Raw genomic sequence first — 82,203 nt, 5'->3', positions numbered from 1 at the left:
CCTAGCACCTAGCACCTAGCACCTAGCACGTTAAAGCTTTGCAAATGCATCTTGCAGTGGTGGTACTACTTGCTTTTTACGGCTCAGTACGCCGTCTAGCCATACTTTTCCGTCTTTGGGCGTTGCACCATAAGCAGTTTCAACTAGTGTTGCATCGTCAGATACGATCAGCATTTGTGAGCCTTCTTTCATGATGTCGGTAAGTAATAAGAATACCGAGTGGCGTCCACCTTCTTCTTTAAGCTTAGCAATATCAGCTTCAAGGTCTGCTTTAATATCATCAAATACCGCTAGATCGATAACTTCTAATTGACCAATACCAACTAGTTTACCGTTCATGTTGAAGTCTTTAAAATCACGCATTACTAAATCACGCGCTGGAGTATTCTCAACCGCTGACTTAACACGGAACATATCCATGCCTAATTCTTTAAAGTCCTCGATGCCGGCAATTTCAGCAAGCGCTTCAACACATTTAATATCAGCTGTGGTGCAGGTTGGTGATTTGAAAATAACCGTATCACTTAAAATTGCACACATCATGATGCCTGCAATGTCTTTTGGAATTTCAACATTGTAGAAGTCATACATCATTTTAATGATAGTGTTTGAGCAGCCAACAGGGCGGATCCAGCATTCAAGAGGTGTAGAGCTGGTTAAATCGCCTAGTTTATGGTGATCAACAACGCCAACAACGCGAGCTTGATCGATATCATCAGGTGCTTGCGTTTTTTCGGTATGGTCAACGATGTAAACATCTTCACCGGCATAACTTAATTTTAGCTCTGGTGCTTCAAAGCCGAATTTATCAAGAATAAACTGCGTTTCAGGTGATATTTCACCAAGACGAGTTGGAATTGCTGGTTCTTCGATTTGGTTTTTCAAATATGCGAGTGCGATTGCACCACAAATAGAATCTGAATCTGGGATTTTATGACCCACTACATACATTGACATGACGGAACTCCTTAAATTTTGCCGTATTTTAGCAAAGTAATTTAACTTTGACACATTCGCGTTGGTGATTTTTTGTAATATTCAGTCTTAACAGTAGTTAAAAAATTCAACTGCCATTTTTATATGTTTTTGGTTACACTTTAACTAATTGAATCTTTTAGGAAGAACTCAAATGCAGTTAGGTCGCAGGGGCTGGAATAATGTGGTTATTTTTTCCATGCTGTTGATGATTTTCTTTTTTAATGGATTACATACAAAACTCAACAGTGGTTCAGAACAATCTAGTGTGCAAAGTGTATTGCCAGCGCAAAACTTTATTTTAGCTCTAGAGTTTCCCGATCAAAAAATAGAGCGCATAGGCACTTCTTGGCGCGCCACTGCATTAATCAATAATGCACCTGCTAGTTTTTGGCAAGCAACAACAGCAAACCTTGTGGCATTAGTAAATGAATGGCAGAGCATGCAATTGTCGGTCGCTGATAATCAGCAAGCATTCCATAATACCTCAGCTTTGACTGTAGCAACCGTATGGTTGGCAGGCGAGCAACTTCCTTGGTTGTATCAATTATATAGCGCACCACAAGGCTATTATTTATTAGATAAAAGCAACCAGCGCGTGTTATCACTTGATAAAGCAACTGCGCAGCGTTTATTCCCTAGTTTTAATTTTTCACAAAGTGAGCCTAAATAGTATGCCTGAATTACCAGAGGTTGAAGTTAGCCGAATGGGGATCACCCCACATATTTTGCAGCAAACAGTTACAAAGGTGAATATTCATAATCCGAATATGCGTTGGCCTGTGCCTGATGATGTGTACAAAATCGCTAACTTAGCTGTGTTAGCTGTTGAGCGTAGGGCAAAGTATTTGCTACTTGAGTGTGAACTGGGCAGCATTATTTTGCATTTAGGTATGTCGGGTAATTTACGAGTTGTTGAACAAAATGAGCCATTAAAAAAGCATGATCATATCGAGTTTATATTTGCCAACGGTAAAGCTCTTAGACTAAATGACCCACGCCGATTTGGTTGTTGTTTATGGCAAGCGCCCGGCGAATGCCATAGCTTACTGAGCAAACTGGGCCCTGAGCCACTCACTGATGAATTTACTGCTAAGCGCGTATATGAGCAGTCACGAAATAAGAAAGTGCCAATCAAACAATTTATTATGGATAACGCTGTGGTGGTTGGGGTGGGTAATATTTACGCTAACGAGTCTCTTTTTAAGGCCGGTATTCATCCAAAACGTGAAGCAGGAAAAGTATCACAAGCGCGCTATCAGCAATTAATCCCTATTATTAAAGATACTTTGGCTGCGGCTATCACCCAAGGTGGCACGACATTAAAAGACTTTGCCCAAAGTGATGGTAAACCAGGTTACTTTGCACAACAGTTATTAGTTTATGGCCGCAAAGGTGAGCCATGTATGGTATGTAAGAAAGCATTAACAGAAATTCGTTTAGGGCAACGTAGTACAGTGTACTGTAGTCAATGCCAAAAATAAGTTAAGGCATGTTGCACTTGAGAGCTGCTATTTGCAGCACTGGGAACAACACGCCTGAGGTATGTATCTGAGTTACAGCTCAAACGGTGCAACGCCGACGGCTGTCATTTTATAGCCCACTTGTGCAATGTCGCCACTCCAGGTTTCAGTGCTGATGACGCCGGTAACTACTATGGCATCGTACAAACTTTCAATTGGCACGCCGCCTTTAATTGTCACATGAACAATTTGATTCGGTGGTGGTGGTGGCACGTGGATGCAAGCACCAAAGTAAGGCACTAATAAAAACTCAGTAATCATTTCGCTGTCACCTTCAAGAGGTACTACAAACCCAGGTAAGCTGACTGATTGGCCATTGAGTTCCTTAACAATTGGTGCATCTAGATCAGGTTGCACCCAATTTTGCTCTGTACCTTCATGGCTAGCTTGATCTAGGGTATCTATTTGCACGTGGCCCTTAGGAATTAAATCTTCCCAAAAAATTTCTTTTGGTTCATTGGCATAACTACTAAAATTATAACCAAAGCTAAAAATAACTAAGCAAAGCAAACTGAGCTTTTGAAAGTACTGCATGATATTCCTCTTAAATTTTAATGCTCATGCCATCAGACAATGAGTAAAAATAGGCGCGGGTGGCTGGTATCAAACCAACGATAAAGCCGGCCGCCATAATAGCGCCGATCAATACCAGTTCATAGCTCGATAGCATCGCAATGGTGATTGTGATGCCGGCATTACTTTGCAAGTAACCTGTGGCAAGAGACATTAATAAATAAAATAACCCACAACCTACTAGGCAACCTAAAAAGGTTATCAGTAGTGATTCTATGCTGATCAATGTGAATAAATGCCAAGGACGCGCACCGACAGAGCGTAAAATGGCCAATTCGCGGCGGCGTTGGTTAAGGCTGGCCAATAGGGTCGTTAGCATGCCTAGCAGGCTCACGAGTACCACTACGATAGAAAACAGCAACAAGATTTTTTCAACAATTGTCAGCATTTCCCATAGCTCACGCAAAGTTACACCAGGCATGATGGCAAGCAACGCTTCAGGTTTGTACTGATTAATATTGCGCCTAACTTGTAACGTATAAAGCGGAGAATCAAAACCCACTAAAAACGCGGTGATTTGCTTAGGTTCGCCTGTTAGATCATCATGCTGTTCATGTTCATGTTCATGTTCATGGCTGGTATGGTTACCGCTGTGGATCAGTTCAATAGCCGCTAATGGAATATGTAGGGTTTTATCAACTGGCGTGCCTGTCGCATCTAAAATGCCCACCACAGTGAAGGGATTATCATCATGATGATGAAAGCTGGTATTACCCATACCGTGTGAAATAACGATACTATCACCCAGCGAATAGCCTTGCTTTGCTGCTACCTGCGCGCCCAGTACAACTTCATTTAAATGGGCGAAGGCGCGGCCTTGGCTAAAACTAAGCTGCTGCTTTTTAGCAAATTTATAATGTTGAAAATAATCAGCAGAAGTGCCCAGTACCGCTTGGCCTTTATGGCTGTCCCCTAGTGATAGCGGAATGGTCCAGTTGACGCCGCGTTGCTGTTTTATATATTGGTAGCTTTGCCAGCCAACGCCATTATTAGCATGACCAATGCGAAAAACCGAAGACAATAACAGCTGTATATCTCCGGTACGAGCGCCAACAATTAGATCAGTACCAGAAATGGTATTACTAAAACTACTTTTGGCATCAACCCGCACTCGCTCAATACTCAGCAATAACATGACACTAACAGCAATAGTAAACAGAGTTAAGAATGCACTGGCGCGGCGATTATATAAGCTACTAATAGCAAGTTTTAAGAGGATCATTTACCTTGCTCCTGTAGCGACAGTAAATCAATGTTGCGATTAAAAAGCGGTTGTAAGCTTGTATCATGGCTGACAAAAAGTAAGGTGCTATTCGCTTCGTTTGCTTGTGTAAAAAGTAAGTTGATAAAGGACTGGCGATTGTTTGCATCAAGAGCAGACGTTGGCTCATCGGCAATTATCAATTCTGGGCTGCCAATAAAGGCGCGCGCCGCCGCGACTCGCTGTTGCTGGCCAATACTCAAACTAGCGACATTTTGTTGATGTAATTGCTCGTCTAAGCCCAGTGCATTTAATAGCCTTGAGGCCTCTTGATTAAGGGTTGGACTATTGATTAATGCTTTTTTTTGCCGTGGTTTTGAAAATTGGCAACCTAATGTGACATTATCAATCGGTGATAGGTAAGGAAGTAAATTAAAATTTTGAAAGATATACCCAATATGCTCAGCGCGAAACTTATCGCATTTACTTTTACTTAATTGACCCAGTTCACAGCCTAAAATACTCAGTTGGCCTGATGTAGGGCGGTTAATGCCTGCAAGTAACGATAATAAAGTGGATTTACCACAGCCGCTAGGGCCATGTAAAAACACATGTTCGCCTTTAGCAATGCTAAGTGTTGCAATTGCTAAAGTGGGTTTGACTTGTTGTTTTTGCCATTTAAAACTTAGCTGCTGTATATTAATCATCACGTAAATTACTACTGGATTTTGATGTTATCTTATAACGTGTATAATAAAATACCAACTAAACTGCGTTAAATCACATAGTGCTTTAATTGTGATTTCCCCCGGTCTCGATTATTATTAGCGGCTTATAACCCCATACCCATACAATCGCCCTTACAGGGCGTGCCATATACTCGGAGATAGCATGACTAGCTATAAAGTTTTAGACGTAAACGATGACTTACCAATACGCACTAAGGGCCCCGTTCACAGTGGCAAAGTACGTTCAGTTTATTGGTTAACAGACGAAGACAGCGCACGTTTGATCAGCGAAAAAGGCTATCAAGTACCTAAAGGTACTGAGCTGGCTATTATGGTAATTTCCGATCGTATCTCTGCCTTTGATTGTATTTGGCAAGGTGAAAATGGCCTAAATGGTGTACCAGGCAAAGGTATTGCGTTAAATACTGTTGCATCGCATTGGTTTAAGCTATTTGATCAAGCAGGTCTGGCGGGCAATCATATTGTTGATATTCCACATCCGTATGTATGGATTGTTCGTAAAGCCAGTACCGTAAAAGTAGAAGCAATTGCTCGTCAGTATATAACTGGCAGCATGTGGCGTGATTACAGCAAAGGTGTTCGTAATTTTTGTGGTTTAGAATTACCTGAAGGCTTAACCGCTAATCAGCAGTTAGATGATGTGTTAATTACGCCATCAACGAAAGGTATTATTACTGGCGTTGCAGATATTCCTGCTGTGGATGATGTAAATATTACTCGTGACAATATCACTAATAACTTAACTGTGTTTAACTTTAAGTCTGAAGATGATGTTACGCAATACGAAAAACTTCTTGTTGAAGGTTTTACCTTAATTAGCGCTGAGCTGGCTAAATTGGATCAAATCTTCGTCGATACAAAGTTTGAGTTTGGGTATGTAGAAGATATTGATGGTACAGATAAACTTATCTACATCGATGAAGTCGGTACGCCTGATTCATCGCGCATTTGGGATGGTGCTGCGTATCGTGATGGAAAAATTGTTGAGAACTCTAAAGAGGGGTTCCGCCAATTATTAATTAGTAATGTACCTGATAGCGATGTGTTACTGAATAAAGACCGTATGCCTGAGCGAGAGCAACTTGCTAAAGATTACATACTGCCTGAATCAGTTATGTTATCTGTGTCAGAAACATATGTTGGCATTGCCAGTAAAATAGTTGGCTACGATATCGCTATTCCAACAGATCCTCGCGCAGAGGTTATAACTATTTTGGATCAACAATATGGCTTGATTTCCAAGCTTTAGTCACTAGTTATTTGCTTGCTGTTGTTTAAAAGCCTTAAGTTTTCCTATTATTTAGTGTAACTGGGCTTTTATTCTTGCATTTGGAGTCAGTCTCTAATTAACTTAACCTAAGATTAATTAGAGATACTCATATGTTAGTGTTCGCACAACAGGGGATGACCAAATGAGATTGCAAGTAATGGTAACAAAAAGCGTTATAACTCTTTTCGCAATGGCGCTTGCAAGTAAAGGTTATGCACAAGATGTTACGCTCAATATCGTTGATCAATATGGGCAGCCTCTCACCAATGCAGTTGTAGAAATTGCTAGCAAAAGCAATAAAAAATTATCGCAGCAGTTACCTGTACTGATAATGGATCAAGTAGATAAGCAGTTTTCACCAACACTTTTGATTGCTCATCAAGGGCAGCAAGTGAACTTTCCTAATAGCGATAATATTCGCCACCACGTGTATTCTTTCTCTGAAGCTAAACCATTTCAGTTAAAGTTATATTCAGGGCAACCAGAAAATCCGATTACATTTGAAAATCAAGGGGTTGTGGTGCTTGGCTGTAATATCCATGACTCTATGCTAGGGTATATTTATGTTGCAAAAAGCGCTGATGTTTATCAAAGTGATGAGCGTGGAAATGTGCAACTAAGTGGCCTAACTTTGCCAGTACAGCTAACTCTTTGGCATTCTTTACAAAAGAACACACTTGAAGAAAAGCAGTCGCTAACGTTAGCTGTAAATTCGCCTCATAGTTTACAAGTAACACTGCAAACAACTGAGCCTAAGCCACGTAATACTTTTGGTAGTAAGTTTAAGGGTGGGAATGACTAATAGTTTAAAAAATCGCATAACTATTTTATGTGTAGGCTTAGTGTTATTAACTACAGTTATGAGCTTATTTAGTTTCTGGTGGTCGACTAGTCAATTTAATGAAAAAAAGGTCACCCAAGATATTAATGTGGCTGAAAATGTCTATAAGCAGTACTTAGCGTCGAAAGAAAGTTTATTGCTCACAGCTGCAAAAGTATTGACTGCTGATTTTGGTTTTAAACAAGCGGTTGCCACTAAGGATGCAAATACGATTAGTAGCGTATTGTATAATCATAGTCAGCGAATTAATGCTGATTTAATGTTGTTATTGGACTTATCAGGTAAGTTGGTATCAACTAATCGACAACAAGACTTTGATAATAATTTACAAGCGTTAATGAGTGAGTTGCTCAACAATACCGAGCAATCTAGCTTTGTTGTGCTAAATAATGAGCTATATCAGGTTATTTTATTACCTATTAAAGCCCCACGTACTATCGCGCACAGTTTAGTCGGCTTTAAAATTGATGATAAGGTTGCGGTTGAGCTAAAAAACTTAACCGGTATGGATGTAAGCTTTATTGCTAACAGCGATAATTTGGTTAAAAGCTCTTTGTTAGAGCGCCCGACGCCGTTTATTCCGACTGAATATTTTCATAAAACAACCACGCAACGAATTTTTGGTGAACAACTGGTATATCGCAATCGCGATGTACACCTACCTTCCCTTGACGATCATCCCGTTAATGTATTACTGAGTGCTGATCTAACGCAGAGTTACAGTGAATTTGAGCGATTGTTTTACACGCTAGTCATTCTTGCGTCTTTAACGATTTTTATCGGTGTTATTACCAGTAGTTTATTGGCCAAAAACTTAACCATGCCATTATCACAATTAGTGACTTTAGCGCGGCAGTTTGCCCGAGGAAACTACAGTGTTGACGCGATGAGCAAAAAGCAAAGCAATGAAATAGCTACATTAATAGATGCTTTTAAAAACATGGGTAATGATATAAAAGAGCGTGAACAACAAATTAGCTTTGCTGCAAAGCATGATTCTTTAACTGGTTTTTATAATCGTTCTGCAATGCTGGAAGTGTTGAGCGAAAATCTTCAACAAGACCAAGAATATACCTTAGTGGCAATTGATATTCGTGGCCTTAGGCATATTAACGATAAGCTAGGAGCTCGTATTGGCGATGACTGCTTAAAAGCTGTAGCTTTACGTATTGCTGAGTTTTCAGATGAGTTTGGTGGTTTACATGCACGTATTGGTGGGGATGAATTTTTAACCGCTTTTCCTAGTAGTGCGGGGCGTAATCTTAAAAGTGGTATAGTCGGATTAATGGCTCAGTTACAAGCGGGTTATACTATTCAAAAGCTTAAAATCAACTTACGCTTTAGTGCTGGTGTGGTGGAGTATCCTTCGCAAGGGTTACAAGCGGATGATTTAATGCGTCGGGTATTGATTGCTGTGGATAGTGCCGCCAGTGCTCATGAAAATATTCATTACTACCTGCCCGGAGAAGATGAAGCACATCTTGAAAGGCTCATCATGATCGATGAGCTCAAGCAAGCGATTCATGATGATGATGGTCAACTGTTTATGACCTATCAGCCTAAACTACATATCGCTACACAACAAATCAATAAAGTGGAATCGCTCATTCGTTGGCAACGCAAGGATGGTAGTTGGGTATCGCCGGAGCTATTTATTGATCTAGCTGAGCAATCGGGATTGATTGTTGACCTTACCGGTTGGGTGGTAAAAACAGTGATAGCACAGGTCGGACTTTGGCAACAGCAAGGCATTTATATGCAAGCTGCGATTAATGTTTCAGCCCAAGATATCGCTTACCCCGGCTTTCACTCCAATTTAATTCGTACTTTAAAACAGTTTTCAGTTGCACCTGCGCTTATCACGATTGAATTAACAGAGCGCGATATGATTGAAAATGAAGAAAAGGGCATTCACGCGCTGGAGAATCTTAAAGCGATCGGTGTCAAAATATCTCTTGATGATTATGGGGTTGGGCAAACATCGCTAGGGCGCTTGAAAATGTTACCTATTGACGAGCTGAAATTAGATAAATGTTTTATTCTTAAACTTGATGAATCTGAAAAGGATCAGTTTATTGTTGAATCCACAATTACCTTAGGTCATCAGCTTGGCTTCTCTGTCGTAGCCGAAGGGGTTGAAACATTAGGATCGCTAGAGCTGTTACAAAAAATGCAGTGTGATCATGTGCAAGGGTATTATCTAAGTCGTCCACTCAAAGCCGATGCGTTTGAGCAATGGTTGGAGCAGTATAATGAAAAAGCTTAAATTATTATTTTTAGCTGTTATCGCATTATCTGCATTTAATAGCTTTGCCTCAAAAGGCAAGCTGCTAGCAACGCCTGGAGTATCGCAAGTAGAAGGTAGTGGTGGTGGTGGTATCGTGCCTTGGGCGCAGCTTGCGGGTTATGCCAGCGAAGATGAGTTTTCTATTAATGGCTTTTGTAGTCGGGCTGATGTTACCGATTACAGCTTAGATGTATGCGGTGCCCAAGTTAACTTGTTTAATCGCGTTGAGCTTAGCTATGCACAGCAAAACTTTGCTGTGCCGGCGCTAAATACCGAGATAGAACAAGAAATCACCGGTGTTAAGATTAGGCTCTATGGTGATATTGTTTATAGTGACTGGCCTCAAGTTACCTTGGGAGTACAACATAAATCACTTGATGATGGTGCAGTCGCTACATTAGTAGGGGCTAAGGATACCTCCGGTACTGATATCTACCTTGCTGCAAGCAAGCTACATTTAGGGGCCATTGCAGGTTATAACTGGTTTTGGAATGTTACCACGCGTTATAGTGAAGCAAATCAGCTTGGCTTACTTGGATACGGTGGAGCGAATAGCAATGAAAAACTCTTATTTGAAGCTAGTACTGCCATTTTTCTTAGTCGAGAAGTTGCTGTTGGAATAGAGTATCGTCAAAAATCAAATAATCTCGGATTGGGTGAGCAAGATTGGCAAGATGTATTTGTTGCTTGGATGCCAAATAAATACGTAAGTGTCACTGCCGCATACCTTGATTTAGGTAGTATTGCTGGAGCAAAAGACCAAACCGGTTGGTACTTATCGGTAACAGGATATTGGTAATGGAAAAAATACTAACAACGATAGTGTTAATAGCCAGCTTAGCTGGTTGTTCATCGGCTTCAAATCTAACGTTTTATCAGCAACTTGATGGTAAAGCAGGGCTACAAAGACTGGTTGATAGTTTCATTAATCAAATCGGTAATGACGAACAAATTATTCATTACTTTGAGCATGCAAATATTAGCCATTTCCGCGAAGGCTTTATTAATCATTTGTGTGTATTAACTGATGGGCCCTGTGAGTACACGCGTGATAGTATGGTTGATATTCATACTGGCATGCACATCACGGAGGCTGACTTTAATCATGTGGTTGATTTGTTAATCAATGCCATGAATGAACAAAATATTAGTCATACAGTGCAAAATAAAATACTCGCGAAAATGGCACCACTGAGAGCTGAAATTATTAAGATTTAGTGATCCAGTAACTTTAAAGCAGCTTCACTGACGTGATGTGGCTTTATTTCGTTAATAATATCTTTTTCAAGTAGCTGATCGCCATTTGCAATTAACGTAATGGCATTAGTTACTTTGGGTGCCACAACACTCCATGGCGAAGTTCCTAAGCCCACAACAGCAACAAAAGGAATATTGAATGCAGCTGCAATATGCATGGGACCAGAATCGATTGTCAGTAATAAATCAAGCTCACCGATAGCGTCTATCATAGTAATAATCGAGGTTTTCCCAGCAAGGACGACAGAGTCAATTTTTTGCTGGTTTAGCCGCTCCTGTAATTGTTGGGTATCTTCAAGCTCACCGTTATCACCAAAAATATAAAATGTGCAGTCAATATTTTTAGCTATATCAACCATTGCAACAAATGAAAGCTCATTAGGGTAATGACGCAAGCCTTTATTTTTTCCGCCAAAATAAACCCCGATAGATTTTTTGTTCTGTTTAGGGATTAACAGGCTCGGCTCTTTTACGATTGCTGTTTTTGGTATAGAGCTAAACGGATTACCATGTGGCTCATTCACAAGTCGGCAGTAGCGAAATATATAGTGGTGATTTTCGTCTAATTTCAGTTTGTGTGTTAACAGTGGTGAGCGACCATTTTTTGCATAACCTACTCGGTATTTGATACTTGCTAAAAAGCAAAGTATTGCTTCAGACAATGAGTTGCGCATAATTACTGCAAGCTCAATGTTAGCATTTTTGAGTATTTTTGCTTGTGCCCACATAGAGATGGGTTTGTTATTATCAAAGCGTTCATCCACGATAACACAGTAGTCAGTCTCGCGTTTAAACATCTCAGCTAAGTGAGGTCTAACAAATAAGATAATGCTTTTAGTTGGATAAAGGTCTTTAAGTAGTTGTAAAGCCGGTGTGCAATTGACTGCATCACCAATAAATTTTGGTAGTACTACTAAAATATTGCCTGCTATTTGGCTGCTTACTATTTGTTGATTATTTTTTTTCATCTAAGTTTAGCCTTTAGAACTGTCAATATTAAGATATTTTAAAATCATCTTTGTATCACATTGTTTGCAATATAATGCCTAGTATAAATGTATATAATTGTAGAAAAAATATTTTTTAGTTTATTCTTGATAATTTAAGTAATTTACAGTGTATATAGAAGCTGGCAAAATTATTGTGCAAAATGTACCGTAACTATTTTAATAATAGGCTCTGGTAGAGAAGGCTTAGTAATATGTAACAGAAGTAAAGGAACACAATGAAAAACATAGTAACTTGCCAATGGCTAAACGAGCACTTAAACGACCCAAAGCTGGTTATCTTTGATGCTGGCATGGTGCGCCCAGGTAAGCTGGGTGAGTATAAACCGCAGGCTAAGTTGCCAAATGCACAGCGTTTTGACTTTAAAAAGCAATTAGCCGATCAAGACAATCCGCTACCGCATACCATGTGCAGTGCGGAGCAATTTACTCAGCAGATGCAGTTAATGGGGGTTGATAAAGATTCCTTAGTTATCATCTACGAAGACCAAGGCTTATTTAGTGCTGCAAGAGGTTGGTGGATGTTTAAAGCCATGGGCTTTGATAATGTCAAAGTACTCAGTGGTGGCCTTGCTAAGTGGCAGTCGTTGGGTTATTTAACGCAAATTGAATATAGTCGCCATTATCATAAAGGTAACTTTGTTGCCAAACCGCGAGTTGGTTACTTTATTGATGCGGCTGCAGTCTTTCAGGGCATAGATGATGAACATACCGTACTACTTGATGCACGAGGTTATCAGCGTTATTTAGGTGAAATGGCAGAGCCGAGAGCTGGGATGCGCAGCGGCCATATTCCTAATAGCCGCGCTTTACCTTTTGTTGAATTATTGGATGATGGCGAAGCAAAACCATTCGTTGACATTAAAGCTGCTTTCGAGGCTGTACTTGGCGATCAAGCAGATCTGCAAACTACCTTGCAATTTAGTTGTGGCTCCGGCGTTACTGCATGTATCTTGGCGTTATTTGCCGATGAGTGTGGATATGAAAATCTGCATGTTTATGACGGCTCATGGAGTGAGTGGGGCGGCCGAGACGAACTACCTATCGAAACGGGTCCCTGTCCTTCGCGTTAAACGCAAATCCGTAGTGCTGCCAGTAATCAATGGCTTTTTTATTGAGAGGCTGGCGTACTTGTACTTTGCTTGCTGTTGCCGACGGGCTATGTTGTTTATGAAAATCCAGACACTTAACTTGCCAAGGTAAATCACAAAAATCATAGAGCTGTTGCGTGCTTGTGATTGGCTCTGATACTAATGTTTCGTATTGCATAATCATCACATTATCCGGGTGTTTTGCTGCAAAATGATTTATCAAAGAGCTGTAATCTTGATAAAAACTATCGATGTCTTGCAGGTTATAGCTATAGTGATGAAACGCACTGGCTGGGCTGTACAGTTGGCGGTAATTAGCTATACAGCTAGCTTTTCGGCCTCGTTGCATGCAAATGATTTTAGCCTTCGGGAAAGCCGCTAAAATTAAATCGATATAGTAAAAATTAAATGGCTGTTTGTCGCAGCTGCGTAGCTGTGGTGCTACTAGTTGACTAATACGCTGTTTATACTGACTCAACTGCGCCATTAACGCAGCATTTTTATATGCATCATTGAGCACCACGCTATTTAATGGCTGAGCATTATTACCTTGGCAAAGCTGGGCAATATCATTGAGTTCACCAACACCTTGCACCAGATCTGATTGATTCATTATTTTTTCTAGCAAAGTAGTCCCTGAGCGCGGCATACCAACAATAAATATCGGGGTAAAATCGTTGTCGCTTAAGGACGGCGTATACCTGTGACTTAAGGTTATCAGTTGCTGGCAAAATGCTTTGTGAGCTTGCGCATCATATTTTACATGCTGATAGATCGCTTGCTTACTTGTAGTAATGTGGGCAAAGGCTTGCTTATAATCAGCGCAGTGCTCGTGATTGAGTGCAATCGCATGGTGCAGAAATTGTTGCTGCATCGGCGTTTTAGCGTATTCGGTTAAAGTTAACAGCTGTTGTAAATGCTGCTTAGCCTGCTTGTTATTGTTAAGTTCAGCGAGCGAGTAGTGAGCTTGAAAATGCTGCGGATGTAACTCTGTAAGTGTACGCAGTAGCTGTATAGCATCATTCAATTGCCCCATGATTTTATAGGCCACAGCTAAGTTATAACTTATTTGCGGATTGTTAGGGGCTTGTTGATAGGCCCGTAATTGCCACTCGAGCGCCAGTGGATAATGGCCTAAACGAGTCAGTACATTAGCAATTAAATCGCATTCAATAACTTCATAATATGGATGTTTTATTGCTTCAGTTATATATTGCTGCGCATCTAACAGCTGCCCGCGCAGTACGGCAAATTTGGCTGAGTGAGCAAAATATAAAGGTAGGGGCGTAATACTAATCGCTTTGTTTAAGAGTTTATTTGCTTTGCTTATATCATTTGCTGCAACATTTACTTGCGCCAGCAAAAAATAGCTAAAGTGATCATCTGGTGTGTTTTTAATATTACTGATCAGTAATAAATGCGCGTCATTAAGCTTGCTATGATTAATAGCGTGCTCAATTTGTTGTTGTAGGTTTTTTTGTATCGATGTCAGCATGGCAATAAGCATAAAAGCCTTGGCGTAAAACACCAAGGCTTTTTTAGTTTATAGATAACCGTTATTACAGTTCAAAGTTATACGTAAACTTCATGCCGATAGTACGCGGTGTTGTAGTGTAGTGACCATACACACGTTGTAGTTCAGGAAGTTCTTTCGAATCAATCCAAGACTTATCTCGACGTACAGAGGTGAACGCGTACTTATCGAATAAGTTATCAACATAGAGAGTGGCCGACCACATATCACCGGTTAGCTTGGCAGATAAGTTACTCAAGGCATAGCCTGCAAGCGTTTCACCATCAGCTTTTAAGCCAATTTTAGTGATCGTATCGCTCTGTGCTGTTATACCGTAATTTACGCTTAAAAGTTTATTATCTAATACATCTTGTTCGTAACGCAGACCAAACGAGAATTGATGCTCAGGCGCACCTGGCAAGCGGTCGCCATCTTCACCGCCTTGTACTCCTGCACCAAATACATCAGGAGAATCTTCAGTTAATTGCGCTTTGGCATAAGCGTATGTGGCATAAGCAGTCCAGTTATCCGCGATGATTGCACGGCTTGAAACTTCAACCCCTTTAGAGTTAGCAGTAGCTGCATTTGAGGTAATCAACTCCTGACCATTTACGGTTGTGCTACCGATTTGCGCGTCTTTCCAATCAACATTAAATAATGCCGCGTTAAAGTGTAGGCGGTTTTTAAACCAGCTCGATTTAAAACCAAGTTCATAATTTACAGTGGTATCAGGTTCATAACCAATTTCATTTGGTAGAGCACAGACAATTTGTTGTTCAGGTAACACATCAGGGCAAGGAGCTAGGCCGTTGCCACCACCAATCCTAAAGCCTTCACTAACGGTAAAATAGGCTAGTACACCAGTTTCAAAAGTGTAATTAGCGTTAAATTTAAATAAGTTACCGTTATCACTGGCGCTCGTATTCACCATTGCAAGTTGATCTAATGATGAAAAATCACCTGAATACAACGGTGTGGCTGAGCCTGAAGTAGTGGATACATCATATTCGTAAAAACGCGCACCAAGGGTTACATTGAATTGATCGGTAAACGCATAACCTACTTCACCAAATAGTGCTTTTTCAGTGGTTTCAGAGTCACTGACTAAAATATACTCGAGATCTTGTTGTAGATTAGGAATATCATCGCCCCAAAACTCAGTTAAACCGGGTGTGTATTCGCGATCGTCTGAGTGAGTTTCAAGCTTGTTGTAGTAACCACCGACAATCCAGTTAAAAGCACTATCAGAGTTAGACACTAAACGAATTTCTTGAGTGAAACTATCACGTTTTGATGTATCCAAGGTTTGCGCAACAAACGCTGGAAATTCTGCATAACCAGTCCATATGTCGTAAAGCAAATCAGTTTGATCACGTTGTCCAGATTGCTCATAGCTTGACCAACCAGAGGCAGATACAAGTTCAGCAAAACCTAAATCCGCTTTAATTTCCAAGCTTAATAAGTCGTTTTCTTCTTCACCAGGCTCAAGTATCCGCGCGGCATTTTCATACTGGCCAACCATCCCTTGTAGGCCACTGCTGTCACTTAATGAATTATATTGCGATGTAGAATTACCGCCATTTTCTTGTTTTTGATAAAAATAGTTTAGCGTTGCCTCTACAGCTTCATTAGCTTGCCAGCGAAGTGATACACGACCTGTGGTAATTTGCTCATCATTTACATCACTGACACTGCGCAAGTTAGCACTGACATCTTGTGGGTTGGTAAAATCAGGGTTTGGGTTTGATACGCCTGGGTTTTGTACTACGAAGTTATAATCGATATAACCTGGGTTGGTGTAGTAATTGACGCTAGCGCGAATAGCCAATACATCGTCAATTAACGGCGTATTAAATACTAAACCCAACTCACCGCCAGTGCCGTCACTTTCGTTTAAGCTAAACACATCACCAGTGACTTGGCCTTCGGTAATATCGAGCTGAGGTTGTTTTAATAAGTAACGAATTGCACCACCTAATGTTCCCGCTCCGTATAATGTACCTTGTGGACCGATAAGCACTTCAACACGGTCTACGTCTGTTAAACGTAAATCAATATTAAGTGGAATTTCACCCACGTAAGTGGCAACTGTACCGCCATCAGAAATACGATCAGAAGTATTAGTATTTAAGCCACGGACAATAATCGGTGAACCTTCACGGCCACCTTGATCAGAAATAGTTAAACCTGGCACCCAGCGTGCCACATCTTCAAGATCACCAATGTTTTGATCTTTGATCACATCACCATCAAGGGCGGTAATATTAAGTGGTGCCTCTTGCACTGAGCCCGCACGACGAGTCGCGGTAATTTGAATTGTTTCAATTGCTTTTTCTGCTTGGGTTGTTGACTGCGCAGCAGCAAGATGGTGGCTATTAAATAAAATAGCAGAAACAGCTGATGCAAGAAGTGCTGGCCTAAAGGTGTTCATGTTCATTTTCCGAATAAGTTACAGTGATTTTATGCTTAAAAATCAAGCCAAGTTGATTATTTAAACAAAATACATTGGATATTTAGTGAATTTATATCCAATTATAGTGTATTTTTATTCTTTTCGTCATGCTTTATTTGTATGTTTATGCCGTTATTTTGAATAAATATCTAAGTGTTTTTGTAAGGACAGTTTTTACAGTTGTTTTTACAGCACTTTCCGCGCTTTAAGAAAAACCAACGACTGAATACCATATAACTATTTTGCATTTCATAATCGAGGTGTTCGATTAAATTATCGTTACTGTGAAAAGGCTTTGCGAAAGTAAGTTGTTCTTTGAGAGGGCGTTTATAGAGAGTATTTAGAAATTGGTTCATTTTCGCCAAGATACAATCTCTGCATAAACAGCTGGTGGTTGTACTATCAAGCGGTAAAATAGCAGGCAGCTCATTGCACCAACAGGCATTGATATCATCAACATTGCAGTTAAGAGTAGCTTGGCATTGCGAGCAGGCTAAAATAGTCATTAGATATATTTTAATCTTCAATGAAATAGTCAGTTACAGGATAACAGATAATTAAAAATGAACAGAGCACAAGCGTTAGCAGAATTTGTCACTTTTGGTAAATACAAAGACGAGGCCATAAGTATCATTGTTGCATCAACAATAGGTAACCAAGGCCCAATTTATATATTGACGCTTGCAACTGTTCTTGATGTGCTCACTCGCTGCCAAGCAGATGAGATTGATTTAGACGACCTGGAGTTGTGGGCGAATGTTATAGAATCTAGAACCGACATCGACTATAGCGCCGTCGAAGGGGTTATCTATGCCCTCAGCAACAGCGAACAAATGGGCGAGCTTGATAAGAGTAAAGTTACGAAGTTGGTTGAATTATTAGCAAGTTAGTAGGGGCTAGGTTCTAGGGATATTGCGGCTAACCTCATATTGAGATGACTGAAAATAAAAAGCGCGGCATAAAGCCGCGCCTACCATGCGATTGTTACCTGAGGAAATCACTTGCCTAGAGCCTTTTACCTAGCTCCTTTATCCTGCAGTCTATTACTTATGATATCCCAAGCAGGTTTCTACTTCGTTTTTCGAACCTAAAATTACCGCTACGCGTTGGTGGATAGCGTCGGGTTGAATATCCATAATGCGTTCTGTGCCAGTTGAAGCGATGCCGCCGGCTTGCTCGATCAGCATAGCCATTGGGTTTGCTTCGTAAAGTAGGCGTAGCTTATTTGGTTTGTTTGGATCTTTAGTGTCGGTTGGGTAGGTAAAAATACCACCGCGACATAACACGCGATGAACATCACCGACCATGGCGGCAATCCAGCGCATGTTAAAGTTACGCGCTCGTGGGCCTGTTTCGCCAGCCATTAAGTCATTTATGTAGTTTTGCATCGCAGGCTGCCAATGGCGTTGATTTGACGCATTGATGGCGTATTCGTTGGTCTCTTCTGGTACTTGGGCAAAATCTTGAGTTAATAAGAAGCTGCCGTGTGTTTTATCTAGCGTGAAGAAACGTGTACCTTTGCCAGTCGTTAATGCAAGCACTGTAGATGGGCCATATAATACATATCCCGCAGCGACTTGGCTTTTACCCGGTTGCATAAAGATACTTTGATCTGCAGGATCTGAGCCTTCAGGCGCTTTCATTACTGAGAAAATAGTACCAACCAATGAATTGATATCGGTATTTGATGAGCCATCAAGTGGGTCAAACGCAACGATATATTCTGCATTCGGGTTGCCAGCTACGGTGTAGTCTTCTTCTTCTGAGGCTATCGCTTTTACGTAGCCTGACTCCAGTAAAATATCTTTAAGTAGTTGGTTGGTCAGAACATCGAGTTTCTTTTGTGTTTCGCCTTGAATGTTTTCATCAAGCGTTGAACCTAGTACACCGGACAGGGCACCTTGGCCGACGCGGAACGAAATTTCTTTACAGGCCGCTAAAATCGTTCTGATCAATGAGATTAACTCTCTAGGGCAACCGTCTTCAAGTAATACCGGAGGTAGTCTACGCATTCTATTTTCCTGATAACGTTATGGGCCATGATAATCATAGGGTGAGAGGGATCATCACAGCAAGCGCTGAATTTCGTCTTAAATAACTGTATTTTAGGTGCAACATCCTATACTGGACACACCTTAACCGTATTTAAAACGCGAATAACAAAGATAAGATTATGCAAAAAATACCATTGATACGTTACATACTCTTTACTGTGTTGCTAACTATGATAACCCAAGCGCACGCAGCAATTAAGTCTATTAATGATTTTACTGAACAAATGAATCATTTTCCGGGCTACTTCTCTTTTTATTACGACACTCAAAACGGTAAAATTTATTTAAAAGTTGATAAACTCAAGCAGCAATTTTTATTACAGCAAAGCTTGCCTTATGGTGTCGGCTCTAACGATATTGGCCTTGATCGCGGCCAGTTAGGCAATACGCATCTAGTACAGTTTGAGCGCTTTGGCGATAAAGTGATGTTACGGGCTATTAATACCTACTACCGTGCAAATACCAGCAATAAAGCCGAACAAAAAAGTATTCAAGAAGCCTTTGCATCAAGTATTTTAGCGGGTTTTAAAGTGGTTGCACAAAGCCCGCAAGCTGTATTGATTGATTACACGCCCTATTTACTGAGCGATGTACATGGTGTGGGTCGAACGCTTGCTGCACGTAAACAAGGCAATTTTAGCCTTGATGAAAGTCGCAGTGCAGTAAATATGGATCGCTCAAAAGCGTTTATGAAAAATACTGAACTTGAAGCTGTGCTGACATTTAATGGCACTCAACCGGGTGAGTATATTCGTCAGGTCAGTGCTGACCCTTACGCATTAACCGTGCATATGCATCACTCTTTAATACAGTTACCTGATGATAATTACACGCCACGTGCGTTTCATCCGCAATCAGGTTATTGGAGTATTGAACATAAAGATTATGCCGCGCCATTAAGTGAATCAATGTTGGTACGTTATATTCCGCGTCATCGTCTAGCGAAAAAAGACCCAAGCTTACCTATTAGCGAACCCGTTGAGCCGATTATTTATTATTTAGATCCAGGCGTACCAGAGCCGGTAAAAACAGCGTTACTCGATGGCGCAAAATGGTGGGATGATGCGTTTTCTCAAGCGGGTTATAAAAATGCATTTATTGTTAAAGTGTTACCAGATAACGCGGATCCTATGGATGTGCGTTATAACGTGATCCAGTGGGTGCATCGTGCAACGCGCGGTTGGTCTTATGGCAGCTCGGTGATCGATCCGCGTACAGGTGAGATTTTAAAAGGTCACGTTACATTAGGCTCACTGCGTGTGCGCCAAGATATTTTAATTGCTGAAGCACTTGCAGCGCCTTATTTAGAAGGTAATGAAGTGGCAAAAACGTTACAAGCAATGGCACTTGATCGTATTCGCCAGCTCAGTGCTCACGAAATTGGTCACACACTTGGTATAGCGCATAATTTCTCTGCGTCAGTGGCTGATCGTGCGTCTGTTATGGACTACCCACATCCATTAGTGGGCTTTAATGACCAAGGTGAACTCGATGTGAGCCGAGGTTATGCACAAGGTATGGGGCAGTGGGATACGCAAGTTATAAAGTACGGTTACAGTGATTTTCGTAACCTTGATGAAGATGCAGAACTAAGCGCAATTTTAGCGGATAACCAAGCTAAAGGGCTGGAGTTTATTTCTGATAGTGATGCACGAGCGCAAGGTGGCGCGCATCCAACAGCACATTTATGGGATAACGGCAGTTCGCCAAGTGAAGAGTTATTAAGAGTGCTTGATGTAAGACAACAAGCACTCGCTAAATTTGGTATTAACAATATCAAAGAAGGAACGTCACTATCTCAGCTAGAAGAGATGCTGGTGCCGCTGTATTTATTCCATCGTTATCAGGTCGAGTCTGCTGTAAAACTGATTGCAGGTGTTGATTATGATTACGAAGTACGTGGTCAAGGTATTTTAAAAGGTGCACAAGTTGTTGCAAAGGCAACTCAACAGCTCGCTTTAAAGGCCATCTTAGCTACCCTAAATGCTGACAATTTAGTATTACCAGAATCAGTGTTAGCGCTAATTCCACCCAAGGCCTATGGCGAATCTAAAAGCCGAGAAAGCATTGTTGGCCGCACTGGCTTAACCTTAGATGCAATGGCGCTACCCGAAGTGGCTGCACAACATAGTTTAGCGTTATTGCTAAATAGCCAACGATTAAATCGTTTAGCACAGCAACAAGCGCGCAGTAATGCATTTTTTAGCTTAGATGAACTGCTTGCAAAAGTTTATCAGCAGGTGTTTTTGATTCAGAGCAAAAAAGGCATGGCAGGTAAAATCACTCAGCGGGTGCAGTTATTAACAGCAAAGCAGTTTGCTGATTTAGTCGCCAGTGATAAAGTTGCTCCAGAGGTGCAAGCTCAGTTGCGTTATTACTTAGTAAAACTGAGTAAGGCGTATCAGCAAGAGTCTTTACTTAGCAGTGCTGATGTTGGTGAAAGTGCGTTTAAGCAATACTTAGCCGATCAAATTAAACAGTTTCTGGCTACCGGCAATTGGCCTACAAATTTTACTGCATTACCAATTCCACCAGGATCACCAATTTAAATGTTAACTACAAGGCCCTAGAAGCTAGGGCCTAGTTTCTCTTGCATAAAACTGGTTTTTTGTTAACCTAGCCGCCTTCCATTTTTAGTCTTTTTGAGGTGTTTATGGCGTTTTTATCTCGTTCGATATTGGCGATGTCCATAGCACTATCAAGTCTTAATGTCAGCGCTAAAGCCGTGTGTGAAGTAGAGCTAAGGCATGGTTTGATCATCACTGATGATGTCATTCGTATTGTTGATAAGGGCCAAACCCGCGTACAAATAAATAATGATAATCAACTATTTATCCGTGGCTATTGGATTGATCTAACGTCAGATGAAACCCTAGTGTTAAAACAGTTTAGCGCGGGTATTCGCGATACGGTGCCTGAGTTGGTAGAGTTGGCAACTGACGGTGTTAATCTTGGCTTAAGTGCGATAGAGCAAGTTGTTGAAGGTATGTCGGACAAAGAGTCGGAAGTGCTAAAAACGCAACTGCAATATGTTGAGCGCGCTTTAATGGATAAATTTAAACGCGGTGATGATTTCTTTTTTATTGCCCCACAATCACTATCTAAAATTGATGATTTTTTTACCGAAGAGATCAGTCAAAAAATTCACTCTGCCGTGCATGGCTCTCTCGGCGCTATTTTAGTTTCTCTAGGTGATGCATTTAAGTCCCGCGAAGGTAATATTGAAGATCGTATCAATGACATGGGACAGCGCATGGATATTATTTCAAAAGAAATCGATAAGTCACTGCAGAAAAAAGCTCAACAGTTAGAGTTAAAAGCCTCAGAATACTGTGAATGTTTAAACTCGCTTGATGTCACCGAATCACGATTACAAATGATAGTACCAAGTATGGCTGATTTTGATTTAGTACAAATTAAATCTTAACTTAATCAATTCAATTAAAAAGCCCGCGTAATTAACGCGGGCTTTTTAATTTTAGGTAACCAATTACTAGGATCTAAACTTGCCTGTTTCAGCTTCTAAATCGCTCGTCAGTCCTTTTATCAAGTCCGTTGCAGCATGGGCTTGATGCGATAGGTCTGCGGTCTGTGAGGCGGTGTCAGAGATGGTCACAATGCGTCTTGCTGTGTCTTCCCCTGCATCGAGCTGCTCTTTAGCTGCAATGGCTATTTGATGGCTCATTTGTGCGATGGCACTCAAAGATGCAGCAACACGCTGCAACTCTTCACTGGCATCTTTAGATTTCGCTACGGTTTGTTCACTGGTGGCAATACTTAAGTTAACTGAAGTTTTTGCATCTTTCGTGGCGGATTGTAATTTACCGATCATAGTACGAATTTCTTCTGTGCTAGTTTGCGTGCGCTGCGCTAGTTGACGTACTTCATCCGCAACGACCGCAAAGCCTCTTCCTTGTTCACCAGCACGGGCAGCTTCAATGGCTGCATTGAGTGCTAACAGGTTAGTTTGCTCGGCAATACTTTGAATAACAGTAAGCACATTTGCAATATTATTTACTTCATCATCAAGGAGTTGGATGTTATTACCAGCGCTGTCAATTTGTTGCTCTAAAAGAGCTATGGTATTTGCTGCCTCAGCAGTTAAATGACTGGCATTTTGTCCTTGGCTTTCGGCTTCTTGTACTGAAAAGGCGGCTTGCTCGGCATGCTCAACCACTGTTTGCGCAGAGGCTGTTAGCTCAGTGATAGCTGATGCGACCATATGGGTTTCTTCGTTTAGGCTGCGGGTCAGTTTATCAAGCTCAGTTGAGCGGGATTCGTTATCTAAACTCTGATTTTTTAGACTATCAGTAACATCTTTAATACTGCCAACTACACCCCGTAGCCCTTGTTGCATATAGTGCATGGCAGCAATAATGCTTTCAGGTTGGGCGTCAGTACGAATATGCGAATTTAAGTTACCACGAGAAACTTGCTTAACAATACCAATTACCTCAGTGACTTCACCGCCTAACGCGTTGCTTAAAGAAATACCAAAGCGAGCAATTGCAGCAGTTAAAGCAAGGGCAATAAGTAGTGACAAGCCTAGTAACCACTTAGCGGTATTCCAGTAACGCTCATCAACTTCTTTTTCGCTGATCCCGGTACCAACATACCAACCAAAGTAAGGGGTTTTTTGTACCACAGAGGTTAGGTCAACGGTTTCACCATCACGGACAGAATCCCAATGATAAGTAATAATTTTGTTGGTTTGATTACCGACTAATTGTTCAACCATACGACCAATACTGTTACCGCTGGCATCTTTGAAATCATTAAAGCTGGTGTTGTGTAGCTGCGGATCGTGAGGTGTAGCAATAAAGTCGAGTTTATCATTCACTACGTAGACATATTCACTGTCGTGGTATTTGTTTTCACGCAACATTTGCGTGGCAAAGTCACGCGCCTGTTGCTCGGTTAGTTGCCCATTTTTAGCAAGTAACTCAAATTGCTCGACAATATTTGTCGTGCTTTTCATGAGTTGATTGATACGGGCAATATTATCGTTTTCACTAGCGTGACGAAGAGATTGTAAGCCCAGTAATGCTATAGCATTGAGTGCTACAAACATTGCTCCAGCGAACAAGATTATTTTAGTTCTTAATGCTAAACCTGACAGCACATCGCGCCCCTTATTATTGTTATGACCATGATTTTCTACCATGTTTGTCGGCTAGATGTTAGCTTTAATTAACAATAATAACGGAATTAGACGTGACTTTTACTCAAGTTTCCACTGTAGGTAATTTAAAGTGAAATTTCTGCTGCGCTTAAGAGTCGATATTCTCCGCTGGCAAGGGTCTCATCAAGCTCGATATTTGCTACTTTTTCTCTATGTAATTCAACTACCTTATTACCGACTGCGGCGAGCATACGTTTAACCTGATGATATTTACCTTCGCAGATCGACAAACGCATACGGTATGTGGCAAGTTGCTCTGCAATTGCGGGTCTGGTTAGCTCTTTTTCGTTGTGTAATTGCACCCCTTGGCGCAGTTTTTCCAGCGCATCATCCGTTAGAGGTTCTTGCGTTTCAATTAGGTAAGTCTTGAATTTGTTATGTTTTGGGGAGGTGATTTTATGTGACCAATCTCCATCATTGGTAATGATCACAAGTCCAGTCGTATCGAGATCAAGCCGACCTGCAACATGAAAATCACTCATGTTAGGTTCATCGAGTAAATCAAATACCGTTGGGTGTAACTCGTCACTGTTAGCGCATACATAGCCGACCGGTTTATTCAGCATATAATAACGTTTACCTAAAAAAACTAGCGGCTTACCTTGCCACAATACGTCATCAGTTGCTGTGATTGGATGATCATAAGCGCAGATCACCTCGCCATTTACGCTGGCATCTTTACGCTTTATTCCTGCCCTCGCTTTGGTGCGTGGAGTTTCTGCTAGATGGCTAATAAATTTATCTAGGCGGCAAGGGAATTTCATTGGGTTCACACTTCTAGTCGACTACAATGGCGGCGAGTATAACGGATCGTGATAACGCATGACAGTACACAGCGGACAAATATTAGCATATTATCAACAGCAAATAGCCACCGGTAAATTGCAATTTGATGATGCCCAATTAGCGGCGGTGAATGCACTAGACAATCTCGCAATTGCCATTGATAAACCGCATCATTGGTGGCAAAAATCGATATCTTTGCAGGGCATTTATTTGTATGGACCTGTTGGACGGGGTAAATCGATGCTAATGGATGTGTTTTTTGAGACTGTAGCTATTAAACAAAAAACACGGTTACACTTCCATCATTTTATTGCTCAAGTACATACTCGCCTAGGACAGTTGCAAGGGGTTAAAAACCCGCTGGATAAAATAGCCAATGAGTGGTCAGAAACGCTGAAACTAATTTGTTTTGATGAGTTTTTTGTCTCTGATATTGGCGATGCTATGATCATGGCTGGGTTATTTAAAGCCTTGTTTGCCAAAGGCATCGTTTTGGTTGCTACGTCAAATTGTCAACCTGAGCAGCTTTATTATAACGGCTTGCAGCGAGCGCGCTTTTTACCCACCATAGCGTTAATTAAAGCGCATTGTCATATTATTAATGTCACTGGCACTGTTGACCACCGATTTCGTTTTGGAAAGCACGCGACTCATTATTTTAACAGCTCGGCTAACTCTGAACTGGATGCTGATTTTTTGGCTTTTGCAGATAACTTACAAACAGCAACTGATATTACTATTTACGGGCGTAAACTAGCGTGTTTAAGGCTCAGCAATAATGCCATTATGTTTGATTTTATGGCGTTGTGCTCAGGCCCGCGTAGTACCGCTGATTATATTCATTTAGCAAAGTACTATCAGCGTGTATATATTTGTAATGTACCAGTAATGGGCGCTGCGGCGACAGGTAAGCAAATAGTGCATGGTATTGAAGATAGCTATCAGCGTGAAAAACAAGATTTAAAAGAACATACACTAGACGATGAAGCGCGACGCTTTATTGCCTTAGTGGATGAATTTTACGACCGTGGCAAGTTATTGATACTGAGTAGCGAGGTTGGCATTGCTGATTTATATCAAGGTCAAAAGCTGGCATTTGAATACGCACGCACCGAGTCAAGATTAATAGAAATGCAAAACTGGTAGTCACTCTATTAATTATAAACATTTACTATCTACTTATAAGTGAGAGTTACATTCTCTTTATCTGTAGTAGCTCATATCTGACAGGCAGCCTGAGCGATAACCGGACATATACACTTTAACTAATAATGTATACCTCCACTCCTTTGAATAAAAAGTCTAGGGAGTTATCCGCATGGTCTGGTGTCAACTCACCAGTTGAGTCACATGCTAGTGCCATTGAAAAACCATGAAGATAGTCAACTAATAGATTAAGAAAAGCCTTTTCTTGATCGTTTCTTATCTTTAATGGGTTAACAATTAAATTAAATCTACTTATAAATACATCAGCAGGACTGTTTGAAGACATAGATATAAGAGTCTTTAATAAGCCATCATATCTTTGGAGAATTGCTAAATAGCTTTTTGAAAGCTCTTTTAGTTCCTGTTTCCAATCTAATTTTCTCCTAGGTACATATATTTCAGACATTAGTGACTTAGCAACGCCCTCCAGTAAAATGTTTTTATTATTAAAGTAATAATATAAAGCCATAGGATCGACATTCAGTTCTTTCGCAATGGCCCTCATACTAGGAACTTTCCCATTGTCAGCCATCATACATTTAGCCTTACCTACTATTAACTCGGCATTAAGACTATTTTTTTCTTTGGAGGGGCGACCTCTTTTTGTTTCGGATTGATTCATATAAAAATCTATATACTTTACTTTCATTTTCTACGGTGTAGAATCATCTTACATTATTCTACGCTGTAGAATGAAGTCAAATTAAGTTAATAGGGGTATTTATGTCCAATAAAGTATTTATAGCTACAAGCCTCGATGGTTACATCGCTGGAAAAAATAATGAAATTGATTGGTTAGAGGCTATTTCTAATCCAGATAATATCGATATGGGTTATCAGGCTCATATGGAAAGTATCGATGCTTTAGTTATAGGTCGCAACACGATGGAGTTGGTTGCAAGTATGGATATTGAATGGCCTTACAGCAAACCTGTTTTCGTTTTAAGCAAATCATTGAAGAAAGTGCCAGATAAACTAGAAGGAAAAGCATTTTTAGTTAAAGGAGATATAAAAAGTATTAATAACGAGTTAAATGAAAAAGGATACAACAACTTATATATAGATGGTGGCTTGACTGTTCAGAGCTTTTTAAAAGAAGATTTGGTAGATGAGCTTATAATTACAATAATACCAATATTACTTGGTAGTGGAATCAGACTCTTCGGTGAATTAGATCGTGTATTAGAATTTAGGTGTACAAAATCTGAAAAGTACTCAAATGGTATCTGCCAAAATCGTTTTGAGCGGTACTCTGGTTAATATTTAATTGAATGCATATGACCGTTGTTGGCACTTTTTCGAAGTTCGGCTGTGAGCGATCTACAGACGGCCACTCTAGCTCGTTTTTGGACAAAAACAAGTTAGTGCAGGAGCACTAACTCAGCCAAGATAGATGAGAAAAATTATCTTGGTATCTTAACCGCGAAACCCAACTTTGAAACATAGTCTCTTGTTAGAGCGCTTTTTCTCTTTGCCTTAATTCTTCAATTTTCTGTTGGTGAGAACGAACAACCTCAGGTTGACGATAAACATTGTATATTGCCCTTTTAGAGTACTTTTTCTTTACTTTTGAAAAGCTAAACCAATGACTAAAAATATAAGGAGCTTGCCACTGAACAATTAGACTTCGAGCCTCATCCCCATTGAATGATGGTTGAGTCGAATCAAACTGATGTTTGTATAGACTATTGCTAGAAATACGATTACAACGCACTTTTACATAATCAGCAGCTTCTCGATGTGTAAATAAAATGTAAGAATTTCGATTTCTAAACTGAAGCTCGTTTAGCAAATGAATATCTTTAACATTGGTAACATCTGTATAGTACGTCCCTTTTTTACCTACTTTATAAACTTGCTTATCATACAAACATAGAGTGACTCTATTTGATAATGGCAAGAAAATCTGAGTGCCACATTTAGCTATACTTGATACATCCACAGCATTTACATTGCGCAAATACCAATTGTAGTGAACTACTGGATGATCAGATATTACATACTCGGTGTCTGTATCATTGATTAAAAAGTGCCATTCTAAGTCAAGTATTAATGGACAGTGCAATGCAGAGTCAATCGTTTGCATTCGAAGTATATCTTTAGGGTCATCTAGCACGAACTCGACACTATTGATTGCTTCTTCACTAAAGTTATTCAATTGCCCAAGTTGTGTTATGACTTCATTCATGACGTTATTAAAGGTCTTCAACGAAGTAGACAACGCACTCGGAGTTCGACTTAGTTGTACGATTATAAATCGAAGTAAGTATATTTGAGACTTAACATCTAATGGTTCATTTGATTCTCCACGAAACAACTTTAAAACACTCGAAGCAGGAGCTTCAATATGTTCTGCTAGGAAGTTCTCTACAACGTTATCTTTATCATAGAAGTAATTCTCAGCAAGTACCCTATCAACACTTGTTGGGTTTCGTAATATATCACGACTTGAATCGTATATATTCACAACGTCATCTTCTGAAGTGAAGTTCTTAAGCAAGCAGCGAGGAACAAAGTGCTGGTTTTTAGTTATTTTTGACATCTTTTTACCCACTTAATCATCACAGTTTGTAGTATCCATGAGTGCTTTAACGAGACTGTAGAATTTCTATTTTTATAAATTTGGCCATTTTTTTGACCTCCTGTATCGCTTTCTAAGCGATTATCTCGTACTAAGCAATGCATTTGAGACCCCTTAAATCACCTAAAAACTTGACCAAATTAGTAATTCTACAGCCTCAACGCCCTGTTAAGGTGTGAGAAACGCAATACTGATGCCGCCGAAAACCACCTTAAACACAACGCATAGCAAAAATGCCAAGCGTTGCGAATCACTCTTAAACAAATTGTAGCTATATGCCCAAAATGTGCGCTTATTCGACTAACTCTACGCAATATTTCGTCGGCAAGGGTTCATCTACAAACTTCGTTGAAAAGTTATAAACTGCCCCCTTTTCGATACTAACAGCTTTCAAAACCTCATCGATCCGTTGTTGAATAGGAACTTCGAAGTCTTCAGCAATACGAGCTTGAAAAAACGCTGCACGAACACGAAAGTTGTAATTTTCTGAGATAAAACCTACATAACGAAACTGACGATCAACTTCAAATTTCTCTGAAAACGACACCTCAAAATGAGCACGAATATTCTCTAATACTTTATTGATATCTTTATACATTTAATAAACCTCCGTTGTTTCCATTTATAGCTAACATTAATTATACTTCTACCAGACGTTTTTCATTTAGCTATGATGCCGTCTTTCATGTAACTCTTCAATTGACAATCAATAGTTTAGTATGAGGAACGCAACATTAGGCCGCCAAGCGTAACATAATTCCTGTTCCGTTCTCTTAGCGCGCCCTTTGATAAGTTTTAGTAGGGTGAATGCGTGTAAACAGAATTTGTATGAGTATTTATTCTGTCCAATAATGGGGCAAGCTAATAGTCGGCTTTGTAGAGTTAAACTAACTACACCGAGTTATCTTGGCCGTCTCTGGATCGCTTTTTGCCGAAGTTCAGCTAAGTGCTATTAAGCAGACGGTGGTAACCCAAACTAACCGGTGATATTTAATGGCTCGTTGTTTTGCGTATTTTTGCGAAACGAGAAACCTTGAACCGGATCCGCGTTTACTTGCCTTGTAAGGTTTATAAGATAAAGACAACTGGCTTTGATTCATTTTTGTCGATAAGTACCAATGCTCTAAAGCCAAACTGGTGAGCAATTTCTGCGATATTTTCTTTTTCGCCTCTTTTACCACCACGTGGAACTGCATACATTGGTTGACTAAGTTCAACAACTGTTTGGGTTACTTTAGATGCAACCCAATTAAGAAGATCCCACTCATCGATTTCTGAGGCATCTTCAACTCCTTCAAACTCAGACAGTTCAAAAGGTAATTCTTCACGAGCATCCTTATATACATATTTTAAAATCAACATTTCATTCTCCTTATTTAAAATAAACCTAATTTAGTATTTATGTGACACGCTATTTGTGTTGCTTAATCGCATGCTGGAATGAGCCGCTTCCTGCTCGGTTTGTCAGAGTTGGTTTTGTGTATGGAATTTGCTTTTTATGACCTAAGCTATTGCAAGCCAATATAATTGGCGTACCTGTCGTATCTAAGCTATCCCTGCGTTACTCAGCGTTTATTAAACATAATGTTTAACAGTTAAGCAATTATATTTTCGTACGCACAGTCGATACTAACCTGAACAGTTAAGCTGGTTGTTAGCTATTTGCATTTGATGCAGCAAGAAAGAGTACTAACTCGTTCGCGCTATTTTATTCATCCCCGCATCTAAATTTATTACACCAATAAACCGCAATAAGCCACCGTGACAGTGCTAGGTAGCTAATGACTTAGTCAAAGGGAAGAGCAAACAATGACTTCAAACAACATAATATTGACTGACCGGTATTCGCTCAAAGCTGACCTATAGAGTATTTACGTTAACTCGTTTTGGGGCAGAAACGAGTTATAGTTGAACGTCTGAAATTGGCACATATGCGATTTTCAGATTTGATTGAGTCCTGTTAATCGAATCTGACAGATCAAGTTAAGACTTGTTCACTTTTATCTGACGCGACCAAGGAAGGCATTTAAGACCACCTTCTTTCGAAGATGGTGCTGTTATTGCAAATTGATTAGAGATTGAAATTTACTTTAAATATTTAACACTTTCGGTAAATTTCGTGTTCCATATCGTGAACATTAACACTTAAGCTGTCTGATTCTCGGCAGTATATTTTTAAACAGTCTAACAACTGCTCGCTGAGTTGTTGCTTTTGTTTAATCGTACGTCCTTGCATAATGTGTGCGCTAATATGGATAAAACCTTCCTTACCATCGCCCAATTGATAATGTGTATAGGCTATAGCGCGAGTTTTAATCGTTGCTAATTCAAACAAGCCACTGTTAAACGTTGCTTGATGAATTTTTTCAACCAATACCTGCGGTAATACCGGTAAATCTTCAGAATGTTCAATGATGATATGTGGCATGTTATCTATTTGCTCCCCTAAAAACGATATGTGAAACCTAAGCTGGTTTGAAACTGATTGAGTACATCACCATCAAAATGCCACAAGCATTGCTTGTTTTCGTCTGTTGGTAATGCACATGAAACGTTACTGGCATTATTGACGATCGTTGCAAGCCAGCGAGTTTCAAATAAGATGCGAGCTTGATCGCTAAATAAGTATTCTAAACCGCCATACAGGCCGCTGGCAAAGAAAGTATCAGAGCTGGTGAAGTTAGGACTTATGTAATTTGCACCAATTTGTGCGCCGACATAACTATTAATGTGGTTGCTTAAAGGGACTTCAACAGCACTTTGAAACATAAAATACTGCATTTCAACGTTTTTATCAGGGGAGGATTGAAAGTCACTTTCGGTGTTTGAAAAGTAAAAACCATAACGAGCTGAGTCAATTGTTCTATCAATACTAAAAGCAAGATGGTTACTATCTTTGAGCTCTATTGCTAAACCGTTTTTAGTTTCTAATGATTGATTAAAGCTTTTACCAGTATAAAGACTCAGTGAATAACCAGCTAACGCACTCTGACTTACTAACAGTAAGCACAGTAAAACAAATACTTTTTTCATGGTGTCGTGCTCGTTGTTGTGATTAATTTAAGTTAGTATTGAAACATAGCTGAATATTAAATGTAAGCCACGAATCGTTTACCCCTACATGGAGCAAGTAATATATGAAACCTATAATGATAGGCGTATTGACAGGTTTATTGATCACCTTAGCGGGCTGCTCTGATGATGTTGCATCAGTTAGTTTGGGATTATTTACCACTAAAGATATTAAAGTTAACTCGCAACAAGACCCTCTAGTAAAAGGCGTAACCTGTCATATTAGCCATATCGAAGCGAACTTAGATTTTGCTGATCCTTCTGATATGTCTATTTCGTGTCGCCAAACTGGACCAATTACTGCCGACCAATTACAAGCGATTGACCGTAGTAAGTCGGGTGAGGTGGTATTTAAATCATCAAAAAGTATTTTATTTAAATCATTAAAAGTGCGTCGAATTTATGATGCGCAAACGCGAACTCTGTTATATCTGTCGTATTCAACTAAAGAGTCAACCGGCAGTCATCATCATGCGTTATCCACTGTGCCATTGTATAACACCCAAGCATGGGCATGGGCACAAGAGCAAGAATAAGCAAAAGAGCAAACTATGTTAGCGTTATTTAAAAGCAAACCTTTATTAGATGAACAAGAGCAGCAATGGCTGATTGATACTTTTGTGTGGGCGGTGGAAAATTTTGACAGCGATTATTTCATTAATAACTCGCAATTAGTTTTGCCAAACCACCAATGCTTTCCCGATGCGGTTTCAAGCATTGAAGAAATGGCCAGTAAAGTGTTTGAGCGAGTGGTTGGCTATGCGGGGCTGCAAGCTTGGCCAATTACGCTGGTGGCTCCACAGCAATTGCAGCCGCAAGTATTTCCTCATTTTGCTTTTAGTAATCAGTTACGTGGTGATAATAGCCAATTAATTGTGCCGCCAAGCCATACGGTTAATGTGTCATTTAATCCAAATCAAATTAATCAGCCACAAGATTTAGTGGCCAGCTTTGCCGGTACTTTAGCGACAATTATGATCCACCATGTGGGCGTGTTACCACCAGGCGGTAAAGAGTTTTTACCACAAGCCGCCGATGCCGTGGCATGTTTTTTAGGTTTTGGGGTAATGATGAGCAATACGGTGTATCAGTTTAAAGGGGGCTGTGGCTCGTGTTACAACCCCTATGCGAACAGGCAAGCTGCACTTAGTGAACCGCAAACCTTATTTATGCATGCCCTTATTTGCCACTTTAAAGGCTATAAAGATTCTAAAAAGCATTTAAAGCCGCACTTACGCAGCCAATTCAAAAAGGCGCAAAAAGAAATAAAAGCCTTAGTTAATAGTACTGCTAATCCGTTGTTGTTAGCGCTTGATGATAAAAAAGCGGGGTAATCGTGGCTTATTTAGATGAGTTTTTATTGATTGCACTGGCACACTTTTTTGCTGTAGCAAGCCCTGGCCCAGATTTTGCCATTGTGCTTAAACAAAGTGTTCAGCAGGGGCGTCGTAATGCATTGTGGACCAGCTTTGGGGTAGGCCTGGCTATTTTATTACATGTTAGTTATTGCTTACTCGGGGTTGCGGTTTTATTAACGCAATCGCCAAACGTATTTATGGCATTAAAATATTTAGCGGGTGCATACTTGGCCTACATTGGTGTGCAAGCGCTTAGAAGTGCTAGACCGGCGCCAGCGCAGCAAGAAACTGTTCTTCAATCTCAAGGTGTTGAATCCAGTTGGATTGCATTTCGTCGCGGCTTTTTAACCAATGCGTTAAACCCAAAAGCCACGTTATTTTTTATGTCGTTGTTTACTTTAGTGATCAGCCAGTCAACGCCATTAATTGTGCAAGCAGGCTATGGGCTGTATATGGCATTGGCAACGTGGGCGTGGTTTTCGTTTCTATCCTTGGTGCTATCAAAGCCTAGTGTTCGCGGTTTTTTTCAAAAAAGTGGCTATTGGTTTGACCGTGGTATTGGCGTGATTTTGATCGCTCTAGCAATAAGAATTGTAGTGTAAGTGTTGTTTTAACAGAAATCTGTAGTAGGTGAATATGGCTGTATATAATTTTTCGTTTGGTTCAAATATGTCGTCGAGTCGTTTATTGGCGCGTTTACCAAACGCTACTCGTATTGGTACGGCAATACTAGCCGGTTACGAGTTAACCTTTGATATGGTAAGTACTGATGGCTCAGGAAAAGGCAATGTACGCCCATCAAATGATAAGAACGCGCAAGTATATGGCGTGGTATATCAACTCAATGACGCAGAAAAAACGATTTTAGACGCCATCGAAGGGCCCCGTTATGACTGCGTGGATATTCAAGTAACATTACTTGATGGGCAACAAGTAGCGGCGCATTGTTATATTGCCAACACTACTGATGCGCAGATACTGCCTTACGATTGGTATATGCAGCACGTTCATCGCGGTGCGCTTGAAGCTGGTGTGCCAAATGCGTACAGTGATGCCATAAAGTCTCGGCCAACCTGCCAAGATAGCGACAGTGCGCGTGCAGCCATTGAGTTTGCTGTACATCAAAAATAAAAACTAAAATGATAACTCCAAGGATTGTTATGAAATTAACTAAACTAGCGATTGCGGCCACCTTATTAGCAGGCTGTGCATTTAATAGCTACGCCGACATTGATACCAAGCATATTAATCAAGTGATTGAAAATTCAATGGCGCGTTTTGATGTGCCGGGTATGGCCGTGGCGATTGTTGAAAACGATAAGGTTATTTTTGCTAAAGGCTTTGGTGTTAGTAACTTAGATACTGGTAGCAAGGTGAATAAAGACACCTTATTTGGTATTGCATCAAATACTAAAGCATTTACGGTTGCGGCATTGGCAAAATTAGTTGATGAAGAAAAGCTCAGTTGGGATGACAAGGTAATTGATCACCTTCCTGAATTTCGTTTATACGACCCTTATGTAACCCGCGAAATGACGATCCGTGATTTATTAAGTCACCGAAGTGGTTTAGGGTTAGGCCAAGGGGATTTAATGATTTGGCCTGACACCGATAAATCAATCGAAGAAATTCTCGCAGGCCTTAAATATTTAAAACCAGCTAGTAGCTTTCGCAGCACATACGCTTATAACAACTTGATGTTTGTGACTGCTGGCGAGGTAGTCGCGCGGGTCTCAGGTATGAGCTGGAATGATTATATTGAAAAGAATATTCTCCAGCCTTTGCACATGGATAACTCACGCGCTGGTTTTTCGCGTATTCCAAAAAGTAATAATAACTGGGCAACGGGTCATATTCCTATGGATGGTCAATTACATCCATTTTTCGTTAATTACTTAGAGGATTTTCGTGGTGCCGGCGCGATTGCATCCAGTGTGAATGATATGAGCCAATGGCTACGTACACAATTAGCCCATGGTAAAATGCCAAATGGCGAGCAGTTGTTTAGTGAAAAACAACAAGAGCAAATGTGGCATCCACATATTACCTCACTGGCGTCAAAAAGCGCTTATGAGGCTTATCATCAGCAATTTAGAGGTTATGGTTTAGGTTGGAGCATTGAAGACTACCACGGTATTAAAAAATTAGGCCATGGTGGTGGTATTTTAGGAATGGTATCGCAGGTGACGTTATTGCCTGAGAAAAACCTCGGGATTGTTATTTTATCTAATCAGCAAGCATTCGGTGCGCTCTCTGCTATTACTCATGAAGTGCTTGAAGACGCCCTTGAACTTGAAGATAAAGATTGGGTAGCAGAGTTGGCTAAAAAGCATTTTGAAGGTAAGCAAAAAGCGTATGCTAATGCTAAGCCGGACGCTCCTGCAGACTATCAACCACAGTTACCAAATATTAGCTACACCGGCACTTTGCATGATGATTGGTATGGTGATGTTATTATTGAAGAGCTGGACGGTAAGCTACGTATTGATTTCACCCATACTAAACGTTTAAAAGGGCAGCTTGAGCATTACACGGGCAACACATTTATCGTCAAGTGGGATGAAAAGCTACTCGAAGCTGATGCGTATATTAGCTTTGATATGAGCACTAAAAATCGTGTGAATGAAGCGACAATGCGTGCAGTATCAACAGCGGTGACTGATTTCAGTTTTGATTTTAGAAATCTTCATTTGCAAGCTAAATAGTAAACCAAAGTCGCAAAGCCACCAAAGGGTGGCTTTGTTATAGTTACAGTCGTTAACTCATTTGGAGCATTTATGCGTACTGCGATTATTTCTCATCCTTTTTGCCGTAAACACAAAATGATCGCGGATCATCCAGAGTGTCCTGAGCGCTTAGATGCTATTACCGATCGTCTTTTGGCCAGTGGCTTGGATATTGCCGTGCAGCAAAAGCAAGCGCCTAAAGCATTACGTGAGCATTACTTATTAGCCCATGATGAGGCCCTTGTATCGCTGGTGGAAAACACCCTCCCGGAACAAGGTTTAGTATCACTTGATGGCGACACTTGGTTATGCCCAGAGTCATTTTTGGCAATTGAGCGGGCGGTAGGGGCAGGGCTATTAGCCGTCGATGAAATATTAGCGGATAATCTCGATGCCGCATTTTGCTCCGTACGGCCACCAGGTCATCATGCAAACCGTACAACCTCTGCCGGCTTTTGTGTGTTTAATAACTTAGCAATTTCTGTGAAGTACGCCCAAAGTAAAGGGATTAAGCGCATTGCGATTGTCGATTTTGATGTTCACCACGGTAATGGCACGCAAGACATTTTTATCGATGATGACAATGTGTTGCTTTGCTCATTATTTCAGCATCCTTTTTACCCTAATACCGCCGTTGAAAATAACGATACATTGGTTAATTCACCGTTGCCCATAGCTAGCGATGGCAATGATTTAAAAACGTTGTATAACCAACAGTGGTTACCTAAATTAACAGAGTTTAAGCCAGAGTTATTGTTTATCAGCGCAGGGTTTGATGCGCATTTTGAAGATGATATGGCAAGTCTCAAATTTGTTGAGGCCGATTATGCTTGGTTGACACAACAGCTGTGTGACATGGTAAAAAGTACTGGCTGTAGAGGGATTATCTCTTATTTAGAAGGCGGGTATAATTTATCAGCGCTAGGGCGCAGCGCCGTAGAGCATATTAGAGTGTTTACACAAGCAGAAGAGTAGCTTTATATTCATTCTACAATTAAGTAAAAATATTGGTTGTTGTATGATACCAATACCACTAATTAAACAAGGAAGATAATGTCTGTAGTAATTAATATCTTAGTCACGTTGGCACTGTGCTTTTGGGGAAGCATGATGATGATGTCGCCGATGATGTTTGGTGCCCCTGGCGCGATGAATAATAAGCAAAAAGTGTTCTCTGCCATACTCATATTAAGTTTTCCAGTACCATTATTTTTGCTTATTGGTTTATTTGGCGGCAGTTATTTTGGTATTGATAGTTATAAAATGGCGCTGATAAGTGCTGTTGTTATTGGGTTTTTCTTTGTGATATTTGGCTATACGGGTATGATCAGTAATCTGCTTCGAGGTATTGCCAATGGTGGCTACTGTGTGGTCGAACAGCGTGTTTACTTTAATGCTAAGTTAATAGAAAACGCTGACGCTGAAAGCTTTACTACTTACAGTTTAGCCAATTTGAATACCTATGACGCTGCATTATACGCCAAAGATAAACAGCACCTTTACTATTGTGGTAACGCTATTAGCGGTGTTAACTCTGATAATCTAAAGGCTAAGATTATTGGTACTGATCTTTATTGGATTAATGATTCGCAAGTGGTTAAAGGCGAGCGTATTGTTGCAGGAGCTGATCCTAAAAGTTATAAGGCCTATTCTTATAGCTTTTGGAATATCTCTGGAAGGAAAGGCCGACAAGTCATTTACCATAACGATGAGCCAGTGCCTGAAATAGATGCGCAGTCATTTAAACCTATCGATGATAGTTACGGTAAAGACCAGCAACATATCTTTTACGCAAATATAGCCATCTTAACTGACATTGATGTAGATACCGCTAGTTTTACACGATTAGACGAGAACTTTGCTAGCGATAATCAGCATATTTTTTACTTAAATGGTGAAGATAGTCATGTATTGATGGGGGCTGATCCCAGCAATTTTGAAATTTTTCAACGCGACTACTATCGCAGTGGTGAGACTGTTTATTACGTAACTCAATATAAGTCGGCAAAGCCGATGACACAAGTCGATGCTGACAGCTTTAAAGTCACTCAGTATGATGAACAAACTCATTCGGATGCTTACGATAAATATCATTATTATTTTCGCGGTGAGATTGTTGCAACGCGCTAAGTTTAGAAAAATATAGGACATGTTAGGGCGTTGCGATGAACGAGGTAATTTGCTGTTGAAAATGATTAAACAGAAGAAAGTTTATTCATACTCTTGGGTAACTTGCCTACGTTTGTTTGCGTTGCATCAACTTGGTTTATATCGATAAAATTAAGCTCACCGTTAGCGATGTTCTGCTCACCATTACTCAGTTTTAATCGTGTAGGGGCAAAACCCATGCGGATCTCCCGACTCCAATTACAAGCATGCGTACCGTTTTGGCAGCGCGAAAGTGCTTACTGTTATACTCAATAATACTCCCTAAAAAAATGCATAATATAGCTGAACTTTAATCAGCACTTAGTTTTGCAGCTCATTGAACTTTACAGGTTTAAGACTGCTTAACTGTAGTAGCTGCTCGGCGCAGTAAGCTGCTTTTAAACGATGTTCTGGCCCAGAGTTACTTAAAAAATGGCTCAACGTGCGCAGTCCTAATTTTTGCGCCATTTCACTGTGTGATTGCTGAGGCATGCTATGGCTTTGCGCTAATTCATCGAGCACTTTTAGCAAAAATTGCTGCACTTTATCTTGCCTTGGCGATGACAGTTGCGTCTGTGGAGATTGTTTTGCAAGCCAGTTGCTAAATATATTAGTTGTTTTGTTGTCGGTTAAATCATCAAAATAGAGATTAATCCAACGATCCAGTTTTACAGCAATCGGACGTAGGTACCACTGCGTACTATCGCGCTCAATACGTGCCACAATAAGTTGTGGTAATTGCTGCTTAAATAGCGTCATATTATTGATCGCATGGTGTGTCAGCTTAGTGTAGGGCAGGCTAAAAAAGAGCGTATTGCGTTGCGTATCTTGGTAACTGAGCAACATGCATTGCGTGGCTTCATCAAATGTGTGTTGGTGAACATAACTAGGAGCAAAGCATATATAGTCGCTTTGCCAATCAATTTCGGTTATATCACTAATAGCCTGTGGCTTTAGTGGCTGTTCGCTTGGTTCAACATAGGTCTTTTTAAGTTGGCGAAGACGTTGCCAACCATTGAGCTGAGCGTTTGAAATACGTTGAGTTTGTCCAAACCAACTGCAGCCAGAAGGCGCACCTTCAAGTAATTGGTTTGCTTGCCAGATTTGGCTATAGTTAAGTGTTTGCTCGGTTGTTGTGCGACTTTCGGCAAGCGTAATAAAGCGGCCGTATTCGTCTTGTAAAACCAACGTCAATCCATGTGCGCCACTGCTACGACGCCACGGATAACCGCCTAAACATAACAACTGCTGTGGAGGACAAATATGTTCAACATCTTGCGTTTGTGTTTGCTCTTGGCGTTCAAGCATCACCAAAACGTGTGCTAGTTCAAGCAAAACAGTGCGTTTGTCTCGCAGATGTTCACCACTAAGATAGCGTGCGAGTGTGCCGCATAAACGTTTTAGTGGTGCAATGTTAAAGCCTGCCTTTTCCATCGGGATCTGCAGTAATTCAATAGTGAGCAGTGATTCACTGCGCAGTTGCGCTAAGGGTACTCCTGCAAGCATAATGAGTTCAGCGTAGCATGCCAGCTTAAGCTGCGTTTGTGTTTGGTTTAATAGTGTTTTTTGCTGCTGTTGTTCTTGTTGCAACCAGTCGGGCCATTGCAGCATTTCACCTTGTCGCTCAAGCCACAAGTAAACGCCCAGTAGTGCGTATACTTGGCTATCTTCATTGCAGATAATATCATTAATTGTGGTTACGTTAGTAAAATGGAGCGTGTGCTCCTTGATAGTAATGCAAACCTGCGCGCCTTGTTGCACGATGTCAGCTTGCCAACGACGCTGAACTTGACGATAAAGCTGGCGTATTTTTACTTTGCCAGCACTGGCTAATAACGTATTAGTATCGATTTGCGGCACTTTATTTTCTTCAACCGTTGCTGCAGATGTTGGCACTTGTTGCCAAGCAAATATGCTGGCTGCAATGATATGCTTACAAATACCATTTGCGGCGCAATCACATTGGCTATTATTAGGATTATGTAAATCCAGTACACCTTGCTGGCCTTCGAATGTAAACTGAATTGGCGAAGCGCCACTTATATGTGGGCTGGATTTATCGAGCGCTTTTTGTGCTCGGCGGACTAACCCCGCACTGGCGAGGGTTTCAAAAATACTGATATCCATTATTGTTTTATGCTCATGCTGCTCATTTTTGTAATCCCATCGTGGATGCTAGCCAACTTGCAAAGTGGTCAGGCGTTAATGAAGCAATCTGCATTTTCATACGGCTAAGTTTGGCTGTTGCGTTAGTATCATAAAAAGGCATTGATTCTGGGCTCAATGCGGTCATGCCTAACATTGTCACCCCACTATCAATAAGATGCTGAGCTTGTTGAAACATTGCTTGCTCAGGGCCACCTTCACAAAAATCAGACACGGTAGCAATAATGGTACGCGAAGGAGTCTCGATTAGCTGCTCACAGTATTGCCATGCTTTAGCAATTAAAGTGCCACCACCAAGTTGAGTCGAGAGCAATACTTTTACGGGATCATCAGCTTGCTCGGAAAGATCAACAACTTGTGTATCAAACACCACCAGCGAGAGTTTTATACAGGGGAGTTGTTTTAAAATACCAGCGATCACCGCTGAATACACCATAGAACTGGACATAGAGCCTGATTGGTCGATACATAAAACAACGTGCCAAGGCAATTGTGGTTGCTGGCGAGCATGAAAGTAAATGCGCTCAAATAGCACGCGTTTGCCATCAAAGTGTTTAAGGTTCTTGCGAATACTTGTTTGCCAATCTAAGTTAGCAAGTCGTTTTTGTGGACTGTGCGCTTGGCGATTTAGCTTACCATTGAGCTTGTTATTAAACAGTGGTCGTAATTGCTTTAGCAAATCCTCTACTACAGTTGTAATGATTTGTTGCACTTGCTGCTGTAATTTAGGGTTGGTATGCGCTGAAATACTCATTAATTGCTTTAACAACCCCATAGAGGGTGAAATATTTTGTAGTACTCGTGGTTCTTCTAACAGCTGCTTAAGATTAAAGCGCTCTAATGCTTGATGTTGCAAGGTGTCATTAACACTTTTAGGAAACAGCTTTTCAGCGTTATCGAGCCACTGTACTACCGATGGCTGGCTTGCTTCTAAGCCGCCAGAGATTTGAAAGCCGCGCTCTTTTAAACCCTGTTGGTAGAGTTGCTCAAGGACTTGGTCTTGTTGATTTTGCTCACTTGATAAACTGGTATCAAGTGATTCAGCATAGCGCCCTAATACTAAACGCCAGCGCTGTTTTAGCGAGTAGTCCATGCACTTAATCCTTGTTCAAGCAGTTGCTGTTGTAATTGTTTATCTAATAACATTGCTTGGTTTACATCATGCTCGCTGATATCTTCATTGAGCCAATTTAATTGCTGTTGCCATTGATTAAGTGTACCGAGTTGCTGGCTAATACCATCAATTTCACGTGCATCTTTATCGCAAAATAGCCCACGTAATTGTGGTAACTGCTCAACAAACTGCTCATCATCGAGTTGCTCAATACTGTGATTGAGTAATGACAATAGCCCGTTTTGATGATTGAGCCAATGGGGTACAACCGTCAGCAGTGTGCGCAAAATAGTGAAACGGTCGCCGCTATAGCGTTGTAGTTCATTTAATAAAGAGGCAGGGTCTAACTCATCTAAGTCTACAGCCAACGCTTTAAGCGCAAACCAAAGGGTAGGGGTGTGTTCATTGTGTTCTATTAGCCAGTGTAAACGCTCACGCCAAGGTTGTTTAAGTACATCCATTTGTTGGCGTGCAATAGCTTGTAATGACAACAGTACTTGTTGCGCTTCATCTTCAGGTAGTTGATTTAACGAGGGCAAGTGAAAGCTTAATTGACGCCACAACGGTGTAATTAATGCGTTGAGTTGCTGGTGGTAGTCATTAAAAAGCGGGTGCTTACTGGTGCGATATAACTTAATGAAGCTATCTGATAGTATTTTTATGGTACTGCAATCGTTTATTTCACGGGTTATTGCAACCGAGTTAAATTGATATTGCATGCCTAATTGAAGTGACAGTATTAATTTATCAAGCATTTGTGGCAAATCGCTTTCACTTTGTTGCGCCAAGCGATGCTGTACAACTGTTTTGAGAGTGCCGCCTAAAGTACTTAATTCAATTAACGCCACTTCTACTGAAGGGGTCCAATGGTAGCGCCAGCTTTCGTGCTTTGCGGCTGTATGTACATTATAAAAGGCATGCATGCTTTGTTCGTATTGGCAAAAGCCGATGTCTAAAAATAGTAATTGGCTCAATAGTTGGCGGCGCTGGCGTTGCCGCTCGGTTAATTCATATAAAGAGAAATGACTGCGATTAACAGTGCCGATTGTCAGCTGCACACGTTTGCAATGGGCTAATACATCATCGACTAATGGCAAATTACGTTGATTTGCTGGTAGTTGTCCCATGTTTTCGCCACGCAACAGCTGCTGCCAAGGTCGATAGTCGCGCGAGCTACTTTGTTGTTTAAATTGGCAACTTCCTAAAGAATCGAGTAGATCATAGCAACCAGCGCGCACAATTCCCCGCAACTGACAGAGCTGACTTAAGTGCTCAAAAACATTTTGTTTAGCTATAAGCGTTAACTTAGGCATTTGTGCTAATAAATACAGTAGCCAATCACTGGCTGATAATGAACGTTGTTCAAACAGCCAACGGCAAAACGCAGGGTAGGGCATTCCCGCTTGGTAGTCTTGATGAGCATCAAGTAAAGAATCGCTGTAACGGATCACAAAACTATCCTCAGTACTTTTACGAATAGAAGTTGATTCTTGCTCGTAATCAAACAGTGCACTGGTATGGAAACCGCCGGTCATTACCGCGATGCGTTGATAATCATGACTAGCTGTGCGAATGCAGGCACGCATTTGTTTCTCGCGGTCTAGATCGCCTAGTTGCTGCAAACTTTTTTGATCATAATAAAGGCGGCTAGCAGCACAAAATAGTAATACTTGCTCAAAAAAATCATTCGCACTTTCAAAATTTTGTAGCTCAAATAAGCGCAGCCAAAGCTCATCGGCATCACGGCAACCCATGGTTTGTTGTAGCTGACGACTATAGCTTGAGCTTAAAATACGGGCATCGCTGTAGCGATCAAGTGGTTCTTCTTGCTGCTCGTCAGTGCTGTCTAAGTCAATAAATTGTACTGGCACGTGGTTGTCGCCAGCCCAGCGCAGTGCTTGCCACTCAGGGCTATTTTCAGCGAAAGGAAAATAGCTTTGCTGTTGATAAACTGCAATCGGTGGCACCACATGCTTGTTTTGCAATAGGCTAAGGTGTTGCCCAAAACTGTGCGGTGCTTCAATCAATACAACATCTGGTTGCCAAGCGTTTAATTGAGCTAAAGCAAAATGCGCACAAGCAGGGCTGTGATGACGCACAGGTAACCAACGTACTTTTTCATCATGTAAATAACGTTGGCTGAGCTTTGCTAATGCTTGGCTAAAGCCGTTGTCATCTGGTGTTATTTCATCCACAACGCTTTACCTGCATCAAAAAAAGCACGCCACTCTTTGCGTTCACGTACAACAGCATCAAGATAGTGAGCCAATTTTTTAATGTCATCGGGTTTATCTTTAATCAAGGTGCCGTGCATCTGTTGTACTAACTGCTCAGCACTCATAGGTTGTTGCCAATAGAGGCTATGTAAAGCACAAGAATGCACAATATTGACCGCTTCGGCAGTTGATAAAGTAGCATCTAAAGATTGTGCACCAAGGTTGTTACGCAAGTCATGAAATACCTGTACTAATAACTGTACTAACTCTTCATTAATTTGTGGTTGCTGTGCTTCGTTAATAAAGCGGGCATTGACCTGAGATAAAATAAGCTCTTGCTCTAGTTTTACATCATTAAGTACTGGCACTGTTTCAAAATTAAAGCGACGTTTAAGGGCGCTCGACATCTCATTAACGCCGCGATCGAGTAAGTTGGCGGTGGCAATTACATTAAATCCCGGTTTGGCTTGAATGGCGATCCCCAGCTCTGGGATCGTGAGTGTTTTTTCCGACATTAAGGAAATAAGCACATCTTGGATTTCCTGCGGGCAGCGAGTGATCTCTTCAATACGTACTAATTTACCTTGCTCCATAGCAGTATAAATAGGACTTTTTAGTAGCGCATCAAAGCTTGGGCCATTGGCTAGCAGCATGGCAAAGTTCCAACTATATTTAACTTGCTCCTCAGTCGTCCCCGCAGTACCTTGGATCAATAACTCGCTGGTGCCACTTATCGCCGCCGCGAGTAGCTCTGACAACATTGATTTTGCAGTACCTGGTTCGCCAACCATCATCAAGCCATTGTTGCCCATTAGGCTGACAATCGCACGTTCAACAAGTGCATCATCACCATAATATTTACGGCTGATATTGTGCTGTTTATCACCACAAATAAAGCGTTTTACGGCACTTGCTGAAAGCTGCCAGCCGCTCGGGCGAGCACCACTATCAGTGGCAATGAGCTGTACTAATTCAACTTGATAGCGTTGTTCGGCGCGAGCACGAATAATCTGTTCATTCATTAGGTACGTCCTTTACTACAGTTCTGACTGTATATAGCGTTCTTTGCCGGAGTCAGGGCAAACAACGAAGTATAAATAACTTTGTTACCACGGTAATTTTGATAGCCAATTAGGATCTGCATGGCATTTTTTTGCAACATGTTGATAATCCAGTGCGATAGCGTTGAGTAGATTTGCTGGCGCTTGCGCAAGTGGTATCGTTTTATAGCGATTACGCGTGCGAGAACCTTGAATTTGCTGCAATATTTTGCAGCCATAAATGGCAGCGGGTTCATTTTCCTCTGGTAAATAGTTACCACTAAACTCAAATTGAATGCGAAGTCCTACCTGCTCAAATGATTTTTCGTAGTAATTAAAAAACGCCCCATCTTCTGTTTCACCGCGTTGATAACCGAGTTTGGTGAGTAAACCGCGCAGAGTAAAAGCATCACTCATAAGGCCCAAATGATGCTCCAATGAAATTTGCTTAGGTGTAACACTAATATCAGCGGATTTGAGCTGCTCAAAAAGTGGCTTTATTTTGTAATCTTTTAAGTGTAGCTGCCATGCTTTAAGGGCGGCTTTATCAAGCTGATTAGCACTGAGCAAACGGATACTTGCACCCGATGTTAGCGTAACCTCTTCATCATTTACATCGACTAAACTACCATCTTCAGTCGGGCGAAAGGTATGCCAATCATTATCAAGTTGTACTTGCCATAAGGTGCGTTGTAGTAAGCGAAACATCACCGGATGTTGGTGTAAATATTCATGCCACTCATTTAAAGGCCAGTGACGCTCGGTGATCATGGCTGCATATAGGCGGGCATGTTGTTGTTCAATCACTTGTTTTAGCTCTTTTTTACAACCACTAAACCATTTTTTAGTTTGGTTGATCTGATCTTCGCTATCCTCTTTGCGTGGTTGTGGCAGCGATTTAATCACCTTGCCTTCTTCGTTTATTAATTGCAGCTTAAGTGAGTCGCTCAGTTGCAGTTGTAAAGCGCGATTGCCAAAGCTAAACGGTGTTGGATCTTGTATATGCTCTAAGCCCGCGGTTTGGATGGTGCGATCTGCCAATTCATCAGTCGTCCAGCTGTTACGCTTTGCAATTTTGCCAACTAACTCGCGCGCCAACGCTTGTATTGATTGGGTACGATGTTGGCGGGCTATCGACAGCATAAATTGAATAATCACTGTATCGTTAATGTGGGCAAGAGCGCTGATCATCGCCTCTATTTGTGTACGGCGCAGATAGTGTTTTTTCATATACGGCTGGATCAGTGCTAGCAACGCTTGGGGATTACCACCATTGATTAATGCCAGTAAGCCTTTTTCTTTAATAGCCGAGCCATGCAATTGAGATTTATATAAGTTGTAACATGCATTGTAAGCATCGAGTAATGTGCGTGTAGCGTATTCTTGGCCCCAATCATATTGCGCTAAATCTTGGTACCTGTTGTACTCGCGTTGCTTATTCGCTTGCGCATAGTCATGCGCCTGTTGCTCAGAAGGGGCAAGCGTATCTTGACTTATAAAAGCTGATAATAAAAAGTGGCCTAGGCGAGCCTGACTGTCATCATCGAGGAGTGATAAATATAACCTTAATAGGTTGCTCCCTTGGGGTTGTTTAAGCTTTACGGCTAACACACACCACCAATAGATAATGCTTGGCTCCACAGGGTCGCCATGACGAAAGTGGCAGGTGGGTAACATCGCTTGTTGTAGCCACGCCATATGTTTAGGGGCTGCTTTTTTGAGCCCTGTAGCTGCTTCTTCAGCTAAAATAGCGGGGGTGATGAAATAGCTAATATCACCGCCGCATTGTTGTAGCGCATCCAATAATTGGTTACGAGTAGTGGTATCTTTTTCTGTGGTGATCGCGTCTTGCAGTGCGGGCTTCGCATCAGGGTGTTGCAGGTGAGTTAACCACTGTGCAGTGAGGCTGCGGGTTTCTTTATTGCTTGATGCTAAACCTGTCGTTATTTTTTCAATGAGCAATTCATGCTGCTGCACGGCGTATTGCGCTAACTTGCGTACGTGCTTGCGATTATCAAAGGCGAGTTGATATATGCGTTCGAGCCAATAGGGGGGTATCGCTGGAAAATCAGCTAATAAAGCCAAGGCTTGTTCAGTAATGCGCGTGCTATCGATACGATCATTGAGAAGTGACTCAATGATCCATGAGTCGGTACTTGAACTAAATGTTGCGCTGCTCAGTTGGCCATCAAGTGCTAGCGTCATCGTTTGTGGATAGTGCGCAAATAGCGGCCATATTTCAAATGACTCTAAAGCTATCGGGAGGCTGCCACTAGGTTCATGTCTAATATCAAGGATGTAATTAGTTAAATCGCTAGGGCTAATACCAAAAGGGTGCAGTACTGGCTGTAACTGGCGTATATCTTTGATATCACGTTGGATCAATTTACTAGGGTGAGGCTCTTCGAGTACCGTTGAAAGCCCATAAAATAAACCAGTAGCTAATAGGAAAAAGTGCACTAGTTGAGCATCACTTTGGTTCATCAGTTTAGCTTCGCCAATAATTTGGGCTGCGTATTTATTATCAACTAGCCTATAAATAATATCGTAGCCGGGCTGTGTTTGTATTTGGCGTTGCTGTAGTTGCGCAAGCGCTTGGGCAAGTTGTTCTGGCGTAAGTGAGCGCAGCCCTTGTAAGTCGTCACGATCAGATGCCAAACGTTGCTGCCTTTGGTGACAATTTTGCGGATAATCCAAAAGTGCTTGCTGCGCCGTTGCAATTTCTTGTTCCGCTTTGGCTATTTCAGTGCTTAACACTTGCTGGCAAACATCAAGCCAACGCTCTGGAAAATCATGGCTGATAGAAAGGGGGGGGAGGCTTGGCAGTGGCCAATCAAAATACTGACTTTTTTGTATCAGCTGATATTCATGCTGTGCTTGTGTGATCTGTTGCTGCAACACGTTACTTTTTGTTTCACTTAGCCATTGAGTTAAAAGTGGTTGCGCTGCATCATAACGGCTAATAAGCGTAATCCAATGGGCTTGGGTGGTGGTGTTAGCACTTTGATAGTGTTTTTTAAGGTAGTTGACCCAGATTGCTGTATCAAGGCGTGTGAAGGCAAGCGCCGCCGCCTGACGTACTTTGTTGGTGGAATCATCCGCTAATGTCATTACTAGCGGTAGTAAGGTGTTGGGTAGTTCACAGTACTTTGTCAGTTGACAACCGAAAATGTAACGACCTTCGCTATGAAGTTGTTGTAGCTGTTGGTCGAAATCAGGCTCGTTGCTGACACTTAGCCAGTTGGTATGTGTGAGTAAATATTGGGCATACTCTGCTGGAACATACTTGTTATTACGCTCTAATATAAAAGCATCAATATACCAGCTAGGTAATTGATATATTTTTAATAATTCCAGCAGTGTGTGTCGATTGGGTAATTGCTCTACAGATGACGCTGTATGCGTTTTAAATTGCCTGTTCAGGAAGTTTAGAAGATAGGCAAACCAGTTATCAAAGCTCGAAAGTACATGGCTAAACGCATCAAAATAGGGCTCGTTAAAACAAGCAACGACTAAACCTAAGCGATGCAAAAAGTCCAGTTGCTGGCTTTGAGTAGACATGAGTACTTGCCACATCGCTTCTGCTGCTTCCCAGTCATAGCAACCAGGTGCCTGTTTACTTTCTGTATCGGGAAGCTGTGCTAAAGTAATTAAACAACGGGGATTTTCCCCATGTAATAAGTAATGTGTAACGTTATGAGCGAGACCTGATTCTGCTATTTCATAGCCTTTACAGGCAAGAGTTAATAGTTCAGCAATGTCTGTGTTCGGAGGCGTGTTTAACGTATTAAGCATAAAACGTCCTTGCTAGATAGATCATCTTGATTTCTAAACGCTGGCCATCGTTAATGTGGCCAGCATTTACTGTTATAGCGGCTAATTAAAAGGTAGCTTTTGCTGCCACAGTGGATCTGCATGACACTTTTTCGCCACCTCTTCGTAATCCAAGGCGATAGCGTTAAGCAGATTAGCAGGGACTTGAGTAAGCGGTAATGCATCATAGCGGTTCCAGCCACGTGCTTTTGGATTAAATTGCCATACTGTGATGCTATAAATAGCTGCAGAAACATTCTCTTCGGGGACACAGTTACCACTGAAGTCAAATTGAACTCTAAGTCCTAATTGATCAAACAGTTTATAGTAATGATCAAAAAATCCTGCGTCTTCAGGGTCGCCTTGCTTGTAGTCTTTTTTGGTCAATAAGCTGCGTAGTGTGAAGGTATCAGTCATCAAGCCTTTATGATGATCCAATGCTAACTGTTCTGCAGCTATATTTACTTCAAGCGACTTGAGTTGCTCAAACAGCGGTTTAATTTTGTAATCTTTTAAGTGGGCCTGCCAAGCTTGGCTTGCTTCACTATTGAGTTGATTACCACTTAGCAAGCGGATACTGGCCTGGGCTGGTAATTCAATTTCATCATCTTCTGTATCAATGAGTGCGCCATCTTCTGTGGGGCGAAAACTGTGCCAACCATCATCAAGCTGTACTTGCCAAAGCGTACGTTGCAGTAAACGAAACATGATAGGATGCTGATGTAAATATTCTTGCCAGTCGCTTGCAGGCCAATGACGCTCAGTAACCATAGACTCATATAGACGACTAGTTTGTTGCGTTATTACCTGTTTTAGCTCTTTTTTACAGCTGCTAAACCATTTTTTAGTTTCGCTGATGGCTGCATCGTCATCATCTTTACGCGCTTGCGGCAGTGACTTAAGCACCTTGCCTTCTTCGTTGAGTAGTTGAAATTTAAGATCATCGCTTAGCTGGAGTTGCAGCGTACGCTGACCTAAATTAAAAGGTGTTGGCCCTTGTGTGTTTTCAAAGCCTGCAGTTTGAATAGTACGATCGCCTAGTTCATCGGTCGTCCAGCCGTTTCGCTGGGCAATTTTATCAACTAACTGACGTGCTAACTCTTGGATTGATTTGGTACGGTAACGTCGCGATAACGACAGCATAAATTGAATAATTATCGGATCATTAATATTGGCGATAGCACTCAATATTGCTTCAATCTGCGCACGACGTACATAATACTGCTTCATATATGGTTGTAGTAGGGCTAAAAGCTCATTCGGTTTACCGCCAATAATTAAGGCGAGCAAACCTTTTTCTTTAATAGCACTACCTAATAGCTCTGACTTTTTCTGTTTGTAACACGCATTATATGCATCTTCCAAAGTATGCGTTTTGTACTGTTTCCCCCATTCACTTTGAGCCCAACGTTGATACATATCAAACTCTTGCTGCTTATGAGCTTGGGCGTATTCATGCGCTTGTTGCTCGGTGGGGCAAAGTGTATCTTGGGTGATAAATGCTGATAATAAACAGTGAGCGAGTTGTGCTTGGCTATTATCATCAAGCAGTGATAAATACAAATGTAGCAAGTTACTGCCTTCAGGCTGTTTTAGTTTAACGGCGAGCACACACCACCAATAAATAATATCAGTGTCGACTGCTTCACCATTAACAAATTTACAGCTAGGTAGCCTATCTCGTTGCAGCCAAAGCATATTTTTAGGCACTGCTTTTTGAAGCCCTGCAGCTGCTTCTTCAGCCAATGCAGTTGGTGAGGTAAATTCACTAATATCACCGCCACATTGCTGCAAGGCATCTAACATTTGCGCACGAATTGCGGTATCTTTTTCTTTTCTAATTGCTTGTTGTAGTGCTGGTTGGGCATCACTGAGCGCCAGTGTTTGCAGCCATTTTGCTGCAATACTACGAGTATCATTGCCGCTTGATAGTAATTCTTTGCTGACTCGCTCAACAACGATGCCATGCTTTTGTGCGGTCGCTTGTGCCGTGAAGCGCACTGATTTTCGACTATCAAACGCTAATTGATAGATGCGTTGTAACCAATGGGGAGGAAGTTTAGGAAAATCAGCTAATAAAGCCAGCGTCTGGTTGATAACCATATAGTTATCATAGTTATCCTTGGAGTCGAGGCGATCGATAATCGTTGGCTTTGTGTCATCTCCTTGCTGGATGAGCTTTGTGTATAGGCCATCAAGTGCGTAATCTATTGTTTCTGGGTACTCGGCGAATAAGGGCCACACATCAATTGATTCTAACGCCAATGGGCGAGTACCCAACTCTTCACCATGGGAACTTACAAGTATGTTCGTTAAGTCACAAACGCTAAAATTAAATTCTGCTAGTAATGGCAGTAATTGGCGAACATCGCTAAGATTCTCTTGCAGTAATTTGCTCGTATTGGCTGCATTTAACAGATTATTAATGTGCCATCTGCCAATTTTCTGCAGTTGAAAAAAATGTGCTATTGCAATGTTTGGCTGTTTGAGTAACTTAGCTTCATCGATAATGTCATAAAAGATGTCATTACCAAGCTTTTGACCTTGTTCTAGAGCGTTTAAAGCTTGAACAACATCATCTTTAGTGATCGTTTTATATACCGCAAGCTCTTCTTTTTCACGCTCTATCGCCTTTGCCCAGTAGCTGCCGGGTGCTTCGGGCTTGCTGTTTTTTATATATCGTTCAGAACGCGCAATTAGCTTTTCTAAGCTTTGCATACAGTCTTCAACCCAATGCGCTGGGAAATCACCGTGAAAGTTCACGTTTGTGTATGCAGGCAACTGCCAATCAAAGTTGTCGCTTTGCTGCTTTAACTGATATTGCTCAATGGCGAGTGTAAGTTTAGTGTGTACTGATGCTGTTTTTTCAGTGGCTTGCCATGTTTCAAGTAATGTTAATGCATTACTACACTCAACCACACTGCTTATCCAGTGAGTTCGTGTGCTTGCATTAGCCTTTTCATAATGTTCAGAGAAAAACTCAAGGCATTGTGCATCATCGATTTTACGGATCACACTGTTCGCTGACAGACGTACTTGATTGGACTTATCAGCGCTAAGCTGTGCTAAAAACGGTAATAACGAAGTTGGAATTACCGGCTGCTTAAGTAGAAACTGGCAAAGCGTATTACGACCGCTGGCGTCGATTTTTTGTAGTTGTTGGCATTTTTCAGGTGTTGAACAAATCGTTATCCAATCACTATTAGCTAGCAAATGATCTGGATAGATAAAGCCTCTTTGTGCATAGGAGCGCTCAAGAATATAGGCATCAATATACCACAGCGGTTGGTCATACGTTTCTAGCAGCGTAAGCAGTTCATCACGACTAGGGAATTGAGTTGCCTTGGTGTCATATTCAAAATCAGTGTGTTGGTTAAAATAAAACAGTAAGAAGGCAAACCAGCCTGTTAGTTTAGACTCCATATGATTTAAATAGTGATGCTTTGCAATCGCCTCTGTTACTAAACCTAAACGATGTAAAAAGTCGTTTTGATGGCCTGTAGCTGACTTTAAAACATGCTGCATGGCTACTAAAGAGCGTCTATCATACTCGCCATTATTATTTACCGAGTAGTGGCCTGGCAGTTGCGAATGGCGCGAATTAGGTAGTTGATTTAATATGTTAAGACAATCAGCTCCTTCTCCTGTTACTAAGTAATGAGCAACCTTAGCGGCTAAGCCTGTTTGCGTATGGTTATAGCCTTGGCAAGCAACTATTAATAAATCTTTGATGGTTATTTGTTTATCTTCACCGAAAAGCTTACTAGTAAATTTTTTGAACATAGTACTTCCTTGATTATTCAAAGTTGTGGTGATTATTGACTCTTTTTATCGGTTATCTATGAGCAATATTTGTAAAAACACAGCAAACATTACTTATCCCCACTCTATAAAACAAGACAAATTATGATTTACGAGATCAAGTTTTGTTTTTTAATTTTTGCGCATGTAACACGTTAAGATATTTACGTAGGTTTAAACTAAGCCAATATAGGGTTAGCGTGTTCTAAAATGTTACATGCCCAAAAAGTGACAACGGTTATTCTTTTAACCACTGTGCAACTTGTTTTGTATAATAACTCACTATTAAATCAGCGCCTGCACGTTTGAAGCCGGTCAGTGTTTCAAATACCACTTTTTTTTCATCAAGGGCACCTGCTAATGCTGCAAATTTAATAGCGGCATACTCACCACCAACTTGGTAGGCAGCTAAAGGTAAGTTTGTTTTCTCTCTCAAGCTGCTAAGGACATCAAGATAGGGCGTGCCTGGTTTCACCATTAGAATATCAGCGCCTTCTTGTTCATCAAGAAGGGCTTCTTGAAGCGCTTGACGAATATTTGCGTAATCCATTTGATAGCCTTTGCGATCACCGCTTAATTCACAATCAACAGCAGCTCTAAATGGACCATAGAAAGATGAAGCAAATTTAATGGCGTGAGCTAAAATGGCAACATGTTCAAACCCTGCATTATCAAGGCCTGCTCGAATAGCTTTAACTTGACCATCCATCATCGCAGATGGGGCTAGCATATCGGCACCTGCTTTTGCTGCGCACACACTCTGCTTTACAAGATTAGCAACAGTTTCGTCGTTACAAACTTGATTATCTTCAACAACGCCACAGTGTCCATGATCTGTATATTCACAAAAACAAATGTCGGGTATTACCATCATCTCGGGGCATGTTTGTTTGATTGTTTTAATCATACGTGCCAGTAAACCATCATCGTGCCATGTATCACTGCCAACACTGTCTTTATGATGCGATATGCCAAAAGGCATAACATACTGAATTCCTAATCTATGCAGTTCAGTAATTTCTTGGGCTAATGCATGTTCAGGAATGCGCTGTATACCAGGCATAGTGGATATTTCTAGACTTTCAGTTAACGACTCTTCGATAAAAATAGGATGGATAAGATCGCCAATATTAAAATCAAATTCGCGTACTAACTGTCGCATTGCGTCACTGTGGCGAAGCCTGCGCATGCGTCTTGATAAATTAGGTGTACTCATTGCTATATGCCTTACTGAGCTGAGTATAACGAGATGTTTATAATATCATTTTTATCACTGTAAACGATATGCGTTAAATCAATATTAAAGGCGTGTTCATGATAGTAAGCTTTTTCTTTATTTGTAATAAATAAACTGTAATTACTAGGTTACCGGTGTAGAAGTCGCTGGTGGGGTTTGCTGTTCTTTATTGTTATCGCTGCCACCACAGGCGACTAAACTCATGGATAAAACGGCTGATGCAACTAAACGTGCTATTTTATTCCTAATAGATCAAATGCTTGGGAAGCTGTTAGGCTGGTTATTTTAGTTAAGCAGCAGTGTCCTTCTTGTGCTAAGTGCTGCGTTACTCTGCGAGCTAACTCTATGTTAGTCAGCGGTGTTGCAAGGTTAAATGCTAAATCAAAATATTCGCCTTGTTTATTCAATATCACACAGTGTTGCTGTTGTTCAGCGGTTAAACTGTGTAGATAGTCATTTAAATCCCGTTGTTCATTAATAATTTCTAGCTCGTTGTCACTACATATCAAGTAAGGGAAGTAAGTATGCATGTATTTATTGTCCTGTATCAAATAGCGCGAGCAATATAATAATATAATTATAGTTCGTATTATACTAAGGACGAATATTATGAAACAAACTCGCCACCCTCAACAGGTATCAGATATCTTTTCAAGGAAATTAGTATGTTGTTCCACCGATACCTCTTTAGTTGATGCTGTACGGTTGATGCAGGTTCATAATATAAGTGCAATTTTTATAAAAAAACGGCAAGAAATCGTTGGTATTTGGACTGAAGCAGATTGCATTAAACTAGATTTTACTGACAGCAACCTTAAACATATTGAAATTCAAAGCGTAATGAGTAGCCCGGTATTGAAAATCTCCTGTCAGCAATTACTGTGTGATGCTGCGCTTATTTTTTATCAACACAGTGTTCGTCATTTATTAGTTGTGGATGATGATGAGCTACCATGCGGCGTTATTAGTATTAGTGATATTGTACGTAATCAAGGGCTTGATCACTATTTACAATTTAGACCAATCAAAGAGCAATATCATAAAGATGTGTTAGTGGTACCTAGTTATTTGACGCTCAGTGAAGGCGTTGAAATGATGCGCGAGCGAACCGCCCAAGTTATTTTAGTGTATAACCAGCAGCAAGACGAACATGGCATTATCACCCAGCGAGATTTACTGCATTTGATCGTCGAACCCGATAGTAATGCGTCATGTTGGAGTTTTGCAAGTCGGCCCTTGTATCGGGTAAGCTCAAAAAGCAGTTTATTCGATGCATATCGGTTAATGTCTACTAACAATGTACGCCATTTAGTGGTCAGTGACGATTTGGAGATTAAAGGGGTGCTCGCCATTGAGCATCTTGTTAATGAAATAGAAAGCGCTTATTGCAGTGATCTTGAAAAAGTACTTGAACAACGTGATATGGATCTTCAGCATTCACAGCGTAATTTGTATCTCGCGAATAAAATAATTGATGCGTCACTTGATGGCATTATGATCACCCAACAAGATGGTGTGATCATGCAAGTTAATCCTGCTTTTACCGCCCTTACTGGCTATCAAGAATATGAAGTGGTCGGCAAACACCCTAGAATTCTAAGCTCCGGAAAGCACGGTAAAAATTTCTACGTAAAAATGTGGCAATCCATTACCCAAACTGGTGTGTGGCAAGGGGAAATATGCAATCGTAAAAAAAATGGTGATTTGTATGTTGAATGGCTAACTATTATTGCTATCCGCGAGCCAAATGATGATGAGCTAGTGTATGCGGCGATTTTTAGCGATATCACTGAACGTAAAACTGCAGAAGACAAAATCGTTCAGTTAGCTTATTTTGATGAGCTAACTGGCTTGCCTAATAGGCGCTTATTTAATGACAGGTTAACTATGGCATTAGCTGCTGCACATCGTAATAATGACATGTTAGCAGTGATGTTTATTGACCTAGATCGGTTTAAGGAAATCAATGATAGCTTAGGGCATAGCGCTGGGGATGAGTTATTAAAAATGGTGGCAATACGGCTGCAAAACGTATTATGTGAAGGTGATACTTTAGCACGTTTAGGTGGCGACGAATTTGTGGTGCTGTGCGAGATTGAAGACATTAGCGCTGTGATTAGTTTAGCCGATCAAATTTTAAATAACTTAAACACTCCTTTTCAGCTCGAAGGGCTTGAGGTAGGCGCGACAGCATCAATCGGTGCAGCGGTCTATCCTGATGATGGTCTCGATAGTGAAACTTTACTAAAACATGCTGATATTGCCATGTATCGCTCTAAAGAAGTGGGTAGAAACTCATTTCAGTTATTTAAAGCATCGATGAATGCACGCTCTTTAGAGCGCTTGGCGATGATGAGCCGGTTTCAATATGCGCTCGAAAATGATGAATTTGAACTATATTTTCAGCCTAAACAGTGTTTAAGAAGTAAAGCTATCAAAGGTGTTGAAGCACTCTTACGTTGGCAAGATCCCGCGCTTGGCATAATATCGCCTGCACAGTTTATTCCATTGGCGGAAGAACTCGGTCTAATTGTAAAGCTGGATCTCTGGGTGCTCAATAATGCAGGCATGCAATTGGCATTATGGCAACAACAAGGAATAACGGCTGGTCGGTTGGCAATTAATATCTCAGCTTGCCATCTTAGTCAGGGAAGTTTATCAAGTAACGTTGAAAAAATGCTCCAGCGCTATAATTTATCGGGAAATTGTCTTGAAATAGAGTTAACTGAAAGTAGTTTTATTAGCTCGTTTAGTCAGGCGAAAAGAGAGTTGTGGCAACTTAAAAAAATGGGCATACAGATTGCGCTAGATGACTTTGGTACCGGCTATTCGGCACTGAGTTACCTTACAAAATTACCCATAGATACATTAAAGATAGATGCCAGCTTTGTTGCTAAAGTACCCGATGAATACGGTAATAGTGAGATTGTTGCCGCGATAGTGGCAATGGCGAATAGTCTTAATTTACAAGTTATCGCTGAAGGGGTTGAAAAGCTTGCCCAGTATAGTTACTTATTGGATTTAGGCTGCGATGTGATCCAAGGCTATTACTATTGCCGCCCGTTAACGCAGCGGCAATGGTTTGAATTTTATCAGCTGCAAAATCAACCTACGGTGATATCGTAAGAAGTAAATTTACGAATGTTGATAACGCCAGTATCAAAGATCAAGTACTGGCCTTTAATACCGTTTAAAATACCACTGACGACCGGTTCTTTATCAAAATTAAATGAACTGATTTTGGTTGGGTAGGTAGTAACTGGAAACTCTAATTCAACCACTTCTTCATCAAGTTGTTCTATCGCTGTAGCACCAAAGAGCTCTGCAAGTTCATTTAGTTTATCGGCAATTTGTGGAATAAGTTCTGCCGCAGCAGCTTTTAAATCAAGGACATCGCTTTGTCCTTTGAGCATATTACGCCAATTGGTTTTATCGGCAATAAATTGTGCTAAGGCAACTTCAACTAATCCTGATTGTAAGCGCGTTTGTACTTTGAATATTGGCAGTGCTTGCGTTGCACCTTGGTCAATCCAGCGGGTTGGAATTTGTGTATGACGGGTGATCCCCACTTTCAGCCCTGACGTGTTCGCAAGATAGACATAATGTGGGATCATACAGTTTTCTTCGCCCCACTGTGGCTCACGACAAGTACCTTGGTCAAAGTGACATGTTTCAGGTTTCATAATGCACATATCGCAGCTAGCAAGCTTACGCATACATACAAAACAATGACCTTGCGAGTAACTTTTTTTGGTTTTTTTACCGCAGCTAGAACATACAATAGCGCCATTAAAAGTCAGTGTAAGTTGCTTGCCAATATAGGCATTAAGATCGACCAACTCATCACCCACAGGCAAATGATACTGAATCGGTTGTGTTAGCGATGATTTTAATTTTTTGATAGTGCCTTGCATCTTTACGCCCCTAAAGATGTGAAAAAGAGGATTCTATCAGTAATCCTTAAACATGTGGCAATTTTACTTAATTAGCTTGTTTATTTTCAGCTAACCACAGCAAATAGTCATCCACAGCGATGGCTTTGGAGTAATAGTAGCCTTGCCCGTAGTCTGCCCCCATGGCCTTTAAAAGTTGTTGTGTTGTGACATCTTCAACTCCCTCGACGGTAACTTTTAAACCCAAACTATGCGCCATTTCTATCGCAGCCTTAACAATTACTCGATTAGCACTGTGAGTAGGGAGACCTATAATAAATGATTTATCTACTTTTAAGGTTGAAAAGTTGTAGCTAACAAAACAATTTAGTGACGAATAGCCAGTGCCAAAATCATCTAAAATCACTTCAATACCAAGGCGGGTTAATTGTTCAACTAAGCTAATCATTTGCTGTTGGTTTGCAATTAAAGCTGACTCAGTAAGTTCAAATTTAAGTTGTTTAGCAGGAACGTTATGTTTGAGTAAAGTGTTTTCAATTTTCTCAATTAAATTATGGATCATTAAGTTTTTAGCACTTAAATTAACGCTTACTTTATGCTTAAAAAAACCTGCGTGATTAAACTTAGCGATATCTTGGCAAGCCTGATCGAGCACCCATAATGTAAGTTCATTGATAAGACCAGTACGTTCAGCTAATAGAATTAAAGCTTCAATATTGATTTGTTCATAAGGAGCATTAGGCCAGCGCAATAAGGCTTCACTGCCAATCGTTTGGCCGCTGCGTAAATCTATTTGTGGCTGATGATAAATAGTTAACTGGTTAGTTTTTAAGGCATTTTGAAATGCAGCCGCTAAGCTAATGTTCATAGTGACAGGCATTACTTTTGAGTGATTATTTGGATAGCTTGTTTGTGGCGCTTCGGTTAATGAAAAATAGCCATTTTGCAACCATGTATCAAAGCCACTTTCACCATCTAGGATACAATAACCCATTGCGTAGTTTAACTGTAAATCAAACCCTTGCACTGGATGATGCTTCGGTAAGCTTTTGCGGATTTTGGTTAATTTATCATGCAGTGATTGCGCACTTTGAGTTTTAATTGAAATGAATGCTAGCACACCGTTGCTCAAATCGGCAATCCGCGGATAGGTATCTAAATTGTTATCTAAATTGATAAACTCGCGCTCTTTACTCAGTTGCAGCTCAAGAGATTTAGCTATAGCAACAACGAGCTGACAGCTTTGAGTTTGATTTAAAATATGACTGAGAGAATTAAAATCAGTAATTCTAATTAAGCATAAGCTTGCTGTGCGCTGATTGAGCTGTAAAGTCATATAGGCTTGTTTTAGCATAGCACTGTTTAATAACTTGGTTTGTTCTGTATGAGTGGCGTGGTACAACGCCTTTTCTCGTTGATAGCGCACTCTATCGGCAAGCGCCATAGCCATTAAGATGACTTCACAAAGAATCGCAACCAAAAAAGCATGGCGGGTGGTGAAGCTATATTCTAATACGCCTGTTAGTTCTAAAGGTTGGATTGCAGCGCCAATGATCAGTGGGATCCACGAGATCATATAAAACTTAGCCCAACGAAAGCCGCTAAGTAGTTTGTTGTAAATTAAAATAATACAAACAATATAGAGTAATACCAACACAGCAAAAAATATTTGCGAAGAAATATATTCAACAATGAAAAAGCTGGCGAACCCTAAAACGAACATTAAGCCCAATAGTATTAGGCTTAGTTTATAGCGCCAGCATTTATCTTTATGATAACGTAAAAACATAGTACAAAATGACAGCGTAAAAAATGCGATGGCGTAATTACTTACCACTATATGGAGGTTAAAAAGCTTTTGTAAGGATACTGGCCATAAGTAAAAACCAAAGCCTAATACCGAGCCCATTAGGATCAACGCTGACAGTATGTAGCCAATATAAATAAGATAAACCCGATCACGAATACCAAAATACAGTACTAAATTATATAAAGCCGCCATGATTAGTACGCCAACAAAAATGCCCCAGATAGCGGTTTGTGCACGGAGTAAATCTTTAAATTCAGCCTCGCCATATAAGTTAATTGGGGTTTTACTGATCCCTGTAGTGTCTATTTTTATGACCAAAAAACTCTGGTTTTGTGCGGCAACAGTAAATTCTATATGCGGTACACTGTATTCAAATAAGCTTAATCCTGTTTGCCGATCGCCTAAATTAAAGGTGTTAATTAACTGGCCTTGGTTATCGAGTTGATAAACAGTCAAATAATCAATCATCGGATTATCAAAGTGGGCGTAAAGCTCTTTTGATACTGCTGTCCTATTGTCTAACTTCATCAGCAGCCAATAGTTTTGAGATTTTAGCCCCCATGGAATGGTGTCAAAGGGCTCTGCAATACGTGAATTAGATTCGTCTAAAAATGCTGTAAGTGTTAATGATTTTGATGGATCTATGCGATAGCTTTGCGCTAAATAAACCGCAGCTGTTTTATTGATTGTATAGCGAGTAGGGGTGGCTAAATGATTCGCAAACGTATATACGATGAACAATAGTATGCTCAAAATAAACAATGCAATAATATGGTATTTAAATGGCTGTTGTTCCAAGGTGCTACTTATATGTAATACATCACGGTTTTAGTGTAGCACTAAAAAAGCGCAGATAAACTGCGCTTATTATTAATAGCTGCTGGTTAGACCTATTTTTCGCGAGCAATAGCGCGATAAGCAATATCTGTACGGTATTCCATACCTTGCCAGCTAATTTCATCAACTAGTTGGTAGGCACGTTGCTGCGCTTCGGTAACTGTGTTACCTAGCGCCGTTGCACATAATACTCGGCCACCGGCAGTCACTACGTTATCGCCGTCTTGCTTAGTACCCGCATGGAAGACTTTTTCGCCTTCTGGGTAGGTTACTTTCAAGCCACTGATTGCATCACCTTTTGGGTAGTTATCAGGGTAGCCTTTAGCTGCAAGTACCACACCCACTGCTGCGCGTGAGTCAAACTCAATCGTCGTTTTATCAAGTTCAACACGATTAGCTGCTTCAATCAGTTCAACTAAGTCAGACTGTAAACGAAGCATCATAGGTTGTGTTTCAGGATCACCAAAACGGCAATTGTATTCGATTACTTTAGGGGTCCCAGAGTCATCGATCATCAAACCAGCATAGAGGAAGCCAGTGTAAGGATGGCCTTCGCTTGCCATACCTTCTACTGTTGGGTAGATCACTTCGTTCATAATGCGCTGATGAATTTCATCGGTTACCACTGGCGCTGGTGAGTATGCCCCCATACCGCCAGTGTTCGGACCTTGATCGCCATTATAAGCGCGTTTGTGGTCTTGGCTGGTAGCAAAAGGTAATACGTTTTTACCATCAACCATCACGATAAATGAGGCTTCTTCACCTTCTAAGAACTCTTCGATTACCACGCGGCTGCCAGCTTCACCAAAAGCGTTACCGGCTAGCATATCGCGAATAGCATCTTCAGCCTCAACTTCAGTCATGGCAACAATGACGCCTTTACCTGCGGCAAGACCATCAGCTTTGATTACAATCGGCGCGCCTTTTTCTTTTAAATAAGCAAGCGCAGGGGCGATTTGTTCAAACGTTTGATAATCCGCAGTTGGGATAGCATGACGGGCTAAAAAGTCTTTAGTGAATGACTTAGAGCCTTCTAGTTGCGCAGCGCCTGCTGTTGGGCCAAAGATAGCTAAACCGTGTTCACGGAATTTATCTACCACGCCAAGTACTAATGGTACTTCAGGTCCAACAATGGTTAGCTCAACATTATTGCTTTGTGCAAAGCTAAGTAGGCCATCGAGATCTTCAACGTTAATGGCAACATTCTCAAGCTTGGGTTCAAGCGCTGTACCGGCATTACCTGGTGCAACATAAACAGTGTTTACTTTTGTATTTTGAGCGGCTTTGAACGCAAGTGCGTGTTCGCGGCCGCCGCTGCCAATGACTAATACATTCATGGCGAATATCCTATTTAAAGCGGTTTTTTAAATTTCAGCGTCATGCGGTCGCTTTCACCAATAGCTTTATATTTAGCGGCATCTTGCTCGCCAAGTTTAAGGCTTGGTGGAAGGGTCCATACACCCTGTGGGTGATCGGCTGTATCAAGTGAGTTTGCATTTATGTCACTGCTTGCTGCAAGTTCAAAGCCTGCTTGTTTAGCAAGTTCGATTACCACGCTTTGCTTCATATAACCTGATGACTTTTGCATTTCATCAGCTTGCGCTTCAGGTAGGCGATGCTCAACCACACCTAAAGTACCACCTGGTTTAAGTGCTTTGTAAAAAGACTTAAATGCATTAGCTGCGGCGTCTTTATCTTTGCTCATATACCAATTATGTACATTGCGGAAGGTTAACACCATGTCTGCGCTGCTCGCCGGGGCAATGTCTAAATGTGTTGAAGGGGCGAATTCAGTCAGCTTTACTTTATTGAATCGCTCATCTTCAGCAATTTTCTTTTTAAAGCCAGCTAGAGCTCGTTGGTAATAACCCACCGATGAGTCAGCAGGGAAATGCGCGGCATAATAAGTGCCTTGCTCTTTCAGTGCTGGCGCTAAAATTTCACTGTACCAGCCGCCGCCAGGCGCAATCTCAACAACAGTCATAGTTGGTTTAAAACCAAAAAACTCTAATGTTTCGACAGGGTGGCGGTATTGATCGCGATCACTGCTGCGCTCGCTTGATTTAACTGCATTATTTAATGCTGAATCATGGCCATGCTCATGGCTAATAGCCATAGTTGATGTCATCGCAAGGGTGGCAACAAGTAGAGATTTTAGTGCAAATTTCATCGTCTGTTCCTTCACATTATATTTTTAGAATAGGTTATAGAATAAGCAGAATACGTGAATTTGTAGCAAACAAAAAGAGCTAACTGATGCAGTTAGCTCTTTGTGTGATTAATGGCGGAAGTGACGCATGCCAGTAAACACCATTGCCATACCAGCTTCGTCAGCGGCAGCGATAACTTCTTCATCGCGCATTGAACCACCTGGTTGGATTACCGCAGTAATACCAGCCTCTGCAGCTGCATCAATACCATCACGGAATGGGAAGAACGCATCAGATGCCATTACTGAACCTTTAACTTCAAGGTTTTCATCAGCGGCTTTAATTCCGGCAATTTTAGCTGAGTAAACGCGGCTCATTTGGCCTGCGCCTACACCAATGGTCATACCGTCACGGGCATAAACAATGGCGTTTGATTTAACAAATTTAGCCACTTTCCAGCAGAATAATAAGTCTTTAAGTTCTTGCTCAGTAGGCTGGCGCTTAGACACAACCGTTAAGTCGCCTTGCGTTACCATACCTAAATCACGGTCTTGGATGAGTACACCGCCATTAACGCGTTTGATGTCATGACCTGTCGCTTTGCCTGACCATTGGCCACACTCTAGTAAGCGTACATTTTGCTTAGCCGAAATAATTTGTGCAGCAGCTTCTGATACTTTAGGTGCAATGATCACTTCAACGAATTGACGTGACACAATCGCTTCAGCGGTATCAGCATCAAGCTCTTGGTTAAAGGCGATGATGCCACCAAATGCTGACGTAGGATCGGTTTTGAATGCGCGATCATAGGCTTCAAGGATGTTGTCACCGATTGAAACGCCACAAGGGTTAGCATGTTTAACAATAACACAGGCTGGTACATCAAATTCTTTCACACATTCAAGAGCTGCATCTGTATCAGCAATATTATTGAAAGAAAGTGCTTTACCTTGCAGTTGTATGGCAGTTGCAACAGACGCTTCTTGAACGTCGTTTTCAACATAAAAAGCTGCATCTTGGTGTGAATTTTCACCGTAGCGCATGTCTTGTTTTTTAGTAAACTGCATATTGATAGTGCGTGGGAATTTAGTTTCCTCAGCTGCTTCATCAGTGTAATCAGCAACCATCTTACCGAAGTAGTTAGCAATCATGCCATCGTACTGCGCGGTGTGCTCGTAAGCTGCAATGGCAAGATCAAAACGTGTTTTGTATGTAGTTGAACCATTGTTGCTTTGCATTTCGCTGATCACGCGGTCGTAATCTTTGGCGTTTACTACAATAGTCACGTCTTTGTGGTTTTTGGCCGCAGCACGCACCATCGTTGGGCCGCCGATATCAATGTTCTCAATGGCATCTTCAAGGCTGCAGTTTTCTTGAGCGACTGTATTCGCAAAGGGGTATAAGTTAACTACAACGATATCGATAGCTGAGATGTTATGAGCGTCCATTACATCTTCATCTTGACCACGACGCGCTAAAATGCCGCCATGAATTTTTGGGTGAAGAGTTTTTACGCGACCATCCATGATCTCAGGGTGACCTGTGTGGTCAGATACTTCAGTGACTTTAATGCCGTTATCAGCAAGTAATTTACAAGTACCGCCAGTTGATAAGATGTCTACGCCTTGTGATTCAAGAGCGCGAGCAAATTCAACAATACCGGTTTTATCTGACACACTTAGTAGTGCGCGACGAATTGGACGATGTGTATCCATTGTAGTTTGATTACCTCAGTGTTTGAGCTAGCTTAGAAAGGCGCTATTTTAACTGAATATCGCTTAAAAAACGATATTTATACACAAGTCATTTGGGTATACAGAGTGAGGATTTTGCAATTAGACGCTTTTTTGAGGATTTTTAAAGATATAAAAAAAGCACCCGAAGGTGCTTTTTCAAACGAATGTTGTGATAAATCACAACACGGTATTAGTTCATGCCGTATTTCTTTAGTTTCTTACGTAAAGTACCGCGGTTGATACCTAGTAAGATTGCCGCACGTGTTTGGTTGCCACGTGTGTAAGTCATTACTTCTTCAAGTAATGGTGCTTCTAGCTCTGAAAGAACAAGGTCGTAAACGTCTTGCACATCTTGACCGTTAAGCTGTTTTAAATAGTGATGAACAGCTTTCTTCACTGCATCGCGTAATGGCTGCGGTTTCTCGTGTGACTGAACATGAGGGTTAGTGATAAATGGAGAAGTCACGTTTTGTTCGAACATTGTTTATATCTCTTTCTTTCTTAGTTAGCTGCTAGTGTTTTAAAGTATTGCTCTAATGTCTCGATTTGTGCCTGTGGATTATCGAGAGCATTAAATACTCGCCTAAACTGACCGTCACTGTCATGGGTTTGCAAATACCAAGATACATGTTTGCGAGCGATGCGCGCTCCCATTGGTTCGCCGTAAAACGCATGAAGGTTCACTAAGTGTTCCATCAAAATACCACGTACTTCCTCAATTGGAGGCACAGGTAAATGTTCACCGGTTCGCAAATAGTGGTCTATCTCCCTAAAAATCCAAGGGCGACCTTGGGCGGCTCGACCAATCATAATGGCATCTGCACCCGTATAGTCCAAAACCTGTTTTGCTTTTTCAGGAGACGTTATATCTCCATTTGCAACGACAGGTATCGACACTGAACGTTTAATATCCCTAATAGTGGCGTATTCAGCTTCACCTTTGTACATACATGCGCGTGTACGCCCATGTACGGCCAATGAAGCTATGCCATAACGTTCAGCTATTCTCGCAATCTCGACACCGTTACGGTTGTCCTGATCCCATCCTGTACGGATTTTTAGTGTTACAGGTACATCAACAGCGCTAACCACTGCATCAATAATCTCTTCCACTAAATCAGGAAACTGTAATAGGGCTGAGCCTGCGAGTTTCTTGTTCACTTTCTTTGCTGGGCACCCCATATTTATATCTATGATCTGTGCACCATTAGTTACATTGAATTGTGCAGCCTGAGCCATAAGCTCGGGATCAGCTCCTGCGATTTGCACCGCACGTATTCCCGATTCACCACTATGATCCATACGGTTCATCGATTTCTCGGTTTTCCATACCAAAGGATTCGACGAGAGCATTTCAGACACGGCAAGCCCCGCACCTAAGCGGCGACAAAGTTGTCTAAATGGTCTATCAGTAATTCCCGCCATTGGCGCTACAATTACATTGTTCTCTAATTGGTATGTTCCGATACGCACTGTATTCAATAGGCCTCTTTTCAAGGGGCGCTAAGTTTACGGTTTTTTTTGCAAAAATCAAAGGCTATAAATTGAACAAAAGTGACTTTTTTTTGACTTTTGCGTATTGACATTTGATAACAGTTTGACGAATGGCTTTATTTGTGTGAATTTTATACAGAAGTAATTTGTGGTAAGAAATCATTCTGTTTTTTGGCGTGTAAATAATAGGTAAAGCCTGTTAATTACAGGCTTTACCTGAAGGTTTTACGTTAATACTCTAAATTGCCGATCCCAGTAAGTTAAGCTTTTTTTATGCCACTTACTCGTGTCCATTCACCTTCAACAGCGATATCATCAAGCGCTAAAAAAGGGGCATAAACATCTGCTACCGACTGCGCTTGTTCTTCTAAAATTCCCGACATGGCAATTTTACCACCTGGTTTTAACAAGCCTAATATCACACTGTGTAATTCACGCAGTGGCGCAGCTAAAATATTGGCCACCACGATATCGGCGCTAAACTCAGGCTGATTTTCTGGCAGGTATACTTCGAGTTTATCGGCAACGCCGTTACGCTGTGCGTTATCTAAGCTTGCTTCAAGGGCTTGAGGATCGATATCGATGCCGATCATGCGCTCAGCGCCAAGTTTGATAGCTGCGATACCTAGAATTCCAGAGCCACAACCAAAGTCGACCACAGTTTTACCGGTCAAATCTTGGCTTTCAAGCCATTTTAAGCACAAAGCGGTGGTAGCATGAGTGCCAGTGCCAAAAGCAAGGCCAGGGTCAAGCAGTACATTGACGGCATCAGGATCGGGAATATCACGCCAGCTTGGGCAGATCCATAGTTTTTCACCAAACTGAATTGGGTGGAAGTTATCCATCCATTCACGTTCCCAGTCTTTGTCTTCAAGTTGCTCTATTTTGTACACTAAGGTGTCTTTTAACTCATCATGGCGCTGTAATAGAGCTATCACCGCATTCATATCGTGGTTAGCTTCGAATAAACCAATTACAGTCGTGTCAGCCCAAAACACCACAGTGCCGATTTTTGGTTCGTAAATAGGGGTGTCTTTAGCATCAATAAAGGTAACAGACGCACTACCTGCCTCCATTAATAGATCACTTACTGCATCTGCGGTTGCAGCATTAGCATTGATACGGATTTGGATCCAAGCCATAATTATTTCCTGTAAATAGAAAAAAGGCCGCTACAGCGGCCTTTTAAATTTAAATCTGTATTTGCTAATTACTTAGCATCTAAGAAGCTTTTCAATAAGTCAGAGCGTGAAGGGTGGCGTAATTTACGTAGTGCCTTCGCTTCGATTTGACGAATACGCTCACGCGTTACGTCAAACTGCTTACCTACTTCTTCTAGGGTATGGTCGGTATTCATATCGATACCAAAACGCATACGCAATACTTTAGCTTCGCGGGCTGTTAAGCCAGCAAGCACATCATTGGTAGCGCCACGAAGAGATTCCATTGTTGCCGAGTCGATTGGCGAATCAATAGTGGTATCTTCGATAAAGTCACCTAAGTGCGAATCTTCATCATCACCGATTGGCGTTTCCATTGAAATTGGCTCTTTAGCAATCTTAAGTACCTTACGGATTTTATCCTCAGGCATCATCATGCGTTCTGCTAATTCTTCTGGATTTGGCTCACGACCCATTTCTTGCAGCATTTGACGAGAAATACGATTAAGTTTATTAATCGTTTCAATCATATGCACCGGAATACGGATTGTACGCGCTTGGTCGGCGATAGAGCGGGTGATTGCTTGACGGATCCACCACGTAGCATAAGTTGAAAACTTATAACCACGGCGATATTCAAACTTATCAACAGCTTTCATCAAACCAATGTTACCTTCTTGGATTAAGTCCAAAAATTGTAAACCACGGTTGGTGTATTTTTTCGCAATTGAGATCACAAGACGTAAGTTAGCTTCAACCATTTCTTTTTTCGCACGGCGCGCTTTTGCTTCACCAATGCTCATACGACGGTTGATGTCTTTAATACGCTCAATGCTTAAACCTGTGCTTTCTTCGATTACACATAGTTTATTAATACAGCGGATGATTTCTGGTTTGATTTCTTCTAATTTTGCAGAATGTTTTTCATTCGCAGCAATCTCAAGATCAATCCATGCAGCATCAGTTTCATTATTAGCAAAGTGCTTAACAAAAGTTTTCTTCGGTAACTTAGCGATTTGTACAGCTTGTTTCATGACGATACGTTCTTGAACACGAACTCTGTCCATCATTTCACGCATGTTGTTAACCATACGATCAAACTGTTTCGGCACTAGTTTAAAGGTTTTAAACAGCTCACCAATCTCAAAAATCGCAGCTTGCGATTCTGGATGTGAACGGCCTTTACTATCAAACGTGTCGCGCGCTTTATTATAAAGATCACGAAGATTTTCAAAGTGAACACGAGCCTCTTCAGGATCTGGGCCAGTATCTACTTCTTCTTCGTCTTCATCATCGCTATCAGTATCATCGTCATCTTCATCATCAAGTTCTTTTTCGCTTAATTCAGAACCGATATGGGTAGCAGAGATTGGCGCAGCATCTTCATTAGGATCGAAGAAACCAGAGATAATGTCGCTTAAGCGCATTTCTTCTGCTTCAAACTTATCCCATTGCTCAAGTAGGTATGTAATTGCTTCAGGGTATTCTGCAACCGAGATTTGTACTTGGTTGATCCCTTCTTCAATACGCTTAGCGATAACAATTTCGCCTTCACGGGTAAGCAATTCAACAGTACCCATTTCACGCATGTACATACGAACCGGATCCGTTGTACGGCCGATTTCTTTATCTACAGTAGCAAGCGCAGCGGCTGCAGCTTCCGCTGCGTCTTCATCTGTTGTTGTTTCTTGCATCATCAATTCATCGGCATCAGGCGCGTTTTCGCTAACCTTGATACCCATATCATTGATCATACTAATGATATCTTCTACTTGATCTGAATCGATAATATCTTGTGGAAGGTGATCATTAACTTCTGCAAAAGTTAAGTAACCTTGCTCTTTACCTTTTTGAATCAGAAGTTTTAATTGTGACTGAGGAGTTGGATCCATAGAGATTGTTTCTTCCACTCTGATAAGTTGATACAACAGGCGCCAGCTTGCTTATTTATTAAGCCAAGCTAAGTATTATTTGACGCAGTGAATAGCACAGTATAACAGCATAATTCATTTTTGACTAGCTGTTAGTGTCTTTTCGACCCTTTTAACGCTTGAGTAAGGGCTAAACATTCTAGTCTTTCTTCACTCGTAAGTCCTTGGGTCTTGTCTTTTATTAATAAGGTCTCGAGTCGATAATTTAAACACTGATCTTCAATAAATCTGAAAGTATTTTTAAATTCGTCCTCTAAACGGTCGTCATTGATCTCATGACGCCAAGTAGCGAGCTTAATGAGCGCCTCGTACTCGGGTGTTTCTCGAAATGATTCAATTAATTGCGCTGTAGTAATGTCACTTTTTTGTAAAGCGCAATGTTGCAACCTAATAAGCAAGGCGATACCGGCAATATTCATTTGTGCTAAATCAGCTAAATAAGGCACTGTATTGGCTAATTTAGGGTGCTGAATTAGTAACCCAATTGCGCGACGCATTGGCGTAATTTTAAATTTTCGCTCAATCGCATGCTGCTGTTTAGGTGTTTTTAAGCGATTGTTTAACTGCTCTTTAGTGCGGCCTATTAATCGACCTAAGTGCTCTAATAAGTTTTCTTGATAAAACTGACTAGGGATTTTCTCAACCAACGGAAGCACAGCACTAAGAAGCTTAGCTTTACCTGCATCGGTAGTTAAATCAATCTCTTGGCTGAGTTTATTAAATAGCACTTTAGTAAAATCATCGGCTTGAGATAAACGTAGTTCAAACGCTTCTTTGCCTTCTTTTTGTACTAATGAATCGGGATCTTCACCGTCTGGTAAAAATACAAACAGTAGCGCTTTGCCATCATTTAAATAGGGCAGGGCATTTTCGAGTGCACGCCAAGCGGCATCTCGGCCAGCGCGGTCACCATCATAACAACAAATTACCCGGTCAGTGGCTCTAAACAATGTATGCATGTGTTCAGTGGTGGTGGCAGTACCAAGCGCAGCTACCGCATATTCAATACCTTGCTCGCTCAGTGCCACAACATCCATATAGCCTTCAACTATGAGTACATGGTCGAGCTTTTTATGCGCTTGTTTTGCTTCATATAATCCATATAGTTCAAAGCCTTTATGGAAGATACGGGTTTCTGGCGAGTTTAAATATTTAGGTCCTTGATCCGCTTGCATCACACGGCCACCAAAGGCAACAACACGACCACGTTTATCGCGAATAGGGAACATTAAGCGATCACGAAAGAAGTCAAATTGGCGGCCTGGGGTTTTCTCTGAGGCCAGCTTTAGCTCAACTAATTGCTCTTTTTGTGCTTTATTGCGGCCAAGTTGTTGGCAAAGGCCTTCCCATTCACTGGGGGCATAACCAATCATAAACTTTTTAACGGTTTCGCCACTTAGGCCTCGGCCTTTTACATAGTCTATTACGGTTGCTGAATTAGCATGATGTTTTAACTGGTGTTGATAAAAACGCGCACTATGGAGCATTAAATCGTAATCTGAGCGTTTTTGTTCTGCGGTACGCTCTGGACCATTACTGGTGCCTTGCTCTCGAGGTACATCAAGATTTAGGATGCTTGCAAGTTCTTCAATGGCATCAACAAATTCAAGCTTGTCGTATTCCATAACAAATGAAATAGCGTTGCCGTTCGCACCACAACCAAAGCAATGATAAAACTGTTTGTCTTGAGATACTGTAAATGATGGGGATTTTTCGTTATGAAAAGGGCAACAGGCTTGGTAATCTTTGCCCGCTTTTTTTAAGCCAACTTTGGAGTCAATTAGCTCAACAATATCGGTTCTGGCAAGTAAATCATCTATAAAATTACGTGGGATCTTTCCAGCCATTAGTAAAGTGTAGTCCTGAGATAAATAGAAAATAAGGTGAACGAAATATCAGATAATTTAGTTCTACAATTTAGATTTGAACACAAATGCTATTTTTATTAAAGCGAAAAACGAAGAAACCGAGCACATGGCTCGGTTTGCTTAAATCATACATCTGTATGTGGGAGTATTAGGCAGTTAATCGTTGCTTAATTAAACCAGAGATCTTACCTAAATCGGCGCGACCTTCAGCTTTGCTTTTGATTATACCCATTACTTTACCCATATCTTGCATACCTGCTGCGTTAGTATCAGCAATAGCCGCATCAATAAGAGCTATGATTTCTTCTTCACTCAATTGTTGAGGTAAGAATTCTTCAAGAGCTGTAATCTCATTGGCTTCAATTTCGGCTAAATCTTCACGGCCAGCATCAGTATACTGAGTGTAAGAATCACGGCGTTGTTTAACAAGCTTCACTAATACTGCGGTAATACCGTCATCATCAAGTGTTATTTGCTCGTCAATTTCACGCTGCTTGATTGCAGCAAGCACCATACGAATTGGGTTAAGACGAGATTTGTCTTTCGCTCGCATCGCATCTTTTTGCGCATCTTTTAGCTTTATTAAAAGGCTCATTTATACAAGACCAATACTGATCAATATAATTTAACGCGACGTGCGTTATCGCGAGAAAGCTTCTTCATGTGACGCTTAACCGCTGCAGCTTTTTTACGCTTACGCTCAGCTGTTGGCTTTTCATAGTGCTCGCGACGACGAACTTCTGAAAGGATACCTGCTTTTTCACATGAACGCTTGAAGCGACGAAGTGCTACGTCAAACGGTTCGTTCTCTCTTACTTTAATTACTGGCATTAAAAATTCACCTACCTAAATAATGAGCGTTGCTCAAGTTGATCAAACAATGATCAAGTGGTTCAAAAATGGTGCAGTATTGTAATCCGAAGCCGCACCACATGTAAAGGATAAATATTGTCTGCTCCAAGTGGAAACAAAAAATATTTCTATGTTACTAATTTTACTGTAGTTCATAGAGGCGGCAAAATACTTGTCCCGCCGCTTTTTCTTTTAATAACAGCCAATTGCTAGGTGTTTGCAATGCACTCATCTCACTTTCTACTTCAACATAAATGAGAGCATTTTTACTTAGCCAGTCATTTTCAGTGAGTAAATCACAGCATTTTTGGGCTAAACCTTGGCGAAAAGGTGGATCAATAAACACTAAGTTAAACTGTTGTTGCTGAGTATTGTTACTTAAATAAAGCAAACTGTCGGTGCAAATTACTTCAGCGTTAGTGAGCTTTAACGTGTCAATATTAGTTTGTAATTGGTTGGCGGCTAGTTTATCCATCTCTAAAAAGCGTGCACTGAGAGCAAAACGAGAGAGTGCTTCAAAACCTAATCCACCGGAACCTGCAAAACAATCGAGTACTTTAGTATCGCGAGTATCTTGCATTAACCAGTTAAATACCGTTTCTTTGATACGATCTGTGGTTGGACGAAGACCTTGCACATCTTTTACTGGTAATTTACGGCCACGAAATTGCCCGCTGATGATCCTAATAACGCCATCGCTGGCTTTATTACTCACTTGTTTTTGTGGTGATTTATTTCTCATTTAGCTCACTAAAAAATGGTATCTAGAATCCAGCTCAGATAATATTGCAATCATATAGTAGCGTGTCATTTTTCAACTGCGCTAAAAGTGTTACTATGAGCATCTTAGACAATATGTTGTGGTTATTAGCGGCTGTGCTTTTAAAGCAATGCAGCGAATACACAAAGTATTACCGTTAGTTTATCAGATTTTTATAAGTGGTTATTAGCAAGTATGGCAAAAAAAAATAAATTCCTGTCTTGGTTTGGTTTTGGTAAGTCAGATAAAAACCAACAAGTAGAGCAGACCGCCCAAGAGGCCGATAACCAACAAGCGGAAGTTGAGCGCTTAGAACAACAGCGTATTGCCGCAGAGCAAGCTGAAGCTGAGCGTTTAGAGCAACAACGAATTGCTGCAGAAGAGGCGGAAGCTGAGCGCGCAGAGCAACAGCGCATTGCTGCAGAGCAAGCGGAAGCTGAGCGCTTAGAACAACAGCGCATTGTTGCAGAGCAAGCTGAAGCTGAGCGCTTAGAACAACAGCGCATTGTTGCAGAGCAAGCGGAAGCTGAGCGCTTAGAACAACAGCGCATTGTTGCAGAGCAAGCTGAAGCAGAGCGCTTAGAACAACAGCGCATTGTTGCAGAGCAAGCTGAGGCAGAGCGCTTAGAACAACAGCGTATTGCTGTAGAGCAAGCTGAGGCACGTGATGCTGAACGCCAAGCCATCACAGATGCTGAATTAGCAGCAACAGAACAAGCAGAACAACAACGCCGCGATGAAGCCGCTCGTTTAGTGCAGCAAGAAGAAGCAATGCTTTTAGAGCAAGAACGTATCGCAGCAGAGCAAGCCGAAGCTGAGCGTTTAGAGCAAGAGCGTATTGTTACTGAGCAAGCGGAAGCTGAGCGTTTAGAGCAAGAGCGTATTGCCGCGGAGCAAGCCGAAGCTGAACGTGTAGAGCAAGAGCGTATTGCTGCCGAGCAAGCCGAAGCTGAGCGTTTAGAGCAAGAGCTTATTGCCGCAGAGCAAGCCGAAGTTGAACGTGTAGAGCAAGAGCGTATTGCTGCCGAGCAAGCTGAAGCTGAACGTGTAGAACAAGTGCGTATCGCAGCAGAGCAAGCCGAAGCTGAACGTGTAGAGCAAGAGCGTATCGCAGCAGAGCAAGCCGAAGCTGAGCGTGTAGAGCAACAACGTATTGCTGCCGAGCAGGCCGAAGCTGAACGTGTAGAGCAAGAGCGTATTGCTGCCGAGCAAGCTGAAGCTGAACGTGTAGAGCAACAACGTATTGCTGCCGAAGAGGCGGAAGCTGAGCGTTTAGAGCAAGAGCGATTAACGGCCGAGCTTGCCATCGAGGAAGCAAAAACAGCTGAAAAACCTAAAAAAGAAGGGTTCTTTGCTCGTCTTAAAAAAGGCTTATTAAAAACCAAAGTAAACTTAGGTTCTGGCTTTGCATCGATTTTCACTGGTAAGAAAATTGATGATGAATTATTTGAAGATCTTGAAACTCAGCTATTAACAGCCGACTTAGGTGTTGATACCACCATGAAGCTGATCGATCGTTTGACTGATGCGGCTAACCGCAAACAGTTAAAGGATGGTGATGCATTATATGAGCTAATGAAGCAAGAAATGGCGGCGATGCTTAAAACGGCAGAACAGCCATTAGAAATTCCTGCTGATAAAAAACCATTTGTTATTTTAATGGTGGGTGTTAATGGAGTTGGTAAAACAACGACCATTGGTAAACTTGCTAAGCAATTTCAGGATCAAGGTAAATCAGTCATGTTAGCTGCAGGTGATACTTTCCGTGCAGCTGCGGTTGAGCAATTACAAGTATGGGGCGAGCGTAATAAAATCCCAGTAATCGCACAGCACACCGGTGCTGATAGTGCCTCAGTGATATTTGATGCATTTCAAGCTGCCAAAGCGCGTAACGTTGATGTGTTAATTGCAGATACAGCTGGTCGCTTGCAAAATAAAGACAACTTGATGCAAGAGCTTGAAAAAATAGCCCGGGTGATGAAGAAAATTGATCCCGATGCACCGCATGAAGTGATGCTAACCATCGATGCAGGCACAGGGCAAAATGCAATTAGCCAAGTGAACTTATTTAATCAGTGTGTTGGCCTTACCGGTATTACATTGTCTAAGTTAGATGGTACAGCCAAAGGTGGGGTTATTTTTGCCGTCGCCGATAAATTTAATATTCCGATCCGCTATATTGGTGTTGGTGAAGGCATTGATGATTTACGTGCATTTAATAGTAATGACTTCATTGATGCGCTATTTAGCCAAGATGAGGACGAAGTTTAAATTTCAAAGGGGAGCTTGCTCCCTTTTCAGCTGTGGATGATTGATAACTAAAATGATAAATTTTCAGCAAGTCAGCAAAACATATCCCGGTGGTCACCGAGCACTGGAAAAAGTTAATTTTCATGTTAAACCGGGTGAATTGGCTTTTTTAACAGGTCACAGTGGTGCCGGTAAAAGTACCTTACTTAAACTCATTAGTTTAATGGAACGCCCGTCGGCGGGTCATGTTTTTATTAATGGCGTTGATTTAAATGCAGTAAAATCGCGGCAAATTCCTTATGTCCGCCGTGATATTGGTATCATATTTCAAAACCACCGTTTATTAGAGCGCCACACTATTTTTGATAATGTTGCCTTGCCGCTAATTATCGAAGGTACGCATCATAAGCAAATTGAAAAGCGTGTGCATGGCGCACTTGATAAAGTTGGCTTGCTAGATAAAGTAAAATGCCACCCTTCAACACTCTCTGGTGGTGAACAACAGCGAGTTGGGATTGCCCGGGCAATTGTAAACTCTCCGCCATTATTACTTGCAGATGAACCAACCGGTAACCTAGATCCTGAGCTTTCCATGGATATCTTGCGTTTGTTTGAAGAATTTAATAATCATGGCACTACAGTCTTAATTGCCACTCATGATTTAGGGCTGATCTCGCGAATGAAATACCGTAGCTTAACCTTAAAAGATGGTCGCATGAGTGAAGATCCATTGGCAGAGGCAACACTATGAGTTTGTTATTCAAAGGCCGAAAAAGCCAAAATGAACGAGTAAAAAAATCAGTTTTTGCAGCCGGCTATTTTTTTGTGCTGAATATATTTCGCCAAGGTGTATATAGCCTAGGGGAAATGTGGCGCACACCGATGGCGTCAATGATGACCATTGCGGTGTTGGGTTTAAGTTTAACCTTACCAGCGACCTTGTATTTAGTGGTTAAAAATGTGCAGCAGGTCAGCAGTGGCTTTGAAGAAGCTGCAGAGATTTCATTATTTGTAAAAGAATCCATGAGTGAACAAGAAACAAAAACGCTTGTTAAACGCTTAGCACTCTACCCTGAAATTGATAATGTCACTTTTATTTCTAAACAAAATGCGCTCATTGAATTTAAAGAAGTATCAGGGTTTGGCCAAGCACTTGAATATTTAGATAGCAATCCTCTGCCAGATGTTGTTATCGTCACGCCGACTTCTCGCCATCGTCAACCAAACGCCGCGCAAGCATTATTAAAAAAGCTTGAAGCAGAGCGTGAAGTTGATTTTGGTAAATTAGATATTGCCTGGCTTGAGCGCTTAAATGCATTATTAAGCCTGTTAAAAGAAAGCGTGATCACCATCGCGTTGTTATTACTGACTTCGGTAACTTTGATCATAGGCAACACTATTCGCTTATCAATTATGGATAAGAAAGAAGAGATCCAAGTGATGAAGCTAGTCGGTGCAACCAATACCTTTATTCATGCGCCATTTTTATGGACCGGCATTTGGTATGGCATTGTTGGTGGTTTGTTTGCTTTTATATGTGTGGCCCTCATGATGTGGTGGCTTGGATCTGCAGTTACCCAAGTCGCTGGAGTGTATCAAACTAACTTTAATTTAATTGGCTTAAGTTTAGGCGAGTTTGGCGCGTTAGTGCTACTTGCAACCAGCTTAGGGTTTGTTGGCTCTTACTTATCTGTTAATCGATATATAAAAGAAATCGAACCCGATAAAGTGTAACAATTATTGTTTATAATCATTGATTAAGTTGGTTGTGGTGAATTGCTTTATCATAACCAACTGACCGCAAAGCTAGAATTCATCGCTTATTCAGGCGTTTAAAGTAGAATAAAAAACACTAAAAAACCACTTGCTTCAATCGAAAAAAAGTTTTACATTGAAGTTAGCACTCTAAGTGAAAGAGTGCTAAGATGGTTTCAAATGTTTATCACTGAGGTGAAAAATGAGTAAAGATTTATACGCAATGGCACTCACAGTTGGACAGCAAAGCGCAAGTATGGACGGTTACCTTCAAGCGGTAAGCACTATACCTATGCTAGGTGCTGAGCAAGAAAAAGAGTTAGCGACTCGCTTACAGGAAGATGGCGATCTTAACGCTGCAAAGCAACTCATCATGTCTCACCTTCGTTTTGTTGCACATATAGCTAAAGGTTATTCAGGTTACGGCCTACCGCAAGCTGATTTGATTCAAGAAGGCAATATCGGCCTGATGAAAGCAGTAAAACGTTTTGACCCATCAGTGGGCGTACGTTTGGTTTCATTTGCAGTGCATTGGATCAAGGCCGAAATACACGAGTTTGTACTTAAAAACTGGCGCATTGTTAAAGTTGCGACCACTAAAGCGCAACGCAAATTGTTTTTTAATCTTCGTAAAAACAAAAAACGTTTAGGTTGGTTTAACCAAGCTGAAGTTGCTACCGTAGCGAGTGAGCTAGGTGTGAGTGAAAAAGAAGTTCGTGAAATGGAATCGCGCATGAGCGGCCAAGACATGGGTTTTGATTTAACCGGTGACGACAGCGATGACGCACCAACTAGTACCTATTCGCCTGTGCAATACTTAACTGATGGCAGTAATGATTTAGCTGAAGAAGTTGAACAGCAACAATATCAAGAGCAATCTCATACACGTTTATTTAGTGCGTTAAAAACCCTAGATGAACGTTCACAAGACATTGTTAGTGCTCGTTGGTTATCAGACGATAAAGCAACACTGCAAGAACTGGCTGAAAAATACAGCGTATCTGCAGAGCGTGTTCGTCAACTTGAAAAAACAGCGATGAAAAAGTTACAAGCTGCAATGAGTTAATCACAGTTTTACAAAATTATTAAAAGCCCTGCATGAAAATGCGGGGCTTTTTGCGTTTAGGGAAGCTATAAGTTTTAAGCGATAAGTCATTAGTAGCAAAAATAATATGGATTTCATACAGGGCGACTGCTCCGTCGTCACGGCTATTACTTTTGCTTAATTTAATATAATGACTAGGGTCTGTTGATCTTTCAAGGTTGAATTTGCAGCAGTCTGTTTGGTATTTAGGCAAGGCAGAGTCTATGTGGTGTGGTTATTCCCCATAAATAGGCTATAACGCAGCATCAATGCCAAACAGGCGCTGCCCGAAGGGGTCTGCCTAGGGGCAATTAACTCTTTGTTACTCGATTTTTACTTAGCCCACTAGGTTACAAACCTCGCGCCGCGATTAAATTGCCCCTAGTTTGAACAAATATTAATCCGCAAAGGTCAACAGACCCTAGGCGTTACAATTATTTTAAATAAAAATATACGTGCAGTATTTATACCGTGCTATTTATTTACACTCGTTAGGTTATTAATTTAAGTTTTACATTGAATTAATAATGATTCTTTTTATATTCACTTAAATCACTGATTTTAATTTATTATTCAAATCTTGTATGCGAAAATAGAACAAGATTGAGAATTTTCTCTCAATTCATACTCTAAATTAAGCTAACCCCAAGCTGTATTTATATCCGTATTTCAATTTAATTAAAGTCAGTATTAGCACTCAATATGAATTCATATTCACTAAAGAAAAAAATATTATTATCGGTTGTTCTCGCCCTCGTAATTGTTGTTGTATTATTGTCATGGTATAGCTACTCCACGCAAAAAGCGTTGTTACTGCAAAACAGTGTTGATAGTGTGAGGCAAGCAGGTAAACAGCAAGCCGCGCGTATCGAAGCATGGTTAACCGATCGTCAGCGAGTGATCGCTTCTGTCGCCACTAAAGTTGAAGGTGATACGCTTAATGCATTGCAGCAAGCACAGGTATCTGGCGATTTTCAATTAACCTATTTTGGTAACCGCGACGGGCTGATGGTGGACTCTGATCCCAGCATTGACCGCTCAGGTTATGATCCTAGAACACGTCCTTGGTATCAGCAGTCACAGCAAGCTCGTAGCAGCATAATTACCAAGCCTTATTTGGATGTTGCCTTTAATCTATTGGTCGTTACCATAGCTCATCCAGCGCGTAATGGTGTGGTTGGCGGTGATGTGTCAATTGCGAGTATTGTCGATAGCGTTAGCAATATGTCTCTACCGGCAAACGGTTATGCCATCATGATGCATGAAGACGGTACTGTGATCGCCTATAAAGACTCAAGTAAATTGATGGGTAAAATCACCAATATTGAGACTAAATTAAGCAGCCGACTAATAGAATCAAGTAGCCAAACAGGCCAACTTACGCCTGTTTATTTTGAAACTGAAGCTCGGGATAAGCTAATTTGGAGTGAAAAAATCCCCAATACAGATTGGCAGCTAGTTTTTGTACTCGACAAACAAACGTTAGAGGCACCATTAGTTAGCTTGATGGTCACCCAGTTAGGACTGGCAACGTTAGCACTGATCATTAGTGTATTATCTATTTCTTGGTTGTTAAGTTTGTTACTAGGGCCACTAAGTCGCGTGTCGCAAGCGTTATCTCGTATTGCTGCAGGCAATGGTGATTTAACTCAGCGTATTACAGTCGACAGCCAAGACGAAGTCGGCATGTTAGCTGATAGCTTTAATAGTTTTGTAAGTAGTCAACATCAGCTGATCAGTCATATTCGTCAACTAGCGACTGATCTAGACTCAGATGCAGAGAAAAGTCTGTTAACCAATCAATCAAGCGTTAATGAACTACAGCGCCAACAGCAAGAAGTTACAATGGTTGCTACCGCAGTTACAGAGATGTCCAGTGCTACTCATGAAATTGCAGCTAACGCTGAAAATACCGCTGCTGCATCCCAGCAATCGGCGCAAAGCAGTATTCAGGGGAAAAGCTTAGTTGATAAAACCAGAACCACGATTAACTCATTGGCATCAGAAATTGATGAAACCACAGTTGTGATCAGTGAGCTGAGCCTGCATGCACAAGCAATCTCAAGTATTTTAACGACGATTCAGGAGATTGCAGAGCAAACTAATTTACTGGCATTAAATGCTGCGATTGAAGCGGCGCGTGCCGGCGAGCAAGGCCGTGGTTTTGCTGTTGTCGCAGACGAAGTTCGCGTGTTATCACATCGTACTCAAAACTCTACTGCAGAGATTTATACCACGATTGAAACGTTGCAAAATACCACTAAAAAAGCGGTTAGCTTGATGGATAGCAGTAAAAGTTTAGCTAATAACAGTGTTCACGATGTCAATGCCGCAGCACAAGCTTTAGAAGAAATTACTCAAGCAGTGAATGAGATCTCCGACATGGCGGGGCAAATTGCAGTCGCAGCAGAAGAGCAAACTCAAGTAACAAATGAGATAACCCGAAATACGGTCGCAATTAAAGATGTCACTGATGAAATCACGGCATCAGCAACAACGCATTTAAGCCAAGCAAAGGTACTGAAAGACCGCGCCACTGACTTAAATGAAAAAGTCGCCACCTTTATCCTGTAGTTTGACGTTATAGCTAGTAGGGCAGATATAGCCCTGCTAGCTTCTTTTTAGTTTTTAGTTTTTAGTTTTTAGTTTTTAGTTTTAAGTGGTAAGTTTTAAGCCATAAGTGACAAACGCAGCCACCACTATCTTCTTGTCCTCTTGCGAAACATTATAGAAAAAGAACTTTAAGTTAATTATTCACAAATAGGTTAGAGGCGCCGCGCTTTAGAGTTATCAACATAGGTTGGTTTGAGCGCAGCGAAATCCAACTAAAAATATCCAAACCTATAAACTACAAAGTTTTGACTTATCGACTGTCTTGAATGTGCCAATTGCGGTCATTGGTAACGCTCACGTAATAGCCGCGAGCTTGCTAACACCCTTATTGACTCGCTTGTTATGCGTTTTTCCCTATTGCAAATTAAGCTGAACTTTATGAACAACTTCTACCACTATTGCTTCTAGGTTGGTACCGAGTTTTAGCTCCAAATTCGGACTGGATGTATATGGAGAAAGAGCTTGTTGAATAGCAGGGTAATTTTCTTCAACAGTCTTTTGTAACTGCTTGACTGTTAGATACAAAGAATCAGACTGCACAATAGCACTGGTTGGGTGATTACTTGCTGAGTAACCACCTCCCATAGGCATATACTCAGTACCATCGTTTACCACTATGGTAGTGTTTGCAGCTTTATTCCTTAAGGCTCTTCTTTCCTTAGTTGTTAAAACTGGCGATTGAGAGTTTGTTTTCAAAACATATGGCTTCAACACACTTGGCCAATTATCATGCATCACCTGAATTAAATCAGTATTAGTCCAAGTCACCACCGAACCATCAGCTTTTTCATGCTGCAAGATGTCGATCAGATAAGCATCACTTTCACTAAAGTAAATAAAAAGCAGCTCATTACTTCTACTCTCATCAAAGTGCAAATGATGTATTCCCCACTCTGAGAGAAGTAAATCAGCAAACTTAGATTGATTCAATTTCCTTATTCTATTACTTGACAAAATATTTATGTCATTACCATGTGACAGCTTGTTAACTATCTCGATAATTTCACTCGACTCCGACAGTTTGTCTGATACATGGACATTCCATTTGCGTACAGATATACGCCGAGTATAAACAGTAAAAAAGTGATGCAATAGATTGTGTAAGTCGTAGTTTTCGATCTTATCTTTTAATTCATCAGAACGTTTATCTTGTTGACGTAATTGTTCTGGCGAAGGGACATTTAAGCCGCATTCCTTAAGAGCTGCTTGAAGCTCATCTGACAAATCCGAAAAAAAATTAATGTTCATTTATTATCTCAATGCCCTGAAAAATGCTTAACGCCTACTTAAGTGTGAGCAACGCTACCACAACACTCGACTGTTACATCGTAAACACAAAAGCTCAATCAGACCAAAACCGCCGAGCGTTGAGAATCCGTCTTAAAGCGTTTGTTATAAGTTACTCCATCAGAGCCCACAACTCTTTCTTTAAGTCACTAAGCCCTTGATTTCCATACCTCAGATTCGCATAATTAATCACATTTTCTAATGTTGGCTTATCATTGCAAAATACAAATCTTTTTGCTTGTAAATAATTTAGTACTGATAACTTAAATGCCCAATCAGCTACATTCGTAATCTTTAACTGCGCTTGGTAATTAAAATTAATATAAGCTAAGTTAGGTGACCAAGTAAAAATAAACTCTTGTTCCAAGCTTACCCCGCGACCACTAGTGATAAATGGAGCATCAGAGCTGACAATTATTTGTTCTGGAAGGTAAACTTGGCACAACTTGTGGTATTTTTTTTTATTAATGTAAACGCCCGACAATGGAAAAATAAGACTCTTATAGACTTTCATGAGATTTTTTTCTTCGCCAAATACAAATGGAAGATAAATGTCATGCTTTATTTCATTCAAAAACTCAGGAACAAGGTTAAAGTCTATGATTTCAATTTGGTTAGACTTTTGCAAAAAAGAGCTAATAGATTCAGATAGGTAGCTTTCTGTTGTGTTTAATTCAAAATATCCGTCATGTATAGTCAATCGCCAATAGAAAACTGAAATAAAGTAGTTAAACAGCCTAAAATAATAAGGCTCATCCATTAATTTATCCAGACTACATAAATACCTTGTTTCTTTTAATTTGTCTTTATCCCTAATTTTTAACTTTCTTTTTTTTATTTCTTCTAACTTATTACAGTAACTCGTAGTAACTTTAAAGAACTCCGACATTATTGATTCTAGCTCTGAAAAAGACTTTTCAATAAAAAAGTCCTTTTCACCAAGCATGTCTAAAGTATTTCTGTGCCTTTCGCAACATATTTCCTTAGTTGTTTTTGGTATTACAACACGGTGAAACTCTTTATCATAGGAGTACACACGATATAATTTTTTCTTTTTTGTGAACTCAAAAGCAAACGACTTAAGATAAAACTGTGGCAAATAATGATGAGATACAGGCTCTTTTGACATCTGCTTTACTTCCTATAACTTATAACATTCTTTATCAAAGGACTCTTTCCCTATTTTAGCGCGAAAACATTCTTATTTTATGAGCTTTTATTAATAACAAAAACTATAAGTTATTGCCACATATAAATATTATGCTTAATGTAACTTATTTAAATATGTAAAAAAGGGGAAAGTACCCTCTTAGTCTTAATTAGCTGACGGCAAGTCTCCTGAATGACCGCTGTTCGCTCGAAGCCGTCACTCAATTTTATTCTTACATTGTTGGGTTTCGTTGCTCTCAACCACAACCTACGGTAGTTAATTTAACGACGGACTATTCTGTTTTCCTAGAACCTAGAACCTAGAACCTAGAACC

The 82,203-nt window shown here is 40.9% G+C and carries 67 protein-coding genes; 26 read left to right on the top strand and 41 right to left on the bottom strand.

Going from position 1 to position 82,203, the window contains the following annotated elements; all coding sequences use genetic code 11:
- Nucleotides 1-30: 30 nt before the first annotated feature.
- A complete protein-coding gene (locus H5187_RS11300; RefSeq protein ID WP_182739835.1) occupies nt 31-957 on the bottom strand; it encodes a manganese-dependent inorganic pyrophosphatase in 927 nt (308 codons plus the stop codon).
- Between the two features lie 172 nt (nt 958-1,129).
- Between H5187_RS11300 and H5187_RS11295 the strand changes: the two genes are divergently transcribed.
- Entirely contained in the window at nt 1,130-1,648 is a 519-nt protein-coding gene (locus tag H5187_RS11295; RefSeq protein WP_145234706.1) for a hypothetical protein, read from the top strand.
- A gap of 1 nt (nt 1,649) precedes the next feature.
- Nucleotides 1,650-2,459 (top strand): bifunctional DNA-formamidopyrimidine glycosylase/DNA-(apurinic or apyrimidinic site) lyase, encoded by an 810-nt coding sequence (gene mutM, locus H5187_RS11290; RefSeq protein ID WP_145234708.1) that lies wholly within the window; start codon nt 1,650-1,652, stop codon nt 2,457-2,459.
- A gap of 72 nt (nt 2,460-2,531) precedes the next feature.
- Here the strand turns inward: mutM and H5187_RS11285 are convergent, their stop codons facing one another.
- The 3 genes from H5187_RS11285 to H5187_RS11275 are packed head-to-tail and all read right to left on the bottom strand — an operon-like array spanning nt 2,532 to nt 4,979.
- On the bottom strand, nt 2,532-3,032 hold the full coding sequence (locus tag H5187_RS11285; RefSeq protein ID WP_182718342.1) for a DUF3299 domain-containing protein: 501 nt from the start codon (nt 3,030-3,032) through the stop codon (nt 2,532-2,534).
- Nucleotides 3,033-3,042: 10 nt separating this feature from the next.
- Nucleotides 3,043-4,293, bottom strand: coding sequence for an FtsX-like permease family protein (locus H5187_RS11280; RefSeq protein WP_182797884.1), 1,251 nt, complete (start codon nt 4,291-4,293; stop codon nt 3,043-3,045).
- Nucleotides 4,290-4,979 (bottom strand): ABC transporter ATP-binding protein, encoded by a 690-nt coding sequence (locus tag H5187_RS11275; protein ID WP_149983162.1) that lies wholly within the window; start codon nt 4,977-4,979, stop codon nt 4,290-4,292. The genes H5187_RS11280 and H5187_RS11275 overlap by 4 nt, the downstream gene beginning before the upstream one ends.
- A 184-nt stretch (nt 4,980-5,163) precedes the next feature.
- Between H5187_RS11275 and H5187_RS11270 the strand changes: the two genes are divergently transcribed.
- The 5 genes from H5187_RS11270 to H5187_RS11250 all read left to right on the top strand — a co-directional run bounded on the left by H5187_RS11270 (nt 5,164) and on the right by H5187_RS11250 (nt 10,637).
- A complete protein-coding gene (locus H5187_RS11270) occupies nt 5,164-6,270 on the top strand; it encodes a phosphoribosylaminoimidazolesuccinocarboxamide synthase (RefSeq protein WP_182718340.1) in 1,107 nt (368 codons plus the stop codon).
- Between the two features lie 163 nt (nt 6,271-6,433).
- Nucleotides 6,434-7,093: a methylamine utilization protein gene (locus H5187_RS11265; RefSeq protein ID WP_182718339.1), complete on the top strand. Its 660-nt coding sequence runs from the start codon at nt 6,434-6,436 to the stop codon at nt 7,091-7,093.
- A complete protein-coding gene (locus H5187_RS11260) occupies nt 7,086-9,398 on the top strand; it encodes an EAL domain-containing protein (protein ID WP_182797883.1) in 2,313 nt (770 codons plus the stop codon). The genes H5187_RS11265 and H5187_RS11260 overlap by 8 nt, the downstream gene beginning before the upstream one ends.
- A complete protein-coding gene (locus H5187_RS11255; RefSeq protein WP_182718337.1) occupies nt 9,385-10,218 on the top strand; it encodes a DUF3034 family protein in 834 nt (277 codons plus the stop codon). Before H5187_RS11260 ends, H5187_RS11255 begins: the two co-directional genes overlap by 14 nt.
- Nucleotides 10,218-10,637 carry a group 1 truncated hemoglobin gene (locus H5187_RS11250; RefSeq protein WP_182718336.1) on the top strand — a complete coding sequence of 140 codons (420 nt, stop codon included), beginning with the start codon at nt 10,218-10,220 and terminating at the stop codon, nt 10,635-10,637. Before H5187_RS11255 ends, H5187_RS11250 begins: the two co-directional genes overlap by 1 nt.
- Here H5187_RS11250 and H5187_RS11245 read toward each other — a convergent pair.
- Nucleotides 10,634-11,644, bottom strand: coding sequence for a glycosyltransferase family 9 protein (locus H5187_RS11245; RefSeq protein ID WP_182718335.1), 1,011 nt, complete (start codon nt 11,642-11,644; stop codon nt 10,634-10,636). The two genes, H5187_RS11250 and H5187_RS11245, sit on opposite strands and share 4 nt — an antisense overlap.
- A gap of 257 nt (nt 11,645-11,901) precedes the next feature.
- Between H5187_RS11245 and H5187_RS11240 the strand changes: the two genes are divergently transcribed.
- Entirely contained in the window at nt 11,902-12,756 is an 855-nt protein-coding gene (locus H5187_RS11240) for a sulfurtransferase (RefSeq protein ID WP_182718334.1), read from the top strand.
- Here H5187_RS11240 and H5187_RS11235 read toward each other — a convergent pair.
- The 3 genes from H5187_RS11235 to H5187_RS11225 all read right to left on the bottom strand — a co-directional run bounded on the left by H5187_RS11235 (nt 12,725) and on the right by H5187_RS11225 (nt 17,245).
- Nucleotides 12,725-14,269 (bottom strand): tetratricopeptide repeat-containing sulfotransferase family protein, encoded by a 1,545-nt coding sequence (locus H5187_RS11235; protein WP_259401724.1) that lies wholly within the window; start codon nt 14,267-14,269, stop codon nt 12,725-12,727. The genes H5187_RS11240 and H5187_RS11235 overlap by 32 nt on opposite strands.
- A gap of 64 nt (nt 14,270-14,333) precedes the next feature.
- A complete protein-coding gene (locus H5187_RS11230) occupies nt 14,334-16,718 on the bottom strand; it encodes a TonB-dependent receptor (protein ID WP_182761849.1) in 2,385 nt (794 codons plus the stop codon).
- A 170-nt stretch (nt 16,719-16,888) separates the two neighbouring features.
- Entirely contained in the window at nt 16,889-17,245 is a 357-nt protein-coding gene (locus H5187_RS11225; RefSeq protein WP_182761848.1) for a DUF5522 domain-containing protein, read from the bottom strand.
- Between the two features lie 57 nt (nt 17,246-17,302).
- Between H5187_RS11225 and H5187_RS11220 the strand changes: the two genes are divergently transcribed.
- Entirely contained in the window at nt 17,303-17,629 is a 327-nt protein-coding gene (locus tag H5187_RS11220; RefSeq protein ID WP_182797881.1) for a hypothetical protein, read from the top strand.
- 153 nt (nt 17,630-17,782) lie between these two features.
- Here the strand turns inward: H5187_RS11220 and H5187_RS11215 are convergent, their stop codons facing one another.
- On the bottom strand, nt 17,783-18,751 hold the full coding sequence (locus H5187_RS11215; RefSeq protein ID WP_145234740.1) for a class 1 fructose-bisphosphatase: 969 nt from the start codon (nt 18,749-18,751) through the stop codon (nt 17,783-17,785).
- A gap of 161 nt (nt 18,752-18,912) precedes the next feature.
- Between H5187_RS11215 and H5187_RS11210 the strand changes: the two genes are divergently transcribed.
- The gene (locus H5187_RS11210) at nt 18,913-21,342 is read left to right on the top strand and encodes a zinc-dependent metalloprotease (RefSeq protein WP_182797880.1); all 2,430 of its coding nucleotides are present in this window, start codon (nt 18,913-18,915) and stop codon (nt 21,340-21,342) included.
- A 104-nt stretch (nt 21,343-21,446) separates the two neighbouring features.
- Nucleotides 21,447-22,220 carry a YggN family protein gene (locus H5187_RS11205; RefSeq protein WP_149983146.1) on the top strand — a complete coding sequence of 258 codons (774 nt, stop codon included), beginning with the start codon at nt 21,447-21,449 and terminating at the stop codon, nt 22,218-22,220.
- 66 nt (nt 22,221-22,286) lie between these two features.
- Here H5187_RS11205 and H5187_RS11200 read toward each other — a convergent pair whose 3' ends face one another.
- Together H5187_RS11200 and rsuA are read right to left on the bottom strand one after the other, a co-directional pair.
- Nucleotides 22,287-23,957: a methyl-accepting chemotaxis protein gene (locus H5187_RS11200; RefSeq protein WP_182797879.1), complete on the bottom strand. Its 1,671-nt coding sequence runs from the start codon at nt 23,955-23,957 to the stop codon at nt 22,287-22,289.
- Nucleotides 23,958-24,040: 83 nt separating this feature from the next.
- Entirely contained in the window at nt 24,041-24,739 is a 699-nt protein-coding gene (gene rsuA / locus H5187_RS11195) for a 16S rRNA pseudouridine(516) synthase RsuA (RefSeq protein WP_182797878.1), read from the bottom strand.
- A gap of 58 nt (nt 24,740-24,797) precedes the next feature.
- Between rsuA and zapE the strand changes: the two genes are divergently transcribed.
- Nucleotides 24,798-25,907, top strand: a complete 1,110-nt coding sequence (gene zapE / locus H5187_RS11190; protein WP_182767275.1) for a cell division protein ZapE — start codon at nt 24,798-24,800, stop codon at nt 25,905-25,907.
- A gap of 115 nt (nt 25,908-26,022) precedes the next feature.
- On the opposite strand, the gene H5187_RS11185 is transcribed toward zapE, so the two are convergent.
- On the bottom strand, nt 26,023-26,589 hold the full coding sequence (locus tag H5187_RS11185) for a TetR/AcrR family transcriptional regulator (RefSeq protein ID WP_182797877.1): 567 nt from the start codon (nt 26,587-26,589) through the stop codon (nt 26,023-26,025).
- Between the two features lie 101 nt (nt 26,590-26,690).
- On the opposite strand from H5187_RS11185, the gene H5187_RS11180 reads away from it, so the two are divergent.
- The gene (locus H5187_RS11180) at nt 26,691-27,227 is read left to right on the top strand and encodes a dihydrofolate reductase family protein (RefSeq protein WP_182797876.1); all 537 of its coding nucleotides are present in this window, start codon (nt 26,691-26,693) and stop codon (nt 27,225-27,227) included.
- A gap of 193 nt (nt 27,228-27,420) precedes the next feature.
- On the opposite strand, the gene H5187_RS11175 is transcribed toward H5187_RS11180, so the two are convergent.
- The 5 genes from H5187_RS11175 to H5187_RS11155 all read right to left on the bottom strand — a co-directional run bounded on the left by H5187_RS11175 (nt 27,421) and on the right by H5187_RS11155 (nt 31,581).
- The gene (locus H5187_RS11175) at nt 27,421-28,509 is read right to left on the bottom strand and encodes a DUF4238 domain-containing protein (protein WP_182797875.1); all 1,089 of its coding nucleotides are present in this window, start codon (nt 28,507-28,509) and stop codon (nt 27,421-27,423) included.
- A 331-nt stretch (nt 28,510-28,840) separates the two neighbouring features.
- Nucleotides 28,841-29,146 carry a hypothetical protein gene (locus tag H5187_RS11170; RefSeq protein WP_182797874.1) on the bottom strand — a complete coding sequence of 102 codons (306 nt, stop codon included), beginning with the start codon at nt 29,144-29,146 and terminating at the stop codon, nt 28,841-28,843.
- A gap of 470 nt (nt 29,147-29,616) precedes the next feature.
- Nucleotides 29,617-29,910, bottom strand: coding sequence for a hypothetical protein (locus H5187_RS11165; RefSeq protein ID WP_182797873.1), 294 nt, complete (start codon nt 29,908-29,910; stop codon nt 29,617-29,619).
- 736 nt (nt 29,911-30,646) lie between these two features.
- Nucleotides 30,647-30,976 carry a 5-carboxymethyl-2-hydroxymuconate Delta-isomerase gene (locus H5187_RS11160; protein ID WP_149983139.1) on the bottom strand — a complete coding sequence of 110 codons (330 nt, stop codon included), beginning with the start codon at nt 30,974-30,976 and terminating at the stop codon, nt 30,647-30,649.
- A 17-nt stretch (nt 30,977-30,993) separates the two neighbouring features.
- A complete protein-coding gene (locus H5187_RS11155; RefSeq protein WP_182794116.1) occupies nt 30,994-31,581 on the bottom strand; it encodes an outer membrane beta-barrel protein in 588 nt (195 codons plus the stop codon).
- 104 nt (nt 31,582-31,685) lie between these two features.
- Here H5187_RS11155 and H5187_RS11150 point away from each other — a divergent pair, with 104 nt between their 5' ends.
- The 7 genes from H5187_RS11150 (at nt 31,686) to H5187_RS11120 (ending at nt 37,834) form a co-directional block, all read left to right on the top strand.
- Nucleotides 31,686-32,156 (top strand): CreA family protein, encoded by a 471-nt coding sequence (locus H5187_RS11150; RefSeq protein ID WP_182717226.1) that lies wholly within the window; start codon nt 31,686-31,688, stop codon nt 32,154-32,156.
- A 15-nt stretch (nt 32,157-32,171) separates the two neighbouring features.
- Nucleotides 32,172-32,954, top strand: a complete 783-nt coding sequence (locus H5187_RS11145) for a hypothetical protein (protein ID WP_145234763.1) — start codon at nt 32,172-32,174, stop codon at nt 32,952-32,954.
- Between the two features lie 2 nt (nt 32,955-32,956).
- On the top strand, nt 32,957-33,580 hold the full coding sequence (locus H5187_RS11140; protein ID WP_182739846.1) for a LysE family transporter: 624 nt from the start codon (nt 32,957-32,959) through the stop codon (nt 33,578-33,580).
- A gap of 34 nt (nt 33,581-33,614) precedes the next feature.
- Complete coding sequence (locus tag H5187_RS11135; protein WP_145234768.1) at nt 33,615-34,109, top strand: gamma-glutamylcyclotransferase family protein; 495 nt, start codon at nt 33,615-33,617, stop codon at nt 34,107-34,109.
- A gap of 29 nt (nt 34,110-34,138) precedes the next feature.
- Nucleotides 34,139-35,683 (top strand): serine hydrolase, encoded by a 1,545-nt coding sequence (locus tag H5187_RS11130; RefSeq protein ID WP_182717224.1) that lies wholly within the window; start codon nt 34,139-34,141, stop codon nt 35,681-35,683.
- 72 nt (nt 35,684-35,755) lie between these two features.
- Entirely contained in the window at nt 35,756-36,679 is a 924-nt protein-coding gene (locus H5187_RS11125; protein ID WP_182784602.1) for a histone deacetylase family protein, read from the top strand.
- A 78-nt stretch (nt 36,680-36,757) separates the two neighbouring features.
- Nucleotides 36,758-37,834, top strand: coding sequence for a DKNYY domain-containing protein (locus tag H5187_RS11120; protein WP_182784600.1), 1,077 nt, complete (start codon nt 36,758-36,760; stop codon nt 37,832-37,834).
- A gap of 65 nt (nt 37,835-37,899) precedes the next feature.
- Here H5187_RS11120 and H5187_RS11115 read toward each other — a convergent pair whose 3' ends face one another.
- From H5187_RS11115 to H5187_RS11075, 9 genes are all read right to left on the bottom strand, one after another.
- Nucleotides 37,900-38,052: a hypothetical protein gene (locus H5187_RS11115; protein ID WP_182717221.1), complete on the bottom strand. Its 153-nt coding sequence runs from the start codon at nt 38,050-38,052 to the stop codon at nt 37,900-37,902.
- Between the two features lie 121 nt (nt 38,053-38,173).
- Entirely contained in the window at nt 38,174-39,979 is a 1,806-nt protein-coding gene (locus tag H5187_RS11110) for a hypothetical protein (RefSeq protein WP_182797872.1), read from the bottom strand.
- Between the two features lie 22 nt (nt 39,980-40,001).
- Nucleotides 40,002-41,111, bottom strand: coding sequence for a VWA domain-containing protein (locus tag H5187_RS11105; protein WP_182717219.1), 1,110 nt, complete (start codon nt 41,109-41,111; stop codon nt 40,002-40,004).
- The gene (locus H5187_RS11100) at nt 41,096-43,327 is read right to left on the bottom strand and encodes a DUF5682 family protein (protein WP_182797871.1); all 2,232 of its coding nucleotides are present in this window, start codon (nt 43,325-43,327) and stop codon (nt 41,096-41,098) included. Before H5187_RS11100 ends, H5187_RS11105 begins: the two co-directional genes overlap by 16 nt.
- Nucleotides 43,315-44,370, bottom strand: a complete 1,056-nt coding sequence (locus tag H5187_RS11095; RefSeq protein ID WP_182797870.1) for an AAA family ATPase — start codon at nt 44,368-44,370, stop codon at nt 43,315-43,317. The genes H5187_RS11100 and H5187_RS11095 overlap by 13 nt, the downstream gene beginning before the upstream one ends.
- An 84-nt stretch (nt 44,371-44,454) precedes the next feature.
- The gene (locus H5187_RS11090; RefSeq protein ID WP_182797869.1) at nt 44,455-48,183 is read right to left on the bottom strand and encodes a DUF4132 domain-containing protein; all 3,729 of its coding nucleotides are present in this window, start codon (nt 48,181-48,183) and stop codon (nt 44,455-44,457) included.
- An 81-nt stretch (nt 48,184-48,264) separates the two neighbouring features.
- A complete protein-coding gene (locus H5187_RS11085; protein WP_182797868.1) occupies nt 48,265-51,984 on the bottom strand; it encodes a DUF4132 domain-containing protein in 3,720 nt (1,239 codons plus the stop codon).
- 256 nt (nt 51,985-52,240) lie between these two features.
- Complete coding sequence (gene hemB / locus H5187_RS11080) at nt 52,241-53,218, bottom strand: porphobilinogen synthase (protein WP_149983125.1); 978 nt, start codon at nt 53,216-53,218, stop codon at nt 52,241-52,243.
- Nucleotides 53,219-53,472: 254 nt separating this feature from the next.
- The gene (locus tag H5187_RS11075; protein ID WP_182717213.1) at nt 53,473-53,769 is read right to left on the bottom strand and encodes a DUF4144 family protein; all 297 of its coding nucleotides are present in this window, start codon (nt 53,767-53,769) and stop codon (nt 53,473-53,475) included.
- Between the two features lie 79 nt (nt 53,770-53,848).
- Here H5187_RS11075 and H5187_RS11070 point away from each other — a divergent pair, with 79 nt between their 5' ends.
- Nucleotides 53,849-56,365, top strand: a complete 2,517-nt coding sequence (locus H5187_RS11070; RefSeq protein WP_182797867.1) for an EAL domain-containing protein — start codon at nt 53,849-53,851, stop codon at nt 56,363-56,365.
- On the opposite strand, the gene H5187_RS11065 is transcribed toward H5187_RS11070, so the two are convergent.
- The 13 genes from H5187_RS11065 to rsmD form a co-directional block, all read right to left on the bottom strand.
- The gene (locus tag H5187_RS11065) at nt 56,344-57,153 is read right to left on the bottom strand and encodes a DUF2797 domain-containing protein (protein WP_149983115.1); all 810 of its coding nucleotides are present in this window, start codon (nt 57,151-57,153) and stop codon (nt 56,344-56,346) included. The genes H5187_RS11070 and H5187_RS11065 overlap by 22 nt on opposite strands.
- Nucleotides 57,154-57,220: 67 nt before the next feature.
- Nucleotides 57,221-59,740 (bottom strand): EAL domain-containing protein, encoded by a 2,520-nt coding sequence (locus H5187_RS11060; protein WP_182762201.1) that lies wholly within the window; start codon nt 59,738-59,740, stop codon nt 57,221-57,223.
- Between the two features lie 92 nt (nt 59,741-59,832).
- A complete protein-coding gene (gene purD / locus H5187_RS11055) occupies nt 59,833-61,116 on the bottom strand; it encodes a phosphoribosylamine--glycine ligase (protein ID WP_182717210.1) in 1,284 nt (427 codons plus the stop codon).
- 14 nt (nt 61,117-61,130) lie between these two features.
- Entirely contained in the window at nt 61,131-61,949 is an 819-nt protein-coding gene (locus H5187_RS11050; RefSeq protein ID WP_182717209.1) for a class I SAM-dependent methyltransferase, read from the bottom strand.
- A 108-nt stretch (nt 61,950-62,057) separates the two neighbouring features.
- A complete protein-coding gene (purH, locus tag H5187_RS11045; protein ID WP_182717208.1) occupies nt 62,058-63,644 on the bottom strand; it encodes a bifunctional phosphoribosylaminoimidazolecarboxamide formyltransferase/IMP cyclohydrolase in 1,587 nt (528 codons plus the stop codon).
- Nucleotides 63,645-63,855: 211 nt separating this feature from the next.
- The gene (fis, locus tag H5187_RS11040) at nt 63,856-64,146 is read right to left on the bottom strand and encodes a DNA-binding transcriptional regulator Fis (RefSeq protein WP_002957804.1); all 291 of its coding nucleotides are present in this window, start codon (nt 64,144-64,146) and stop codon (nt 63,856-63,858) included.
- A 20-nt stretch (nt 64,147-64,166) separates the two neighbouring features.
- Entirely contained in the window at nt 64,167-65,138 is a 972-nt protein-coding gene (dusB, locus tag H5187_RS11035) for a tRNA dihydrouridine synthase DusB (protein ID WP_179959235.1), read from the bottom strand.
- 281 nt (nt 65,139-65,419) lie between these two features.
- Nucleotides 65,420-66,301 (bottom strand): 50S ribosomal protein L11 methyltransferase, encoded by an 882-nt coding sequence (gene prmA, locus H5187_RS11030; protein ID WP_149983109.1) that lies wholly within the window; start codon nt 66,299-66,301, stop codon nt 65,420-65,422.
- 68 nt (nt 66,302-66,369) lie between these two features.
- Nucleotides 66,370-68,211 (bottom strand): RNA polymerase sigma factor RpoD, encoded by a 1,842-nt coding sequence (gene rpoD, locus H5187_RS11025; RefSeq protein ID WP_145234798.1) that lies wholly within the window; start codon nt 68,209-68,211, stop codon nt 66,370-66,372.
- Between the two features lie 131 nt (nt 68,212-68,342).
- Entirely contained in the window at nt 68,343-70,097 is a 1,755-nt protein-coding gene (gene dnaG / locus H5187_RS11020) for a DNA primase (RefSeq protein WP_182797866.1), read from the bottom strand.
- Between the two features lie 169 nt (nt 70,098-70,266).
- Nucleotides 70,267-70,713, bottom strand: coding sequence for a GatB/YqeY domain-containing protein (locus H5187_RS11015; RefSeq protein ID WP_145234803.1), 447 nt, complete (start codon nt 70,711-70,713; stop codon nt 70,267-70,269).
- A 20-nt stretch (nt 70,714-70,733) separates the two neighbouring features.
- Entirely contained in the window at nt 70,734-70,949 is a 216-nt protein-coding gene (gene rpsU, locus H5187_RS11010; protein WP_002957797.1) for a 30S ribosomal protein S21, read from the bottom strand.
- A 163-nt stretch (nt 70,950-71,112) separates the two neighbouring features.
- Nucleotides 71,113-71,712 (bottom strand): 16S rRNA (guanine(966)-N(2))-methyltransferase RsmD, encoded by a 600-nt coding sequence (gene rsmD, locus H5187_RS11005; protein ID WP_145234805.1) that lies wholly within the window; start codon nt 71,710-71,712, stop codon nt 71,113-71,115.
- 213 nt (nt 71,713-71,925) lie between these two features.
- On the opposite strand from rsmD, the gene ftsY reads away from it, so the two are divergent.
- From ftsY to H5187_RS10980, 5 genes are all read left to right on the top strand, one after another.
- Nucleotides 71,926-74,001, top strand: coding sequence for a signal recognition particle-docking protein FtsY (ftsY, locus tag H5187_RS11000; RefSeq protein ID WP_182797865.1), 2,076 nt, complete (start codon nt 71,926-71,928; stop codon nt 73,999-74,001).
- 52 nt (nt 74,002-74,053) lie between these two features.
- Complete coding sequence (gene ftsE, locus H5187_RS10995) at nt 74,054-74,731, top strand: cell division ATP-binding protein FtsE (RefSeq protein ID WP_182717204.1); 678 nt, start codon at nt 74,054-74,056, stop codon at nt 74,729-74,731.
- A complete protein-coding gene (gene ftsX, locus H5187_RS10990; protein WP_182717203.1) occupies nt 74,728-75,714 on the top strand; it encodes a permease-like cell division protein FtsX in 987 nt (328 codons plus the stop codon). Before ftsE ends, ftsX begins: the two co-directional genes overlap by 4 nt.
- Nucleotides 75,715-75,937: 223 nt before the next feature.
- On the top strand, nt 75,938-76,801 hold the full coding sequence (gene rpoH, locus H5187_RS10985) for an RNA polymerase sigma factor RpoH (protein ID WP_145234811.1): 864 nt from the start codon (nt 75,938-75,940) through the stop codon (nt 76,799-76,801).
- 720 nt (nt 76,802-77,521) lie between these two features.
- Nucleotides 77,522-79,393, top strand: a complete 1,872-nt coding sequence (locus H5187_RS10980) for a methyl-accepting chemotaxis protein (protein ID WP_182739747.1) — start codon at nt 77,522-77,524, stop codon at nt 79,391-79,393.
- Between the two features lie 393 nt (nt 79,394-79,786).
- On the opposite strand, the gene H5187_RS10975 is transcribed toward H5187_RS10980, so the two are convergent.
- Nucleotides 79,787-80,680 (bottom strand): hypothetical protein, encoded by an 894-nt coding sequence (locus H5187_RS10975; protein ID WP_182794115.1) that lies wholly within the window; start codon nt 80,678-80,680, stop codon nt 79,787-79,789.
- Between the two features lie 151 nt (nt 80,681-80,831).
- Nucleotides 80,832-81,848 carry a DUF4238 domain-containing protein gene (locus tag H5187_RS10970; RefSeq protein WP_182794114.1) on the bottom strand — a complete coding sequence of 339 codons (1,017 nt, stop codon included), beginning with the start codon at nt 81,846-81,848 and terminating at the stop codon, nt 80,832-80,834.
- Nucleotides 81,849-82,203: the final 355 nt, after the last annotated feature.

The sequence above is a fragment of the Pseudoalteromonas sp. SG44-1 genome (assembly GCF_014164315.1).
GTDB classification, from domain to species: Bacteria; Pseudomonadota; Gammaproteobacteria; order Enterobacterales; family Alteromonadaceae; genus Pseudoalteromonas; species Pseudoalteromonas rhizosphaerae.
The sequence above is the reverse complement of the archived record's forward strand: the minus strand, read 5'-3'. Positions and strand labels throughout refer to the sequence as shown.

Excerpts from the sequence above, each read along its gene's own strand:
- H5187_RS11300 (WP_182739835.1), bottom strand. The coding sequence starts at position 957 with ATGTCAATGTATGTAGTGGGTCATAAAATCCCAGATTCAGATTCTATT.
- H5187_RS11295 (WP_145234706.1), top strand. The coding sequence starts at position 1,130 with ATGCAGTTAGGTCGCAGGGGCTGGAATAATGTGGTTATTTTTTCCATG.
- mutM (WP_145234708.1), top strand. The coding sequence starts at position 1,650 with ATGCCTGAATTACCAGAGGTTGAAGTTAGCCGAATGGGGATCACCCCA.
- H5187_RS11285 (WP_182718342.1), bottom strand. The coding sequence starts at position 3,032 with ATGCAGTACTTTCAAAAGCTCAGTTTGCTTTGCTTAGTTATTTTTAGC.
- H5187_RS11280 (WP_182797884.1), bottom strand. The coding sequence starts at position 4,293 with ATGATCCTCTTAAAACTTGCTATTAGTAGCTTATATAATCGCCGCGCC.
- H5187_RS11275 (WP_149983162.1), bottom strand. The coding sequence starts at position 4,979 with ATGATTAATATACAGCAGCTAAGTTTTAAATGGCAAAAACAACAAGTC.
- H5187_RS11270 (WP_182718340.1), top strand. The coding sequence starts at position 5,164 with ATGACTAGCTATAAAGTTTTAGACGTAAACGATGACTTACCAATACGC.
- H5187_RS11265 (WP_182718339.1), top strand. The coding sequence starts at position 6,434 with ATGAGATTGCAAGTAATGGTAACAAAAAGCGTTATAACTCTTTTCGCA.
- H5187_RS11260 (WP_182797883.1), top strand. The coding sequence starts at position 7,086 with ATGACTAATAGTTTAAAAAATCGCATAACTATTTTATGTGTAGGCTTA.
- H5187_RS11255 (WP_182718337.1), top strand. The coding sequence starts at position 9,385 with ATGAAAAAGCTTAAATTATTATTTTTAGCTGTTATCGCATTATCTGCA.
- H5187_RS11250 (WP_182718336.1), top strand. The coding sequence starts at position 10,218 with ATGGAAAAAATACTAACAACGATAGTGTTAATAGCCAGCTTAGCTGGT.
- H5187_RS11245 (WP_182718335.1), bottom strand. The coding sequence starts at position 11,644 with ATGAAAAAAAATAATCAACAAATAGTAAGCAGCCAAATAGCAGGCAAT.
- H5187_RS11240 (WP_182718334.1), top strand. The coding sequence starts at position 11,902 with ATGAAAAACATAGTAACTTGCCAATGGCTAAACGAGCACTTAAACGAC.
- H5187_RS11235 (WP_259401724.1), bottom strand. The coding sequence starts at position 14,269 with ATGCTGACATCGATACAAAAAAACCTACAACAACAAATTGAGCACGCT.
- H5187_RS11230 (WP_182761849.1), bottom strand. The coding sequence starts at position 16,718 with ATGAACACCTTTAGGCCAGCACTTCTTGCATCAGCTGTTTCTGCTATT.
- H5187_RS11225 (WP_182761848.1), bottom strand. The coding sequence starts at position 17,245 with ATGACTATTTTAGCCTGCTCGCAATGCCAAGCTACTCTTAACTGCAAT.
- H5187_RS11220 (WP_182797881.1), top strand. The coding sequence starts at position 17,303 with ATGAACAGAGCACAAGCGTTAGCAGAATTTGTCACTTTTGGTAAATAC.
- H5187_RS11215 (WP_145234740.1), bottom strand. The coding sequence starts at position 18,751 with ATGCGTAGACTACCTCCGGTATTACTTGAAGACGGTTGCCCTAGAGAG.
- H5187_RS11210 (WP_182797880.1), top strand. The coding sequence starts at position 18,913 with ATGCAAAAAATACCATTGATACGTTACATACTCTTTACTGTGTTGCTA.
- H5187_RS11205 (WP_149983146.1), top strand. The coding sequence starts at position 21,447 with ATGGCGTTTTTATCTCGTTCGATATTGGCGATGTCCATAGCACTATCA.
- H5187_RS11200 (WP_182797879.1), bottom strand. The coding sequence starts at position 23,957 with ATGGTAGAAAATCATGGTCATAACAATAATAAGGGGCGCGATGTGCTG.
- rsuA (WP_182797878.1), bottom strand. The coding sequence starts at position 24,739 with ATGAAATTCCCTTGCCGCCTAGATAAATTTATTAGCCATCTAGCAGAA.
- zapE (WP_182767275.1), top strand. The coding sequence starts at position 24,798 with ATGACAGTACACAGCGGACAAATATTAGCATATTATCAACAGCAAATA.
- H5187_RS11185 (WP_182797877.1), bottom strand. The coding sequence starts at position 26,589 with ATGAATCAATCCGAAACAAAAAGAGGTCGCCCCTCCAAAGAAAAAAAT.
- H5187_RS11180 (WP_182797876.1), top strand. The coding sequence starts at position 26,691 with ATGTCCAATAAAGTATTTATAGCTACAAGCCTCGATGGTTACATCGCT.
- H5187_RS11175 (WP_182797875.1), bottom strand. The coding sequence starts at position 28,509 with ATGTCAAAAATAACTAAAAACCAGCACTTTGTTCCTCGCTGCTTGCTT.
- H5187_RS11170 (WP_182797874.1), bottom strand. The coding sequence starts at position 29,146 with ATGTATAAAGATATCAATAAAGTATTAGAGAATATTCGTGCTCATTTT.
- H5187_RS11165 (WP_182797873.1), bottom strand. The coding sequence starts at position 29,910 with ATGTTGATTTTAAAATATGTATATAAGGATGCTCGTGAAGAATTACCT.
- H5187_RS11160 (WP_149983139.1), bottom strand. The coding sequence starts at position 30,976 with ATGCCACATATCATCATTGAACATTCTGAAGATTTACCGGTATTACCG.
- H5187_RS11155 (WP_182794116.1), bottom strand. The coding sequence starts at position 31,581 with ATGAAAAAAGTATTTGTTTTACTGTGCTTACTGTTAGTAAGTCAGAGT.
- H5187_RS11150 (WP_182717226.1), top strand. The coding sequence starts at position 31,686 with ATGAAACCTATAATGATAGGCGTATTGACAGGTTTATTGATCACCTTA.
- H5187_RS11145 (WP_145234763.1), top strand. The coding sequence starts at position 32,172 with ATGTTAGCGTTATTTAAAAGCAAACCTTTATTAGATGAACAAGAGCAG.
- H5187_RS11135 (WP_145234768.1), top strand. The coding sequence starts at position 33,615 with ATGGCTGTATATAATTTTTCGTTTGGTTCAAATATGTCGTCGAGTCGT.
- H5187_RS11130 (WP_182717224.1), top strand. The coding sequence starts at position 34,139 with ATGAAATTAACTAAACTAGCGATTGCGGCCACCTTATTAGCAGGCTGT.
- H5187_RS11125 (WP_182784602.1), top strand. The coding sequence starts at position 35,756 with ATGCGTACTGCGATTATTTCTCATCCTTTTTGCCGTAAACACAAAATG.
- H5187_RS11120 (WP_182784600.1), top strand. The coding sequence starts at position 36,758 with ATGTCTGTAGTAATTAATATCTTAGTCACGTTGGCACTGTGCTTTTGG.
- H5187_RS11115 (WP_182717221.1), bottom strand. The coding sequence starts at position 38,052 with ATGGGTTTTGCCCCTACACGATTAAAACTGAGTAATGGTGAGCAGAAC.
- H5187_RS11110 (WP_182797872.1), bottom strand. The coding sequence starts at position 39,979 with ATGGATATCAGTATTTTTGAAACCCTCGCCAGTGCGGGGTTAGTCCGC.
- H5187_RS11105 (WP_182717219.1), bottom strand. The coding sequence starts at position 41,111 with ATGGACTACTCGCTAAAACAGCGCTGGCGTTTAGTATTAGGGCGCTAT.
- H5187_RS11095 (WP_182797870.1), bottom strand. The coding sequence starts at position 44,370 with ATGAATGAACAGATTATTCGTGCTCGCGCCGAACAACGCTATCAAGTT.
- H5187_RS11090 (WP_182797869.1), bottom strand. The coding sequence starts at position 48,183 with ATGCTTAATACGTTAAACACGCCTCCGAACACAGACATTGCTGAACTA.
- H5187_RS11085 (WP_182797868.1), bottom strand. The coding sequence starts at position 51,984 with ATGTTCAAAAAATTTACTAGTAAGCTTTTCGGTGAAGATAAACAAATA.
- hemB (WP_149983125.1), bottom strand. The coding sequence starts at position 53,218 with ATGAGTACACCTAATTTATCAAGACGCATGCGCAGGCTTCGCCACAGT.
- H5187_RS11075 (WP_182717213.1), bottom strand. The coding sequence starts at position 53,769 with ATGCATACTTACTTCCCTTACTTGATATGTAGTGACAACGAGCTAGAA.
- H5187_RS11070 (WP_182797867.1), top strand. The coding sequence starts at position 53,849 with ATGAAACAAACTCGCCACCCTCAACAGGTATCAGATATCTTTTCAAGG.
- H5187_RS11065 (WP_149983115.1), bottom strand. The coding sequence starts at position 57,153 with ATGCAAGGCACTATCAAAAAATTAAAATCATCGCTAACACAACCGATT.
- purD (WP_182717210.1), bottom strand. The coding sequence starts at position 61,116 with ATGAATGTATTAGTCATTGGCAGCGGCGGCCGCGAACACGCACTTGCG.
- H5187_RS11050 (WP_182717209.1), bottom strand. The coding sequence starts at position 61,949 with ATGAAATTTGCACTAAAATCTCTACTTGTTGCCACCCTTGCGATGACA.
- purH (WP_182717208.1), bottom strand. The coding sequence starts at position 63,644 with ATGGATACACATCGTCCAATTCGTCGCGCACTACTAAGTGTGTCAGAT.
- fis (WP_002957804.1), bottom strand. The coding sequence starts at position 64,146 with ATGTTCGAACAAAACGTGACTTCTCCATTTATCACTAACCCTCATGTT.
- prmA (WP_149983109.1), bottom strand. The coding sequence starts at position 66,301 with ATGGCTTGGATCCAAATCCGTATCAATGCTAATGCTGCAACCGCAGAT.
- rpoD (WP_145234798.1), bottom strand. The coding sequence starts at position 68,211 with ATGGATCCAACTCCTCAGTCACAATTAAAACTTCTGATTCAAAAAGGT.
- dnaG (WP_182797866.1), bottom strand. The coding sequence starts at position 70,097 with ATGGCTGGAAAGATCCCACGTAATTTTATAGATGATTTACTTGCCAGA.
- H5187_RS11015 (WP_145234803.1), bottom strand. The coding sequence starts at position 70,713 with ATGAGCCTTTTAATAAAGCTAAAAGATGCGCAAAAAGATGCGATGCGA.
- rpsU (WP_002957797.1), bottom strand. The coding sequence starts at position 70,949 with ATGCCAGTAATTAAAGTAAGAGAGAACGAACCGTTTGACGTAGCACTT.
- rsmD (WP_145234805.1), bottom strand. The coding sequence starts at position 71,712 with ATGAGAAATAAATCACCACAAAAACAAGTGAGTAATAAAGCCAGCGAT.
- ftsY (WP_182797865.1), top strand. The coding sequence starts at position 71,926 with ATGGCAAAAAAAAATAAATTCCTGTCTTGGTTTGGTTTTGGTAAGTCA.
- ftsE (WP_182717204.1), top strand. The coding sequence starts at position 74,054 with ATGATAAATTTTCAGCAAGTCAGCAAAACATATCCCGGTGGTCACCGA.
- ftsX (WP_182717203.1), top strand. The coding sequence starts at position 74,728 with ATGAGTTTGTTATTCAAAGGCCGAAAAAGCCAAAATGAACGAGTAAAA.
- rpoH (WP_145234811.1), top strand. The coding sequence starts at position 75,938 with ATGAGTAAAGATTTATACGCAATGGCACTCACAGTTGGACAGCAAAGC.
- H5187_RS10980 (WP_182739747.1), top strand. The coding sequence starts at position 77,522 with ATGAATTCATATTCACTAAAGAAAAAAATATTATTATCGGTTGTTCTC.
- H5187_RS10975 (WP_182794115.1), bottom strand. The coding sequence starts at position 80,680 with ATGAACATTAATTTTTTTTCGGATTTGTCAGATGAGCTTCAAGCAGCT.
- H5187_RS10970 (WP_182794114.1), bottom strand. The coding sequence starts at position 81,848 with ATGTCAAAAGAGCCTGTATCTCATCATTATTTGCCACAGTTTTATCTT.